Origin of the sequence: Priestia sp. P5 (assembly GCF_029522155.1) — a bacterium.
Taxonomy (GTDB): Bacteria; Bacillota; Bacilli; order Bacillales; family Bacillaceae_H; genus Priestia; species Priestia megaterium_E.
Genome location: NZ_JAKWFJ010000001.1, coordinates 692,058 through 807,400, shown reverse-complemented (window position 1 = coordinate 807,400; position 115,343 = coordinate 692,058). Strand labels below are relative to the sequence as shown.

Below are 115,343 nucleotides of genomic sequence, written 5' to 3'. Positions count from 1 at the left end.
GCTTGCGTAATACTTCAAAAAAAGCTGTCTCAGCATCAACATTGCCATCTCCTTCAATTGTTATACAGCGATTCGTTAATTTTATAGATGCTCGACTTTTTTTATGAGGATATTCCAGCACAAACGTCTCTTGATGAGTAAAAAAATGAGGATAATGAGAAAACGCCTGAAGCAATTCTCGTTGAATAAATGGAATGGGCAGTTGGCGAGTAATGTAATGAACTTGTTTTTGTAAGTGCGTTTCCTGCAAGTGACGTTTCATTCTATATTCAATCAGCAGCTGATAAATGAGCTTTTCTCTTCGAAAATAGGATGATGCAACTTCTTCCTCCATTAAATATACTTCATACGTTCTCACGATTCATCCTCCCTTTCGGCTCGTTCTTTTTTGTACCATTATACCGAATGGTGTACGCAATGCTTGTCTATCGATGAAAAAATTCCTTTGTTTTTTTGTCGAAAAAAAGAGCAGACCACAGGAGTCTGCTCTTTCTTATGAAAAAGAATTATGCATTAAGCAAGCTTTTCACTTTTGCTACTACATTTTCAACTGTAAAACCAAATTCTTTCATGATTGTTTCACCAGGAGCAGATGCACCAAAGTGATTAATACCAAGAACTTGTCCTTCGTCTCCAACATAGCGTTCCCAGCCAAGTGTAGAAGCCATTTCAATACCTAAACGTTTTTTCACTGATTTAGGGATAACACTTTCTTTGTACTCAGCAGATTGCTCTTCGAAACGATCCCATGCAGGCATGCTTACTACAGATACATCAATGCCTTCTGCAGCTAATGCTTTTTGTGCTTCTACTGCTAGGCTTACTTCAGAGCCTGTTGCAAGTATTAATGCATCCGCTTGGTCTTTACCAGCTTTAGATACAACGTACGCGCCTTTAGACACGCCTTCGTATGCATTTTCTTTTGTACCTTCAAGTGTTGGCAAGTTTTGACGAGTCAATACAAGCGCCGTTGGGCGGTCAGTTGACTCTAATGCTAAGCGCCATGCAGCAGCTGTTTCATTTGCATCTGCAGGACGAACCACTGAAAGACCTGGCATTGCACGAAGTGATGGCAATTGTTCAATTGGCTCATGTGTTGGGCCGTCTTCTCCAACTGCGATACTGTCATGTGTGAATACATATGTTACAGGAAGCTTCATTAAAGCTGCTAAGCGAATTGCTGGGCGAAGATAATCAGAGAATACAAAGAATGTTCCTCCGAATACTTTTACACCGCCGTGTAGAGCCATACCGTTTAATGCAGCTCCCATTGCAAATTCACGTACACCGAACCAGATATTACGTCCGCTGTAATCAGCTGCAGTGAAGTCTTCTGAACCTTTAATCATTGTTTTATTTGAGCCAGCTAAGTCAGCTGAACCGCCGAAGAATTGAGGTACAGCTTGTGCTACTGCGTTTAATACTTCTCCAGAAGAAGCACGGCTAGCTAAGCTTGAACCCGTTTCGTATGCTGGAAGCGTTTCTTCCCAGCCTTCCGGTAACTTTCCTTCTACTGCTAGTTCAAATTGACGACCTAGTTCAGGATATTTTTCTTTATACTGTGCAAATACATCGTTCCATTCGTTTTCTTTCTTTTGGCCATCTTCAGCAATTGTAGCTTTGAAGTGAGCATACACTTCTTCCGGCACATAGAAATCTTCTTCAAATGTCCATGCATAAGCTTCTTTTGTTAATTTTGTTTCATCGGAACCTAATGGAGAACCGTGCACGCCAGAAGTACCCGCGTGGTTTGGAGAACCAAATCCGATTGTTGTTTTTACTTCAATTAGCGTTGGGCGTGTTAAATCGCCTTTTGCTTCTTCAATTGCGTTTGCAATCGCTGTCAAGTCATTGCCGTCTTCAACGCGGATTACTTGCCATCCGTAAGCTTTGAAACGATCTTCTACGTTCTCAGAGAACGAGCGATCTAAATCTCCGTCTAAAGAAATATCATTTGAATCGTATAAAACAACTAAACGTCCTAATTTTAAGTGTGCCGCTAATGAAGCTGCTTCAGCAGATACACCTTCCATTAAGTCTCCGTCACCACAAATACCATACGTAAAGTGGTCTACAATTTCTAAACCTTCTTTGTTGTATGTTTCAGCTAAATGACGTTCTGCCATTGCTTTACCAACAGCCATTGCAATACCTTGTCCTAGTGGACCAGTTGTTGCATCAACACCTGCTGTATGACCGAACTCTGGATGACCTGGTGTTTTACTTCCCCATTGACGGAAGTTTTTAAGGTCTTCAATTGATAAGTCATATCCAGCTAAATGAAGCAAGCTGTATAATAGTGCCGATCCGTGTCCTGCTGATAATACAAAGCGGTCACGGTTGAACCAGTTTGGATTCTTTGGATTGATGTTCATGAATTTTGTCCACAATGTATATGCCATTGGAGCAGCTCCCATTGGCATACCTGGGTGACCTGAATTTGCTTTTTCAATCGCATCGATTGATAAAGTACGAATTGTTGCAATCGAAAGATCTTCAATACGTTGTGTCATACTCTTCATTCCTTTCAAAACTATGTACATATGTTATCATACTAATGATTTGCTTATTTGTACAATACTTGAACCAAAAAAATTTCCACTTTTACAGTTTTTGTGCCCCTTATTAAAAATATACAAAAAACTAGAGGGAACACTCCCTCTAGTTTTACTAGAACATCTTAGTGAAGACGCTTCTTTTTACTCTCTTTTAACTTCTTAGGCGTAACATCTTTACCTTCTTCGTCCACAACTTTAATCGTGTGAAGGTGATTTGTCATAGATTGTCGGAAAACTTTTAAATATTCCTGACGTAGCTCTTGCTGTTCTTTCGCTTCAGATTCTGTCAGCCCTTCAGCCTTTGCCTTTTTTGAAAGAGCATTAATACGAGCAAGTTTATCTTTTGATAGCATATAAAACCTATCTCCTTATAATCAATAATTAAAATTACCGAACCGCTCCGGCAACATGTAGTCATCTTACTAAATCTCTTTCGTTTTATCAAGAGATTGAGCACTCTCTTGGTACTCTTGATAGCGGCGATGTACCGTCGCTTTTGAAATATTATGACCAAAACCTTTTAGCGTAACTGAAATTTCAGCAAAGGTTAAGCCGTTATGACGAAGGCGGACAATTTCTTCAATCGGCGCTTCTTTTTTTTCCCTTCCCGAGTTAACTCCTTGATTTTTTAAATTTTTCTGCGGACGATAACCGTTTTCTACGGCTCTTTTCATTCCTCTTTTAATTTTAGCATTATGTAATTTCCGCTGATGCTCTTCCACTAAGCTAATAATATCTAACACCATTGAATCAGATTCTGAAAGCTGAAGCTGACCTTGATGACTAATCGTATAGATGGTAGCATTTTCTTTATGAAAAGCATGAAGCAGCGCAATTCGGGCATTTCCTCTGCCTAATCGTGTTTCGTCTTGAATGAGCAGCACGGATATTTTCTCTTCTTTCATTGTATGAAGAACATCCAAAATACCCTCTCTGTCTACATCATATCCGCTTGCTTTTTCCATCACGACTTTTTTCACCTCTAGATGGTGAAGATCAGCAAGCTTTTTTAATTCTTCTTGCTGGCGCTGTAAAGATGTTTCTTGGGTTTTTTTATCCGTACTGACACGGCAATAAATAATGGCGTCCACTTTTATCACGACCTTTTCGGCTTCTAACAATATTCAGGAACGGCCGTTACACACTACTGTTCAATTGCCACTTGATTATGTAACTCTTTTTTTAAAACAGGAATATATAATTTATCTCCAGGTGATAAAGACTGGGCAGTATCTGAGTTTAAATCATTGACGTCTTCAACCCATTTGACAAATTCATTGGTGGTCAAATGATGGTGATTATGATACTTGTTGGACAAGTCCCAAAGCGTATCTCCTTTTGTAATAGTAACCGTTGAATATTTGTCTAAATCTACTTTATCCGCTCCTAAAACCAGCGTCAATACATATGTAAGTGCAGCGATAACTGCAAAAAAAATAGCGTAATGTTTCATAGAATGTAAGAATTGTTGCATATTATGATCCCCCTATCAGAATATATGTTCTTATTTTATTGAGAACATTTGTTTCTGTCAATGGAATTCTTCGAACTTATGTTTGTATATTGACACATCACGTGGTATAATTCACCTAAAGAATAGCTAAAATCGAGGTGAAAAATATGAAGCTATCAAAACGTCAACAAGACATACTAGATTTTATTAAGCACGAAGTAAAATTAAAAGGTTATCCGCCTTCTGTTCGCGAGATTGGGGAAGCGGTAGGATTAGCCTCTAGCTCCACTGTACACGGGCATTTAGCTCGTTTAGAAAGCAAAGGGTTAATTCGCAGAGATCCAACAAAACCAAGAGCAATCGAAGTTCTTCAACTAGATGAAGTAAACATCCCTAAAAGCAATGTCATTAATGTTCCTGTTATCGGTAAAGTAACAGCGGGTCTTCCTATAACAGCCGTTGAAAATGTGGAAGAATATTTCCCTCTTCCAGATAAATTCGTTTCTCCAGATGATCATGTATTTATGCTTGAAATTATGGGAGAAAGTATGATTGAAGCAGGTATTCTAGATGGCGATATGGTAATCGTACGTCAGCAGCAAACGGCTAATAATGGAGATATTGTGGTCGCTATGACCGAGGATAACGAAGCAACGGTAAAACGTTTCTTCAAAGAAGAAAATTTCGTTCGTTTACAGCCTGAAAATTCAACGATGGCGCCTATTATTCTTCGCCACGTAACGATTTTAGGAAAAGTAACTGGTGTATATCGCACGATTCACTAATCAGACACTGTATGTAAAGCCAACTAATCATGATGTTAGTTGGTTTTTTTACGTTTGTTTTCTAAAAAAATTGGCATATTATAAATGATACGTTGAATCATCGCAAGCAGGTAGAACGGTTTTTGTAAAGCTTGTTTCACTTTTTACTTTCTATCTGCATTTCCGCGACTCTTACAAGGAAATACAACCGACCATAAGAAGGATGTAGTTTATGACCAATACACCAAGGAAAACAGAATCATTTCAAACCATTGTACCTACCAAAGCAATGAACATGTTTCTTTTTCCTTTTTCCTTTGATCGAAAAAATAAAGAGCAGCTTGTTCATGCACTGAAAGAAAATTTGTTCGAGTTTTTTTCCATTCAAAACAAACATTTAGAAAAAGAATACTACGGAGAACAGTATTACGTATCTCATGATAGCCTGGATCAATATTTTCTTCCTTACATTGAATGTATTCTATTCCCTGACTCGTGCGAAAAAGAAGGGTTGCTTCGATTTTCCAAAAAAATAGACCATACCATTACGTTACACACTTCCTCCACCACCGTGTCTAGCAACGTGCTGTCTGTGGATGTTTTTTTATGTCCTTTTGAAATTGGCGTCATGACCATTCGCACTGAGATGAGCCATGATCATTATACCTATGATGATATTTTAGAATTCATGAATCATTTTCGTGTATTAGAACCGAAGCTTGCTGAAGAGCATGGATCCACCATTACCTATGAACATCATCGCTATAGCAAAGTACAAGATTATATTTTTTCACAGCTTGCGCCATTTTTGAACGAACACATCAAGAAAGAAGCCACGCGTGAACAGCACGTTGGGAGCCTTCCTTATTTTATCGATGAACGGATGTTTGTGTTAAGTTATGTAACGGTAAATAAAGAGCAAGAGATTAATTCCACAACTTTATTTCGTACTGGGCAGCTAAATAGCTATACGCCTGACGGGAAAGCGTTTATTTCTGCACACAATCATGAGTATATTAAAACGTATAATACTAAACATGTGTATGAAAGGTGGGCTCCTGAAACTTATTACGTCATAACAGACCATGTGTTTTCATGTATTTCTAAATCGGCAGACTCTAAAACGGATCAGCTTTTGATGAATCATCTATTTGGCCAGCATTACTATAATTTATTTTTACATTTTTTCTATAAAATCGTGTTGCTAAAACTATCTTATGAGTATTCTCAGCTCACGTTTCATAAAAATTCAGAGGGCATTGAACGACTAATCCGCTCTATTACCGTATTTTCAGGTAAATATTTATTTTTAGAAATTAGCTCTCGCACAGAAGGTCAAGAGTTTTCTGAGCTCTTTAAAAAAATCTTCCACATCAATTCTCTTTATCAAGAAGTCAAAGAAACCCTTGGTACTTTGTACCAAAATCAAGAGAAAATCGCAGCCAAACGTCACAATTACTTATTATTGATTTTAACGATTTATACGGTTCTTTCCGGTATTTACGGAATGAATTTAGTTATTAGCAAACTAAAGGGAAACATCAATTGGGATAGTATGAAGCAGTTTTCTATCTTTGAATATATCGCTTTAATAGTAGCTCTATCAGGAATTCTGATCAGCATTAGTCTCGGAGTGAGTTCCCTATGGAATTTATTAAAAGATCGATTTAAAACATAAAAGCTGTTCGCATCAGAAAACACATGATAAAAAAGAAGAGATTGAGACATAACTAAATCAAGCGAGTCTAAAGGAGAACAAATGGAATAAATAAGCTAGCAGGGATTGCTTGTGACACCGCGGTTGATTTCCGTGCAAGACTTCGCTTTCCGCGGGCGGCCGGTGAGCCTCCTCGTCGCTTACGCTCCTGCGGGGTCTCACCTGTTCCGCTTTTCCCGCAGGAGTCTTCGTCTTGCCCTCCAATCAACTGCTGGAAAGAACTAAACAAATAAAACCTACGTTTACCATAAAAAAACGAACCACTAATCAAACATGTTGATCAATGGTTCGTTTTTCACTTCGACTAAAATTCTTTTTTCCCAACCTCTTTTATCTATTACTAAATCACTGCCTACTCCGCTGAACCTTTTATCAAACGTTGTGCCGCTGTTGTAATATCAGAACAATCTAACATTATACTCTATAAGAAAAATATATACAAAATAATAAAATATGGTATCATAGGGTAGGAATTTTGTACCTTATCTTTGAAATAATTTGCAGGAGGTAATATGCTTAACTCATTTTTATCCAAAAGCCTGATTCTTTTATGTGTCATTATTCTCACATGGTCTCTATGGGGCAGTTACAGTGCGATGACAAATTCATTGGAATTAAAAGGCTTGGCTTTAAGTAATTCATTTATCATTGAAGGAATATTTATCACTTTCCTTGTCATTTTTCTAATAGCTATTGCAAGTAGATACATGAACAAAACTGTTTTTTTTATTTCACTGATCGTTTTGACCTTAGGTATTCGACTAGCATGGATGCTTTCTGTTCAAACGCCTGTAAAATCTGACTTTCTTGTCATGCTAGATGCCGCGCGTAATATCGCAAAAGGAAATTATGAATTTAACCAAAGCGTTTATTTCACTACATGGGTATATCAGCTAGGCTTTTCATTCTATGAATCTGTTATTATTCGCTGTTTTGGAGATAATATTTTTATATTAAAATTGTTAAATATTTTTTATTCCACTGGAACCGTTATTTTTATTTATTTAATTGGCGCGAAAGTATTTAACGAACTTGCTGGGAGAATGGCAGCTTTTCTATACGCGTTCTACATTCCGAACATTCTCTATAGCTCAGTGTTAACTAACCAGCATTTGGCTACTTTTTTATTTTATGCAGCTTTTTACCTTATTATAAAAAGATTTGCTCATAGCAAGTTTAGCTGGCTTTATATTGGCCTTCTATTGTCGTTAGGAAATTTAATGCGCCCTCTAGGACCCATTATTATCGTTGCTGTTTTCATTTATTTCATCTTGCAAATTCTTCAACCTTACATTAAAACGAAGGATGCTGCTGAGTTAAAAGTTCGCCGAAAACAAATAGGAAAAAACCTCGTAGGCATACTGGCTACTTTTTTTATTGCAAATGCGCTGATCAACTATTCTTTTGTTGCTAGCGGTATTTCTAAATATCCTTTAAGTAACAGAGATCCTTTATGGAAATTCGTCATTGGCTTTAATTACGAAACAAGCGGTTCTTATTCTTCAGAGGATGCTAGTCGTTTTATGGGTATGCCAATTGGAGAAAAACGAGCTGAAGCAGAAAAAAAGGTAATTAAAGAGCGGGTAGCAGATAAAGAGCAGCTTTTAGATCTCTTTCACATTAAATTCCTAAATATGTGGGGAGGAACGGATGCATCTACATTTTGGAGCATTTCATTAACTCCTCAAGAAGATGTACCTTTTAATAAAGAAAAATTAATTAGTGCTGCTCAAAGTTATGAAAGAATTATTTATGTTTCAACTACTATTCTTTCCATTATTGGACTTATATGTTTATTCCTGAAGAAGCAGGATAAATATCCGTATACACTGTTTTTATTACTAATCATAGGATACGTTCTTATTCACTTGCTTATTGAAATTCAAACTCGCTATCGATTCTTTATTTTTCCAAGTTTTATGCTGCTCGAAGGGTTTGGTATTTCAGTGATTCTATCCTATTTAATAGCACGATTTACTAAAAATAAGCCCCAGACAAAATATGAAGAGATAAATTAAATGGAAGGGATTATGCAACCGTGATAAAATTCCTGAAATTCGGATTTGTAGGTATAATGAATACCCTGCTCACTATTATCAGTTACTTAGCACTCATTCATTTTGATATGAATTATATATTGGCTAACGTACTATCTTATTTTATTGGCGTCATAAACAGCTACTATTGGAACAAATCGTGGGTGTTTCAAGCAACTGTACATAAATGGATGCTAGCTCAATTTTTCATCGTAAACCTTATTACTTTAGCAATTAATACAAGCTGCTTATTCCTTCTTGTACACTATACACCTGCTAATCCAATAATTGGACAACTGTTGTCTACTTGTATAGGAATGTTTATCAATTTTTTCCTTAATAAAATATGGACGTTTAAGCACACAAACCATCACTCGATAGGAGGTAAAGCATGAGAGAACTAATTTCAATTGTGGTACCTATGTATTTTGAAGAAGAAGTAGCCAATGAATGCTACAATCGCTTGCTTTCCGTCATGCATAAAAACCACATTAACTATGAATTCATTTTCGTCAATGACGGCAGCACCGACCGAACAATTGAAATCTTGAAAGACGTAGCGGCTATGGATTCTAATGTGAAAGTTATTGATTTTGCTCGTAATTTTGGGCACCAAACTGCCGTAACAGCAGGCATTGATTATGCTCAAGGTGATGCTATCGTTATTATTGATGCGGACTTACAAGATCCGCCTGAAATGATTCCCGAATTAATTGCTAAATGGCAGCAAGGCTATGAAATTGTATATGCAAAGCGCAAGAAACGAAGCGGAGAGACCTTTTTTAAATTAGCCACGGCTAAGTATTTTTATCGCTTTTTAAATTATATGTCCGATATCGAAATCCCTAAAGACACGGGAGATTTTCGTATTATCGACCGAAAAGTAGCGGATGTATTCAAAAAAATGACTGAACGTAATCGTTTTGTACGAGGAATGATGTCTTGGATTGGCTTCAGGCAAACATATGTAGAATATGAGCGCGATGAACGCTTTGCTGGTGAAACAAAATATCCTTTAAAAAAGATGATCAAGTTTGCTTCAGATGGAATTATTGGGTTTTCAACGAAGCCTTTGCGTTTAGTAATGGTTATTGGCTTAATATCGGTTTTTGTATCACTTTTAGTTTTAAGTTATTCGATTGTTGTTTGGCTGATAGGTAAAAACATTCAGCCTGGCTGGACTTCCATTATGGTAGCTATCACCTTCTTTAGCGGCATTCAGCTACTTGGTTTAGGTCTAGTCGGACAATACATCGCAAGAATTTACGACGAAAGTAAAAATAGACCTATTTACGTTGTACGTGAAACCATTAACTTCTCAAAAGCTTCAACAGATTCTCCAAACGTCCGTGAAAAAGTATATAGCTAAAAAAACAAGGAAGAAAACAACTGTTTTCTTCCTTGTTTTTATTCTTTTTGAAGCTGTAAATCACTTGGCGCCCAGTCCGGAATTCCATCATCTTCATCAAATTCAATAATGACATCCGTTACTCCTTTTTCCTGTAAAATACGATTTTCCAGACGATCTTTAATATCATCAGCTTCGGCCACTGTTAAAGAAGGATCAATTTCTACTTTTAATTCAACGTGAAGCTCTTCTCCTTCTTTCATCACCATTAATGTTTGAATATCACGCACTTGCACATCTTGCATGACAATCGCGCCAATTTTTATTTCCATTTCTTTATCTGCTTCACCAAGGGCTCCCGCAGCGTTGTCTAAAAATACTCGTCCTACTACAAAAAACATCATAAGCCCAATTAAAATAGAAGCAATTCCTTCAGCTTGGTGAAAAGGTGTAAACCGTGAAATGAAAACAGCGATTAATGCCAATACGCCTCCTCCAGTAGCTACCAGATCTTCCATAAAGACCAGCTTGGTTGCTGGCTTTGCTTTCTTTAAATGAACAAAGCTTTGGGTAAAAACATTGACCTGTGCGGTATTCATTCCGACATCGTGCAAAATTTCTTTCATTGCCTTAAATAAGACAAACATCTCAAGCAATACCGAGATGCCAAGTACTGCAATATTTAAAATAAAGCCTGAAGACTTCGTCGGATGAAGAATGTGGTGATATCCTTCTTTAATCGTTTCAAACGCCATAATCCCTACTACAAGAACCGCTCCTAATAGAACAAGATTAACCAATCGGCCGAAACCGTTTGGAAATCGTTTGGTCGGGGCTTTTTTACTTAATGCCGAACCTATAAAAACAAAAAACTGATTAGCTGCATCTCCTAAGCTGTGCATCGTTTCAGCAAACATCGCTACATTCCCTGTTAAAGCGAAAGCAATTCCTTTAATAATGGAAATAATGGTATTCACTATAGCGGCCATCATGGCCGATTTATTTCCTTTTCGCAACAATTTAATTAATTCACTCATGTAATCCCTCCGTTTGCACCTTTGATGAGATTCGATTACGGTTAGTGTATGTGAATTTAAAAATTAAAAACCTCCAACATACAAGTTGGAGGTTTTTAGTCATGTTTCATTATTTTTTAAAACGGTACGGTACAGTTGTAACAATTACATTTTTGCGGTAAAGCAAATGTGCTTTTAACAGCAGACTGGACTGATTGTGAAGAATATTTTGCCAACTTTTTTTCGTAATGAATTGCGGAATAACGACCGTAATGGCCATGTTATTTTCTCGCGCTTTTTCCTCAGCCATATCGATGAATCGAAACAGCGGCCGCACTAAGCTGCGGTATTGAGAATGAAACGTAACAATACGAATATCAGGCTGCCACTTCTCCCACTTCTCTTCCATTTTCTTTTCGCTTTCTCGATCAAAGGCCACATGCACTGCAATAACGGTATCACCAATCGTTCGTGCATAATTTAATGAATTTTCTACTACCTTTGTCATTCCTGCTACAGGAACAATGACTACACTTCCTTCAAGCTTTCCAATCTTTTCTCCTTGCTTAATGCGAAGCTGCTCTCCTACCGCTTCATAATGCGTATGAATGCGATGAAAAATATAGACAATAACCGGTAAGAAAATGAGCACGGACCATACTTGTGAAAACTTCGTTGTAAATAAAATAATTAGCACCGTTAAGGTAATGAGGGCCCCAATTAAGTTAATGGCTAGCTTCCCTTGCCAGCCGGCCGGCTTTTCTCTAAGCCATTTGACAATCATGCCTGTTTGAGAAAGCGTAAATGGAATAAACACCCCGACTGCATAAAGAGGAATTAATTGTTCAGTCGCTCCTTTAAAAGCTACAATTAAGACAATAGAAGCAATTCCAAGGGTCACAATTCCATTTGAATAGCCTAATCGATCACCACGAATTTGAAACATTCTTGGCATGTATTTATCAGAAGATAAGTTGACAGCCAGCAAAGGGAAAGCAGAAAAGCCCGTATTCGCCGCTAGCACTAGAATTAGAGCTGTTGTGCCTTGAATAAAATAATAAAATCCATTTCGTCCAAACACACTCGATGCAATTTGTGATACAACCGTTTCATCTGCTTTTGGAGAAATGCCAAGCCAATAAGCTAAAAACGTGATGCCAGAAAATAAAACGGCTAAAATACCGCCCATCAGCATTAATGTATGAACAGCATTTTTTGCACCTGGCTCTTTAAAGTTAGGCACTGCATTTGAAATGGCTTCTACACCTGTCAATGCCGAACACCCTGATGAAAAAGCTTTTAATAATAAAAACAAACTAATACCTGGCACTACTGTACCGAGAGAGGGATGAAGCTCAGGTGAAACTTGACCTGTCGCTATTTTAAACAAGCCTACCGCTATTAACAAAATAAGAGCAATAACAAATAAATAAACCGGATAAGCTAATACAGAAGCGGATTCTGTTACACCACGTAAATTTAAGACGGTAATAAAAATCACCAGCAAACACGCAATTACTACATTGTAATGATGCAGCGTTGGAAAAGCCGAAGTTAAAGCATCGGTTCCTGCTGAAACACTCACAGCAACTGTTAAAATATAATCTACCAACAGTGATCCCCCAGCGATAAGCCCGGGATTTTCTCCTAAATTGGTTTTGGAAACAATATAAGCTCCTCCGCCTTGCGGATACGCATAAATAATTTGACGGTATGAAAGAATTAAAGCCGTCAGCAGCACCAATACCCCAATCGCAATTGGAATTGAATACCAATAGGCAAGGACGCCTACTGTTGCAAGTACAATCAAAATTTGTTCTGTTCCATAAGCCACTGAAGATAAGGCATCTGATGATAAAATAGCCAGTGCTTTAAGCTTACTAAGCTTTTGATCGCCTAACTCTTTTGTTTTAAGCGGCTTTCCAATCAATAATCTTTTGAGAACTGAATAGTTCACGTAATTTCCCTCCGATGATTGCCTAGCTACTATTTACTGTTCATTGCTAAGCTCCGTTACAAGTTCACGAATAAGTGATATTATTCCTAAAAAATACTTTTTTATGTTAAAAAAGCGCACAAAAAAAACACTAAGGGTTCTCAGCGTTTTTACACAGCTTAAACCTCCTCTCCAAAACGCTTATGGGGTTAGCTGTCGGATTCGGGCTATGAGAGTAGCCCTACCTTTAAAAAAGGATTCACCCCAAGTGACAATGCACAAATTTGGGTCCCCCACTCCTGACGAATTAAGCGATAACAGGTCAATATAATTTTCGGTTAAAGAGTATGATTGATAACATGTTTCGTTCATAACTATCCTTTGTTCTTAGATAATATACTCCCGTACAAATGGTTTGTAAAGCATTATTTTACGTAAATTATAAAATAGTGCTTAAGACGCTTTTAATGGGAAAACAAAAGGCCTTCTGCCTGCTTACAGAAGACCTTCTTGCTTTAACTTTTTGCTTTTAAAACAGCTGCTAGCTTGTTTTTCGTTTGAGGACCATAAATGCCATCTACATCATAAGGAAGATACACAAGCTGAAAACGTCTGACTGCATCTTTCGTTTGAACTCCATATATTCCGTCTACTGACCCTACTTTAAAATTAACCGCGTTTAATGCTCTTTGAAGCTGTTTCACAGCTTCTCCAGAATCGCCTTGTTTTAAAATTCCATTGGGAAGTGGATATTGTTCAGAAGGCGGTGCTGGTGTTGGTGTTGGTGTTGATGAAGTTCCTGAAGGAATAACAATTGTTTTTCCAACCTGTAGTGTTAAAGGATCAGAAAGCCCTGTATTCGCTTCTTGAAGCGCCTGTACTGTTATGTTGTACTTCTGTGCAATACTGTAAAGCGTATCTCCTTGCTTGATCGTATACGTTTTTGTACCCGGTTCAGAAGGTGAAGGATTTGGTGTTGGAGATGGGGATGGATTTGGAACTGCACGACGAGGTAAATTTAAATATACGGCAATTCCTTTTGCATACGATTCACCCATGCTTTTTAAAAAAGCTTCATTTTGAAGAAGTGCTGCATCTGTACTGTTATCAATAAAAGCTATTTCAGTGAGTACTGCGGGCATATTTGTTAAGCGAAGCACCGCATAATTGGCTGATTTTCGACCGCGATTCGGATGATTATACGACAGCAGCGCTGGCTGTACTTGGCCGTGTACAATCGATTGAAACGTTTTACTGGCATTGCTAGCGCTTCTATAAACATAATCTTCGTACCCTGTTCCTCCACCGGCATTTACGTGAATAGACATAAATGCGTCTGCGCCCCACGAATTAGCTTGAGAAGCGCGCTGAGATAACGATAAAAAAACATCTGTGGTACGAGTGGTTTTAATCGTAAAATCACTGTACGTGCTATTTAAATAGCTTATTAAATATTGTTGAATTTTCAAAACTAGGTTTTTTTCATACAATCCATTCGCTCCAACTGCTCCTACGTCTGCCCCACCATGTCCTGCATCGAGATAAATTTTTTTCATATTACTTGTCCCTCCTTATTGCTAACATATGCATGAGGGAAAAAAGTGCTACAGTTACTAGCCTACTTAGTGAAAAATTACTAAAAAAGGAGATTGTGCCATAACGAAACCACTCCAATCTAAAAACGAACAAATGGGACAAGTGCTCTAGTAGGGATTGCTTGTGACACCGCTGTTGATTTCCGTGCAAGACTTCGCTTTCCGCGGGCGGCTGGTGAGCCTCCTCGTCGCTTACGCTCCTGCGGGGTCTCACCTATTCCGCTTTTCCCGCAGGAGTCTTCGCCTGCCCTCCAATCAACAGCTAGAAGCAACTAAATAGATGAAATCTACGTTCACGTTACCAATAAAAAAATCCGCACGATTCATCGTGCGGATCTTCTTCGACCTAACACTTTTGATCTTTATAACGTTAGGACCTATTTAAAAAGCAGAACGCCTATAACAATGAGAATAATCCAAATTGGAATGCTTATTAATATGCCTATTACTAAACCTTTGAAAAAATTTCCTTCTTGCATTTTCATTCCATTCCTCTCCAACAGTATTTTCTAATAACACTACGCCTGGCTGAAAATTCTCTGAAGTTATACTGAAGTGCAGAGTGAACGCATAAACAATCTCTCTATCTGTTATACACTACTTTTACATATAGATTCAATGAGACAAAAAGCTTATCCTTTTTAATTTATATAACCAAATTCTTTCCTGTATCTAACAAAACAATAAAAAGCCTCCCGTAAATTGTACGACAGGCAGCTATACTTGTTTTATGAACAGCTTAGTTCGATATTTAATATACGCATGCAGAATGTTATTCATTTTGAAAAACAAAAAAGTCCGAGAGAACGTATAAACGATCTCTCGGACTTTTAGGAATTAATATTGGCTCATGTATTGGTCACGTTCCCAAGGATGAACTTGTGTACGGAACATATCCCACTCGATTTCTTTCGCTTCAACGAAGTGCTCTGCTAAGTGTTCACCTAATGCAGAAACCATAACTTCGTTTGATTGGAAGCTATCTAAAGCTTGAGCTAATGTTGCAGGTAAATCTACGATACCTTCTTCAACACGCTCTTCTTTTGTCATTACATAGATATTACGATCGATAGGTTTTGGAGCTTCAAGATTGTTCTTGATTCCATCTAAACCAGCTTTTAATAGAACAGCCATTGCTAAATATGGGTTAGCAGCTGGGTCTACGCTACGCACCTCAACACGAGTTCCTACGCCGCGAGAAGCTGGGATACGGATCAATGGGCTACGGTTGCGAGCAGACCATGCAACATAACAAGGAGCCTCATATCCAGGCACTAGACGCTTGTAAGAGTTTACAGTAGGATTTGTTACTGCTGTAAAGCTGTGTGCGTGCTTGATGATACCTGCGATAAATTGACGAGCAGTATCACTTAGCTCTAGATTACCGTTTTCATCATAAAATGCGTTTTGACCATCTTTAAATAATGAAACGTTACAGTGCATACCTGAACCATTCACACCAAATAATGGTTTTGGCATAAATGTAGCATGTAAGCCATGTTTACGTGCAATTGTTTTTACAACAAGTTTGAACGTTTGGATATCATCACAAGCTTTTAATGCAGCAGCATATTTGAAGTCAATCTCGTGTTGTCCAGGAGCTACCTCATGGTGAGATGCTTCAATTTCAAAGCCCATTTCTTCAAGCTCTAATACGATGTCACGACGGCAGTTTTCACCAAGGTCAGTTGGCGCTAAGTCGAAGTAGCCACCTTTGTCATTTAATTCTAATGTAGGTTCGCCTTTTTCGTCTAATTTGAATAAGAAGAACTCTGGCTCAGGTCCAAGGTTAAAATCAGTAAATCCTAACTCTTCCATCTCTTTTAACACACGTTTTAAGTTATTACGTGGATCGCCATCAAACGGAGTTCTATCTGCATTGTAGATGTCACAAATAAAACGTGCTACTTTACCTTTTTCAGATGTCCAAGGGAAAATAACAAATGTATCAATATCCGGGAATAGATACATATCTGATTCTTCAATACGTACAAACCCTTCAATAGAAGAACCGTCAAACATCATTTTGTTGTCTAACGCTTTTTCTAATTGACTTACTGGAATTTCAACGTTTTTAATTGTTCCTAAAATGTCAGTGAACTGAAGACGAATATATTTTACATTCTCTTCTTGAACTTTGCGGAAAATATCTTCTTTTGTGTACTTTGCCATCGTGTGATCCTCCCCTAAATCTCTATATAATATTTATAATCTATACCCCTCATATACGAACGGCATAAATATTGATAACTTTATTAATGAAAGAACCTGGACATATCTCCTTGATTTAAAGTTGCTCGATTAAAACGGCCTGCTTGCATAAGTTCTGCACGAAGCATTTTTCGCAATTCATCGTCCGTTAATTCTGGCTTTGCTGTTGCTGCCACAACTTTTTCTTCTTGCTTATGCCCTTTTTGCTCCTTTTGAAGATGAAACAGCTGTTTTACACCTGCTAAGTTTACACCTTGTTCAATAAGATCACGGATTTCAAGCAGCTTATCAACATCGTTAAATGAGAATAATCGTCGATTTCCCTCTGTTCTTACTGGTGCAACTAATTCATGTTCTTCATAGTAGCGAATTTGGCGAGCCGACAACTCAGTTAACTGCATCACAATTCCAATTGGGAAAAGTGGCGTATTTCTTCGAATGTTGTCACTCATTTCAGTTCCTCCTTTGGATTAACTATTTACATTGTATGCTATGTTAGTTCACCTGTCAACCGAATGTTAGTAATTCTAACATAAATTTTTCTGAACATTTCTTCTATACAAATAAATAGCACTTCGTTTATTTTTATAAGCCTATCTTTTCTTTCTTAGCGGGGAGAAAAATAGTCTTTCTATCTTATATTTTATAAAAGTTCTTTCGTCAGCATTTGATCTACTGCCATACATATTGCTACTTTTACGTGAGCATACGTTAACCCGCCCTGCACGTAAGCGACATATGGAGGCCTGATAGGCCCATCTGCCGTCAGCTCGAGGCTTGCTCCTTGTATAAACGTTCCAGCTGCCATAATTACATCATCTTCGTACCCTGGCATATAAGCAGGATAGGCCGTTACGTGTGAATTAATTGGTGAAGCGAATTGAATAGCCTGACAAAAAGAAATCATTTTATCGCGGTCATCGAACTGCACGGATTGAATTAAATCCGTTCGTTCACTGTTCCACTTCGGTTCACTTTGCATCCCTAGCTCTTCGAACATAGCGGATGAGAAAACCGCTCCTTTTAAGGCTTGACCGACTACGTGCGGCGCCAAGAAAAACCCTTGATACATTTCTTGCAAGCTATACAGCGTCGCTCCAGCTTCTGCACCGATTCCAGGAGTTGTCATTCGGTATGAACAAGCTTCCACTAGATCTTTTCGTCCTGCAATATAGCCGCCGATTTTAGCAAGACCTCCACCAGGGTTCTTAATAAGCGACCCCGCCATCAAATCTGCTCCTACATGCGTTGGCTCGATTGTTTCTACAAATTCACCGTAGCAGTTATCGACAAATACTATAACGTCAGGCTTGATACTCTTTACAAACGAAATCATTTCTTTTATTTGCGCGACTGTAAAAGAAGGACGAATGCCGTAACCTTTTGAGCGCTGAATGCCTATCATCTTTGTATGCTCATGAATAGACGCTTTCACTTCTTCAAAATCCACTTGAACTTGCGCTGTTAAATCTACTGATTTATAGCTAATATTATATTCTTTTAAAGAGCCTACGCCGCTTCCTCGTATACCAACAATTTCTTCAAGGGTGTCATAAGGCTTTCCAGTTATATATAATAGTTCATCTCCAGGACGCAGTACACCAAACAGCGATATGCCAATTGCGTGCGTACCTGAAATAATTTGCGGACGGACCAGGCAAGCTTCTGTTCCAAAAACATCCGCGTATACTTTCTCCAAAGTATCGCGGCCTAGATCGTCATATCCATACCCCGTTGTCGGATTAAAATGTGAATCACTCACTCGATTTTGCTGAAAGCTTTGCAGCACCCGAAATTGATTTGCTTCAATGCGCTCGTCAATTTTCTCATGCACAGGCTTAATTTGTTTTTCTACTTTTACAGCAAGTTCCCGAATGCGTGCCCCGTTTTTTAACTGATCAAACATCATTTCTTTGTTCCTCAACTTTCTTCAAGCATTTGTAGCTTTTTGTAAAGGGGATGCTCTTTTGCAATATACCCTTTGCACTGATACTTCTCAGTTTCTTCATTGAATTTTAACGACTCAACAATAGAGACCGTTTTGAGTTCAGCGAGCATTTTCCCTTCATAAGCCGGCAGCAGCACATGAAAGAACGCCATTTCTTTTTTCATTTCTTCTTGAATTCTTTCCCCAAGCTTCACTAAATCAGCGGATTTAAAAGCGCTCATTGATAACGATGTCGAAGCGGATGGGACAAATAGTTCATGCTGCATATCTTCTTTATTGTAAACTGTCAGCATCGGAATGTCCGTTACGTTCAGCTCTTCTAGTAAGCGATGCACTGTTTTTTCGTGGTTGTTGTAATCTGGATTAGATGAATCTACCACGTGCAGAACAAGGTCAGCTTCGGTTACTTCTTCAAGTGTTGAACGGAACGCGGCTACTAACGTTGTTGGAAGATCTTGAATAAATCCAACCGTATCCGTTAACAGAGCCGTTAATCCTGACGGAAGCGTATACTGTCTTGTCGTTGGATCAAGAGTTGCAAACAGCTGATTTTCTTCAAAAATACCAGCTTCTGTTAAGCGGTTAAAGATCGTCGATTTACCAGCGTTCGTATAGCCCACAATTGCAATTTGATAGACATGATTACGCTTACGTCTTTCTCGATAACGTTCGCGGTGACTTACCACTGTCTTTAGCTGACGCTTAATTTCATCAATTTTACGGCGAATATGTCTGCGGTCACTTTCAAGTTTCGTTTCACCAGGACCTCTTGTTCCAATTCCGCCTCCAAGACGCGACAAAGCGGTACCTTGTCCTACTAACCTAGGTAGCAGATAATTTAATTGAGCAAGTTCCACCTGCATTTTTCCTTCTCGCGTTTGAGCACGCTGTGCGAAGATATCCAAAATCAGCTGCGTGCGATCAATAACACGCGCAGATAACCCTGCTGACAAATTGCGGATTTGACTCGGTGACAATTCATCATTAAATACAATTAAATCAGGCTCTAACTCTTCTTCAAGAGCCACAAGTTCTTCTACTTTCCCTTTTCCAATATAAGTAGCTGGATGAATGCGATCGCGCTTTTGCGTTAACCTTATCAGCACTTCGCCTTTTGCAGTCTCAGTTAAAGATGCTAGCTCATCCATTGAATATTCAAAACGTTCGTCATCGTCATGAAGCTGACATCCGACTAAAATTACGCGTTCAAGTTCAGTATTCATTTCTGCTGTCAAAGATTTTTCCTTCCCTTACTATTAAATTGACAAATCATTCATATCATATCAAAAAAATGTCCATTTCTCCATCTTTGCAAAAGAGACAGAATACATTGTCTTTTACTAGTTTAACACCCTTTTTAAAATCTATAAAACGATGATTAAAAAAACATTGAAATATCACGAAATTCTGTATACAATTTGAGTTGGTTTACTTATCGAAATTTGAATCAGGCTGCCTGATTTTAAAATAATAGTCGCTACTGGGTGAAAACAGAATAAAGGGGATAGCATCATGACTTGGGACGTACTTAGCATTATTGGAACGATTGCCTTTGCAATCAGCGGAGCTTTCATTGCCATGGAAGAGGAGTATGATATTTTAGGCGTTTACATACTGGGAATCGTAACGGCTTTTGGCGGAGGAGCCATTCGAAACCTGCTTATCGGTGTACCGGTGTCTGCCCTTTGGGAACAAGGACTCTTTTTTCAGATTGCTTTATTATCTATCACTGCCACTTTTTTATTTCCAAACAATATCTTAAAACATTGGAAGCGATGGGGAAACTTTTCGGACGCCATTGGCCTTGCAGCATTCGCGATTCAAGGAGCGCTTTATGCCACTCATATGAACCATCCGCTTAGCGCGGTTATTGTAGCTGCGGTCTTAACAGGAAGCGGCGGGGGGATTATTCGAGATTTATTAGCACGCCGAAAGCCTACTGTTCTTAAAGATGAAATTTATGCGGTATGGGCGATTATCGCAGGATTTAGCGTAGGGCTGCATATTACAAACACGCCTGTAGAACTTTATACGTTATTTATCTTACTTGTAGGTCTTCGGATGTGTTCATATATTTACAAATGGCGCCTGCCAATCAAAACGATTCGACAGCCAAATATGTAGAAAAAAAAGCCTTTCATAACGAAAGGCTTTTTTTCACAGCTGAATATCGCTTGACGTTAAAGTTAAAAGCTCGTTGCGCTCAAAGCTTTCTTCTTCTAAAAGCCTCATGGATTGAGTGCGTATGGAACGTTCGATAATGTTTCGCACATATCGACCGTTACTAAAATCCCTGGGCGTCTGATTGTACTTCACGTCCATGAAATGATCTTTTAGCTTTTTATAGGCTTCTGTACTAAACTGATACTGCCTGTCATTCATCATGTGACCCGCAATGTCCATCAGTTCATTTACATCATAATCCGGAAAATCAAAAATAAACGGGAACCTAGAGCGCAGCCCTGGATTAAGACTTAAGAAATTTTCCATTTCTCTTGGATAACCAGCTAAAATCAATACAAACTTATCATTTGAATCTTCCATATGTTTAACCAATGTATCAATCGCTTCTTTTCCAAAATCTTTTTCTCCCCCTCTTGCAAGAGAATAAGCCTCATCGATAAATAAAATACCTCCAAGCGCTTTTTTTACCAGATCTCTCGTTTTCTGAGCTGTATGACCAATGTATTCTCCAACTAAATCTGCCCGCTCTGCTTCAATTAAATGCCCTTTAGACAAGATGTTCATATTCAAAAATAATTTACCTAGCAGGCGGGCTACCGTCGTTTTCCCTGTTCCTGGATTTCCTTTAAACATCATATGCAGCGCCTGCTTTCCCGCTTTTAAGCCCTGTTCCTCTCTTTTTTTGTTAATATATAGCCACGCATATATTTCTTTTATCATTTTTTTCAATTCTTCCATTCCAACCAGTCCGCTCATTTCTCGTTCAATTTCCCGAAGCGGCTCATGATTTATGACAGCTTTTTTGGCAGGACGCGGAATTGATGTCGTATACGATTTTTCCTTTTTTGTTTCATTATTTAAAATGATATTAATTTGCCCATTATTTTTAAGAGTTATCGGCTGTTCCACCATGTTCACCTCTCGTTTCATCCCACTTCTCTGTATCGCATAGCTGCATGCGATGAACGATACGAAGACAATGATCTCTTATTACCGAAGAAATAATCGTCTATTATAAGGTTTATGTTCAATGAGTAAAAACAATGTTAAGAAACTTTTCTAAGCCTTTATTTGCATAAAAAAAGCATCCGAATATGCGGATGCTTCTCTTTAATCTCTATTCAAGTTCTACTGTAATATTTTTATTTGGTACAAATGTCGAAATAGCATGTTTATAAATCAGCTGCTGTTTTCCTTCAGATTCAATTAACACAGTAAAGTTATCAAATCCTTTAATTAGTCCTCTTAATTGAAAACCATTTAAAAGAAATACCGTCACATAGATATTTTCTTTACGTAATTGATTTAAAAATTGGTCTTGAATATTAACTGATTGTTTCATTATTCGGCCTCCTCGTTTCTCTATCTGTTTACTTAATTCGCTTCTTTTTTCAGCTTTCCTGCAATATATGTAAAAATTTCAGCAAACTTTTCGGGAAATTTGTCAACTTCCATCTCTATCCATTTTACAGGCATTTTATTTCGAAACCACGTTAACTGACGCTTTGCATATCTGCGTGAATTTTGTTTCAACTGTTCAACGGCTTCTTCGAGCGTACAGCGTCCTTCAAAATAAGCATACAGCTCTTTATAGCCGATAGCTTGAATTGATTGTACATCATGCAGACCACTTTCGTACAATGATTTGACTTCATCAAGCAGTCCAGCCTGCATCATCATATCGACTCGGTGATTAATTCTCTCATATAATACGTCTCTATCCATTGTAAGTCCAATAATGCTTACGTCATATAATAACTCTTGCGACTGTTCTTTTGTATAGTCACTGAATTTTTTGCCGGTTACTTCATAAACTTCAAGCGCTCGAATTACACGGCGATGGTTATTTTTATGAATAGCAGCCGCACTGTCTGGGTCAATTTCTTTGAGCTTTTCATACAGGGTATCAATGCCATGAGCTTCAATAAATACTTCCATTCGTTCACGAACTTTTTCATCACTAGGAGTTTCTGTGAACTGATAATCATAAATAACGGATTGAATATAAAGACCCGTCCCTCCAACAATCATCGGCATTTTTCCTCTAGCGTGAATATCATCGATTTGTTTTCTTACAATCTCTTGAAATTCTGCCACAGAAAACGACTCATCCGGCTCCTTAATATCGATTAGGTAATGGGGAATACCCTGCATCTCTTCTTCTGACACCTTTGCTGTTCCGATATCCATCCCTTTATAAATTTGCATGGAATCACCTGAAATAATTTCTCCATCTAACTGTTTGGCAAGTTCAATACTCAATTTTGTTTTACCAACCGCAGTTGGTCCAATAATGACAATAAGTTTTGGTTTCTCTCCCGTCATAACAACACTACTTTCATCTATAGGCATTCACATCATTCCATTTTATCCAAATGGCCATGATTTATTCAACAAAACGGCTAGCTGCAGCTAGCCGCATTGCCTACATCACTCGCTTAAACATCTTTTCCATTTCATACGTCGAATGATGAATAATAATTGGTCGTCCGTGCGGACACGTAAATGGATCCGTTGTTTTTCTCAACGTTTCAAGTAAAGCAAAAATCTCATCGTTTCGCAAATGATGATTCGCTTTAATCGATCCTTTACAGCTCATCATAATAGCCGCTTCTTCTCGTAACTTTTCGATATTGACACGTTTCATCGTAAAAATTTGCTGAATCATTTCTTCAATAGTTTCCTGTTCCTCTCCTTTTGGAAACCACTGCGGATGCGAACGAACTATATAGGAGTTTTGTCCAAACGGTTCTAAAAAGACTCCTACTTCAGCAAGCATGTCTTTGTATTCTTCTAAAATCAAGGCTTCATTTCCCGAGAACTCTAGCGTAAGCGGCATAAGCAGTTCTTGAACTTCTGAATCTACTTCTCCAAGCTTTCGCTTAAAATATTCGTACTTAATTCTCTCCTGTGCCGCGTGCTGATCAATAATAAATAATCCTTTTTCATTTTGTGCCAAAATATACGTTCCGTGCATTTGGCCAATTGGATACATCGCAGGAACACGCGGTTCTGGCTGCTCTTTGGCTGAATGGTTTGGTTCTGGAACAGGGGCGTTTCCTTCCACCGATTCTTCATATTGTTCTATTTCTCGAAACGTTGGTTCAAGTTCTTCCTCTTGGCGTATGGCCTCTGTTTTAACAGGAGGCATGATCTCGTCTACACGAGCAGGAGCCTCCTTAAAGCTAGGCTCACGAACCGTATTAGACGGCTGATAGCCAGACGGTTTAGACTGATGATCAAATGTAAAGGTCTGCTGCTCAGTTGGCTGCACAGTTGCTTTTGACTTAGTTGGCACTACAGCATCTGGAATTAACTGCTGCTTTTTAAAAGCAGCTTTCACTCCTTGTTCAATAAGCTCAAACAGCTCCGCTTCTTTACTTAAGCGTACTTCTAGTTTCGCTGGATGAACATTCACGTCCACTAATAAAGGGTCCATTGTAATGGTTAAAAACACAATCGGAAAACGACCGATAGGTAAAAGGGTATGATAGCCCTGCTGCACTGCTTTTAACAACCCGTAGTTTTTAACAAACCGACCGTTAATAATGGTGGACATATAGTTGCGAGAAGCCCTTGTGATTTCAGGAAGAGCGACGTAACCATTCACTTCATAATCAAGTGACTGAACATTAATCGGAATCATTTTTTTGGCTACTGCCATTCCATAAATAGCGGCAAGCACTTGGCGCACATCTCCGCTCCCATTCGTATACAGAAGCTGTCTTCCTTGATGCATCAGCCTAATTGAAACTTCAGGATGAGACATCGCAAGACGATTGACGACATCCGTTACGTTACCAAGCTCCGTATTTACCGTCTTCATATATTTTAAACGTGCAGGTGTGTTAAAAAATAAGTTTTCAATAACAAGTTCGGTACCTTTTCGACTTGACGTTAATTCGTGATGAACGATTTCTCCGCCTCTAAGTTTAAGATGAGTGCCGGCTTCTTCTCCCGTACTCGTTTTGAGTTCAAGCATTGAAACCGAAGCAATACTTGGCAAAGCTTCACCGCGAAATCCTAACGTTCGAATTCGAAATAAATCTTGCTCTGTTTTGATTTTACTTGTCGCATGTCTTTTAAAAGCGGTCAAGCAGTCTTCAGAAGCAATGCCGTCTCCATTATCCAATATACGAATTTTTGAAAGCCCAGCTTCTTCTAGCTCAATTTCAATAACTGTACTGTTTGCATCAATAGCATTTTCGACTAGTTCTTTCACCACCGAAGCAGGTCGTTCAACAACCTCTCCGGCAGCAATTTTATTTGAAAGTTCGTCTGAAAGCTGCACAATTTTACCCACAGACTCACTCCTCTCACTCTATTTCTTCTTTAATGATTTTTGCAGTTCATACATCGCATTCATTGCGTCTAAAGGCGTCATTTCTAAAATATCCAGCTCTTTTAAACGATCTATAATTGCTTTTTCCCGTTTCGAAAGCGCAGGCTTTTCTTTTTTCTCTTCTATTTCAAAGAACGAAAGCTGATTGGCTTCATCTGCTTTTTTATTATCTGCACGTTCTTCTTGAACAAAAGAAGCACCTTCTTGTGGAACTTGTTGTGTCATCTCTTCTCTTTTTGGAGCCTGATGTACAGGTTCACGCTCAGAAGATTGTTCTAAATCGTGTAAGATGACGCGAGCTCGCTCTAGAAGCGGATCTGGAAGTTCCGCTAGTTCCGCTACGTGAATACCATAACTTTTATCTGCGGCACCATCTTTGATTTTGTGTAAAAAGACGACTTTCCCATTTTTTTCAACCGCGCTTACATGAACATTTTTAAGCGCAGGAAGCGACTCATCGAGTACGGTTAATTCATGATAATGAGTAGAAAATAGGGTCTTACAGCCAATATGTTCATGAACGTATTCAATAATTGCTTGAGCAAGAGCCATTCCGTCATACGTAGACGTACCGCGTCCAATTTCATCTAACAGAATTAGACTCGACTGAGTGGCATTTGTCACTGCATTTTTCGTTTCTAGCATCTCGACCATAAACGTACTTTGACCTGAAATTAAGTCATCGGCTGCTCCGATACGTGTAAACACTTGATCAAAAATCGGCAGAACGGCTTCGTCTGCTGGCACAAAACAGCCAATTTGAGCTAATATCGCCGTTAAAGCGACCTGACGCATGTACGTACTTTTACCAGACATATTCGGTCCTGTAATCAGTAAAATTGAACTATCATCCGTCATTTGACAGTCGTTTGGCACATATTCCTGTGAATTCATTACTTTTTCTACTACTGGATGACGTCCATTTTGAATCGAAATATCTTCACTTGAAAAAATAGGCTTCGTGTAATGACGTTCTTCACTGATTTTTGCAAAGCACTGCAGTACGTCAAGCTCACTTACTTTTTTAGCGAGTTCTTGCAGCCTTGGAATATATGCTTTTACTTCTTCACGAATTTGTAAAAACAATTCATATTCCAGCTCTACAATTTTCTCTTCCGCTTCTAAAATCAGCGCTTCTTTTTCTTTCAGCTCAGGCGTAATAAAACGTTCTGCATTGGTTAACGTCTGTTTTCGTTCATACATTCCTTCAGGCAAAAGATGCAGATTTGCCCGCGTTACTTCTATATAATAGCCGAACACGCGATTATAACCAATTTTCAGTGAGCGAATCCCGGTTTTCTCACGCTCTTGCTGTTCAAGTGACGCAATCCACGTTTTTCCGTTTCGGCTTGCATCTCGGTATTGATCAAGCTGTTCATGATAGCCGTCATTAATAATGTCTCCTTCTTTAATTGACAAAGGAGGGTGCTCTTTTAATCCTCTTTCAAGAAGATTAGCTAATCGCTCACAAGGATCAATGTCTTCAACAAGCTTTGTGGCATAAGGATGATTCAAACGATTCACAACCTCTTGAATATGAGGCACATTTTGTAATGATTTTTTTAATTGAATTAAATCACGAGCATTTACATTACCAAAAGCTACTCGACCAGCTAAGCGTTCTAAATCATATACGTCTTTTAACAACTCACGCAGTTCTTCTCGTTCAAAAAACTGTTTCATTAAGACATCTACCATATTCAAACGATTATCAATATCCGCTTGTTTTAAAAGTGGACGGTCAATCCAATTTTTTAATAAACGGCCGCCCATTGCCGTAACGGTCTGATCTAATAACCATAGAAGCGAGCCTTTCTTTCCTTTTGAACGAATTGTTTCGGTTAACTCTAAGTTTCGCTTAGAGAACAAATCAATTTTCATATATTCATTGATTTGATAAAACTGCACGGGCTGTAAATGTTCAAGCGAACGCTTCTGCGTGCGAGTTAAATACTGAAGAATACGCGCAAACGTTGTAATAAGCTTTTGCTGCTGAAGCGACTCTACTAAATAATCTAGCCCTTCTACTTGCTCTGTACTATTCTCATAAGAAATTGTAATCGTCATGCGCTCTTTTAGTGTTTGTAATAAGTCAGCAGGAAACTCAGAGCTTACAACGACTTCTTTTGCTTCTTTTGCATAAATCTCTGAGACGATATCGTGAAACGAACTAACAAGCGTTACGCTGTTTTCTCCTGTAGACAAATCAGAAAGAGCAAGACCAAACGTTTGATCCTCGAACGCAGTAACAGAACAAATATAGTTATTTTCCTTTTCATGCAGTCCGCGTTCGTTCATCAGTGTTCCGGGTGAAATCACCTGCACCACTTCTCGCTTTACAACCCCTTTTGCATGCTTAGGGTCTTCTACTTGCTCACAAATAGCTACTTTAAATCCCTTTTCAATTAAACGCTCGATATACGTAGGAGCAGAGTGATACGGAACCCCACACATCGGAATTCTCTCTTGTCCTCCTCCGTCTCGACTTGTTAATGTTATTTCAAGTTCTTGAGAAGCTGTCGTAGCATCTTCAAAGAACATTTCATAAAAATCACCTAATCTAAAAAATAAAAAGGCATCTTGATACTCTGCCTTAATTCTCAAATATTGCTGTATCATTGGCGTATACGCTGCCATACTATTCCTCCATACCACATCTAGTTGTGCGTTTTTGCTACACGTATTATAACATAAGTCTTTCTTAAACTTAATTTATTCAAATAGAACAATCTTCAATTTCTTTTTATAAAACAAATAAAAAAGCTTCGGACGAAGGAAGAAGCTTGTCCGAAGCTTTTCATTATTTACTGCTGTTCAAATGACTATGCTTACGTCCGTATAAGAAGTAAACCACTAGCCCTAGTACAAGCCAAATTACGAAACTAATCCATGTTAATTTTGGAAGCTGAAGTGCTAAGTATAAACAGAACACAAAAGCTAAAATTGGAATAACCGGCACGAACGGTACGCGGAAACCAGTCGATTCTGAAGTTTGTTTTGATTTACGTAAATATAAAATTCCAATTGATACGGTCATGAAAGCAAAAAGAGTACCGATGTTTGTTAACTCTGCTAATCTTCCTAATGGTACTAAACCAGAGAAGATGGATACTAGTAAACATGTAATCCACGTATTTACTACTGGCGTTTGTTTTTTCTCACTGATTTTTGAAAAAGGCTTCGGCAATAGACCATCTCGACTAATCGCATAAAATAAACGAGTTTGTCCATACATCATAACGAGTAATACCGTTGTAATACCAACAATTGCGCCTAATGAAATAAAACCTGCTACCCAATCTTGATTAATGTAGCTTAAAGCAAATGCTACAGGGTTTTTAACATTTAATTCTGTATAAGGTACGATTCCTGTTAAGATAAGCGATACGACGATATAAAGGACTGTACAAATCGCAAGTGATGCGATGATTCCGATTGGCATATCCCGCTGAGGCTTACGTACTTCCTCGGCCGCTGTTGCTACAGCATCAAACCCAATGTAGGCGAAGAATACAGTTGCTGCTCCTGTCGCTACTCCCGAGAAACCAAACGGCATAAAAGGCGTCCAGTTTTCTGGTTTAACATAGCTAACTCCTACCCCGATAAACAGAAGTACAACAGCCAGTTTAATAATAACCATGATAGCATTAAAACGTGAAGATTTTTTTACTCCTTGCGTTAAAAGTAATGTGATTAAAAACACGATCATAATTGCTGGAATATCAATATACGTGCCGTTTGCAGGATTATATGCACTTGTTAAAGCTTTTGGAAAATGTATGCCAAACCCTGCTAACAATCCTTGGAAATATCCCGACCATCCGCTGGCTACAGCAGAAGAAGCAAGACCGTATTCCAAGATAAGATCCCATCCTAAAATCCAAGCGATTAATTCACCAAATGTTGCATAACTGTAAGTGTATGCACTTCCTGAAACGGGAACTGTTGAGGCAAATTCTGCATAACAAAGAGCTGCAAATACACACGCAAGTCCTGACATAATGAAAGATATAACTAAAGCTGGACCGGCATGTTCAGCGGCGGCTACGCCCGTCAATACAAAAATTCCGGTTCCGATAATGGCACCAATTCCTAACATCGTTAAATCGAAAGCGCCTAAATCCTTTTTTAATTTAACACCTTTAGAGTTGGTTTCACTAATTAACGTTTGAATTGATTTTTTACGAAATAAGCTCATAGTAAACCCCCAAAATACTTATCTGATATAACTAAATTTTCTGAAAATTAATGCATTAATTTCTTTAGATTTACTATACACTGCGCATTCGACAAAAAGCAATATATTTTTTTAATTTTATAAGAATTTTCTTAAAATAATAAAAATAAAAAAACTAGGAAGAACTTCTTCCTAGTTACTCATCGTCTCCTAATATAAAATCAGGATCCAAATCTTCAAATTCATCGTCATCTACGTCTAAATCAAACTCGTCTTCATCATCGCAGCCTTTCGGATTTACGGCAACACAAACCTTGGTTTCGCCAATCACTTCCGCCAACAATTCTCTCTCTACTTGAACAATCGTTTTATTGCCATTTGGTGAAATTGTGCACTCTAGGCAATTTGGCTGCTGCAGCACGCGAACAATTACTTCGTAATCGTCTCCAATCGAATCTTCGTCTTTATAGCGCAGCTTAATATTATCTTTGTATGATACGGTTTCCGTCCAAACTTCGGTTTTTGTATTATTATTGTACGAATACCAGATGTTAATATCATATCTGCCGTCAACTTCTACATTGCTGCCGCTTTTCTTTGCTTTGTACTCATGGTTAATCACCCAGCACCCTAAGATGCTTGTTGGTCGATTTTTCGGTGCAAGCGTATGAGACGATTGTGTAAACTTGCGACCTTTACCTACGACTGCTTTTGTAATAATTTCTCTATAGTGTTGTGACATGTGAGCATACCCTCCTCAAACTATCTTCATTTCATCCTATGCAGGCTCATTCACTTGTTTGCACATTATTTTTAAGAAACTAGGTTTAAGGCATAAAAAACCTATGTTCCATTGTATGCAAGGATATAGAAAAACGTGACAATTATTAGAGAGAAAATCTGCCCAATTTTCATGCCATGAGATGCACAAAAAAATGCCTCAGCAAATTGCTGAGGCATTTTTTCTTTATGAGCAGCTAGATCCAGGGCTGTTTCGCACCTGTGAACCTGTTTCACCGCGTAGTAAATCACCATCTGTTGACACAATAATTTCATCGGTTACTGTGGTTGAAATAGTGTTAGCAACAAGTTGAAGCAAATCATTCACGTTTATTTGAGACTCTTGAAACTGCTGAATAATCGGCAGTTCATCCAGCTCTTCCTGTAAACGATCGATTTTTGCCTCCACTTGTTTTAACGCTTCTGTCTTACCATAATGTTGGAAATTAACAGCTTGTTTTTGCAAACTTTTAATGCTCGCAATAGTTTCACGCACTTTTTGATTTTCGTTAAGCTGAGCTTCGGCACGCTTGAAGAAATCTACTTCTTCCGTTTCAGCAATCATTTTTGCCAGCTCTTGAGCACGTTTAATTACGTCACTCTTGTTATACTGCGCCATATTACTTCACCTCTGCTGTTTCTTCTACCATTTCCCCGTTTAATGTCCATGTTTTGGCTTTTGTAACTTTTACTTTTACAAGTTGCCCAATCACTGACTTAGGTGCTTTGAAGTTTACAAGCTTACTTTTTTCCGTGTAGCCTGCTAATACTTCCGGATTATTTTTACTTTCACCTTCTACTAATACTTCGACAACTTTACCTTCATATTCCTTCAATTTCTTTGCAGAAATTTCATTTACAAGAGCATTTAATCGCTGAAGACGCTCTTTTTTCACTTCCATTGGTACGTTGTCTTGCATCTTAGCAGCCGGAGTACCTTCACGAGGTGAGTAAATAAACGTGTACGCACTATCAAATTCAACCTCACGATATAGTGACATTGTTTCTTCAAACTGCTCATCCGTTTCATTTGGGAAACCAACAATAATATCAGTTGTTAATGATGCCGTTGGAATGGCTTCTTTAATTTTACGAACAAGCTCTAAATAATGTTCACGAGAATATTTTCGTGCCATAATTTTTAAGATGTCGCTGCTTCCTGATTGCACAGGTAAGTGAATGTGGTCGACAAGATTTCCGCCTTTAGCTAGAACTTCAATTAAACGGTCATCAAAGTCGCGAGGATGACTTGTTGTAAAACGGATACGGGCAACGTCGATTTTACGGATTTCGTCCATTAAGTCGCCTAGGCCGTACGTGATGTCTTCAAAATCTTTTCCGTATGCATTAACATTTTGACCTAAAAGCGTAATTTCTTTGTAGCCTTGAGCAGCTAAATGACGTACTTCTTGGATAATGTCTTCTGGACGGCGGCTTCGTTCTTTTCCTCGCGTATACGGAACGATACAGTACGTACAGAACTTGTCACAGCCGTACATGATGTTAACCCATGCTTTGACGCTGCCTTTACGTGCTCTTGGAAGGTTTTCAATAACATCCCCTTCTTTAGACCATACTTCAATTACCATTTCTTTTGCTAAGTATGCTTCATTTAGAATGTGAGGCAAACGGTGAATGTTATGTGTACCAAAAATCATATCCACGTGCTGATGTTTTTGTAAAATTTTATTTACAACTGACTCTTCTTGAGACATACATCCGCAGACGCCGATTAATAATTCAGGGCGCTCGCGCTTCAAGGCCTTCAAGTGTCCTAATTCACCAAACACTTTATTTTCCGCATTTTCACGGATTGCACACGTATTCAATAAAATAACATGAGCATCTTCAACAGAGTCAGTTGGCTCGTAGCCAAGGCCTAGAAAAATACCAGCCATTACTTCTGTATCGTGCTCATTCATTTGACAGCCGTACGTACGGATATAAAACTTGCGTCCCTGTCCCATTCCGTGAAACTGTTCATCGATTGCAAAATCATTGTGATAGGAAACTTCTTCTTTTCCTCGTTTTTTCGCATCTTTTAAAGAAGGTGGCATGTATACTGTTTGAAAATATTTGCTGTAATCCTTTTCGGATTTTTTGTCCGCTGGATTAACTTGGTTGCTTTCTAAACGTTGTTTTTCATTCATAAAAAAATCTCCTTTCGCCATGACAATTGTCACGTTGCACCTGTAAATCGCAAAAAAATGTGACAACTTTATGCTTATGCATAAAACTCATCACATTAACATAGTATATAACTTTCAAGTAGCGAACACAATCATATACCTATTTTCTATACCTATCACTATGAAAAAATCCGAACGAGCTGGATTCTCCATTAAGAATCTCAGTTCACCGTTCGGATTTTCCCTCTACTAAACTGCTTTTATTGCAGCCTCTTTTACATAAATTCAGCTACTAGCTCATCAAACTTTTCCTCAGTCATACCTAAGTCTGCTTTTGACAGCGGCTCTTCACTATAACCGTGAACAAGCTGCTGATACGACGGCTGATGCGCATTTTGATAAATAAGCCCTGTTACTAAGCCGTTATGCTCCATTAACGTCTGCATAGCTTGCATACGATTGTTTGCATCATAACCTTCAATTGTGCTAAGACTAGTTAGATTTTCTTTAAACCAATCATACGTGTTCACTTTATTATACGTTACGCACGGGCTAAATACGTTAATTAAAGAAAAACCTTTATGCTGAATGCCTTGTTCAATTAAGCTTGTTAACTCTTTTAAATTCGTTGAAAAGCTTTGTGCCACAAACGTTGCTCCAGAAGTTAACGCCAGCTCCATGACAGATAAAGACGACTCGATTGATCCTTCAGGCGTACTTTTTGTCTTGAATCCTACTTCACTGCGAGGAGATGTTTGTCCTTTTGTTAAACCATAGATTTGGTTATCCATTACGATATACGTTACATCGATGTTTCGGCGAATCGCATGTACCGTGTGTCCCATACCGATAGCAAACCCATCTCCATCGCCCCCAGATGCGATAACGGTTAAGTCACGATTAGCCATTTTTACACCTTGAGCGATTGGAAGCGCACGTCCGTGAATACCGTGAAAACCATATGAATTAATATAACCAGAGATACGTCCAGAACATCCAATACCTGAAATAACAGCAAGCTCATGAGGTTCTAAACCTACGTTAGCAGATGCGCGTTGAATGGCTGCTTGTACGGAGAAATCTCCACACCCCGGACACCAGTTAGGTTTTACACTGTTACGAAAATCTTTAAACGTTGCCATTTAACACAAACATCTCCTTACTTTTTGCGTATACTTCTTGCGGAAGAAATGGATTTCCATCATACTTCAATACGCTTTGAATTTTATCATGACTTGCAATATTCATTTTTAAAATATTAGCAAGCTGTCCAGTAGCATTGTTTTCAACGACGACTACTTTTTTAGCTCCTTGCACGTAAGGAAGCAGTTCGTCAGCTGGGAAAGGATGAATTAAACGAATATGAGCGTGATTTACTTTTATACCGTCCTGTTCCAAACGTTCCATTGCCTCTTCAATAACTCCACGCGTCGAATTAAATCCAACAAATAAAATATCAGACTCTTTTTCATGAGAGTGAACATGAATTGGCGTATTAAAACGAATTCCTTTTGTTTTACGAAGACGCTTATTCATTTGATCATCGCGGTTCACCGGAGATTCAGATGGCTTTCCTGTCTCATCATGTTCTACTCCCGTCACGTGATGAATGCCATGCTTCATTCCAGGAATGACGCGTGGTGATACGCCGTCTTCTGTTACGCGGTAGCGCTTGTAGTACTGTTTTTCTTCCAGCTCTTCTAGCTCTCCTTGCTGAAGCTTACCGCGGCGGATTTCAACGCGGTTATAGTCAAGCGGTTCTACTGATTGCTTCCCAAGTGAAAGCTGTAAATCCGTTAGCATAATAACTGGACACTGATATTCTTCTGCTAAGTTAAACGCTTCAATCGTATCGTAGAATGCTTCTTCAACCGTACTTGGCGCCATGACGATCTTCGGAATTTCACCATGAGTACCGTAAATCATGGCCATTAAATCAGACTGTTCTTGCTTAGTTGGAAGCCCTGTACTTGGACCGCCGCGCTGCGTATCGATAATCACAACAGGTTGCTCAGTGATTCCCGCTAATCCAATCGACTCCATCATTAATGATAGACCAGGTCCAGCTGATGCTGTCAGCGCACGTACGCCTGCATAGTTAGCTCCGATAGCCATCGTACATGCTGCGATTTCATCTTCTGTTTGAATAACGGTTCCACCAAATTGAGGAAGCTTTTTAATTAAGTATTCCATGATTTCTGAAGCAGGGGTAATTGGATATGCTGGCATAAAACGAGCCCCACCGGCTAAAGCACCTAGCGCAATCGCATCGTTTCCAATCATAAACATACGTTTTTTACCATCCGCTGGATCTAGTTTCATTGTTTCTAATTGTTCGCCTAGCTGTTCACGAATGTAATCTGCACCTTTTTTAATAGCTTCCATGTTTTTTTGTACAACTTTTTGGCCCTTTTTACCGAAGATTTCAAGCACTACTTCTTCAAATACTTCTGTGTCAATATGAAGCACAGCACTTGAAGCGCCAACAGCAACCATGTTCTTCATTAGCGACGTTCCTAATTCCGTTGCAATTTCCGTAAACGGAACAGCATATAGCGTAGCAGTTGTACATGTTTCGGGCAGACTTGGGTTGAATTTCGCATCTGCAATTACAACGCCTCCTACGCGCAGCTCATGGACGTTTACATCGATTGTTTCCTGATCGAACGCAACTAAAATATCCAAATCATCTGACACAGATCGAACCTGAGTTGTACTCACTCGAATCTTATTATTTGTATGTCCACCTTTGATACGAGAAGAAAAATGACGATAGCCGTATAAGTAATAACCTAATCGATTTAAAGCGGTTGAAAAGATTTCTCCCGTACTTTCGATTCCCTCACCCTGCTGTCCGCCAACTTTCCATGAAAGTTGCTGTACCATAAATCAACGCCACTCCTTTAATTGCTCTTAATATAGAAATCTATTTTATTGATAAAAACTGAAAAAGGTAAATTAGCAAACGATTTCATTTGCTTCTGCATTTCACGAACCAAAATCATTCGCAAAACTCCCACAGCACCTTGTCGCTGTGCAGGATACGTTTCTGCTTGAGCAGCTCCATAATCCGTTTTCAATTTTATTCCGATTGCCAGAAAAATGCAACCCTTTCCATTGAATTCTCAATCGTTTTAATTATATTTATATTTAATGAATAAGATGAAGTTTTTTAATGATCTTTTCTGCTTTCACATGAGGCATTAGTATATAAATAACTTGTATAAAAAAGAGCTTTTCCAAGAAGAAAAAGCTCTTTTTTTATTAGCTGCATACACGATCAGCAAAGTTTTGAAACAGAAAACGTTTTACCTGCTCCTCAGTGTAATGCTTAAGGAGTTCTTCGATTAAATTCGTATACTGTTCATATCTTCCGAGACGATGAACCGTTTTGTCAATGCCGTCAAAGTCAGAGCCAAAACCAACGGAGTATTCGCCTCCTCTTTCACACATGTAATCAAGATGACGAATCACATCCGCTATTTGTGCTTTGGCAGAACTCGTTAAAAATTCAGGGACAAACGTAATGCCAATCACGCCGTTTCGCTTTATTAAAGCATGAATTTGATCGTCTCTTAAATTCCGGGGATGAGAACACAATACGTGTGAATTGGAATGAGTAGCCACTACATATTGCGCTAGCTCAATCACATCCCAAAAACCTCTTACCGATAAATGAGAGACATCCGTCCACACTTTATGTTCATTATTCAATTCAACAACTTCTCTTCCAAAAGAAGATAACCCCGCGCCTCGAGATTCTAAAATACCGTCACACACAGCATTGCTGTAATTCCATGTCAAACCTACTGAACGTACACCCAGTGAAAAAAGCGTCTTTAAGCGAACTAAACTTGTATCAATGGCATCGCACCCTTCAAGCGTCAGCATTGCTCCTATTTCACCTTTTTTCAAGCTATCTATATCGCGCTTTGAACGAACCCATTTTACACCGGGAAGCGATAAAATATGACTCTGAAACAGCTGGATCATTTCTAACGCAACATCAAAGCGCTGAGCTGCCGGAACCGCTTCTGGAATATAAATAGCAAATAGCTGAACTTTCCCTTTTGCTTTCTTTATTCCTTCTAACGTAACATGCAGCGCTGAATCATATGTAAAAGATAAACGTTTATTTAACCAGAGCTTCATCAATACATCACAATGAGCATCAAATATCACAACCCACACCCCTTTAACTCTATACAAAAAGGACCTGTTTGGCTTCTATGCTTTACAGGTCCGTGGTTTTTATAATTATCGCGGCTCTACAATTAATTTAATGGCTGTTCGCTCTTCTCCATCAATTTGAATATCTGTAAAAGCTGGGATGCAGATTAAATCAACCCCACTTGGTGCAACGAACCCTCTTGCGATTGCTACAGCTTTTACTGCTTGGTTAAGCGCCCCGGCCCCAATGGCTTGAATTTCTGCTGCGCCGCGTTCGCGCAGCACGCCTGCTAAGGCACCAGCAACTGAATTTGGATTAGACTTTGCTGAAACTTTTAATATTTCCATATCTAGCTCCTCCTTATTCTTTACAATGTATGATGAGAGATCATTAGACCAATGACTTAATTGATTTCAATGTTACTATATTCACGATATGTCAAACGTATTCCTGCTTGTTTTTCCTAAATATTCAAAAACTTATATTTCTACACCTTTCTTTTTTCTTTTTACGTTTTTGACAAAATAAAAAAGCCAATGTATCGTCTTTCGACACATTGACTTTTTCCCTTTATTCAAAAAACGGATGGTCTTCGTTAATTAAAATCCGCTCTGTTTTTGTTGTTTTCCCCGTCTTTTGATCAATATCAATAACGATTCCACTAAGCTGCGTTCTTCCTTCTTTTGGCACTTCAAATCGAACAGGAAGAGACGTTAAAAAACGCTTAATAACAGCTTCTCGCTCCATCCCTAAAATGCCGTCATACGGTCCCGTCATTCCTACGTCAGAGATGTAAGCTGTTCCTTTTGGCAATATACGATTGTCAGCTGTTTGAACGTGCGTATGAGTGCCGACAACAGCGCTGACACGGCCGTCCACATACCAGCTAATCGCTTGCTTTTCACTTGTTGTTTCAGCATGAAAATCAATAAAAATAAGCGGAGTGCGCTGACGTGCTTCTTCAATCAGTTCATCTGCTTTTTGAAATGGACAATCAAGCGGAGCCATAAACGTGCGCCCTTGTAAATTAATCACGGCTACCTCAAGCTGATTATACGTAAAATACGTAATTCCCTTGCCCGGTGTACCTTCAGGAAAATTAGCCGGACGAACAAGATTTTTTGCATCGTCAATAAAATCAAAAATTTCACGCTTGTCCCACGCGTGGTTACCAAGGGTAATAATGTTAGCCCCTGCTTGTAAGAACTGACGATAAATCTTTTCAGTAATGCCTTTGCCCGAAGCTGCATTTTCTCCATTCACAATTGTAAGTCCCGGAGAGTATTTTCTTTTTAATCTTGGTAAATATTCTTCAACCATTTCACGGCCTGGAGAACCAACTACGTCTCCAATAAATAAAATTCTCATGTAAAAGCTCCTATACTTTATTCTTAATCTGCATCTTCATCTCTACGAAAAAAAATAAAGTGGCGAAACGCCACTTCATTTTTATTTTGCATACTCTACTGCTCTTGTTTCACGAATAACGGTTACTTTGATGTGGCCAGGATAATCCAGCTCATCTTCAATTCGTTTTCGGATATCTCGAGCAAGTCGATGCGCTTCTAGATCACCAATCGTATCTGGTTTCACCATAATACGAACTTCACGCCCTGCTTGAATTGCAAATGATTTTTCAACGCCTTCATAAGACTCTGAAATTTCTTCTAACTTTTCAAGACGACGAATGTAGTTTTCTAACGTCTCACTGCGAGCACCTGGTCTTGCAGCAGATAATGCATCCGCTGCTGCGACTAGTACAGCAATGATTGATGTTGGTTCTGTATCTCCATGGTGAGAAGCAATCGCGTTAATAACAACCGGATGTTCTTTATACTTGGTAGCTAATTCAACACCGATTTCTACGTGACTTCCTTCTACCTCATGATCAATTGCTTTACCAATATCATGTAACAATCCTGCTCGTTTGGCTAACGTTTCATCTTCACCTAATTCAGCAGCCATAAGTCCTGATAAATGAGCTACTTCCATTGAATGTTTCAACACATTTTGACCATAGCTTGTTCTGAATTTTAAGCGACCAAGAATTTTCATCAAGTCTGGGTGCAACCCGTGAACACCGACTTCAAACGTCGTTTGTTCACCAACTTCACGAATATATTCGTCCACTTCACGGCGAGATTTTTCAACCATTTCTTCAATACGTGCGGGATGGATACGACCATCTTGAACGAGTTTATCAAGTGCAATTCTTGCTGTCTCACGACGAATTGGGTCAAATCCTGATAAAATAACTGCTTCTGGCGTATCATCAATAATAAGATCAATTCCTGTCAAAGTTTCAAGCGTACGGATGTTTCGACCTTCTCGACCGATAATTCGGCCTTTCATTTCGTCATTTGGCAAGTTAACAACTGAGACAGTCGTTTCAGCAACATGATCTGCTGCGCAACGCTGAATAGCAAGTGAAAGAATTTCTTTCGCCTTTTTATCGGCGTCTTCTTTTGCACGGTTTTCTGTTTCTTTTACCATTATTGCAATGTCGTGGGAAAGTTCATTTTCAACACGATCTAAAATAATCGCTCTTGCATCTTCTCTTGTTAAGCTTGAAATGCGCTCTAGCTCTGTTTGCTGTGCACGTACTACTTCTTCAACTTTGCTTTCCATCTCTTCAATATGCTGTTGTTTAACAGTAAGAGAATCATCTTTCTTTTCAAGTAACGCTTCACGTTTATCAAGTGATTCGTCTTTACGATCAAGATTTTCCTCTTTTTGCATTAATCGATTTTCTTGTTTTTGAAGTTCTGCTCGACGATCACGAATATCTTGTTCTGCCTCTGTACGAAGCTGATGGATTTCATCCTTCGCTTCTAGTAAAGCTTCTTTTTTCAAAGCTTCCGCCTCGCGGGTTCCTTCATCAATAATTTGTTCTGCACTAGACTTTGCTCCCGCAATTTTAGCTTCAGCAATCGATTTACAAACAAAAAAGCCAACAACTGCACCGACGATTAGGCCAAGCAAAGCGAAGATGATTGTATTAGTATCCATCATTTCACCTCCCCTTGCTATAAACTTGTAAGTTTTAAATTTCATGTCGGCATGTACATCGTATTCACCTTTCAATATACACACAAAGGCTTTTAAACGCTAAAATGTTTTAAAAAGGGAAAATATACATCTTAATTGTAAATCTGTGCATTTTTATTGTCAAGCCTGCCTCTACAGTATATATTGAAATTTCGTATGTTACTTTTCTAGCATTAACAATTTTTACAAAAAAAAGACCCCTTCTTTGAAATAGAGGAGTCTTTTTTTATCTCGCAGCAAATTAAATATTTAAATCGCCTTGATCGTCATCCTCAGGAGCTGGCTCTCCATCTTGGTCTAAACCATGATGTTCACGCACTTGTCCCGCAATTTCCTGACGAATATCAGTATTTTCTTTTAAGAATTGTTTTGCATTTTCGCGACCTTGACCTAGACGCTCGTCATTATATGAATACCAAGATCCACTTTTTTGAACAATATCTAGTTCAGAAGCGATATCCAAAATTTCACCCTCTTTTGAAATACCTTCTCCGTACATAATATCTACTTCAGCAGCACGGAAAGGCGGAGCTACTTTGTTTTTCACAACTTTAATTCTTGTTTTGTTACCTACAATATCGTTTCCTTGCTTTAACTGCTCTGCACGACGCACTTCTAGACGCACTGAAGAATAGAATTTAAGCGCACGTCCACCAGGAGTTGTTTCAGGGTTACCAAACATAACGCCGACTTTTTCACGAATTTGGTTAATAAAGATAGCGATTGTTTTAGACTTGTTGATAGCTCCAGATAGTTTACGCAACGCTTGAGACATTAAACGAGCTTGTAGACCCACGTGAGAGTCTCCCATTTCCCCTTCAATTTCCGCTTTTGGCACTAATGCTGCTACTGAGTCAACAACGATAATATCTACTGCACCGCTTCGAACTAAAGCTTCAGCGATTTCTAAAGCTTGTTCTCCCGTATCAGGCTGAGATAATAATAGCTCATCAATATTCACACCTAATTTTTGAGCATATACAGGATCTAACGCGTGCTCCGCATCGATAAATGCAGCCTGTCCGCCCTGCTGTTGAACTTCTGCAATCGCATGAAGAGCGACTGTTGTTTTACCTGAGCTTTCGGGACCATATACTTCAACTACACGTCCACGTGGATATCCACCTACACCTAAAGCTATATCTAACGCTAATGAACCACTTGGAATTGTAGAAATTCTTTTTTCCGTTTGTTCACCTAATTTCATAATTGAACCTTTACCAAATTGCTTTTCAATTTGTTTTAAAGCCATATCAAGAGCTGCTTGACGATCGTTCACTCAATTTCCTCCTCTATCTCTTTGAAATCATCTATAAACTGCAAACTTACTACGATGTAGTAGCAATGTCGAATTAACAACTTTCTATAACTTACTATACTAGTTTTTGAGTCGTTTGACAAGCAAAAAGCGAATAAATGTTCGTTTATTATTTTATAAAAAAAAGGCTGTTTTGGAAAAACTAAACAGCCTTTTTTTCTTTATTTTTTTATCATCTTTAATACGTAATGACAGCCATAATTAACCGTTCGTGAACGAATCCCCTGGCGGCTTCCAGATAGCTGCAGGCTGTAAACTTGAGGAGCTTGATCTTTATAGGCTACTCCTATATATACTGTTCCTACAGGATGTCCTTCTTGTTTGGAGGGTCCAGCTACACCTGTAAACCCGATGCCAATATCTGTTTTACATAACTGTTGAATACGCTGAGCCATTTCAGCCGCGCACTGCTCGCTAACGGCTCCGTACTGATTCAGCGTGTGTTCGCTCACTCCGAGAATATTTTGCTTGATTTCATAATGATAGGCGACCAGGCTGCCTTTTACAGCTTCTCCAGCACCTGAAACAGTTGTTAAACGTTCGCTGAATAAACCGCCGGTTAAACTCTCGGCTGAAGCAATCGTTAATCCTTGTGCCGTTAATTCTTTTACCAATTCATTATGTAAAGAAGTTGTTTCATACCCATATAAATAATCGCCTACGCGCTCTGAAATGGTTTTTTCCACTTCGTCTAACATGCGCTGTGCTTCAGCAGTATCAGCGTGCTTAGCAGTTAAGCGAAGCGTCACTTCTCCATCTCCTGCTAGCGGCGCAATCGTCGGGTTGGTTTGCGCATCAAGCAAATCTTCAATTTCCGTCTCAAGCTGTGATTCTCCTATTCCGAAAAAGCGAAGAACGCGTGATTCAATACTTTCTTTTAATTCAAGCTTTTGAGCTAAAAATTCTTGACCATACGATTCATACATTGGATAAAGCTCTTTTGGTGGCCCTGGAAATAGCATATAGTGTTTTCCCTCTACCGTAAGCCCCATACCTGGAGCCATTCCGTAATCGTTAGGGAGCACTGCTGAACCTTCTAGCACAATTGCCTGTTTTTTATTGTTAGGTGTCATGACACGATTTGACTGTTTGAAATAGGCTTCAATGCTTTCAAGTGCTTCTGCATTTGTTGTCAGCTCTACTCCTAGCACACTCGCAATTGTTTCTTTTGTTAAGTCATCTTTTGTAGGACCAAGCCCGCCTGTGAAAATAATTAACTCTGCACGCGTTTGAGCTGTAGCAATCACTTCTTTTAAGCGCTGTGCATTATCTCCTACTACCGTATGATAGTAAACATTAATTCCAAGTTCGGCTAATTTTTTCGATAAATACTGAGCGTTTGTATTGGCAATTTGTCCAAGCAGCAGCTCAGAGCCGACTCCAATAATTTCAGCGTTCATCATATCATCTCCATCTTGCTTATTTTGAGTTAACAAAAGCCTGTTTGTTTTTAGCAAAGTAGTCCCAGCCTGAAATAACCGTAAAAATCACTGAGATCCAAAGCATTACGCTAGCAAATGGAATGGAAACCCATTCAAAAGGCAAGTTATACAACAGAATAGCTGAAATAGCTAAAATTTGAGTCCATGTTTTAATTTTACCTAACATATTTGCTGCTACAACTTCCCCTTCCCCTGCTAGTACAAGTCTTAAACCAGTGATAGCAAATTCACGGCTAATAATGATGATAGCAGCCCATCCTGCACCTGCAATTAAATCTAAGTCAACAATAGCTACAAGCGCAGCTGAAACCAATAGCTTGTCTGCTAGTGGATCTAAAAATTTACCCAAGTTCGTGACTAAATCGTACTTTCGAGCATAGTATCCGTCTATCCAGTCTGTTGTAGATGCAATAATAAATAATGCTGCCCCTAATAGGTGAGCGATTGGAATCTCTTTTCCTGCCGCCTCCACTGTGCCAAATGGTAGCGGCACCATCATAAAAATGAGGAATACGGGAATTAGAAAAATCCGCGAAATGGTAATCTTGTTTGGTAAATTCACTTCTTCTGCCTCCAATTACTGTTACAAACTGAAAGCGTGCAAACGAAGTTGTTTGCACGGCTTTGGTTTTATTATAGCGTGAATGAATGATTAATTCACATATTATCTTTATTTACACCCTGATCACTTTTTAAAACAGGGTGTTTACTGTGCTTCTGCCGGCTGATATTGAATCGTTACAACTTGTCGAACTTGCTTGGATGAATCAAACGGCAAGTCAACCGCTTTTCCATTTACTTTTAACTCTACTCCAGGTGAATAACCGATGTTGACACGAGCTTCAGTTTCTTTCGTCAAATCAAATTGTTTTGTTTCACCTTTTTTTAGAATGGAGCTAAAGAAGGCATTTCCTTTTCCATTTTTCACATCTAACCAAGTATCTGCTTGAGTGGATGTTACTTCTAGATTAAATGCATCTGTACCGGAAAGAGCATACGTAGCACTTCTGCCTGTTTTTTGAACTTCCTTGTATTCTTGTTTACCGCTGTCTTTCTTTTCTTTTTCAGCTTTTTCTTTCTCAGCTTTTTCTTTTGCGGCTTTTTCTTTTTCAGCTTTTTCTTTTTCAGCTTTTTCTTTTTCTTGTTCTTTCTTATCAGCAGCACTTTGTTCATCTTCTGACTTGCTATTGTCATTTTTTGCAGTAGTTTCATTCGTTTCTTCCTGCGTGTTAGACTGCTGAACTTCGCTGTTTGGAGCTTCTTGGTTAGCCTGCTCCTTGTTTTTATCCGAGACGATATTTTGAGCGATTACCCAAATAATAATCCCAACAACTACAACTCCCGCCACCACTAGAACAGTTGGAAGGTAGTCATATGCTTTTGAAACTCCTTTTGTATGCTGAGGAATTTCTTTGCGGCTGCGAACGCGCGAAAGCTGCTGCGGCATGTCTTCTGTTTGAGTTGAAGGAATGTCTGATTTGTATTCTTCAAAAATAGCATCTGTGTCCAACCCAATTGCTTCGCAGTATTGCTTAATAAACGCTCGTACGTAAAATTTCCCCGGCATAACCTCATAATTGCCTTCTTCAATGCCAAGTAAATAGCGTTTTTGAATTTTCGTTAGTTTTTGTAAATCCTCTAACGACAATCCTTTGCTTTCTCGTTCTTGTCTTAACCTTTGTCCTAACTCTGTCAATGCTAACACCTACCAATTATGCTAAAAATCAAACATCGATAATCCACCGTCTTGAAACATTTGAGGACCTTCCATTATTTCATATGTAATTTTCTCATTGGGGTCGTTTCTTATTTCAATAATGTAGGCAAAATCATCTAACGAATACTCGGTATTTTGTACAAATACATCCGGATGCTCCACAATTTTTGTCGCGGGTACATTCATTACTTCTCGAACAAGCTGCCAGTGCTTTTCATTCGCTCGTTTTGTCGATACAATCCCGTCAATAATAAAAATATTATCAGCGTTGTATTCGTCAGCAATAAGCTGACTGCGAATCGTTTGTTTTAAGAGTGTAGAAGACACAAAAAGCCACCTTTTGTTCGCACACACGCTAGCTGCTACAATGGATTCGGTTTTGCCTACGCGCGGCATCCCCCGAATGCCGATAAGCTTATGACCGTCTTGTTTAAACAGTTCCGCCATAAAATCTACGAGCAAACCTAATTCATCTCTTACGAAACGGAACGTCTTTTTATCATCTGCGTCCCGCTGAATATAGCGACCGTGACGCACTGCTAACTTATCACGCAATTTAGGCGGTCTCATTTTTGTCACAATGATATTATCCATTGTTTTCAAAATAGATTCAAGCCTGTCTATTTGCTCATGTGAATCACAGCGCAGCAATAATCCACGGCGAATATCATCCACTCCATTGATTGTGACAATATTAATTGACAACATTCCAAGAAGCGATGAAATATCACCTAAAAGACCCGGACGATTTTTTTGTATTTGATATTCTAAATACCACTCAATTTTCTCCATCAAACCCCTCCCATTTCTTGGCTGGCCTTCGAGAGGTGCCCCCTTTTTTTCACCTAGTTTAACTATAAATGATTTCCATTATATTATAAACCCTAAAGACAAGTAGTTCTACATTTGTTATGTATGTAAGCGCTTATTTATTTGTACTATTTAATTCTAAGAAAAAAGGAGCTTTCACACGCGGTGAATTAGCTCCTTTTTAGAAACGATAAATTATTTTACTGATCCGTTATTTTGAACTAATTTCACCATGCTGCTCGCAATCGCATGCTGCTCTTCTTTAGAAGCAACGCTCCAAAGGTCTGCTAAAATTCGCTCTTGATCATTTTTTGCATCAACTTGGTTTGCTAAATATCCACCAATTTGATAAGCAAGATCATGAATAACTTCTTCTTGCATTCCTTCGTTTTGCGCATGATGTAAACGGTCGCCTAAAAAATCTTTCCAGCTATCCCAGTTTTCTAATACTGACATGAGTAGCCCTCCTTAAGGTTTATTCATATCATAGTTTGTACCGTGTTTTTGATTTTATGCACACTTTATATGTACCAACCACCATTAACCGATAATATTTGTCCCGTTATGTAGGAAGCTCGTGAAGATATTAAATATGAAACAGCATCTGCCACTTCTTTTGGATATCCTATTCTTCCTAAAGGGATCTCTTCAGCCAGCTCCTTGACCTCTTCTTTTGAATAGCTGGCCATCATATCCGTTTCAATCGCTCCAGGCGCAACTCCATTTACTCGAATCCCACTTAGTGCAACCTCTTTTGCCAAAGCTTTTACAAACGTATTTTGTGCACCTTTTACCATGGAATAAAGGACTTCAAACGAAGCTCCTGTAAGTCCCCAAATGGAAGAAATCATGATGATTTGTCCGCTTTTAGCACTAATCATTTTAGGTAATAAAGCTTTGGTAATAACAAAGGGAGCCGTGATGTGAAGATAGATCATTTCTTCGGTTTCTCTTGCCTGAGTATCTGTCATTAACCCGCTAACACTTCGTCCGCTGTTATGAATAATCACTTCTACGGGAACAATAATTTCCTCTAAAAACTTCTCCACTCCCTCTTTACATGATAAATCCGCTTGTACCGTAAACACGGTTTTTACCTTTTCAGCAAGCTCATGTGCAAGCTCCTCTAGTCTGTCTCTTCGTTGGTGGTAATGCAAAATAAGCGAATATCCTTCCTCAGCCAATTGCTTAGCAATTGCTGTGCCAATTCCTCCGCTTGCACCTGTCACAAGGGCAAATTTCTCCATAACCTTCTCTCCTTTACATGCAAAAAAGCTGATGAACATCAGCTTTTTTGGCAACAATCATCTTCATTTAGGTACTACTTCACAAACCGTAAAGTTCTTTTCATCAATAATCTCGTTTAGCACATCTTTTATTTCGTTCACCTTCAATTTTTCCAGCGTTTCAACAATATCAAATAAATTCATATCATTAAATGCATAGCGTGTAAACTGATTAGCGATAAACTCAGGTGAGTTTAATGAACGTAAAAATCCGCCGATTTTCTTTTTACGGATACGCTCAAGTTCTTCTTCAGTTAGTGATTTTGTTTTCATTTCAAGTAAAATTTGTTTAACTCGATCATACAGCTGCTCCGGTTGGTCCGTATCTCCTCCAATAAGAGCAAAACCAAATCCTCTTTCCTCCGTATAATCATAAGCAAATGTTTCATCAATAAGCCCGTCTGCATATAACTCCTCATAGTACGAAGAGCTTTTGCCAAATGCGTAATCTAAGATAATATTCATTGCTAACTCATATTTAAGCATTTCTCCACCTGAACGCTGCGGATTTTTCGCTTTTAGACCCACCATACATTTAGAAGACTGCACCGGCATTTTTAGTACTTGTTTTTCTTGATCCACCGTTTCAGGCTCTTCGTCAAAATGACGCTGTATGTCAGATATTTCTTTATAATCTTTTTTCTGCTGATTTTCTCGAACTTGCTTCATTACCTTTTCTGCATCAACAGGACCTACAATGAACAACAGCATGTTGCTTGGATGGTAGAACGTTTCATAGCATGTATACAGCAAATCTTTATTGATATGTGAAATCGATTCGATCGTGCCTGCAATATCAATTTTAACAGGGTGGTTTTTGTACATATTTTGAATGGTACCAAAATACAAACGCCAGTCCGGATTGTCGTCATACATTGTAATTTCTTGACCGATAATGCCTTTTTCTTTTTCGACCGTTTTTTCTGAGAAGTACGGCTCTTGTACAAAATCCACTAATGTTTCAAGGTTTTCTTCAAAATTTGACGTACAGCTGAATAAGTAAGCTGTGCGGGTAAAAGAAGTAAACGCATTGGCCGAAGCGCCTTGTTTACTAAACTGCTGAAAAACATCCCCGTCTTCTTTTTCAAATAATTTATGCTCTAAAAAGTGTGCGATTCCGTCCGGAACTTTTGTCATTTCATTTTCATTTAGTGGTACAAATTGATTGTCAATCGATCCATAGTTCGTTGTAAAGGTAGCAAACGTTTTGTTAAACTCCGGCTTTGGCAAAATATATACTTGCAGCCCGTTATCCATTTTTTCATGATACAGCTGTTCCTGAAGCTGCGAAAATTCAATTTTCTCCATTTTCTTCACCGCCCGTTCCTGTTAAGAAATAAATTGTATCCATCTCAATTTTCTCAGCCACTTTAATAATTTCCTGCTTAGATACCGCATCAATATGCTTTAAGTATTCGTCAATTGAAATATCTTTACCTGTTAATTCATTATGATACATAACCTCTACTAGTCCTCGTGGAGTATCCACCGTTTCAAGCAGCTGATTGTGAATGACGGCTTTTGTTTGAGCGATTTCGCCGTCTGTAAACGACCCTTGCTTCATCTCCTGCATTTGTTCTTTAATAATGGTAACGGCTTGGTCGTAATTTTTAGCATCAATACCCGACATAACCATCAGTAATCCCTTATGACTTTCTACCCTTGAAGCGGCATAATAGGCTAAGCTTGCTTTTTCACGCACATTGATAAATAGCTTAGAATGTGAGAAACCTCCGAATATACCGTTAAATACTTGCAGAGCAAAATACTGTCTATCTCCATATACAACATTTGTGCGGTAGCCAATATTTAATTTCCCTTGTTTTACTTCTTGTTTTTCCACTACTTCATTTACTTTTGAGATATCTTTAGACGTAATAGAATCTTCAATATCTTTTTGCTCGCGCTTTGGTAACGTAAATGTTTCTTTTACTGTTTGTAAAACCTCTTCGACTTGCAAATCTCCAATAGCATAAAGGTGAATGGCATCTTCTTTTAACACCTTCTGATAATAGGCGTACAAACTTTCACCTGTAATTTCTTCCACGTCGTCAATTTGACCGTTTACATGTAAAGAGTAAGGTTCTTCTTTACACATTTCTTCAACTAGTCTTAAATTAGCATAGCGCATTTTATCATCAAATACGGCTTGAATTCTCTGACGAAGCGAACGCTTTTCTTTTGTCATAATATCCTTTAAAAAAGAGTCCCCTTCAACTGCTGGCTTTAATAAAATATCGCCAAGAAGCGCTAACGCTTTTTGCAAAAGCGGAGTTGAATCTTTCAAATATTTTTCATTTGCTATATCAATGCGAATCGTAATATCGTGGTTATCACCTTTTTTTGTTAAGTCTACTTGTAAAGTAGCACCATAAAGCTCATCTAAATATGTACGAAGCTTTGTCGTAGACGGCAGCGACTCGGTAGCGCTTTGAAGCACATAAGGTAAAAGGGCACGCATTGTCACCGTTTTCTTATCTAAAGGGGCATTTAGTTTTAAAATGAACGTGTTTGTTTTGTACTTAGCTGTTTGAATGGTATGAACAGTCAATCCTTCTAGTTCATGTTTTTGTTCAGTCAATAATTTCATATATAAACCTCCTTTTAAATTTTGATGTATTAACTAGACAATACTTCTATTTTGAATCTTTAACGCTAATTTTAGTCTTATAACCACTATATCGAATTCAAGGAAACATTTTCAAGTAACTTGCCGCGCGCTTCCTCATTTCTTTTCATATTCTTTCTCTCAATGAAAAAAAGGCGGAGAAAAGAATATGATTTCTTTGTCTCCACCTTCTATATTTATCCAACTTTAGTCATTGTTAGACCTTATATAGCGGATTTATTAGCGGCGGCCTTTTTCATAAGGAACGCCCAGCGCTTTAGGAGCCTCAGCACGTCCTACAAAACCAGTAAGTGCTAAGATTGTTAATACGTACGGTGCAATGGTTAAAAGGACGGATGGGATATCTTGAATAACCGGAATCTGAGCTCCCGTGATACTCAAAGACTGTGCTAATCCGAAAAACATGGCTGCACCTAAAGCACCAATAGGATGCCATTTTCCAAAAATCATAGCTGCAATAGCAAGGAACCCTTGTCCAGCAATCGTTCCCGCTGCAAAGTTTGTAGCGATAGACGTAGCATACACCGCTCCGCCGATTCCAGCGAACATGCCGGAAATCATAACGCCAACATAACGCATTCTCACAACTTTGATCCCCATCGTGTCTGCTGCCATTGGGTGTTCACCAACTGAACGAAGACGAAGACCAAATGGTGTTTTATAAATGATGTACCATACAGCAAAAGCTAGCGCAATTGCAATATAAGACGTAATAGGAACATTCGAAAACAGAATTTTACCGATTACTGGAATATCTGATAGACCTGGAATACTTACTTTATCGATACGGAATTGGATAAAATCTGTTTGTCCTTTCCCAAAAATCTTTTTGATTAAAAAGATTGAAAGACCCGCAGCTAGAAAATTCAGCGCTACACCACTTACCGTTTGATCTGCTTTTAATGTAATACTTGCAACAGCATGAATCAGCGAGAACACAGCGCAAACAACAGCCGCAATTACTATCGCTACCCACGGGGCCCAAGCACCTAATGAATCCTGAAGTAAAAGGGTTGAGACAATACCTGTGAACGCGCCAAACATCATCAGCCCTTCTAATCCGATGTTCACGACCCCGGAACGTTCACTAAATATCCCTCCGAGCGCGGTAAAGATAAGCGGTGCAGCTGAATAAAGCGCCGCTGGAATAATAATGGCTAACACCTCTAAGAAGTTCATTTTGCTCCCCCCTTGCCTGCACGGCCAAGCACCCAGCGAATTAAATAACTAGATGCAACAAAAAAGATAATAAGCGCAATGACAATTTGAATTAATTCAGACGGTACCCCTGTCATAAAGTTCATTTGAGGAGCCGCCGTTTGCAATCCTCCGAAAAAGAATGAAGCTAATAAAATTCCAATTGCGCTGTTAGCTCCTAAAAGGGCTACGGCGATACCGTCAAACCCCGTACCTGTAAACGCAGTGAATGTGCCCATATACTGAAATGTTCCAAGCCCTTCCATTGCCCCGGCAAGCCCGGCAAAAGCGCCTGAAATCGCCATGGATAACACAATGTTTCGGCCTACATTCATTCCTGCATACTGTGAAGCATGCTGATTAAAACCAACAGCTCTTAGCTCGAAGCCCTTAGCTGTTTTATTCAAAATAAACCACATTACAACGGCTGCAGCGATGGTAATAAGAATGCCGTAATGAAGGCGAGAGTTATTGGTTAACTGTGCTAAAAAGCTTGATGCTAAAGATGCCGATTCTTTAATATCATACGATTTTTCATTACCCGCATATAAATACGTACGGATTAAGCTGCTCGTTGTATAAAGGGCAATATAGTTCATCATTATGGAAACAATTACTTCATGAACATGAAATTTTGCTTTTAAAAATCCTGGAATAAACGCCCAAACTGCTCCAGCTGCAGCTGCTGCTAATACAGCTAAAGGAATATGAATGACTGCTGGTAAATCAAACGCATATCCAACCCATACTGAAGCCAACCAGCCAACTAAAAGCTGTCCTTCTACTCCAATGTTAAAGAGACCGGTTTTATAAGCAAACGCAACCGCGATACCAGCCAGAGCAAGAGGAGTCATGGCACGAATCGTTTCTCCAATGGCTTTTGGCGTTCCAAACATCCCGTCAAAAAGAGATTGATAGCCAAGCATTGGATCATAGCCGCCTAGTAACATAATAACCGCTCCGGCAATGAGTCCTAATATGGCCGATACAACAGGGATCAAAATCGTCATTACACGTTCATTTTTCACAAGTTTATTCATGCTGTTCCACCCGCTTTCTCACGCGTACCGCCTGCCATTAATAAGCCTAACTCTTGTTCATTCGTTTCTTTTGGATCTACAATGTCGACTATTTTCCCTTCGTAAATAACCGCAATGCGATCGCTTAAATTTATTACTTCATCTAGTTCTAGCGAAACGAGCAGCACTGCTCGTCCTTTATCTCGTTCTTCAATCAGCTTTTTATGAATAAATTCAATGGCTCCTACGTCCAGCCCCCTCGTTGGCTGAGCTGCAATTAATAGTTCCGGACTGCGGTCTACTTCACGGGCAATAATAGCTTTTTGCTGATTTCCGCCCGATAGCGATCGCGCTTGTGTATATTCACTAGGCGTTCGCACATCATATTCTGCAATTAACTCTTTTGCTTTTTTATACAGCTCTTTATAATTCAAAATACCTGATTTAGACATCGGCTTTTGATAATACGTTTGAAGACCGATATTTTCACCAATTGTATAATCTAATACCAGTCCGTGCTTATGGCGATCCTGCGGAATATGTCCTACTCCTGACTCCGTAATTTTACGAGTCGATAACGTAGACAGTTCTTGATTTTTTAATGTGATCGAACCCGACTTTATTTTTCTCAGACCCGTAATTGCCTCAATCAGCTCTGTTTGACCATTTCCATCTACACCCGCGATGCCTACAATTTCGCCTGCTCGAACGCTTAGATTAAGTGAACTTACAGCCTCTACTCCTCGGCTGTCTTCTACTACTAATTCTTTTATTGTTAACACAGCTTCTTTTGGAGTCGCTGTTTTCTTTTCAGTTTTAAAATGAACTTCTCTTCCTACCATTAAAGCAGCAAGTTCATCAGGGTTCGTCTCTTGCACATTTACCGTGCCAACTCCCACACCTTTTCGAATAATTGTACAGCGGTCGCACACTGACATAATTTCTTTTAATTTATGCGTAATTAAAATAATTGACTTTCCTTCTTGAATTAACTTTTTCATAATTTGAATTAATTCCGTAATTTCCTGAGGTGTTAAGGCGGCAGTAGGTTCATCAAAAATAAGAATATCGGCTCCTCTGTAAAGCGTTTTTAAAATTTCCACTCGCTGCTGCATGCCAACTGAGATATCTTGAATCTTCGCATATGGATCTACCGATAATCCATATTGATTTGAAAGCTCTTGAATATCTTGAGCTGCTTTTTTAATGTTGATTTTCCCCGTTCGCGTCGGTTCGTTTCCAAGAATAATATTTTCTGTTACTGTAAAGTTTTGAACAAGCATAAAGTGCTGATGAACCATCCCAATCCCTAAGTCGTTCGCTACGTTAGGGTCCGTGATTTTGACTTCTTGACCGTTTACACGAATCTGCCCTTTTTCAGGCTGATAAAGTCCAAATAAAACGTTCATCAGCGTTGACTTACCGGCACCATTTTCTCCTAACAAAGCATGAATTTCTCCCTTTTTCACTTGGAGTGTAATATTGTCATTAGCGACAATACCGGGAAATTCTTTGCGAATATCTAGCATTTCAATAACATATTCCACTGCTTTCACTCCCTATTCCTGCCTGCTACAGGATTCTGTCTTCGGTTTTTTGGCTATGAAAAAGGCTAGTTTTCACTAGCCTTTTATACTCATATAATCATTGCTTAACAGACGTCAGCTTATTTTTTTAGCGTTTTTTCAAACTCTTTAAATTCTTTATCCGTTTGAGGCACTGTAATGTCACCGTCTAGAATTTTTTGCTTATACTCATCAACTGCTTTTAACGCATCTTTACTTACATTATCTTGTGATGGAGCAATTCCTACTCCGTCTTCTTTTAAGCCAAACACAACTTCTTTACCACCAGGAAATTTGTCGTCCATTGCTTTTTTGGCAACATCTTCTACAGCCAAGTCAACGCGTTTAACCATCGACGTTAACGTTACGTTTTCAGGCATACCTTCTTCATGCTGATCGCGGTCAACTCCAATTACCCAAACCTTTTTTTCTTTCCCGCCTTTTGAACGGTTTTTAGCTTCTGTAAATACGCCGTTTCCAGTACCGCCAGCCGCTTGATAAATAATATCAGCGCCTTTGCTGTAAATCGTAGAAGCAATAGCCGAACCTTTTTCTGGAGAGTTAAAACTTTCTGCGTATTGAGAGATAACTTCAGCATCTGGGTTTACAGATTTAACACCTGCTTTAAATCCGTTTTCAAACTTCTTGATTAATGGAGATTCAACGCCTCCGATAAAGCCGATTTTGTTCGTTTTTGTTTGTTTAGCCGCCACTACCCCTACTAAGAAGGAGCCTTGCTCTTCTTTAAATAGAATGCTTGCCACGTTATCTAAGTTCTCTGACTTTAGCGTATCGTCTACTAATGCAAAGTTAGCATCAGGATACTGCTTTGCTGCTTTTTTAATATCTTCTTTTAATAAAAAGCCAATTCCATACGTCAAGTTGTAGCCACTCTCAGCAAATTTAGAAAGATTGCTCTCGTATTCAGATGCTTTTGTAGACTGCAAATACTTATATCCAGTCCCTTCATCAAGTCCGTTATCTTTCCCGAACTTTGTCAGACCTTCCCAAGCAGATTGGTTAAACGATTTATCATCTACCCCGCCCGTATCTGTTACCATTCCCACTTTAAAATCCGCCGCTTTTTTATCTCCGCCGCTCTTACCTGCGTCGTCTGAGCCACACGCGCTTAAAAGTGTTCCTGCCGCTAATACTAATGATAATGCAAGTCCCGTTTTACGTTTTAACATGTTTTAACCCCCTGAATAGTTTTAAAAGTATAAAGCCAATTTTCTATTTCGTCCTTGTGACCTACATTTGACACCTCCTTAAAAGGACAATGTTAAACAGTTGTAAATTTTCTGACATTTAAACACAAAAAAACTAGACGCGCTTACGCAGTACTTGGAAACTGAATTGATCAGCCTTAAAATAATTGATGGAATATAAAATAGGTTCATCATACTGGTCATAATGCATTTGTTTCAGTACAAGCAAAGCGGTTTCTGGTTCGCATTGTAAAATAGGAGAAACTTTTTCATGATAGCCTAGAGGCTCAATGTTTGCCACGGCGTATGAAATGTGCTTTCCTGCTTGTTTTTCAAGGATTTCTAGCAAAGACTCTTGTTTATATTCAAAATTTTCAGGCAATATTTTTTGAGGAACCTTGTCCATGCAATATACCACCGGCTCTCCGTTTGCCGTTCTCACCCGTTCAACAAATAAAATCTGTTCATCTTCCCCGCAAGCAAAACGTGTTAAATCATTTTCAGACAACTCTTGTATTTGAGAAGATAAGAAGATTGTTCCAGCCTTCATACCGGCTTGTTCAATCATATGTGTTATACTATTTAATTGCTCAATTCCTGACAAAAAAGTAGGCTTCGTGTTGACAAATGTTCCCACGCCGTGTCTGCGAACAATAATATTCTCTTCTTCTAATATGCGAAGTGCCTCACGTAGCGTTGCGCGGCTAACCCCTAGCTGCTTTGATAAATCAAACTCTGAAGGGAGTCTTTCCTTTTCTTTAAAAATTCCTTTTTCTATATTTTGTTTAATTTTATCAATCACTTGTAAATACAAGTGCCGATTATCCGCACGTATAGACATCACTCTTCCTCCATATTAAAAAGTCATCAGACCTCTGATGTTCGACTACTTAATCGAAAATAATATATCATTTTTCGACAGATAAATAAATAGGTTATATTAATTTTTTATTAAAATTTTTAATATTTTTTTAAAAAAATGAATTTTTGTTATTTTTTAATGTCAGCATACCTAACAACCTGCTTTTCTTCTAATATTAGATAAAAACCAAACATTTTAGTCATTAAATTTTTTAATATTCGTTTTTATTTCATTTATTTAGCATGACATATTTTTGTATGATACTATTCTTACCGTCTCTTATTCCATAAAAATGAGGTTGAGACATAACGAAATGAATCAATCTAAAGATGAACAAATGGAATACATGAGCTGAACATCTTGTGACACCGCAGTTAATTTCCGTGCAAGCCTCCGGTTTCGACGGGCGATGAGCCTCCTCGTCGCTTGCGCTTTTCCCGCAGGATCTTCGCCTTGACCTTCAATCAACTGCTAGAAGGAACGAGACAGATGAAACCTATGTTCACCATAACAAAAAAAACGAACCGCTAATCAAACATGTTGATTAATGGTTCGTTTTTCACTTGAGCTAAAATACTTTTGTCCCAGCCTCATCTTTTCTAGTAACATTATTAAGATCCAACATCCTCATTTTGCTGAGAAATCAGCACGGAACGCGGCTTACTTCCTTCATAGGGTCCTACCACTCCACGCTCTTCCATCGCATCGATTAAGCGCGCAGCCCGGTTATAGCCAATTCGAAAGCGTCGCTGCAGCATAGAAACAGAAGCTGTTTGCATTTCTGCTACAAGCTGTACCGCTTCGTCATATAGCTCATCTGCAAAATCATCAACTTGTTCAGGAGCATCGGTTGGAATCATTTCTTCTTGATACTGCGCTTTTTGCTGTGCAATTACAAAATCAACAATCTCTTCTACTTCTTCATCTGATAAAAAGGCACCTTGCACACGCACAGGTTTTGAAGCTCCAACAGGCATGAACAGCATATCTCCTCTTCCTAGAAGCTTCTCAGCTCCTCCCATATCTAAGATTGTACGAGAGTCAGTTTGTGAAGACACACTAAAAGCAATTCGGGAAGGAATATTTGCTTTAATAACTCCCGTAATAACATCTACTGATGGTCGCTGCGTAGCAATAATCAAATGAATGCCGGCAGCACGAGCCATTTGAGCAAGACGCGTGATCGAATCTTCGACGTCAGATGAAGCAACCATCATCAAGTCAGCCAACTCATCGACAATCACCACAATATAAGGAAGAGTCGGCTGTTTTGCATCGGCGTCTCCATCATCATTCATACGTTTTACTAAATCGTTATATCCTTCAATGTTTCTCGTTCCGCTGTGTGAAAACAGCTCATAACGTCGCTCCATTTCATTTACAACTTTCTTTAAGGCTTGAGAAGCTTTTTTCGGATCCGTTACAACAGGAGCCAATAAATGTGGAATACCATTGTACATATTGAGCTCAACCATTTTAGGGTCAATCATCATTAATTTTACTTCATGAGGCTTTGTCCTCATTAAAATACTAATAATAATACCATTGATACACACACTTTTTCCGCTTCCTGTTGCCCCTGCTACAAGCATATGAGGCATTTTATTAAGCTCTGCTAGCACAGCTTCGCCTGAAATATCTCTTCCTAAACCAACTAATAGCTTTTTATCCGGTCGGTTATTTTCAGTTGCTTCAAGTACTTCTCTAAGTGAAACCATCGCTACTTCTTCGTTCGGCACTTCAATTCCTACCGCTGATTTCCCGGGAATTGGAGCTTCAATCCGAATATCTTTGGCAGCTAATGCAAGTGCTAGATCATCACTTAAATTGACAATCTTACTTACTTTTACTCCTACATCAGGATATACTTCATATTTTGTAACAGCTGGTCCAAGGTGAACTTTTGCCACTTTTGCTTTTACGCCGAAACTTTGAAACGTTTTTTCAAGTTTTTCGGCATTTTTATAAATGTTTTTATGCTCTTTTGCCTGGTTGCTTTTCTTTGGCATCGTTAATAGCTTGATAGGAGGAAGCTCATACTCTTTATTTTCCGTTTCAGTAAATGTAATCATAGGAGCTTTTTCTTCTTCCTGTTCCTTTTGCGGCCTTGGCTGTTGCGGTGCAGCAGCTACAGGCTTCGATTCCATAACCGGCGGCACCGGAGCTATAGGAGCAGCAGGAGGTTGACTAGACTCTTCCTCTCCGTAGTCAAAGTGTTCAATAATTGGAGGCGAAGGTGCTTCTACTTCTATTTCCATACTTTCTTCAGGTTCTTGAACAGCTTTTTCTTGGCGTCTCTTTTTTGTTGTTTTAGGGGCTTTTTTCTTTTTATGTTTCCACGTCTGAATATCTTGCCAGCCTTCTTTTAACTCCGTTGTTAAAAAATTCACTAGAGGTGACAGAAGTTTTAATACCGTTTCGTGAAGCGAACGTCCGGTAATAAGCAGTACACCAATCACAATAAGCAAGGCAGCGATAAGTTCTGTTCCTAAGCTATCAAATAGATAGTAGAACATGGCAAACATAATAGCTCCCATCATCCCTCCGCCTAAATCGCTGTGATTTGATTGGCCCGTTGCTTCGAGCATATACAAATCCCACGTGTTCATAATGACAGACGGATCTGTAAACGTTCCGTTTTTTGATAAATTTTCAAATAACGTAACATGACTAAACAGTAAAATAGATAAAATAATGAGATATGTACCGATAAGCTGCCGCGTCACTAAAGGAGGCATTTCCCTTTTCCAAATAATATAAACAGATAGAATAGCCATTCCGATTAAACACAGCATATACCATTCGCCAATAAATAAGCGGACCACTAGTACAAGGGCCTGTCCTACAGCACCAAGTCCTGCCATGGCAATTAACGTTAATGCTAATAAAAATAAGCCAATAAGCTCAAAGCGCAATATGCGTTTCCATTCATCCTTTTTTATTTGACCTCTTCGTTTTTTCTTTGCCATTTTTCCACTCCAATCAACGTCCAACACTCTATGTTGATTTTGTTTCTTTTATCAGTTGAATAAAAAAGCAGCCAATACAGCGGCTGCCTTCTTCGTCATATTCATTATACCATATTCACCATAATTATACTGAAATCCTTACGACAAAATTTGACCAGGATAATAATTTTCATTCAAATAATCTTGAGGATTCGTGCTTAAAATCCTCACAATTTGCTGTTGCTTTTGTTCATTTTCTTCAACAATAACCGGGATTCCATTATGGTTAATAAGCTTTGGCTGAGATTGTTCTTGATGATAAGACTGCTCAAAGATCAGTTCTTGCGGCATCATTGTATACAAAATCATTGCAGCAGCTGCTCCTCATTCTGACGTCCTTGTTCAATCAGTTCATTCAATTTTTTGATCGCTTGAGCAACTCCGCCTACTTCGTTAATTAACCCGTATGAAACAGCATCTCCGCCAACTACATTTGTCCCGATATCACGCGTTAAGTTCCCTTTTGAAAACATAAGTTCTTTAAACTTTTCTTCTGAAATATGAGAATGTTCTCTCACAAAGTTAATCACGCGCTCTTGCATTTTATCCAAGTATTCAAATGTTTGCGGTACACCAATAACAAGACCTGTTAAGCGAATAGGATGAATGGTCATGGTCGCTGTACCGGCAATATACGAATAATCAGTTGAAACCGCAATTGGAACACCGATTGAATGTCCGCCTCCTAACACAATGGACACAGAAGGCTTGGATAACGAAGCAATCATTTCAGCAATTGCAAGACCCGCTTCTACATCTCCACCTACTGTATTCAAGATGATAAGCAATCCTTCAATTTTTGGATTTTGTTCAATCGCCACAATTTGCGGGATGACATGCTCATATTTTGTCGTTTTGTTTTGAGGAGGCAGCTGCATGTGCCCTTCGATTTGTCCTACAATCGTTAAACAGTGAATATTAGAATCCTGAGGAGGCTGAGCCACGTTGGTCTGTCCTAATTGTTGAATTTTATCTAATATTCCGCCCTTGCTTTCTTCATTTTTATTAGGCTGCTGGGGCGCTTCATCAGAATGTAATCTTTCGTTATTTTCAAACATATTCTAGCTCCTTTCACTTATTGATAGTAGTAGTATGAACTTCTCATAGTTATTACATCCGCATCAGCTGCAAATAAAAAGCCTTCCCAGCGGGAAGGCTTCACATTAGATTTCCATGATAATCGGTAAAATCATCGGTTTACGACGGGTTTTTTCATATAAAAATTGATTTAAACTTTCTCTCATTTTTAATTTTAATGAGGACCACTCGATCACTTTGTCTTCCATACACTTTTCTAAAATTTGCTGAACAATCTTAGTTGCTTCTTCTAAAAGCTTTTCTGATTCTCTTACATAGACGAATCCGCGCGAGATGATTTCTGGCCCCGCTACTACCGTTTTTTGGCGTTTATTAATCGTAACTACTACCGTTAAGATTCCGTCCTGTGAAAGCAGCCTGCGGTCTCTCAGAACGATATTTCCAATATCACCGACGCCTAGTCCATCAATGAGCGTATTTCCTGCTTGAATAGAACCGCTAGGGTACATGCAAGCATCTTTAAACTCAACTCGCTCACCTTTTTCAAGCAAACAAATATGATCTTCTGATATTCCTAATTGACCGGCCAGCTTTGCATAAGCTTTTTGTTTTCGATACTCTCCATTCACAGGCATGACATATTTCGGCTTTGTTAAGTTAATCATAAATTTTAATTCTTCTTGACTGCCGTGTCCGGAAGCCTGCACTTTCTTCTGAGCAAACACTACGCTTGCTCCTAAACGAAAGATGACGTCAATTGTTTTTGAAAAGGTCGTTTCGTGCCCCGCCACAGGTGTAGCAGCCAGCAGGACCGTATCATCTTGTTTGATTTGAATAAATTTATGGGACTGTTTAGCCATTCGAGTAAGACCTAAAATCGGCTCTCCGTGATGACCTGTTGTTAAAATAACCGTTTCATGTTCTGGAAGATCTTTTAGCTTTTGCGCAGGAACAATTAAATCCTCAGGCAGCTGCAAATGTCCAAGTTTTGCTGCAATATCAATGATTTTCAGCATACTTTTTTCCATAACGATCAGGTTACGGCCGTGCTGATATGCGGCATGAATGATTTGCTGAATACGGTGGAGATTGGAACTGTATGCAGCAACAATGATTCGACCTTTGCTTTTATAAAAAGCGTCGGTAATATTTTGTCCGATAACCGCTTCGGAAACTGTATAGCCCGGCTTATCCGCATTTGTACTGTCTGAAAGCAAACACAGCACGCCTTTTTCCCCAATGGCAGCCATTTTTCCAATATCAGCGCTTTGAATGCTGACTGAATTTTGATCAAATTTAAAATCACCTGTATATACAATCGCACCTTGATTTGTTTGTAAACAAATGCCGACTGAATCTTGTATGCTGTGCTGCGTTCTGAAAAATGAAATATCCACTCCTTCAAACGATAAAACCGTTGACGAAGTGATAGGATGTAAAGCTTCATATTTTTTAATTCCATACTCTTTTAACTTTTCTTTGATGAGTGCTAGCGTTAATTCTGTACCATATACAGGCACATCCAATTTTTGAAGTATAAAGGGAATAGCGCCAATTTGCTCTTCGTGTCCATGAGTAACAAATATGCCTTTTACGTTCTGCTGATTTTCTACTAAATATGTAATGTCCGGAATGACAATATCAATTCCCAACATTTCTCCTCCCGGAAACTTTGACCCTGCATCTAACACATATATGTTTTCATTGATTTCCACCACATACATGTTTTTTCCAAGCTCTCCGACTCCACCCAAGGCTGAAATTTTAATATTTTCTGTCTTTTCTAGTACCATAAGCTCCTCCTACTTACTTTCACCCGTACAATTTCATTTGCTTACATTATAACTGAAGTAAGAATTGGAATACAAGAGATTTCATTCGTCTATTTCCGTCATCTGCTCTTCTATTATCTTATAAGAAAAAAACGTCTCTTCATCGACTCGTATATACGGTCAATGAAGAGACGTTTAAAAAACATACTTATAGAGCTTATATCGTATTTAATGTGCTGACTAACGTTTGGCGTTCTTCTTCCGTTAACGGAACTAAAGGTAATCGTACCGATCCTACGTCTAACCCTTTTAGCTGTAAAGCCGTTTTAACAGGCGTTGGACTTGGAGCCGCAAAAAGAGATTTCATAACGGGTACAATACGCTGATGAATTTTTGCTGCTTCTTTCGGATTTCCTGACTCATACAGCTTAACCATCTCTTGCATTTCATTTCCAATAACGTGAGAGGCAACAGAAATAATGCCAGTTCCTCCAATTGCTAATACCGGTAGTGTTAAGCCATCATCACCGCTGTATAAAGCAAAATCATCGCTTGTTTGTGCGATAATAGCTGTCATTGCGTCAAGGTCTCCGCTTGCATCTTTTAACGCTACAACATTTGGCAGTTCAGCTAGGCGTACAATTGTATCAATAGACATATTGATCACAGATCGCCCTGGAATATTGTATAACATGACAGGCAGCTCTGTACTTTCAGCAATTGTTTTAAAGTGCTGATATAAGCCTTCCTGATTCGGCTTGTTGTAATAAGGTGCTACAATCATAATCGCATCTACGCCGATTTCTTCTGCCTTTTTTGTTAATTCAATTGATGCATACGTATTGTTGCTTCCCGTACCAGCAACAACAGGTACACGGCCGTCTACTACCTTTACTGAGTGGCGGAACAGCGCCAGCTTTTCTTCCGTTGAAAGCGTAGGAGATTCACCCGTTGTTCCTGCAATAACCAACGCGTCCGAACCGTTGCTGATTAAATAGTTAATAAGCTGCGTTGTTTTTTCAAAATCAATATTTCCTTTATGATCAAAAGGCGTTACCATCGCTGTTGCGACTTTCCCAAAATCAATCATGTTTTCACTCCTTGAAATTGCATTATCCCTATTCATGTAATGAACCGTTAGCTTATAGCTAACGGAACATGTAGTTTATCTCTTTTGCGGTGCTTTTGACAAGTCAAAGGCACCATGAAGAGCATTAACGGCTTTCTTTAAATCCTCTTCTTTTACAAGCACCCAAATCGTCGTATGGCTGTCAGCAGATTGTAAAATCTGAATACCTTCGCCAGAAAGGGCTGTAACAATTTTAGATGTAACACCAGGCACCCCTGCAATTCCTGCTCCAACCGTTGACACTTTGGCACAGTTGCGAATAACAGCCGGCTCATACCCCAGCCCATGAAGCACATCAATCGCTTTGTCAGTTGCTTCATCTGTTACCGTATATACAACACCCTTCGGTGAAATATTGATAAAATCTACGCTGATTTTTTCTTGTGCCATTGCTTTGAATACTTCTGCTTGCGTATCATAATGGCCTTCTTTACTAAAAACTTTAATTTGAGTGACGTTGGATACGTGCGCGATGCCTGTTACAAGGCGTTCTTGCACATCGCTTCCACGCTGCTGTGCTTCACCTTGAGATGTAACGAGCGTACCTGCTGAATCAGCATACGTGGAACGGACGCGCATCGGCACTTTTGCTTGCATGGCGATCTCTACGGCACGTGGGTGAACCACTTTTGCACCTTGATAAGCCATGTTGCATATTTCGTTATATGTGACAACGGATAGCGGTCTTGCATCTTCTACAATACGCGGGTCCGCTGTCATCACACCTTCTACATCTGTGAAAATGTCAATATAATCAGCCATAAGGGCTGCACCTAAAGCTGAAGCAGATGTATCGCTGCCTCCGCGTCCAAGCGTTGTTGTATCACCTTCAGTAGTTGCCCCTTGAAAGCCTGTTACAACAACGACATCATATTCTTCTAATTCTTTTAACAAACGGTCGCATTTCATCTCTAGTATCTTGGCATTGGTAAAATCATCATTCGTCACAAACCCGGCCTGTGCGCCGTTTAACGCTGTAGCTTTAATACCATTTTCGTTTAATAAATTCGTAAACACAACCGATGAAATCAATTCTCCACATGCCATAAGCATATCAAGCTCACGTTTATTAAGAGACGCTTTATTTCCATCAACAAGTGAAAGCAATGTATCCGTTGCATACGGCTCACCTTTTCGTCCCATTGCCGATACAACAACGACTACTTTGTAACCCTCACTTAACGCATTATTTAAATGATAGATTGCTCTCGCTCTTCCTTCTTCGTTACGAACGGAAGTTCCTCCAAATTTTTGGACGATTATTTTCATACTTACACCTCATCATGTTCCGAGACACTCTGGTTGCGCTTATTTTACTAAGCTAAGCTTAATAAGTGATTCTGCAATTTGTACAGAATTCCAAGCTGCACCTTTTAACAAGTTATCAGAAACGATCCACATATGGAAACCGTTATCGCGATCTAAGTCTTTACGAATACGGCCGACAAACACATCTCGTTTACCTACACAATCTGCTGGCATTGGATATACTTGATTTTCTGGATCATCTTGCAATACGATACCAGGTGCATCAGCCAATAAATTTTTCACATCAGCTACCGTTACACCGTCTTTTTCAATTTCAATGTACACTGACTCTGAATGACCTGTTACAACCGGTAGACGAACACAAGTAGCAGCTACTGGCAATTCAGGCATGCTCATAATTTTCTTCGTTTCATTAATCATTTTCATTTCTTCAAATGTAAAACCGTTATCTTGAAATTTATCAATTTGCGGAATAGCATTAAAAGCAATTTGATAATGTTTTTTATCTCCACCAACCGGTAAAATTTCCGGTGTAAACTCTTTTTCTTCTAAAATAGCTTTGGCTTGTTCTTTTAATTCATTAATTGCAGCAGCGCCTGCTCCAGAAACGGCTTGATACGTTGATACTAGCACTTTAGATAAGCCGTATGTTTCGCGCAACGGCTGTAATGCTGCAACCATTTGAATTGTAGAGCAGTTTGGATTAGCAATGATTCCGTTATGTGCGTGTAATGCGTCTTCATTCACTTCCGGCACAACTAACGGGACATTTTCATCCATTCGATAAGCGCTTGTGTTGTCTACAACGATTGCTCCGCGTTTTACTGCCTCTGGTGCAAGTGCTTTTGAAATGCTCCCGCCTGCACTGAATAAAGCAATGTCTACGCCTTCAAAGCTATCAGGAGTTGCTTCTTGCACAAAAACTTCTTCTCCGTTAAACAACACTTTTTTACCAGCTGAACGAGCTGAAGATAATAACGTTAATTTACCAACTGGAAAATTACGCTCCTGTAGGGTTTTAATCATTTGTTGTCCTACTGCACCTGTTGCTCCTACTACTGCTACATGTAATTCTCTTGTCATTTTAATACCGCCTCCAACAATTTTCAACTACTCAACATTTATCTGCATATACTGACTATTTTAACATATTATTATGCTTCATTGCGTCAAAGAAGAGAAGATTTTTAAAATCTTCTCTTCTTTGAGATTGAGAGTTCTCTTACAGCCGCAGTATTGAATAGATTCATGCAACAGCAAGAGGCATATATGTCCTATGACTCTTGACCGTCGCGGAACCTTTCGACAATAACAGGCTGAATCTGTTTATCTTCAAGCGCTGCGTACACCGTGTCTGATAACATCGTCATACGCGCTACCATTGAATTCGGCTTAAGCACCGGGTCATCTTGACCAAATGGAATAAAATAAATATTTTTAGTCGCCATTAGCCTCATTAAGTTTACACCATTTAGCCCTAGTGCGTCATTAGTCGAAATTCCCAGTACCACCGGCTTATTATTACGAAGCGTTGCTTTAGCTGCCATGAGTACCGGAGATTCAGTCATTGCATTTGCAAACTTACTCATCGTATTCCCAGTAATTGGGGCAACCACCATACAATCAAGCGGAATTTTTGGTCCTAAAGGCTCTGCTTTTACAATTGTATTGATGACGGCGTGACCTGTTAATTCCTCAATTTTCTTCACCCAGTCTTCTCCATCTCCAAAACGAGTATTTGTGGATTGTACAGTGTAAGAAACAACCGGTAACACTTCTGCTCCCAAATTAACAAGCTTTTCAATTTCTGGCATAACCGCATCATACGTACAGTGAGATCCTGTCAAGCCGAATCCTATTCTTTTACCTTTTAATGACATTATTTTTTCTCCTCTCTCGCATCCGCAGCGTCTTTTAATAAATTCACTAATACATTAGCGACAATCTGACCTGCTGTTTTTGGAGCCACAATTCCTGGAAGACCAGGTGCTAAAATAGCTTTAATTCCTCGTTTTTCTGCATAGCGGAAATCGGTTCCTCCAGGCTTTGAAGCTAAATCAATAATGAGCGCATGGGTCGGGACATTAGATAATGTCTTAGCCGTTAGAATGGGGTATGGAATGGTGTTAATACATATATCACTATCAGCAATTTCTTTATCGAGTTCAGAAAGATAAAAAGGTTGCAAACCCATTTCAGCAATACGTGCTAAATGTTCAGATTTTCTAGCTCCTACTTTTACATTGGCACCGAGTGCAGCAAAGGACCTCGCCACACTCATTCCTACTCTCCCTAAACCTAGGACAGAAATATTTGAACCGTGAATAGTAAAATCCGTATGTTGAATAACAAGCATGATGGTACCTTCAACAGTAGGAATAGAGTTATAAATTGCTACATCATCACGCTCAAATAGCTGAACGAGTTTACGGTTTGTCGTTTTGACTAATTCGTTTAAATACCCATTGCTAATACCCGAATAAATAATGCAGTGCTCAGGCGTTTTTTTAAGTATTTCTTCAGTCAGCACTACTTTTTCATTTGAAAAAATAGTATCTACTTGCCCTTCGTGATTTGTTCCAGGCACTGGAAGGATGATGGCGTCAACATCTGAAAAATCCAGCTCCTCTATCTGATATTTCGTCGCACCTGTAAAACCATGATCTAGCTGATCAAAACCAATAAGAGAGGTTTTTGCATCTAATTGAATTAATTTTCGAATGACTTCAAGCTGCCTAGCATCACCGCCAATTACAGCTATGTGCAAATCCGTTAACATGTTTCATTTTCACCTTCTTTAACATTAAATAGATGTATCTTTCGCTTAAACCATCGAGATGTAAAGTGCTATCATTACGCCCTAGAATGCCTATTGCTTTTCTCCAACATACTATGTAAACACACAGGAATCGGTGAATCTTTATCCCGGAAAATAAAAGAAACGAGATGCAGGAAGCATCTCGTTTCTTATTTTGTTGACTGATTGTTTATGTCTTCTAGCTGCTGGACATTTACAATCACCATATCTGTACCAATTTTTTCGATATTCCCCCACGGCACTCGCACTTCATCTCCTTGCTTTCGAAACCCAAACCACTTCACAGATGGAATAATAAGCGCATTAATTTGTCCCGTATGTTCATTGATTTCAAGATCTGTTTGCCCTAAAATACCCAAACGTTCTGCTCGCTTAACATCTACAATTTCTTTTCCACTCAGTTCGCTTAATCTCATAGTATCCCTCCTTTCATCTAATTTATTGAACAACCATACAAAAAATGACAAAAAAATAAGGCTGGCTCAATTATTTTAGCCAACCTTACTGTTACTGTTTACTTTCCTTTAAAACCTTTAGGTAAATCTCCACTTGGGCTTATTAATGAAAGAGCAAATTCATCTTTGAAAATATCTCGCGCAAGACCATTTACACTATCTTTAGTCACGGCATTAACAAGGTCTAAAATCTCATCTAATGAACGGTGATAGCCTAGCATTAACTCATTTTTTCCGTTTCTGCTCATACGGCTATTTGTACTTTCAAGACTCAGCATTAAGTTTCCTTTCAGCTGCTCTTTGCTGTTAGCAAGTTCTTTATCCGTAATACCTTTGTCTTTCAGGTCATAAAGCGTTTCTTGAACCGTATCATATAATACGTCGAGCTGATGGCTTCCCGTCCCCCCATAAATCGTTACAAGACCGCTGTCTCGATAAGAAGAATGATAAGAGAAAACAGAATAAGCCAAGCCGCGCTGTTCGCGGACTTCTTGGAACAAACGACTGCTCATGCTTCCGCCAAGCACGTTATTTAATACAATTAAGCTGTATACATCTTCTCCGCCGATTGGCAAACCTTTAAAGCCAAGGCAAAGATGAGCTTGTTCTGTTTCCTTTTTGCGCGCAATATGATTTGTATGGAACTCTGGCTGAACATATTGATGAGCGGAATGACTTGACGTATATGTACCAAAATAGTTTTCCACCTGTTGAATAAAACTTTCATCAATGTTTCCAGCTACTGAAATAACGATGTTTTCGGGAATATACATTTGCTCCATATACTGACGAAGCGAATCACCGTTAAATGTTTTTAACGTCTCTTCCGTTCCTAAAATTGGATAGCCTAATGGATGGTTTCCATATACGGCTTTTCCTAATAAATCGTGTACGATGTCATCAGGTGTATCTTCATACATTTTAATTTCTTCATATACCACATTTTTTTCACGAGCTAATTCCTCTTCATCAAATGAAGAATTAAAGAACATATCCGCCAGCACATCTAGCGCTTGATCTGCGTGTTCGTCTAATACTTTTGCATAGTAGCACGTGTATTCTTTAGAAGTGAATGCATTTACTTGTCCGCCAATGCGGTCGAAGCTTTCTGCAATTTCACGAGCAGATCTTGTTTTTGTTCCTTTAAAAAACATATGTTCAAGAAAATGTGATACACCATTAATTTCAGGGTGTTCACTTCGAGAACCCGTTCCGATCCAAACCCCAATGGCCACAGATCGAACAGTTGGGATATTTTCCAATACAATTCTTACACCATTTTTGCACGTATATCGTTTTATCAAGCTAGTGCCTCCCTTTTGCTTATCTCACTTACTTCTTAGTAGAAGAAGGTATTTTCATCATTCGTTCTTCATCTAGCATTGTTGACACATCGCTAACTTTCAGGCCTTTGCGTTCAATATCGGTTAACAATTGGTCAAGCGATTCGGCCGTTGATTCAGTCGGGTGCATCAGTACAATAGCCCCTGGGTGAATCTTTTTCATTACTCGATTAATTAACACTTCTGAACTTGGCTTTTGCCAATCGATTGTATCAACTGTCCACATGATGGTACTCATTTTTAACTGAGAAGCAAGCGTTACTACTTCGGGGCGAAAACTGCCGCTCGGCGGAGCAAACCATTTTACTTTTTGTCCCGTAGTAGATGTAATAATATCATTCGTTTTTTTAAGCTGCTGATTGATTTGACTAGCCGATAAAGTGGCCATATCAGGATGAGAATAAGAGTGGTTTCCTACTTCATGCCCTGCGTCTACAATCATTTTTGCCATATCTGGATTATTTTTAACCCATTTTCCTTCTAAAAAGAAGGTTGCTTTAGCATGGTGCTTTTTTAGCACTTCTAACATTTTAGGCAAATACTCGTTCCCCCATGCTACGTTCACTGTAAACGATACCATAGGCTTTTCATCGTGTCCACGGTAGATAGGTTCCTGTGGTAAATCACTCAAGTGAACCTTTGGTCTAACCTGTTTGTACACTAGTTTTTTTTCATCAAATTTACCCGCAGGTTTCATATTTTTATAAGAAGCAGCAAGATCAACTTTTATGCCGTTATAGCCAGGAACCCGTTTCCAAACGGGATCGATTCGTGCATTCGCTGCTGGCTTTTCATAATCTTTTGCTTTTTCTTCAATCTTTTGATATAACGCATCATGCTGAGCAGATACAAGTTGTACATCGGATTTAAGTGCTTCTATATATGCTTCAGCAAAAGGATTATAAATAGATTTATATGTAATTGCCAGTAAAAATAGAAATGCTGTAAATTGCACAATGGTTCTCTTCACTTATCCTTCCCCCTTTACCATTTAAAATATGTATAAAGAGGACAAGGTAGAACAAACATCTACAAACGATAAAATCGCCCTACACATGGATTTTCTTCATGTATGGACGATTTCACAATATCTATATAGTAGTAAAAGAAGATTATTTTGTTTCTTTTGCTTTTTCTTCTTTTTCTTTTTGTTCTTTTAAAATTGCTTTACGAGATAAGTTAACGCGGCCTTGTTTATCAATTTCCATAACCTTAACTAAAATCTCGTCGCCAATCGATACAACGTCTTCTACTTTTCCAATACGCTCTTCTGCAAGCTCTGAAATGTGAACAAGCCCATCTTTTCCGCTGAAGATTTCTACAAATGCACCGAATTTTTCAATTCGTTTTACTTTTCCTAAGTACATTTGGCCGACTTCAACTTCGCGTACAAGATCTTCAATAATTTTCTTCGCTTTTTCATTCATTGGCTGATCAATAGAAGAAATGAAGATTGTACCATCTTGTTCGATATCAATTTTAACGCCTGTTTCTTCGATGATTTTATTGATTTGCTTACCGCTTGGTCCAATAACATCACGAATTTTATCAGGGTTAATCGCCATTGTAAGGATCTTAGGCGCATATTGAGAAAGCTCTTGACGAGGCGTAGCAATCGTTGACATCATATGATTTAAGATCTGCATACGGCCTTTTTTTGCTTGTTGAAGGGCTTCGTCTAAAATTTCACGAGATAACCCGTCAATTTTAATATCCATTTGAAGCGCAGTTACGCCATTTTCTGTACCTGCTACTTTAAAGTCCATATCTCCTAGGTGATCTTCCATTCCTTGAATGTCCGTTAGAATCGAGTAGTGTTCACCTGATTTGATCAGACCCATGGCAATCCCTGCTACAGGTGCTTTAATTGGAACCCCAGCATCCATCATTGCAAGCGTACTTGCACAAATACTTGCTTGTGAAGTAGAACCGTTTGACTCTAATACTTCAGATACAAGACGAATTGTATAAGGGAAATCTTTTTCATTTGGAATAACCGGCTCAAGTGCACGTTCACCTAGCGCACCATGTCCAATTTCACGACGACCTGGTCCGCGCATCGGTCTAGTTTCACCAACACTAAATGAAGGGAAGTTATAGTGATGCATGAAGCGTTTAGATTCTTCTACACTTAAACCATCTAAAATTTGTACATCGCCAAGTGCACCTAATGTACAGATGCTAAGCGCTTGAGTTTGTCCACGCGTAAATAATCCAGATCCGTGTGTACGAGGAAGCAAGTTTGTTTCAGAAGAAAGTGGACGAATTTCGTCAATACTACGGCCATCAGGACGCACTTTTTCTTCTGTGATCAAGCGACGCACTTCACTTTTAACAAGCTTCGATAAAATTTCATTCACTTGATTTAGTACTTCTTCTTCTACAGCTTGCTCTTCAAATTTTGCAGCTACTGCGCTTTTCACTTCTTTAATCGCATTTTCGCGCGCATGCTTTTCTTGAACTTGAACGGCACGGTTCATGTCACCTTCTGCAATTTCGCGAACTTGACGCTCAAGGTCAGCATCAACAGTGTAAAGCTCAACTTCTACTTTTTCTTTGCCTACTGCTGCTACAATTTCTTCTTGGAACGCAATTAATTTTTTAATTTGCTCGTGTCCAAACATAATTGCTTCTAGCATTACTTCTTCCGGTACTTCATCCGCGCCTGCTTCAACCATGTTGATCGCGTCTTTTGTACCAGCAACCGTCAGATGAATATCGCTTTTTTCAAGCTCATCTACCGTTGGGTTTACAACAAATTCGTTGTCTACACGGCCTACGATTACGCCTGCAATAGGACCTTCAAATGGAATATCAGATACTGATAATGCTAATGAAGAGCCGAACATTGCCGCGATTTCTGAAGAACAGTTTTGATCTACGCTCATTACAACGCTGACAACTTGAACTTCGTTTCGGAAACCATCTGCGAATAAAGGACGAATCGGACGGTCGATTAAACGGCTAGCCAAGATTGCTTTTTCACTTGGTCTGCCTTCACGCTTAATGAATCCACCTGGGATTTTACCGACTGCATATAAACGCTCTTCATAGTTTACTGTTAACGGGAAGAAATCTACATTTTTAGGCTCTTTTGAAGCCGTTGCTGTACTTAATACAACTGTGTCTCCATAGCGGATTAATGCTGCGCCATTTGCTTGTTTTGCCAACTGGCCAACTTCAACTTCTAGCTTTCGTCCAGCTAGATCTACGGAGAACACTCGTTTTTCTTGTTCCATATCGACGAGTACCCCTCTCTACATATAAAATATGTATGTAATCAAATGTGATAGTTTTATTATAAACGAAATATCCAAAAACAATAGCTTTTTTCACATTATGTAGCATCTTTAATGTTTCTTAAATGTACATACTAAAAAAGCGGGAATGCTCCCGCTTTCTTCTTATTATCGACGTAAACCAAGTTTGTTGATTAACTCACGATAACGAGTAACGTCTTTGTTACGTAGGTAGTTAAGTAAGTTACGACGTCGACCTACCATTTTTAAAAGACCACGACGTGAATGGTGATCCTTTTTATGAGTACGTAAGTGACCGTTTAGATTGTTAATTTGCTCTGTTAGGACAGCGATTTGAACTTCTGGAGAACCAGTGTCGTTCGCATGAGTTTTGTACTCACTAATGATTTCATTTTTACGCTCTTGTGTGATAGCCATCCTATTCACCTCCTTATTATTAAACCCCAGTTACCGAGCAAAACGTTGGTGAATCGTAATGCCAAGCAATGGTTGTTTTACATACAAGTGTTATGTTACTACTTATTGAAGCAAAAAGCAAGTCGTAGCAGCTATTTATATATATTTTTTTATTTCTTATGCTTTTGAATTCCTTCAAAATAAGCAAGGGCTTCTTCCTTGTCCTTTGAGATCTGACCGACAAGCTCTTCGATGCCGTTGAACTTTTTTTCTGACCGAATCATTCGGTGCCATTTCACCGTTACGTGCTGATCGTAGATTTGTTCGTCAAATGATAATAAGTGGACTTCGATTGTTGGCTTTTCTAAATTATCGTGAAAAGTCGGCTTATAGCCCACGTTGCATACTCCTGCATACCACTTGCCGTGGAGCTGAAGCTCAACAGCATACACGCCGATGCGCGGAAGTAAATACTCATCGTCTAAGGCGATATTAGCAGTTGGAAAACCTATTTGCCTGCCTCGCTTTTCTCCATGAGTTACTGTGCCTGACACTTCATAATAGCGCCCAAGCAGCTCTTTTACTCGATGCATGTCTCCATTTGCTAAATTTTCGCGAATAAGCGTTGAACTAATTTTTTCTTCGCCATTTGTTAACTTATCAATTGTTGTTTGAGTGAATTTTGATCGAGAATGAAATGGTAGTATTTCCATTGTTCCTTTACCTAACTTTCCATACGTATAGTCAAATCCAGCTACCACATGCTGCACATTCAAGCCAATAATATACTGATCAACAAACTCTTGAGGCAATAGTGCTGCAAACTGTTTATCAAAATGAACGATATATAAAAAGTCAATTCCCATTTCCTCAATGAGTTTCTTTTTTTCTTGAAGTGGTGTGATCATATCAATGTGCTGCACGTTGCGCCCGAGCACCACAGAAGGGTGAGGAGTAAACGTCATCACAGCACTAGCTATGCCTTTTTCATCGGCTAACTGTTTTGCTGAATTTATCACTTGCTGATGCCCTAAATGCACACCATCAAAATAACCAAGCGCTAACACTGATTGTTGAACAGCTTCTCGTTGAAAGTGGTGTGGATGTCGAATTTCAATCGTTTCCAAAACACAGTTCACCTTTTCCCTAACCGGTCTAGTCGATTGCCAACACTTTAACCGGCTTCATTAAATGTTTTTTCGTTGGGTGCTGAGCATAAATTGCTAAGCACTTGCCTGCAGAATTTATCATTAAAAAGAATGGTTCCTTTTTTAACTCTTCATCTTCTGTGCACGGCAATACCGCGCCATTTTTCACTTTCTCTGCTAATGTATCACTAATTTGAAGTTTCGGCAAATGATTAAGAGCTTCTTCGATCGAATGCAGTTTCTCATTAATCGTTTCTTCTTCTACCGCCCGTTCAATATCTTCAAATGTCACACAATCTTCTAGTGAAAACTGCCCTGAACCCGTTCGCTGCAAATAAGACATATGAGACGGATAGCCAAGAGCTTCTCCAATCATCACAGCAAGCGTTCGCACATATGTACCTTTGCTGCACGTTACGCGGAATTTGAAGGAAATTTGTTCTCCCTCAAATGTAGCGCGATCATCCAGCAGTTCAAAGCTATAAATATGAATATTTCTAACAGGGCGCTCTACTTCAATTCCTTGCCTTGCATATTCATACAGCTTTTTACCTTTGACTTTTACCGCGGAGTACATTGGAGGCACTTGCTGAAGTTCTCCTGTCATCGAAGACAGCACTTCTTCGATTTGAGCACGTGAAAAAGAATCCACTACTTTCTTTTCTTCTACAATCTCTCCGGAAGAATCTTCTGTTGTTGTAGAAAATCCGAGTGTCACTTCTCCCTCATAGGTTTTAGTAGCTCCTGTTAGATACTCTACAATTTTGGTAGCTCTACCAATACAAATAGGCAATACCCCTGTAACGTCTGGGTCTAATGTGCCTGTATGCCCTACTTTTTTAGTGCGAAGCAGCTTTCGGACTTTAAACACACAGTCGTGCGAAGTCAGGCCAGCTGGTTTATGTAAAACTAAAACACCGTCCACTCATTCTTCATCTCCTTTTCATTTAAAAAAGGGTGTCTCAGAAGCAAAAACCACTTTTGAGACACCCTTTTTTGTTTCTACATTCACTGATCTTATTCGTTCTCTTGATGGTCATCGCTTTCTTTTTTAATTTCATGAAGCAATGATTCAATTCGATTACCATAATCAATTGATTCATCAAACTCAAACGTAATTTCAGGTGTTTTACGTAAACGAATGCGCTGACCGATTTCTGAGCGGATAAATCCTTTTGCTTTCGCAAGGCCTTTTAACGTATTCTCACGCTGTTCAGCATCTCCTAAAACAGAGATATAAACTTTCGCTTGCTGTAAATCCCCTGATACTTGAACATCTGTTACAGTCACAAAACCAATGCGCGGATCCTTGATTTTACGATTTAAAATCTCGCCCATCTCTTTTTTCATTTGTTCTCCGACTCTAGTTGCTCTTATGTTCATCTGTGTCACCCCTTTTATAACCAATCAAAAGTTGTAATGGTACGTTCAATCTCTGGAAAAGAATCAATCAAGCTTAGCGCTTTTTGCAGTTCTTGTTCCGTTGTGACACGGCTAGATGAGACTGCGACAATGCTAATTTTTGTTCGTTGCCACACATCTTGAAAATCAGTTTCTGAAACTGATACGTTAAACCGCTGCTTCAAGCGCATCAAGATGCGCTGAAGCACGGCACGTTTTTCTTTAAGAGAAGCAGCGTCGTAAATTAAGCATTCACACTCCACTAGTCCAATCATTTAGGATCAATTTGCTCCATTACATATGCTTCAATAATATCTCCTTCTTTAATATCATTGAAGTTTTTAATTGTAATACCACACTCATATCCTTGAGCGACTTCTTTTGCATCGTCTTTAAAGCGTTTTAGCACATCTACTTCACCTTCAAAGATAACAATTCCGTCACGGATTAAACGAATTCCACTGTTACGCGTAATTTTACCGTCTGTTACGTAACTTCCTGCGATTGTACCAACTTTTGATACTTTGAATGTTTGACGTACTTCCACCTGACCGATGATTTTTTCAGCAAATTCAGGATCAAGCATTCCTTTCATCGCAGATTCAATTTCTTCAATTACTTTATAAATAATGCGGTGAAGACGAATATCTACGTTTTCTACGTCAGCTGTACGTTTTGCTCCAGCATCCGGACGCACGTTAAAGCCGATAACGATTGCGTTAGAAGCAGTTGCAAGAATGATATCAGATTCTGTAATCGCACCTACACCCGTATGGATAATACGAACATTTACACCCTCTACATCAATCTTTTGAAGAGCAGCAGCCAATGCTTCTACAGAACCTTGTACGTCTGCTTTTACGATAAGGTTTAAGTCTTTCATTTCACCTTGTTTAATTTTTTCAAATAAATCATCTAAGCTTACGCGAGATTTTTCACCGCGCTGTTGTTCAAGCTGCTTTTGAGCACGTGCTTCTCCAATTTGACGAGCTGTTTTCTCATCTTCAAACACTAAGAAACGATCTCCAGCTAACGGAACTTCGTTTAAGCCAGTAATCTCAACCGGAGTAGATGGTCCTACTTCCTTCACACGGCGGCCGATATCATTTACCATTGCGCGAACGCGGCCAAACGTATTTCCGACTACGATTGGATCACCTACGCGTAGTGTACCAGTTTGAACAAGAAGCGTTGCTACAGACCCACGGCCTTTATCTAACTGTGCTTCTACAACTGTACCTGCTGCACGACGGTTAGGATTTGCTTTTAACTCTTCTACTTCACTTACAAGTAAAATCATTTCAAGCAATTGATCGATCCCTTCACCTGAAATGGCTGAAAGCTTACAGAAGATTGTTTCTCCGCCCCACTCTTCAGCTACAAGGCCGTGCTCCATTAGTTCTTGCATCACGCGATCTGGATTTGCTGCTTCTTTATCCATTTTGTTAACCGCAACAATAATTGGCACTTCTGCTGCTTTTGCATGGTTAATCGCTTCAATTGTTTGAGGCATTACACCATCGTCTGCTGCAACAACAAGGATTGTAATATCCGTTACTTGCGCACCGCGAGCACGCATCGTTGTAAATGCAGCATGCCCTGGTGTATCAAGGAATGTAATTTTCTTTTCGTCAACCACAACTTGATAAGCACCGATATGCTGCGTGATACCGCCTGCTTCTGCAGCCGTTACTTTTGTGTTACGGATAGAATCAAGAAGCGTCGTTTTACCGTGGTCAACGTGACCCATGATTGTAACAACTGGAGGACGCACTTGAAGGTCTTTTTCGTCATCAATGATTTCTAATGATTCAAAAGCAGTGTCATCTACTACTACTTCTTCTTCAACTTCTACACCGTATTCTCCGGCAATTAGTTCGATAGAATCTTTATCTAACTCTTGGTTAATTGTTGCCATTACACCAAGCATAAATAGTTTTTTAATAATTTCAGAAGGCTCTTTGCCTAATTCTTTTGCTAACTCAGAAACCGTTAAGCTTCCGACAAACGTTACTTTTTCCGGTAACTCTTTTGCAGCTGCTGGAGCTGGTCTACCTTTTGGTGCCTGTGACTTTTGTGCCTGTGGCTTTTTGTTACCTTTATTGTTTCCTTTGTTAGCTGTTGATTTTGTATTTTTATTCAATACTTTCACCCCCATAAAATTAACCGAGCATCGTTGCTAGCTTTTTAGCAAATCCCTCGTCCATAACGGCCACCACAACTCGAGCATCCTTACCAATCGCTTGACCTAGCGTGTAGCGATCGGGAACGATTTTAACCGAAACATTGTAGTAAGAACATTTATCCGTTACTTTTTTCTTTGTGTTTTCAGACGCATCGCTTGCTAAAAGTACTAACTTTGCTTTTTGTTTCCGAACTTCTCTAACCACAAGTTCTTCTCCAGAAATCAATTTGCGTGCACGGTTTGCAAGCCCTAAAAAGGAGATCCATTGTTCATTCATTAGCGTGACTGTTTCTCCTTTTCTACAAGCGCTAGCAACTCTTCATAAACCGCTTCATCTATTGACGCGCCTAAATGTGTCGAAAGCACATTTTTCTTTTTTGCCAATAAAATTGCTTCTTTATCCTTGCTTACATAAGCTCCGCGCCCGGACTTTTTACCCGTTACATCAACTGAAACGTCGCCTTCTTTTGAGCGTACAACGCGTACTAGCTCTTTTTTAGGCTTCATTTCTCCAGTGGCCACACATTTTCGCATCGGGACTTTTTTACGATTGTTCACCTTGGCTCACCTCTTATTCCATATCTTCATCTGAATCAAATGCATGTTGACTTACTAGCATATCATCGCTGTTTTTTACAACCATACCTTCTTGTTCAGCTTCTGATTGACTTTTAATATCAATTTTCCAGCCTGTCAGCTTAGCAGCTAGACGTGCATTTTGTCCACGTTTACCAATTGCAAGTGACAGCTGATAGTCAGGAACGATAACAGTTGTTGCTTTTTCATTTTCATCTACAATCACATCTACTACCTTAGATGGACTTAGGGCATTGGCAACAAATTCAACTGGGTCATTTGACCAGCGAACGATGTCAATTTTTTCACCTTTTAGTTCATTTACAACAGCCTGTACGCGCTGACCTTTTGGCCCAACACAAGAACCGACCGGATCTACTTCAGCATACTCAGAATGAACAGAGATTTTTGAACGGTCTCCAGCTTCGCGAGCTACTGATTTTAATTCAACTGTACCGTCATAGATTTCCGGTACTTCTTTTTCGAAAAGACGTTTTAAAAGACCTGGATGCGTACGTGAAACATAGATTTGTGGGCCTTTTGTTGTTTTTTCTACTTTCGTAATATACACTTTAATACGATCATGAGGTTTATACTGCTCATTTGGCATTTGCTCGCTTTGAGGAAGCAATGCTTCAATTTTGCCAAGGCTCACATAGATGAAGCGAGAATCTTGACGCTGAACAATACCTGTCATAATATCTTCTTCGCGATCGCTGAACTCTGAATAGATAACGCCTCGTTCCGCCTCACGAACACGCTGTGTAACAACTTGTTTTGCTGTTTGAGCCGCGATGCGTCCAAAGTCTTTTGGCGTTACTTCGATTTCTACAACATCGTCTAGCTGAAAGTTAGGGTTGATTGTTTGTGCTTCTTCAACCGAAATTTCCAGGCGTGGATCATATACTTCATCAACCACATCTTTGCGAGCAAACACGCGCATTGAACCTCTTTCTAAATTTAAATCAACGCGTACGTTTTGCGCTTGGTTAAAGTTGCGTTTGTAAGCAGAAATTAGCGCTGCTTCAATTGCTTCAATAATTACATCTTTGCTAATGCCTTTCTCTTTTTCAAGAATGACTAAGGCATCAAATAACTCACTGCTCATCGTTGGATAATCCCCCTTTAATATTGGCCCCTACACATTAAAATACAATCGCTAATCGAGCAAAAGCGACTTTGTCATATGGTAAAACCACCGTTTTTGTGCGTGTTTTGATACGAATAGATAATGTGACAGTTTCTCCGTCAAATGATTGTAATTCGCCTTCAAATTCTTTTGCACCTTCAATTGGTTCATATGTTTTTATGTATACATGCTTACCAATTGCACGTTCAAAATCTTTATCTTTTTTTAATGGGCGTTCCGCACCAGGCGATGACACTTCTAAGAAATAGTTATGAGGGATTGGATCTACTGCATCCATTTTCTCACTCAATTTTTCACTTACTGCTCCGCAGTCTTCGATATCCACGCCGGTATCAGAGTCGATAAACACACGTAAAAACCAATCTTTTCCTTCTTTTACGTATTCAATTTCAACAAGCTCTAAATTCATTTCCTCCAAGATAGGGGAAACCATTTCTTCCACTGTTTGTTTTACATTTTTACTCATTCTAATCCTCCCTTCGAGACATTGCATGGTATGTTTAGGTTACGCGTTTTTTATGTCTCTTATATCAAAAAAGAGTGGTTTATTTGCTATTTTTATTTTGCACTCTATAAGAGGTCTAACCTACTAGAGTGGAAATGTTGTCATTTGTGTTGCAGGATTTTAAACGTCACATAATAAATCAATCATGGTGATTGAAAATCTACAGAAAAAACGAATCATGCTAGAAGCCGATTCGTTCTCCATACTACTTACTATGTCAGTAAGTTCATATCAATAAGAAAGAGCGGGTTTCCCCACTCTTTCTCGTCCGTATCCTTAGCATTTCCACAATTACTATATCATAACCGCTTATTTTATGCAAATGTTAGAAAAGAGAAAGCTGGTTCTGATCAGGTAATGATTCAAGGCATCCATGGTTGTCTAGATACTCTAAAATCGTCTTTGATACTTTGCCTCGCTGCTGCAAGTCTTCTTTCGATAAAAACTCTCCCGTTTCACGAGCTTTTACAATGTTCAGCGCTGCATTTGTGCCAAGACCGGGAATAGCATTAAACGGTGGAACTAAAGACGTTCCGTCAATTAAAAATTCGTCCGCGCTCGATTCATATAAATCTACTTTTTTAAATGAATAGCCTCGTTCGCACATTTCTAAAGAAAGCTCAAGCACCGTTAATAAGTTTTTCTCTTTAGGAGATGCATCTAAACCTTTGGCATTGATTTCTTCCATCTTCGCTCGAATGGCAGTTGAGCCTTTGATCATCGTATCAATATCAAAGTCATCTGCACGAACCGTAAAGTATGCTGCGTAATAAAGAAGCGCGTGGTGCACTTTGAAATAAGCAATACGCACGGCCATCAATACATAAGCAGCCGCATGGGCTTTAGGGAACATATACTTAATCTTTTTACAAGAATCAATATACCAGTCCGGAACACCATTTTTGATCATTTCTTCTTCAAATTCAGGTGTTAGCCCTTTTCCTTTACGCACAGATTCCATAATTTTAAAGGCAAGTGAAGGTTCTAGACCTTGATAAATTAGATAAACCATGATGTCATCACGACAGCCAATTACTTCACTTAAGTTGCAAATATCATTGCGAATTAGCTCCTGCGCATTACCAAGCCATACGTCCGTCCCGTGCGACAGTCCCGAGATTTGAACAAGCTCTGAAAACGTCGTTGGTTTCGTATCTTCTAACATTTGACGCACAAAGCGCGTTCCAAATTCAGGTATGCCAAGCGTTCCTGTTTTACACATAATTTGCTCTTCTGTTACGCCAAGTGATTCCGTTCCGCTAAAAATTTTCATCACTTCAGGATCATCCGTCGGAATCGTTTTTGGATCAATTCCACTTAAATCTTGAAGCATGCGAATCACGGTCGGATCATCGTGTCCGAGTATATCAAGTTTTAATAAATTATCATGAATCGAATGGAAGTCAAAATGAGTTGTTCTCCATTCGGAATTACGGTCGTCAGCTGGAAACTGGATCGGTGAAAAATCGAAGATATCCATATAGTCCGGCACAACGATAATCCCCCCTGGATGCTGACCAGTTGTACGTTTTACGCCCGTACATCCTGCTACTAAACGATCCACTTCTGCGTTTCGTAAATGTAAATCACGGTCACCAGCATAGCCTTTTACATAGCCATAAGCTGTTTTTTCGGCTACTGTACCGATTGTTCCCGCGCGGTATACATTATCTTCTCCAAACAATACTTTTGTATAGTTATGAGCTCGCGGCTGATACTCTCCGGAGAAGTTCAAATCGATATCGGGAACTTTGTCACCTTTGAATCCTAAGAACGTTTCAAACGGAATATCGTGTCCATCTTTAATAAATGGTACGCCACAATCGTCGCAGCTTTTGTCCGGCAAGTCGAATCCGGAACCAACGGAACCGTCATTAAAAAACTCGGATTTCTTACATTTTGGACAAACATAATGCGGCGGCAGTGGGTTTACTTCTGTAATTTCCGTCATCGTCGCAACGAATGAAGACCCTACGGAACCACGTGAGCCAACTAAGTAACCATCATTCAAGGATTTTTTAACGAGTTTATGCGAGATCAAGTAAATAACGGCAAACCCGTGGCCAATGATACTTTTCAACTCTTTCTCTAGACGAGCTTCTACTACTTCAGGCAGCTCTTCACCGTAAATGCTGCGTGCCATCGCATAACTCATTTCACGCATTTCTTCGTCCGCACCTTCAATTTTCGGCGTATATAAATCATCTTTAATTGGTTTAATATCATCGATCATATCGGCTATTTTTTGCGTATTATGAACAACAATTTCTTTCGCTTTGTCCCCATCTAAAAATGAAAAACAATTCAGCATCTCATCCGTTGATCTAAAGTGAACATCCGGCAGCTGATGACGGTTTAACGGATTAGCCCCGCCTTGTGAACCAATTAAAATTTTTCGGTAAATTTTGTCTTCCGGATTGAGATAGTGAACATTTCCTGTTGCTACAACCGGCTTTCCAAGCTTTTCACCAAGCTTCACAATATTACTGATAATATCTTTTAAAGCTTTCTCATCTCGCACTAAATCTAGTTCAATTAAGTGCTTGTAGTTGTCAGGAGGCTGCACTTCGATGTAATCATAAAATTCAGCTGCTCCTTCTACTTCATCGATTCCTTTTTGCATCATGCCTTCGAATACTTCGCCCCGGTCACATGCGGTTCCAATCAAGATGCCTTCTCGATATTTGTCGAGCTGAGATCTTGGAATTCGCGGAACTCGATAAAAGTAATTTAAATGAGAAATCGAAACGAGTTTAAATAGATTTTTTAAACCTACGTCGTTTTGTGCTAAAAGCGTCGCATGATAAGGACGGGCCCGCTGATATGCATTCCCTTCTCCCATATAATCATTTAAGCGATCGTGCATCGTAATTTCGCGTTCAAATGCATCTTTCAGCATTTTATTTAACAAATAGCCTGTTGTTTCCGCATCATAAATCGCGCGGTGATGCTGCACAAGTTCAATATCAAACTTTTTAGCAAGAGTATTTAAACGATGGTTTTTCATATGCGGATACAAAAATCTTCCGAGTTCAAGCGTATCAATAACGCCGTTGGCTGCTTTTTCTAATCCGATTTTTTGCAGTCCCATATTTAAAAATCCCATATCAAAGCTTGCATTATGAGCGACTAAAATACTGTCGCCCATCCACTCGTGAAAATCCCGAAGTACTTCTGAGATTTCAGGCGCATTTTGGACCATATCATCTGTAATACCCGTCAGCTCAATTGTTGTTGCAGACAGAGGATGATGAGGATTTGCAAACCGTTCAAATCGATCGATGATTTCGCCTTCTTTCATCTTCACGGCAGCAAGTTCAATAATCGTATCGTATACGGCTGACAAACCGGTTGTTTCCACGTCAAATACTACGTAAGTTGCTTCTGTCAAATCCACATGCTGCGGATTATAGGCAATCGGAACGCCGTCGTCTACTAAATTGACTTCCACTCCGTACAGTATTTTAATACCGTTCTTTTTCCCGGCTCCATACGCTTCAGGAAACGACTGTGCAACCGCGTGATCAGTTATCGCTACAGCCGGATGTCCCCATTTTTTGGCTTGTCCGACTAAAGCTCCAACAGATGAAACGGCATCCATTTGACTCATTGGCGTATGCAAGTGAAGTTCCACACGCTTTTCATCTTCAGGCGCTGTATCCTGTCTAGCGGGACCGGTAATCTCGTTGACATCATTTCCAATCATAACTAGATCACGGACAAATGTATCGTTTTGTACACTTCCGCGAACCTTTACCCACATTCCTTTTTTAATTGCTTGAAGTAAAGGAATATCTTCTTTGTCACGTGAAAACATTTTAACCATAATAGAGTTTGTATAATCTGTCACTTTAAAAATAAGAAGCGTACGTCCACTTCGTAATTCTCTAGTTTCTGCATCAAATACGTATCCTTCAACGGCAATTCGCTTTTCTTCATCCACAATGGAGTCCAGGCGAACCGTCTCGTCTTTAATCGTATATCCAATTGTAAGCGGACCTTTTGGTAGGTCTGGTCCATCACTTTTTTCATTTTCTTTATTTTGCATTTCTGTGATGGCTTGTAATACTTTTTCTGTATCTTCTTGTTTTCGTTGCTCTACAAACTGCTGAAATGCTTCTTCTGAATGTACAACTTCCGTCATTAGCTGAAGGTTCGGAAACCCATAGGACGCATACTGATCAGCAATTAACTGACTATACTTTTTACGTAAAGCCGTTCCTTCTGCATCATGTCGTGCGTTCACAATCAATTTGGCACCGTTCAATCTCGGCATTTGATCTTGTAAAAGCGACTGTAAAAGGGGAGATATGCCCTGCATTTCTCCAATACAATGCTTCCAATATGACTGTACATGCTCTTCCGTACATTCTTTATTAACGGTTTGAATAGAAAAAGAAACACTCGCAATATGAGAAAAAGCTGAAGACATGCGAGCATGGAATAACTCATAAATCTCAAAAGGTAATAACCCTTCTAAAGAAAAATGGAAATGCCATTTTTTTTGTTCTTTCTGAATGACGAGCTTTTCAATCGCTGCGTTTTCAAAGTAAGGAACAATTTGATCACTCGTCAGCTCTAACTGCTGCAGCAGCAACTTAAAACGCTCTTTTTTTCCTAGCGTTTGTGCTTCCAAGTTTTCTGCCTCCTTTTATAAATGAGTGCAATCTATTTTAACATAAATGACTTCTATTCTGTCATATGTTCTGTTTATAAACATAAAAACAGCAGGGATACAAATCCCCGCTGCTTCATTACTTCGCTAGCAGTTCTTTCACAGTTGAAACAAGATTGTCAACTGACACTTCTAATGACTCTCCAGTTTTGCGTACTTTTACTTCTACAATTCCTTCAGATGCACGTTTACCAACTGTTACTCGAACAGGAAGACCAATTAAATCTGCATCTGCAAATTTTACTCCTGCACGCTCTTGGCGATCATCTAACAGCACTTCAAAGCGATTATCTAATAACTCATTATATAATTTCTCACCTAGTTCACGCTGTTCATCATTTTTCACGTTAACTGGAATAACGTGCACTTGATAAGGCGTAACAGCTTCTGGCCATAGAAGGCCGTTTTCATCATTAAATTGTTCCGCAATCGCAGCTACTGTACGAGAAACACCGATACCATAGCAGCCCATAATCATTGGCTGGCTGCGTCCGTTCTCATCTAGGTACGTTGCTCCCATCGCTTCACTGTAGCGAGTTCCTAGTTTAAAGACGTGGCCCACTTCAATACCTTTAGCGAACTTGATAACGCCTTGTCCATCCGGTGACTGATCCCCTTCTTGAATGAAGCGGAAATCTTCGTAAGTTGCATTAAAGTTACGTTCATTCACATTTGTGTAGTGATAATCTTCTTCATTTGCTCCGCATACACCGTTAACAATTGCTTTTACCGCATGATCAGCTACCACTTCTACTGAATCACTTACACCAATCGGTCCTACTGAACCAACTGCGCATTTTAATACTTCTTTTGTTTCTTCTGGAGTTGCCAGTTCAACAACGGAAGCTTCAAAATAGTTTTTCACTTTAATATCGTTTACTTCGTGATCCCCGCGAACAAGTACAAGCACAAAACGATCATCTACTTTAAATAAAAGGGACTTGATACAAGAAGTCGCTTCAACATTTAAGAAAGCAGCTACGTCTTCAATGCTATGCTGATTTGGTGTTTCCACTTTTGTTAATTCTTTTTCAGCTTCATCTGATTTTTCATACGTATTTACAACCGGTGCCATTTCAACATTTGCTGCATAAGAAGATGTATCTGAATAAGCGATTGTATCTTCCCCGATTTCAGAAAGAACCATAAATTCATGCGTATCTTTTCCGCCCATTGCACCTGAATCAGCGATAACCGCACGGAAATTTAATCCGCAGCGCTCAAAGATGCGGCTGTAGGCAGCAAACATTTTATCATATACTTCATCTAAACTTTCTTGAGAAGCATGAAACGAATATGCATCTTTCATAATAAATTCACGACCGCGTAATAAGCCAAAGCGTGGACGTTTTTCATCGCGGAACTTCGTTTGAATTTGATATAAATTTAGCGGTAAACGTTTGTATGACTTCACTTCGTCACGAAGCAAGCTTGTGATAACTTCTTCGTGTGTTGCTCCCAAAGCAAATTCACGGCCGTGACGATCTTTCATACGCATTAACTCAGGTCCGTATGAATACCAGCGGCCAGACTCTTGCCACAATTCAGCTTGTTGTAAAGCAGGCATTAATAATTCGACAGAACCTGCACGGTCCATCTCTTCACGAACAATTTGTTCAACTTTTTGCAATACGCGCTTACCAAGCGGTAAAAAGCTGTACACGCCGCTTGCATTTTGGCGCATATAACCTGCGCGCAATAGAAGCTGATGGCTTTTTATATCCGCATCAGCTGGCACTTCTCTTAATGTAGGAATCAATGTAGAACTTTGTCTCATAACCTCGCACCTCTTTGCTTACTTCTCTATCTTATTTTTTTAAGGCGGACCATGCCGCAATTTTCATATAATCAGCGAGGGAATATCCCTCGCTGAGCGTATGTCTTATAAAAAGAACTTTTGAATATCGTTCCACGTTACAACAAGCATCAGCAGCATTAATAAAGCAAAACCGATAAAATGAACAATGCCTTCTTTTTGACGATCAATTGGCTTACCGCGAATTCCTTCTACAGCGAAGAACAATAGTCGTCCTCCATCTAAAGCAGGAAGTGGAAGCAAATTGACAATCCCTAAGTTAATACTTAAAACGGCTGCCCATTTCATTAGATAATAAATGCCTGACTGTGCTACTTGATCGGTTGCTGCGTAAATACCTACAGGACCAGAAAGCATATCCAGTTTGAACTGTCCTGTCACAAGCTTCCCTAGACCCGTTAAGATTTCTTTCATCCACGTATATGTCTCAGTAGCTCCGTGCGTGATCGAACCAATGAATGACTTTTCAACCGGTGCATATACGCCAATTAATCCAATTGTCTGTTCCCCAACTTTGCGACTTTCAGGTGTAATCGGAATATCTAGCGTTTTGCCGCCGCGCTGAACCGTGAATGTAATTTGCTGTTCAGGATGTTTTTGAATTACTTTTACGACATCATCCCACGTTGAAACACTTTGTCCATCAATTGCTTGAACTGTATCTCCTTGTTTGAGTCCCGCATCAACGGCTACTCCATCTGATGTTAATTTGCCCATCACGGGTTTGTCAACAACATATCCTTGAGAAATCCCAAGAACGATAAAAATAACAAAGGCTAATATAAAGTTCATTAGCGGACCAGCGAAAATGGCTAGCGCACGCTGACCAAGAGTTTTAGAAGCAAACTGACGGCTGTAAGGTGCAATTTGAATTTCTTCTCCGTCCATAACGAAGTAAGATTCTTCTGCTACCTCGAATTTTTGCAGACGTTCATCCTCACCTTCTTCATAACCTGAAATAAATAGATTATGCTCTAAGTCTGCTTGCTCTACCTCAATAACTTTTGCATTTGGATGCTGTTCCTTGTTATTAATAATGACTTTATTTACTTTGCCTTCCTTATCAAACATGAGGCCCACCATTTGACCAGGCTTTACTTCGATCATTTCTGGGTCTTCTCCAGCCATTCGAACAAATCCACCTAGAGGCAGCAAGCGAATGGTATAAACTGTTTCATCTCGTTTAAATGAAAAGATTTTGGGACCAAACCCAATGGCAAACTCACGGCATAAGATGCCTGCACGCTTTGCAAAAACTAAATGACCAAGCTCATGAAAGAATACAAGAGCTCCAAAAATGACGACAAACGCAATGACTGTGTTCAATGGGTATTACCCCCTTCATGTAATAGAGTCAAATCTCCACCCACCAGAAATAAGTGAGTGGCTTCTCTCGCACGCGCATTATCGAGAGATGGCGGATCTAACAAACTCTCTTGCTTCTAAATCTACTTCTTTAATAGTAGATAAACAAGGTTTCTGTATTACAGTATGTTCATTCATTGCTTTTTCAATCACATCTTCAATTTGTAAAAATGTAATGTGACCATCTAAAAAGGCTTGAACAGCTTCTTCGTTAGCTGCATTTAAAACAGTCGGAAGTGTTCCACCCGCTTTGCCAGCCTCAAATGCAAAAGCTAAACAGCGAAAACGCTCTTCATCCATTTTAGCGAAGTGAAGCTGGCCAATATCCGCCAAACTTAAACGCTTGGTGTTAGGCAAAGACATGCGTTTTGGATACGTTAACGCGTATTGAATTGGCACGCGCATATCAGGCGTTCCAAGCTGAGCAATAACGCTTGTATCCGAATACTCTACCATAGAATGAATGATGCTTTCCTTATGTAACAATACATCAATTTTCTCATAGGGAAGATCAAAAAGCCAATGTGCTTCAATCACTTCTAATCCCTTATTCATCATCGTTGCCGAATCAATTGTAATTTTAGCTCCCATCGACCAGTTTGGATGATTTAATGCATCTTCAACCGTTACTCCTTGTAGTTCTGCTCTCGTTTTATCTCGAAAGCTTCCTCCAGAAGCCGTTAAAATTAAACGGTCTATTGCTTTTTGATCTTGCCCTTGCAAACTTTGAAAAATAGCTGAGTGCTCACTGTCTACCGGTAAAATATCAGCGCCATATTCCTTGGCTGCTTCCATAACAAGGTGACCAGCGGTAACAAGTGTCTCCTTATTTGCAATAGCAATCGTTTTTCTCATTTTGATTGCTTCTAGCGTAGGAGTCAACCCTACACTTCCAAGAACAGCATTTACTAAAACTTCTGTGGATGGATGAGTTGCCACTTCCACAAGTCCTTCTTCTCCATAAACAAATCGAATAGAAGGGAATTCTGCTTGCAGTGACAGACAATCTTCTTTCTTCATCACAGAAACAAGGGCTGGCTTACACTGCTGAATAATCTTTCTTGCTTCATTAATATTTCGACCTACAGAGATTGCTGAGAGCTCAAAATGCTCAGGATGCGCTCGAACAATATCAACGGTTTGAGTACCGATTGAGCCTGTAGCTCCTAACAAGGAAATTTTCTTCAAGTATATTCACTCCTATTAAAACAAAGACATCTTTTTTATAGAGATAATAAAAAAGCTAAAATTGGCATGATGAACATCAAACTGTCAAAACGGTCTAAAATCCCACCATGCCCCGGTAAAATCTTCCCTGAATCTTTTACGCCATAGTGACGTTTGAACGCTGATTGTACAAGATCACCCATCTGTCCAAATAACGATACGATAATACCAATTACAAGCAGTTCAATCATAGTTTGATCAATATTTGCTAACAGCTTAAATACAATGGCTACTACAATGGCGCATACGACGCCACCAACAAAACCTTCAATTGTTTTATTGGGACTGATTTCCGGCCATAGCTTTCGTTTCCCCATTGCTCGTCCAATAAAATAAGCTCCGGAATCCGTCGCCCAAATAATAAGAAAAGCAAAGAACAAATAAGCTAACCCGAACTCTTGACGAACCTCGATAAAATAATGAAAGCCAAAGCCAACATATACTGTCGTCAATAAAATAAACCCAACGTCATCGAAGGTAAATTTATTTTTAACTACAACCGTGTACATTAATAAAAGAAGGACAGCAGCAAGCGCTACTTCTATCTTATGTTCACTTAAGAATTGAAATGCAACATCTCTTCCATTTGGTAGTAAAAACACCCAGGTTAGCAATAAACTAATGATACTTGGAAAAGACATTGCTTTCAAATGTTTCATTTTTAAAAGCTCAATTACACCAACTGTTCCGATTACATACATGATAAGGGTAAAAGGTAACCCTCCAATTAAAACAATCGGCACAAATACCGCAAGTGCTACAATCGCGGTGATAATGCGCTGTTTCATCTTGTTTTCCACACCTTCTTATACACCACCAAAGCGGCGACCGCGCTTTTGAAACGCCTCGACTGCTTCGATTAAATGATTTTCTTTAAAATCTGGCCATAATACTTCTGTAAACCAAAACTCTGTGTAAGCTAGCTGCCAAAGCATAAAATTACTTAAGCGAAGCTCACCGCTTGTACGAATAAGCAAATCCGGATCTGGAAGGCTTTTGCTCATTAAATAGGAAGAAAATAAATTTTCTGAAATAGAAGAGGAAGCTACTTTTCCCTGTTCTACATCTTCTACCAATGACTGAATAGCGCCCATGATTTCGTGACGGCTACCGTAATTGAGCGCGAAGTTTAAAATCAGCCCTGTGTTATGCTTTGTTTTTTCAATTGCGTTATCCACGGCTCGAATCGTATGGGCAGGGAGCTCACTTTTATCCCCCATAATACGAACTTGCACATTTTTTTCAATTAGCTCAGGCAGAAAGGTTGTTAAAAATTCCTCTGGCAGTTTCATTAAAAACTCGACTTCAGTTTTGGGGCGCTTCCAATTTTCAGTGGAAAATGCATATAAAGTTAATACTTTAACACCTAATTCATTGGCCAATCTGGTCACATGACGCACTACCTTCATTCCTTCATGATGGCCCATCATGCGAGGAAGAGCTCGTTTTTGCGCCCAACGACCGTTCCCATCCATAATAATTGCAATATGTTCAGGAACAGGGTGCTGTTTCACTTGATCTTTTCGTTCTGACAAAGACAGTGTATTTAAATCTTGACTTTTCTTCCATGCTTGAAATTTTCTTAACATGCAAAGGTCCCCCGTTGTACGCTCTCACATAAACGTGTGGCTTATGTGAGTTTTTTCTTACTACACATTATTAACAAAAAAACCCCCTGTAAACAATAGAGGGTCTTTTACAATATATTTTACCTTGAAATGACTTAAACTGCCATAATTTCTTCTTCTTTATCTTTTGCCACTTTATCCACTTTTACGATATGGTCATCTGTTAGTTTTTGAATGTCATCACTGTAGCCGCGTAAATCGTCTTCAGTAATTTCACCTTTTTTCTCTAACTTTTTGAAATCATCGTTTGCATCACGGCGTACGTTACGAACCGCAACTTTTGCTTCTTCAGCATATTTTTTCACCATTTTCACTAACTCACGACGACGCTCTTCCGTTAAAGCAGGAATCGATAAACGGATAATAGTTCCATCGCTTGTAGGTGTTAACCCTAAGTCAGATTTTAAAATAGCTTTTTCAACTTCACCAATTTGTGATTTGTCATAAGGCTGAATAACAAGCATACGAGCTTCAGGCACGCTTACTTGCGCCAATTGGTTAATTGGTGTTGGTGCACCGTAGTATTCTACCGTTACGCGGTCAAGAAGTGACGCGCTTGCACGTCCAGCACGAATTGATGCTAGTTCGCGGCTAAATGATTGAATTGCTTTTTCCATTCTTTCTTTTGCGTTTTGCAACACTTGTTTTGGCATGTTTATTTCCCCTTTACAATTGTTCCAATGTTTTCGCCTGTAACGGCACGTTTAATATTGCCTTCTTCCGTAATTGAAAAAACAATTAGCGGAATATCGTTGTCCATACATAATGAAGAAGCTGTAGAATCCATAACAGCTAGTCCATCTTTTAAAACATCAATATACGTTAATGTTTCGTATTTTACAGCATCAGGTACAAGCTTAGGATCTGCATTATAAACGCCATCTACGTTGTTTTTAGCCATTAAGATAACGTCAGCTTCGATTTCAGCTGCACGCAAAGCTGCTGTTGTATCTGTAGAGAAATAAGGGTTTCCTGTACCCGCCGCGAAAATAACAACGCGTTTTTTCTCAAGATGACGAACAGCTTTTCTTCTAATATAAGGCTCTGCTACTTGTCTCATCTCGATAGAAGTCTGAACTCGTGTTTGCACACCAATGTTCTCTAAGCTATCTTGAAGAGCCAAAGAGTTCATTACTGTTGCTAGCATTCCCATATAATCAGCAGCGGCACGATCCATACCCATTTCACTGCCAATTTTACCACGCCAAATGTTTCCGCCACCAACGACTACAGCAATTTCCACACCTAATTCATAAACGGCTTTTACTTGTTCAGCAACAGATTTGATGATGGATGGGTTAATACCAAAACCCTCTTCACCAGCTAATGCTTCTCCACTTAACTTTAATACGATACGATTATATTTTGCTTGACTCATGCTTACCTCCATCGTTAACGGTGAGATCTCTTTTGTAAAAAAGGGAACACACAGTGTTCCCTATACGGTCAAACCCTTACTTTTTAACTTGGTTCATTACTTCTTCAGCGAAGTTGTCTTGACGTTTCTCAATACCTTCTCCTACTTCAAAACGAACGAAGCTTTCAACAGTAGCGCCTTTGCTCTCAACGAACTGACGTACTTTTTGATCAGGATTTTTAACAAATGTTTGATCTAGTAAGCAAATATCTTCGAAGAATTTGCCAAGGCGACCTTCAACCATTTTTGCAACGATTTTTTCTGGTTTGCCTTCGTTTAATGCTTGTTGAGTTAATACTTCGCGCTCACGCTCAGTTTCTTCAGCAGAAACTTGATCACGAGAGATGTATTTAGGGTTGATTGCAGCAATGTGCATAGCAACGTCTTTTGCAACAGCTTCTTCAGTTGTACCAGATAATACTGTTAACACACCGATACGTCCGCCAGCATGTAGGTAAGCACCGAATGCATCAGCATCAGTTTTTGTTGCTACAGCGAAACGACGTAGAGATAATTTTTCTCCGATTGTAGCGATTGCAGAGTTGATGTGTTCTTCAACAGTTGCACCGTTTTCCATTTTTTGAGTAGCAGCTTCAGCAGCGTCAGCTGGTTTGTTAGCTAAGATGTGAGCAGCTAATTCTTTTGTTAATTTTTGGAAACCTTCGTTTTTCGCAACGAAATCAGTTTCAGAGTTAACTTCTAAGATAACAGCTTCGTTACCTTGAGTTTCGATGTAAGTTAGACCTTCAGCAGCAATACGGTCTGATTTTTTAGCAGCTTTTGCAATACCTTTTTCACGTAAGAAATCGATTGCTTGCTCCATATCACCGTTAGTTTCAGTTAACGCTTTTTTACAATCCATCATACCAGCGCCAGTTTTTTCACGTAGTTCTTTTACCATTTGAGCAGTAATTGCCATAATGTGTAGCCTCCTTGTTTGGGTATGTAATTAATGTATATAAATGGGTTAAATCTTTTCAAAAAAAGGTGATAAAAGGCTATTCCCTCTTATCACCTTTCACGGAATTAAGCAGTAGTTGTTTCAGTTTCAACTGCTGTTTCTTCACCTTGTTTAGCTTCTAGAATAGCATCAGCAACTTTAGAAGTTAAAAGTTTAACAGCACGAATTGCATCATCGTTTGCAGGGATTACATAATCAATTTCGTCTGGATCACAGTTAGTGTCTACGATACCAACGATTGGAATGTGTAATTTTTTAGCTTCCGCTACTGCAATACGCTCTTTACGAGGGTCAATGATGAATAATGCATCTGGAAGTTGTTTCATATCTTTAATGCCGCCTAAGAATTTTTCAAGACGCTCTAACTCTTTTTTAAGTTGAACTACTTCTTTCTTAGGTAGTACTTCAAAAGTACCGTCTTCTTGCATTTTTTCGATATCTTTTAAACGTTTGATACGTTTTTGGATAGTTGAGAAGTTAGTTAATGTACCACCTAACCAACGTTGGTTAACAAAGTACATACCAGCGCGAGCTGCTTCTTCTTTAACAGAATCTTGAGCTTGTTTTTTCGTACCTACGAATAAAACAGTACCGCCGTCTGCAGCTAATTCTTTAACGAATTTGTACGCTTCTTCTACTTTCTTAACTGTTTTTTGAAGATCGATAATGTAGATGCCGTTACGCTCAGTGAAGATGTATTTCTTCATCTTTGGGTTCCAACGGCGAGTTTGGTGACCGAAATGTACACCAGCTTCTAGTAATTGTTTCATTGAAATTACTGACATGTGTTTTTCCTCCTAATGGTTTTAAGTCTCCTCCGCTTATTTCATCTTCAGCCGAAACTACAAAAAGTAGCACCATCAACCGAATCAACAAGCGTGTGTAATAACACCAAAAACAAATATAGCACACTCCTTTTTCACAAGCAAGCGTTTCATTAAGTTTATTGATGAAATTTCAATAATAATTCGATTTCAGTTTTCCCTCTGTGTAAATGTTTTGCAATTTCTTCAATTGTTAAACCTTTTCTTTTTAAATAAACGGAAAATTCTTTTATCTCTTCACCTGACAAATCTTGAATTTGGTCTGTAGTTAATTCGTCAAAAGATGTGCGTATATGTTTCTGATTTTCTTCTATAGAAAGAAGTTCATGCAGCGACTGGGAAGGCTCACTTTTTAGATCTACCCTTTGAACAAGCATGTCTTCTTCATCTACCAAAGGTGATTTTACGCTGCTTTTTTCTACTTCCGAAGAAAGCGAAGTGGAACGCTCTCGAAGCTGACTTAAAAACTGCTCGTTTTGTTCCTGAAATTCAGCGAGATAGGAGCTCATCGCAGCTTCCATTTTATTGATATTTTGCTGGTGCAAGCGTTCAATTCTTTTCACTTTGGTCACTTGCATATATAAAAGAATAATGCAAAACAGTGATAGACCATGAATTAAAAAACTAACTGTGAGTAAAAACCCCATTCTTTTACCTCTTTGCTAAATTATTTTACTTAAACTCGTACGCATTTTAAACAGCGCTTTCGAATGAATTTGAGAAATACGTGAAGTAGATAGCCCTAACAGCTGTGCGATCTCTGTGAAAGTCAGCTCTTCTTTATAGAATAATGAAACAACGAGCTGTTCTTTCTCATTTAGCTGCTCGATAACTTCAGCAAGCTCTTGATATCGTTCGTCGTTAATTAGCTCCTCTTCAGGAGAGAGCATTTTTTCATCTTTAATCGTATATTTTTGTTCTCCATCTTCATACTCTTTTGGCTGTTCTTCCATTGACAAAACGTTAGCTAAGAAGCCTTCATTCATCGTATGAACGACATCTGCTTCTGCCATGCCTACTTCTTTTGCAACTTCACTTGGTGCAACTCTACGCAAGTATCTTTGTTCAAGTGCTTCCGTTGCTTGCTCAATTCTTTTCGTCTTTTCCCTTGCGCTTCTTGATAGCCAATCTTCTTTACGAAGTCCATCTATTATCGCCCCTCGAATTCGAAAAGACGCATATGTATCAAACTTCAAGTCTCTACCGTAATCAAACTTTTCCAACGCATCGTAAAGGCCGACTAACCCTAAACTACGAAGCTCTTCTTTATGAATATTTTTAGGCAGCCCTACACTAATCCGCTGAACATGATAGTTAACAAGCGGCATATACTTTTTCACAAGCATGTTTCCCGCATGTGAGTCTCTCGTCTCTATCCATTCCTGCCAAATTTTATGTTCTTCAACTTCTTGTATACTTTTCAAGGGTCTTTCAACTCCTTTTTATAGCGCTATTAAACGGTAACGGTCAGGGCACGCTTTATATCGTTTTTATCCCTTCGTTAATCGTGCGAACCTTTAAAATAGCCGTTTGAGGATCAAATTCAATTGTGCGTCCGTTGTGTCCTCCTATAGCTTTTGCTGCAATTTCTACACTGTTTCTATGCAGCTCTTTCTCTACTGCTTGAACATTTCGAAGGCCAATTCGCATGACATCATTTCTTGGTTCAAATTGAAACATCTGCGCGCCTCCTGCTATTTTTGCTTTCAACAATTTTCTATGTGCGCCTTGTTTAATCAACATATTTATCAAATCAAAAATGGCTGTATCTGCATATTTAGCTCTATTAAAAGGACATTTGGACCCGCTTGAATCCGGAAGCATTACATGAGCGAGCCCAGCTACCGAGTGAACAGAGTCATAAACGACAACTCCTACACATGATCCTAATCCCGCTGTTCGAAGCACTGCGGGTGCATGTGTAACATTCATCTCGGCAATTCCTACCTTAATCACTTGTTTATCATCTCTCACAATTCTTCAACTCCTAGAAACTTCAGCGTGATATCCATTATTCGCTTGGCTCACTGGAGGTGGTCTTCTAAAGAGAGAACTTTAGGTAAATTTAGAAGAACAATTAAACGGCTATCTACTTTAACAACTCCGTTCAAGTATTCTACAGCTGTTCCTTCAACTGTTTCAGGCACTGAAGCAATCGTTTTTTCATCAATGTCTACTACATCATTTGCCGCATCCACAATCAAACCTGCTTCTACATCATTAAGACGAACCATAATAATACGTGTCAGCTCATGGTTAAGCTGTTCTTGCAAGTTAAAACGAGTGCGCAAATCAATAATCGGTGTAATAACACCGCGAAGATTAATAACACCTTTTACATATTCTTTTACTCCAGGAACGCGTGTTATGTGCTGAATCTTTTCAATCGATTGCACTTCTTCTACTGAAATTCCGTACTCCTCGTCCCCCAATTGAAACACAATAATTTTCATGCCTTTCTCCCTTTCTTTTTACAGCATTTGTTATTTGATCAAAGCGTTGCAATCAATGATAAGTGCTGCTTGTCCATCGCCTAAAATCGTGGCTCCTGAAATAGCAAATACACCCGGCAGATAATGACCTAAAGATTTTAAAACGATTTCCTGCTGACCGATAAAAGAATCAACAATTAGCCCGGCGGTCTTTTCTCCTTTTTTCACAATAACGACGGAATAATGATCTCTTTGTACCGAGTTAGGCACAGTAAATAGTTCTTTTAAATCAATAAGAGGAATAATGGCTCCTCGAAAGTCAATAACCTTTTGACCGTGTACATGCATGACCTCTTTCGGCTGAACAATAGCTGTTTCAATAATCGAAGAAAGCGGTAAGGCATAGCGCTCTTCACTCATTTGCACGAGTAAAGCAGAAATGATAGACAGAGTGAGCGGCAGTTGAATAGAAAAACGCGAACCGTATCCTTCGTTAGAATCGATCGTTACAGAACCCCCTAGCGATTCAATCGTGTTTTTCACGACATCTAGACCTACTCCTCGTCCGGAAACATCTGAAATTTGTTCAGCCGTCGAAAAGCCCGAAGCGAAAATGAGCTCGTACACTTGTTTATCCGTCAGCGTTTCAGCTGTTTTCTCATCAATAATTCCTCGATCTAACGCTTTTTGCAGTACCTTTTCACGATTGATGCCCGCCCCGTCATCTTCTAAATCAATAAAGACATGATTTCCGCTATGATAAGCTTTAAGGCGAATCGTTCCCTTTTCATTCTTTCCGCTCTCTAAGCGTGCTTGAGGCATTTCAATTCCGTGGTCAACGGCATTTCTTAATAAGTGAACAAGCGGATCTCCAATTTCATCAATGACAGTCCGGTCCAGCTCTGTATCAGCTCCGACAATTTGAAGTTCAATTTGTTTCCCTAAATCTTTTGAAAGCTGTCTCACCATACGGGGAAAACGATTAAAAACGGTTTCTACAGGCACCATACGCATATTTAAAATAATCGTTTGCAAATCTCCAGAAATACGAGACATCCGCTCTACCGTTTCGTCTAATTCGCTATTATTCAATTCTTTTGATATTTGTTCTAACCTGCCTCTATCAATAACTAGTTCTTCAAACAAGTTCATGAGGCTGTCCAAACGGTCAATATTAACTCGAATCGTCTTGTTATTTGAGGGCTGTCTTTTCTCTTCAACAGGCGATTTAGAAGGTGCTGATACAGTAACTTCCTGTATGGCTGCTGCTACTTCTGGTGAAACAAACTCCTCCATTTTTGTCTCCTTTTTTACGGGGACCGCAGCAATGTTCACGCTTTCTACTTCAGAGACTTCCATAATGCTTGTTTGCAGCTTTTCTTGCGATTCGTTTGTTACTAATACAACGATAAAAGATGATTCAAATTTTTCTTGTTCGATATCTTGAACAGTTGGCGCTGACTTAATGACGTCTCCTGCTTGCTCTAACACATCAAATATCATATACGCACGCGCAGCTTTTAACAGACAGGTGCGTTCAAGCTGTACGGTTATTTCAAACGCGTTAAACCCTTGGTCTGCGGTTTGACTCAGCAATGTTTGTTCAAACTCATCATATTCAATAGAAAAAGTCGCAGGCTGTTCTACGGGTTCCTCTGCTACAATACGCTGCAGCTTTTGAACAAGTAATTTGACATCAAGCCGACCATCACCGCCTTGTGAAATGGATTGAACCATTATTTCTAGCGCATCGACTGATTCAAACAAAGCATCAAGAACTTCCGTATGAACGTCGAGTTGGTGATTTCGAACAGCATCTAACACGTTTTCCATTTTGTGAGTTAATTGTGCTAAATCATCAAATCCCATTGTTGCAGACATACCTTTTAACGTATGAGCAGACCGAAAAATTTCATTTACATAGCCAAGATCATCGGTATTTTTTTCAAAACGCATTAGCTGGTCATTAACGTTTTGAAGATGTTCTTTGCTTTCTTCAATAAACACTTCTAGATATTGATTCATATCCATCGTAACTTCCCCTCCTATTTCTGTGCGTAGCGAGAAATAAAGCTTCCAACGTTTCGCAGCGGTTCAATATAATCAACAAGTTTTGTAGAAACGGCTGATTTGGGCATCCCATAAATGACAGCTGTTTCTTCAGATTCAGCTAATATAAGCGCGTCTTTATTTTTCTTTAAATCAATAACGCCTTCCGTTCCATCCGCTCCCATTCCCGTCAACACAATGGCAAGTTTTTGATAACCTGAAATTTTACTAATCGACTGAAACAAACGATCCACTGAGGGGCGATGTCCTTTTACAGGTGAAGAAGTGTCTAAACAAATGCTGAGCTGCCCCTTGTTCTCTACAACCGTCATATGAAAACCCCCAGGCGCAATATACGCACATCCTGAGCGAACGATTTCATTGTCTTTTGCTTCTTTCACTTCAATATCAGACAGCTGATTTAATCTAGCTGCTAATGATTTTGTAAAATTTGGCGGCATATGCTGCACAATAAAAATAGGTGCGTTTATGTCTTTTGAAACAGTTGATAATACTTCTTGCAGTGCACGCGGTCCTCCAGTAGAAGTGCCAATACAAATCATTTTGTTCACTTTCGCTTGTGTCGGGAGGTTATATACACTGCTGTTTTGCGCGTGCTGATGACTGCTTGAAGATATGTTGGCTTTACTAGCAAGCAATAGTTTAGAGATAAGCTCATCTTTCACTTTATGTAAGTCCAGCGAAATAGCTCCCGAAGGTTTAGCAACAAAATCAACTGCGCCGTACTGCATAGCGGTCAGCGTATTTTCAGCGCCTTCTATTGTTGTACTCGATAACATGACAACAGGAAGAGGCTTCACGCGCATGAGCTGTTTTAACATATCTAAGCCATTCATTTTGGGCATTTCAATATCAAGTGTCACAATGTCCGGGGATAGCTCGATTGCTTTTTTTAATCCTTCTTCACCGTTGCGTGCTGTACCCACAACGTGAAACCGATTGTCGCCTGCTAAAAAATCGCCAATCAGCTTTCGCATAAATGCAGAATCATCTACAATAAGCACCTTTATTTCATTCACTCTACTTTCCTACCTTTCAAGAAAAAATCGTTTGAGGCGCCGAATAAACATTCCTTGTGTGTTAGTGGCTGTCCTATCGTCTTGTGGAACAAGAATATTTACCATATCCACCAGTGATGTACTAGCTTTAGATTTTGGGTCTTGAAGAAAAAAAGGGATTTGACGATTAACTGCCTTTTGGACAGCTTGATCATCTGGGACAATACCTAATAGAGAAATAGATACGTTCAAAAACTGCTGAACAGCTCGATTAAATCGTTCATACGTCTCATTTCCTTCTTTGTCAGAAAGCGTTTTGTTAATAATAAGACGAATCGGTGCGGATACAGAGTAGGAAGCTGCTAGTTTAATAGCAGCGTAGGCATCTGTTATAGCTGTAGGTTCTGGTGTTGTGACCACGATCATTTCATCTACAGCTTTTAAAAACTTAAGCACACTCTCTGACATGCCCGCTCCCATATCAAAAATCATATAATCATATTGATTTGTTAACGAATTCAATTCTTTTATTAAATGAGCAAGGTCTGATGGAGACCATTCAAATACAGAGGAAATTCCTGTTCCACCAGCCACATAAGCTAAATTTTGAGGACCTTTTTTAATAATTTGCTGGATGGAAAGCTTTTTTTCCATCAAATCAACCATCGTATATGAAGCAGTTTGACCAATCAGAATATCAATATTTCCCATCCCTATATCCATGTCAAAAAGAAGAACTCTTTGCTTTTGCTTCGTTAGCGCAAGAGATAAGTTTAATGATAGATTCGACTTTCCAACTCCTCCTTTTCCGCTTAACACGGCTATCGTTTTACAATTCCTTAAAGAGTTTTGATGTTTCTTTAACACTTTTTCTCTTAAAACTGCTGCTTGATCATTCATCTTTCCAATCTCCAAACACATCGTCGATAAACTCTTCTATTTTAAATGACGAAACATCTTCTGGTACATCCTGCCCGTTTGTTGTAAAAGCAGCTCGTTGGCCGTAACGATACAACATATTTAAAAGCGAGCCTTTGTGAGTTGTTTCATCTCGCTTCGTAAAAATCAGTTGATCAACAGGGAGACTAGCAAAACGTTCATATATAACTTTCATATCTGATGCTTTTGACGTTAGTGCTAGAACAAGAAACGTTTGCAAATCTTCTTGAAACGTAATAATTTTCTTTAAATCATGTACATATTGCGGTTCTAAAAAGTTACGGCCTGCCGTGTCAATAAAAATCACATCGTACGCTTCTGTTTCTAGCAAAGCTTTTTTAAAATCTGCTCCGTTATAACAAATCGTTAAAGGAGCATTCAAGATCGAAGCGTACGTCTTGAGCTGCTCAATCGCTGAAATTCTATACGTGTCAGTTGTAATAAATGCTATTTTTTGATTGTGTTCCAGGACACACTTTGCGGCCAATTTAGCAAGAGTTGTTGTTTTACCGACACCTGTTGGTCCTACTACACTTACATATTTTTTGAAAGGACCGCTCCATTCACTTGCTTTAAACTGATTGACAAACCAGCTCTTCGTCCACTCCATCAGTTGGTTTGAGTTAGAGCGATGTAAGTAGTAGTACTCTAGCATAGGAGCCTCTACGCTTTTTAAAATAGCTTCGTCTATTTCTTGCAACCGCAAATAGGCAAGCACATCCTCCACTGCTTTTGGATATGAACCTGAGGAAACCTTTGGCATTTGATTCATTTGTGAGACAAGAGTATTTAACTCACTGAGCTGCTGCTTCATAAAAGATTGATTATCTTCCATACTGGATTCTGGCGGAAATGAGTTCTTCTTTACGCCCAGCTTTTCTACGGAATCGACAGCTGCCAATACTTCTATTTTTGCCTTAGTAAATAAGCCAAGAAACCCTCCTGTTCGAATTTGTTTTGAATGTAAAATAACCGCTTCCTCACCTAAATCTGAACGAATGGCTTTCATAGCTTGCGGCATAGATGCTACTACGTATTTTTTTACTTTCATCAGATATCCACCACTCCAACACTTTGAACTTCAACATTTGCTTCTAGCTCGTTATATGATAAAACCGCCATATGGGGAAAATACCGCTCAGTGATTTGGCGCACGTACATCCTCACCGCAGGAGAACATAACACAATTGGAGACTGTTCTTGAAAAGAAAGTGTTTCTGTTTGCTTGGCTATACTTTCTACGATAGCTTGTGAAACGTTAGGGTCTAGTGATAAATAATTCCCATGCTCCGTTTGTTGAACAGATTCCGCCATCGTTTTTTCAACTTTTCCTGAAAGGGTAAGAACTCGAAGCAGACCTTCTTGGACCTTATATTGACTGGTAATTTGTCTTGCGAGCCCTTGCCGGACATATTCAGTTAACAAATCGGTGTCTGACGTCATTTTTCCGTAGTCGGCCAGCACCTCAAAAATAATGGGTAAATTTCGAATTGAGACGCTTTCTTTTAAAAGCTTTGCCAGTACCCTTTGAATGTCTCCAACGGAAAGAGGATTAGGCGTTACTTCCTCAATTAAAATAGGATACGTTTCTTTTGTGTGATCGATTAGTTGTTTTGTCTCCTGCCTTCCAATCAGCTCATGCGCATACGATTTTATAACTTCTGTTATATGCGTAGACACAACCGACGGTGGGTCAACAACGGTATACCCGAACATCTCAGCCTGCTCCTTCACCGACTCACTAATCCATTTTGCAGGCATCTTAAAAGCTGGCTCTAACGTATCAATTCCTTCAATCAAATCATCATCCATTCCCGGACTGATTGCTAAGTAATGATCGAGCAGAATCTCCCCTTTTGCCACTTCATTGCCCTTTATTTTAAGACAGTATTCGTTGGGCTGAAGCTGGATGTTATCCCTGATGCGAACAACTGGAATGACTAATCCTAGCTCAAGTGCCAGCTGACGTCTAATCATAACAATCCGATCGAGCAAATCGCCTCCTTGATTCGTATCAGCAAGCGGAATTAATGCATAACCAAATTCAAATTCAATCGGATCAACGCTTAATAAATTGACAACACTCTCCGGACTTTTCATTTCATTGTCTTCCATCTCTTCTTCAGTAGGTGCCATTTCTTCACGAACCGCCTGATGCTTAGCCCGAGACAAATAATAGCCTCCCACTCCTAACAAAATAGCAATAGGCATTGTAATAACATCATTAATTGGCGTAATTAAACCTAGAGCCGCAATCGTTCCTCCAGTGACATAAAGCATAACTGGAAAAGCAAACAGCTGCTGTGTAATATCTTCGCTCAAATTGCCTGTTGAAGCAGCTCTAGTGACGATAATACCTGTCGCTGTTGAAATCATAAGGGCTGGAATTTGACTCACTAACCCATCGCCTACTGTTAACAAAGTAAAGGTTTGGGATGCTTCAGTGATGGACATTCCCATTTGCAGCATGCCGATAACAATCCCAAACAAGATATTAATAAGGGTGATGACAATCCCTGCAATGGCGTCACCTTTGACGAATTTACTAGCTCCATCCATTGCTCCGTAAAAATCTGCTTCGCGCTGAATTTTTTCACGGCGGTCAATTGCTTGCTTTTCTGAAATCATACCTGCATTTAAATCTGCATCAATACTCATTTGTTTACCCGGCATCGCATCCAAGGTAAAGCGGGCAGCTACTTCAGAAACACGCTCCGCTCCTTTTGTAATAACGAGAAACTGAATGATAATTAAAATAATGAAGACAACAAAGCCGACTAACGGGTTTCCTCCAATAACGAAGTGGCCAAATGTTTCCACCACTCCGCCTGCTTCTCCTGTTCCTAAGATTGAACGTGTTGTCGATACATTCAAACCTAATCGAAATAGCGTAAGAACCAGCAGCAAAGACGGAAATACCGATAGCTCTAAAGGTTCTTTCATATTCATGGAAACGAGCAGTACAAGCAGCGCAAGAGAAATGTTAATCATGATTAAAATACTTAATAACCATGAAGGCAACGGAATAACAAGCATAACGATAATGAGTACAACACCTATAACAACTGGCAGTTCTCTTGCAGACATTAATTTTTCTCTCCTTACAATAGCGTAACGTTACATTTTATTTTGAATGCGGTATACGTAAGCTAATATTTCAGCCACCGCTTTAAAAAACTCTTCGGGTACTGCATCCCCTACTTTGGTTTGGTCAAAAAGTGCTCTTGCCAGCGGGCGGTTCTCTACCATGATGATTTCATGGCTTTTGGCAATTCCTTTAATCTTTTGAGCAATAAAGTCTACGCCGCTGGCTACAACATAGGGAGCATCCATTTTTTCTTCATCATATTTTAAAGCAATGGCATAATGAGTAGGGTTTGTAATGATGACATCTGCTTTTGGAACTTCTTGCATCATGCGAGACATTGCCATTTCCCGCTGCTTTCGCTTTATTTTTGACTTGATTAGAGGATCCCCTTCAATGTTTTTATGCTCATCTTTGATATCTTGCTTTGACATTCGAATATTTTTCTCGAAATCAAACTTTTGGTGCAAATAATCAAGCAGCGATAAAAATAAAAGCATAAGCGAGGCTGCAAGTCCCATTTGAAAAACAAGCTTAGATAGAACAACCAGCGAGTCCCCTATACTTTTTTGAGATAAATTTAATACATCTTCTATGCGAATCCATAAGATAAAAAACGTGACGGCTCCGATACATATAATTTTCAGCGTTGACTTGATTAGTTCTACCAGCGCTCTCATGGCAAAAATCCGTTTGGCTCCGCTAATAGGGTTAATCTTTTCTAACTTAGGCTGAAGAGCCTCCGTGGAAAAAAGAATACCAACCTGCATATAATTCGCTCCGAGCGCAGCAATAAAAGCTGCGAGCATAACAGGACCTGCTGCAAGGGCTACTGAAGGAAGAAGGTGCTTAAACATCGCAAATACGCGCTCTGCCGTCACTTCCTCAAGCATATACGTTTGAAAAGCTTCTCTTAACAACTTCATCATTTGCTGTAAAAACTGTTTGGCTCCAAACAAAAAATAAAGAAAAACCATTAAAAGGATGAGCGCTGTTGTAACATCTTGACTTTTAGCTACCTGTCCTTTTTTTCTAGAGTCTTGCTTTTTTTTAGGTGTAGCTTTTTCCGTTTTTTCTCCCGCAAAAAATTGCAAATCAACTTTTACTAAAAACAAAGCTACACCCCTCCTAATATGCGGATCATCGCGCGCATCGCTTCTATCATTTGTTCAAATATGATTTGCATCATATAAAACATGCTCCCCATCACGACAATCAGCAAAATAAAGGCAACAATAATTTTTACCGGAAACCCCACTACGAAAATATTTAACTGCGGAACGGTTCTTGCGACAATTCCAAGCGCGATATCGACTAAAAATAATGAACCTACCAAAGGCAAAGACATTTGAACAGCTACTAAAAACATCGATGAGAAAACGGTTATGATGTGTGTAGCAAATGCTTGGCTTCCCACAGGGAAAGCTACTTTGTCTAACGGAATAATTAAATAACTATTATAGATGCCGTCTATTAATAAATGATGTCCATTGGTCGATAATAAAAATAGAAGAGCAAATACATATAAATATTGACCTAGTATCGGGCTTTGCGCACCTGTCTGCGGATCTATTACGTTGGCAATCGCAAATCCAATTTGAAAATCGATAAGACCTCCGGCAATTTGAATAGCCATAATAAATACATAAGCGGTCAAACCAATAAACAAGCCAACAGCGCATTCTTTTACTACTAAAAGTACAAACTGTGCGTCTAACGAAACGACAGGTAAATCAATCGTTGTCGCAATAATGACGGATAGCGAGGCAGACAAACCTACCTTATGAACTGCGGGAATCGTTTTGTATGAAAATAGCGGAACCGTGATAAAAAAAGACGTTACCCGCACTAGCACTAGTAAAAACGCGGGATAGGATAAGATCAACTGACTCATAGCTACCCTACGTACCGATACAGATTTGAAAAAATTTCATATGTAAATGAAATCATTTTTGATAACATCCACGGACCAAAAAATACAATCCCTACTAAGACCGCTACAATCTTAGGAACAAAAGCAAGAGTTTGCTCTTGAATTTGGGTAGTTGCTTGAAAAATACTAATAATGAGCCCAACTACAAGGGCCAGCAGCAATAAAGGGCCAGATACAATTAGGATTGTATACACGCCTTTTTCTGCTAACGAAATGACAAATTCTCCATTCATTGTCTATCACCTATTGAAAACTTATTAATAATGATTTAACAACTAAATTCCAGCCGTCAACCAGTACAAATAGTAAAATTTTAAACGGGAGCGAAATCATAACGGGAGGAAGCATCATCATTCCCATAGACATCAGCACGCTTGCTATAATCATATCGATAATGAGAAAAGGAATAAAAATCATAAATCCAATTTGAAATGCTGTCTTTAGCTCACTGATTGCATAAGCCGGAACGAGCGCAGTTAAGGGAATATCTTGAACAGAGGATGGTTTATCTATATCCGCATATTCTAAAAAAAGAGCTAAATCTTTTTGTCTTGTATGAGCACTCATAAATTCTTTCATTGGTTCAGCTGCTTTTTCATAGGCTTGATTCAGCGTGATTTTTTCTTTTAAAAGCGGCTGAAGCGCCTGTTCATTTACCTGAGAAAAAGTGGGTGCCATAATAAAAAACGTTAAAAACAGCGATAATCCAACTAATACTTGGTTAGGAGGCATTTGCTGTGTCCCGAGCGATGTACGTACAAACGAAAGCACAATGACAATACGTGTAAAGCAGGTCATCATAATTAAAATTCCAGGAGCTACCGAAAACACCGTCAGCAGCAACAAAAGCTGGACAGACGTTGAAACATTTGTAGGACTGCTCGAGTTAAAGAGATTCATCACTTCATTCATCGTTCTTTTTGTTCCTTTCTAACTCTTTCAGTACGTTTTGCCTTTTTGTTTTCATTTCATTCATTTCTCGCTGAAAAAGCTGTTGAAAAGAATGACTAGATTTCTCTTCTTTTTTAGAAGTTAATTTTTCTAAAAAGGACGGTGGTACCACTTTGTATTCGCCTTCGTTTCTTTGTTGTTCCTCATACTGCGTGAGCAGCTGCTGTTTCTCCTGCCCCGTAATTTCTGAAAGAAGCTGCACGTTTTCGCCGACTCCAATGACAAAAAGCTGTTCTCCAACTTTTACCACTTGCACCGACTTGCTGCTTCCCACATTTGTACCGCCTAAGTTTTGTACTACTTTATTCTTTTGAAGCATTTTTCCTTTTTTATTTACAAATTTTAAGAGCGCAAAAAGCAGCCCAATTACAAGTAAAAACGCGAATATCATCTTCATAATATCTCCAGCTGAGAGCGTAGGCGTCCCCTGGAGTGCAGTTTTTTCTTTTGAATCAGCACTCTCATTCTCTGAACACTTCTCCGTTTTTTCCAAACATTCTTTTACCGATGCAGATCCACTTTCTGCATAGACGATTTGATTTGATCCTGCTAATACGCTTATTAACAGCGCAGCAATTACGAACTTTCGCAGCAATGCCTGCCACCTCTTACTTCAACATAGTGTAAGATTAGCGGGAAAGCCCCGCCAATCTGCTGTTTATCCAATTGCTTTTGAAATTGCCTCTAATACACGATCTGCTTGAAAAGGCTTAACGATAAAATCTTTTGCCCCTGCTTGAATCGCATCAATCACCATTGCCTGCTGGCCCATGGCTGAACACATAATCACCTTAGCATCACTTTTTATGCTTTTAATTTCTTTTAAGGCCGTAATTCCATCCATTTCAGGCATCGTAATATCCATTGTGACAAGATCTGGTGCATGCTCTTTAAATAACTCCACAGCCTGCTGACCGTCTGCCGCTTCCGCTACTACTTCATATCCATTTTTCGTTAAAATATCTTTGATCATCATGCGCATGAATGCAGCATCATCTACAATTAAAATTCGGTTTCCCATCTCTACTCCTCCTAAAAATCATTACTTTAGTTTGTTAATACGGTCTCTTTGACTAATAATATCGGTTACGCGAACGCCAAAATTCTCGTCAATGACGACCACTTCACCTTTTGCTATTAATTTGCTATTAATCAAGATATCTACTGGTTCGCCTGCTAGTTTATCAAGTTCAATGATTGCACCAGAAGATAATGCTAAAATCTCTTGAACCGTTCGCTTAGTTCTTCCAAGCTCCACGGTAACTTGAAGCGGGATATCAAGCAGCATGTCTAAATTTCGTGAATCCCCTTGAGGAGAAGACACGTGCTCGAACTCTGAAAACGATGCGGGCTGAATATCAACTGGTACATGAACAGATTCTACCTGCTGTGTTTCTTCATGCTGTACGTATTCAGCTGACGGCGGTTCTGTTTGCTTTTCGTTAAAATCTGATTCTTTTTCAATAGAAGCTGCCGTATCTTCTGCGCTTGGAACTAAAAGCTCTTCCACCAAGCTTTTGGCAAAAGATATCGATAAAAGCTGCATAATATTCGAATCGATTAATGTGCCTACCTTCAAATTAAAAGAGACTTTTACAAAGACGTCATCTTGGGGAATAAGCTCTGTGCCTTCCCCTTTTTGAATATTTAAAATATCTAAGCTCGGCGGAGAGATATCAATTTTCTTTTGAAATACCGTGGACATAGACGTCGCTGCAGAACCCATCATTTGATTCATCGCTTCCTGCACTGCACTCAGCTTAATTTCATCCATGATTTCCGTCGGATTCTCACCCGTTCCACCAAGCATCAAATCTGAAATAACAGCTGCATCTTCATGTTTAATAACTAACAAATTCGTACCAGAAAAGCCTTCTGTATACTGAACTTGCACAGCGACATGAGGATTTGGAAATTCATCCGTCAGCTCTTCTTTATATACGAGCGATACAAACGGTGTGGTAATATCGACTTTTTGATTCAATAAAGCCGATAGCGCTGTTGCTGAACTGCCAAACGAAATATTTCCAATTTCGCCAAGCGCGTCTTTTTCCATTTCCGTAAAGTAATCATCTACTTGACTTGACTTATTCGGCTCTGAAAACTCGTCAAGTGAAGAAGTTCCTTTTAACAACGCATCAATTTCATCTTGCGAAAGCATGTCATCGTTCATTCCTTTCGTTCCTCCTCTTAACATCATCTAGAATTTGCACAGCGACTTTCCGACTGACTTTTCCAGGCTGTGCAATAAATTTAGGTTGTTCTCCGACGTAAATAGTTAACGGATTATGAACGCTTGTTTGCAGTCGAATAACATCTCCCGCATCTAATGCTAGGAAATCTTCAATTGAAATATCCGCTTTTCCTAGCTCGGCTACAACCTGCAATTCCGCATCATTGATTTGTTCCTTTAGCTGCTCAACCTCTTGTACGTTAGGTTCTTTTTTCGAAGATTGCATCCAGTAATGAACGGACAGTTTGGACACAATCGGCTCAAGCGTCACGTGCGGAATACATAGATTGATCATGCCCGTTTCATCTCCAATTTGTACGTTTAATGAAATGACGATGACAATTTCATTTGGTGAAATTACCTGCAAAAACTGAGGATTCACTTCAAACTCTGATGTTTCAGGTTCAATTTCCGCAATAGAACTCCAAGCTTCTCTCATACTGTCTAACGTTTTCTCTAACAAGTTTCGAACCAAGCTCGTTTCAATCTCCGTTAAGTTACTAATTTTCCCACCGCTCTCGCCTTGTCCCCCGAGCAAGCGGTCAAGCATCGCATAGGCAATGTTCGGATTGACTTCCATAATGATATGCCCTTCTAAAGGAGGGACGGCTATCACGTTTAAGATGGTTACTTTCGGAACAGAGCGAATGAACTCCTCATACGGAATTTGATCCACTGATACAACAGACACTTGTACAACGTTACGAAGCTGCGCCGAAAAGACGTTGATTAACATGCGCGCATAATTTTCATGAATTCGCGTCAAACTGCGAATCTGATCTTTTGAAAAACGCAGGGCGCGTTTAAAATCATATGTACGAATACGCTGTTTTTTATTTTCCTTTTTTAGCTCATCCGCATCCATCTCTCCGGTTGATAACGCGGATAATAGGGCGTCAATTTCATTTTGTGATAATACATCCCCTGCCACTAGCTTCCCTCCCTTTTTCTTTACTGCAACACTTTAGACGTTGTATAAATTTTAACAACATGTCCGTTTTCCATTAATTGATCAATTTGCTTTGCAATATCTGTTTCTAACGTGCTGAGTCCTTGCGTTCCTTCAAAATCTTGAGCACTCATATCTGAGAGCCTTTTGATAATAATGTCTCTTACTTGAAAGTCTCTTTTTTGAAGCTCTCCCGCTGCTTTTTTGCTATCCATTTGAATTTTAAAAGAGATGCTGATGTAATTATTGCTTTTTAAATTGGTTTTGATATCCGTTACATCTACAGAAGCTTTAATCACATCGTCGATAGATGGACCTTTTTCAGTACCTGCCTGCTCCGTGTACTTTAACGTCACAATAACCGCAATGCTTCCTATTAAAGTAAGAGAAAGCAGGATAATAATCATCTTACTAATTAGCTTATTTTTGAACACACTTTATTCCTCCGTCGTTTGCTGCAGCCCTAATACGTTAATTCGCTGATAATAACGCGTTACTTTCTCATTCACTTCTTCAACCGAATCCTTTACCACCAGCTTTTTATTATTCGTTAGCGTAATCGTCGTATCAGGAAATGCCTCAACCTGCTCGATGTAAAGAGCATTTAACGTAAATGTTTTGCCGTTTAGCCTTGTTAAAGTGATCATAATCAACCGGAGTAATACCTACTCCTTCCTCCCGCCTATCGTTTTAGATTCACTAATTCTTGCAGTATTTCATCGGATGTTGTAATAATCCTTGTGTTCGCTTGAAATCCGCGCTGTGCAACAATCATGTCCGTGAATTCTTCCGATAAATCAACGTTGGACATTTCAAGGGCGCTTGAAATTAAAGTTCCCGTACCGCTGTTTCCAGGAGTAATGTTTGCAGGAGTTGTAACCAGACCAGCATTTGGAGTATTAGCGAACAAATTTCCTCCTGCTTTTTGAAGCCCTTCATTATTAGCGAATTTTGCAAGCTTGATAGTCTGAGGATTCGGAAGCATAGTTCCGTTTAGACCAACAATATTAACAGTTCCATTTGCTCCAATGCTGTAGCTTTTAGCTGTAGTTGGATCAATCCTAATTTTCCCATTAGTAGCCTGTACAAATAATCCATCACCTGTCACTAGATAACCATCTTTATCTAAATAGAAGTTCCCCGCTCTTGTGTAATAGTCTGATGTTCCATCATTTACAACAAAATAGCCGTCTCCAGAAATAGCTAAATCTAGAGGGCGTCCTGTTGACTGAATGCTTCCTGCCGTTTGAACTGTATCAATTGTGCCAATTTGCGAACCTAACCCCACTTGTTTAGCGTTAACACCTCCACGGTTCCCAGCCGGCCCTGTTGCTCCTGCTACTTGCTGACTTACTAAATCTTGAAACGTTGTACGTCCTTTTTTATAGCCGTACGTATTAACATTGGCAATGTTATTTCCTAGGACATCTAATTTAGTTTGAAAATTTTTCATGCCGCTGATTCCTGAATACATCGAACGTAACATAAAATCACTCCTTAAATTTGGTTGGTTAACTGCTTACTTCTAAGATATCGTTTAGCGAAAGTACCGTATGATTTTCATCGTTGATCCTAAACGATACCTCATTGTTTTTGACGGACGCTGTCGAAATGACTCCTTGCTTTTTATTTCCTTCTTCATCTAACCATGTAGCAGTTTTACCAATTAATTCGCTCCCTTTTAAAATAGGAGAAGCCTGAGACTGCGTTAAAAACGTATTGAGCGATGTGCTCATATTTGTCATTTGTTCAAGGGATGAAAACTGAGCCATTTGAGCAATAAAGTCTTTGTCTTCCATTGGATTCATTGGATCTTGATTTTGAAGCTGAGCAATCAAAAGCTTCAAAAAGTCATCTTTGCCAAGCGAGCTATTTCCCGTTTGCTTCACTGGTGTGTCTCTATTGCTTAAATACAAGTCAGACGTAATTTCATTTGTCATTGTTATCACCTATACGTTGTAGTTAATAAGCGCTGTTTCAAAAGAAGATAGAAAGGAAGCCGATTCTTCCAATTGTTGTGAATCTTGACCTTCTTCTTCCTTTTTAAACGCTTCTTTTTCCTGTCTTTCTTTTTGCTGGTCGTTTTCATTGTTGTACGACACCGCTTGTTCCGACAGTAGCACATCGATTTTATCAATTGACACATGCTGAGACGCGAGACCGTGCCGCAAAGTTGAAAGGTTGGCGTCCAATAACTCTTTTGTTTTTGCTGACGATACGACAATTCGCGCAACCGTTTCACTGTCTTTCTGAAGCATTTCAATTGAAATCGCACCTAGCTGTTTTGGAAATAACTTAATGAAAAGCTTGGATGTTCCCTCTTCAGTACTGAACGAAGCTTTACTCCATATTTTTTCAAGCTCGTTTACCAAATTGCTAGACTGTTGATAGTCAGATTTTGCTTGCCCTAGATAAATAGAGAACTGCTGAAGCTTAGGCATTTCCCCACTTCCAAAGGATGATGGCTGATTCTCTACTGTCGCTCCGGTTGTGTTTGTATCTGCAGAACTTTCGCGATTTTTTAAAGAGCTATTTGTATCAATATTTTCACTGTGTAATACCAAATCTTTTTTCCATGGAAGTTGATTGAAAAAAGGTACTTTTTCCTCTTTACGAAAAGCGTTCATATTTCGCACAGAACTTTCTGAAGCTGTATGAACAGCGTCCACACCGACTTGCTCAACGGATACATACTGAGACGTGAGAGCTTGTCGTAATCTAAAAAGGTTGGCGTCTAACAGCTCTTTTGTTTTCGCTGACGATACAACCACTTGCGCATTCGTTTTATGATCTTGTTGACGCACTTCAATTGAAATCGTACCTAGCTGCTTTGGAACCAACTTAATGAAAAGCTTGGATCCTCCCTCTTCAATACTGATCGAAGCTTTATTCCATATTTTTTCAAGCTCGTTTACTAGATCACTGGACTGTTGGTGGTCTAATTTCACTTTTCCTAAATCAATAGAAAACTGCAGCACTTTTTCTTCTTTAGCAAAAGCGTTCATATCTTTTACAGAACTTTCTAGAGCTGCTTGAACAGCAGCCACATCGACTTCATCAACCGATACATGCTGAGACGTGAGAGCTTGTCGTAATCTAAAAAGGTTGGCGTCTAACAGCTCTTTTGTTTTCGCTGACGATACAACTACTTGCGCAGTCGTTTTATGATCTTGTTGAAGCACTTCAATTGAAATTGTACCTAGCTGTTTTGGAAATAACGTAATGAAAAGCTTGGATCCTCCCTCTTCAGCACTGAGCGAAGCTTTACTCCATATTTTTTCAAGCTCGTTTACTAGATCACTGGACTGTTGATAGCTTGATTTTAATTGCCCTAAATCAATAGAAAACTGCGGCACTTTTTCTTCTTTAGCAAGAGTGTTCATATCTTTTATAGAACTTTCTAGAGCTACTTGAACAGCGGCCACATCGACTTCATCAACGGATACATGCTGAGAAGTCAGAACTTGCCGTAAAATCGAAAGATTGGCGTCTAATAGCTCTTTTGTTTTCGCCGACGATACAACCACTTGCGTAATCGGTTCATTTTTTTGCTGAAGCACTTCAATTGAAATCGTACCTAGCTGTTTTGGAAATAACGTAATGAAAAGCTTGGATTCTCCCTCTTCAGCACTGAGCGAAGCTTTACTCCATATTTTTTGCATCTCATTTAACAGATTGTCAGACGGTTGATGATCAGATTTTACTTGCCCTAGATCAATAGAAAATTCTTGGACCTTAGGTACTTCTTTAGATTTAAAAGATGATGGATTATTTTCTAACGTCCCCCCGGCCGTGTTAGCAGTGACAGAAATTTCACTATCCTTTTTTAAACTATCCCTTTCCATACTTTCGCTACGTAAAATCACATCTTTTTTCCATGGAAGCTGATTCAAAAGCGGCACTTTTTCCTCTTTATGAACAGCGTCCATATCTCTTACAGAACTTTTTGGAGCCGCATGAACAACGGCGAAGAAACCAGCAGAGCGCTTTTCATGTAAGGTATCGGTTAATACACGTGGTTGTTTATGAATTTTCTCTATTTTTTCAGCAGCTGTTTTCTGCAAACCCTCAAGCTGCGAATTCGAAAGGGTCACTGACTGCAGCTGCGGTTTTTGTAGTTCTTCCATCAGCTGAGCGAACTCTGTTTGGAACGCAGATGATGTACTTTTACAAATGGTCAACAAGGTAGAAATAGAAGACAAATATTGTTCTTGACTGTCTGTTTCAGATGAAACAGGTGCCCGCTGCATGTCTGTTAACACGTGCTGCAGCTTTAGAAGCGGCTGTTCCAAATCTAGACTACTTGGAATACTACTGAGCATCTCGGCTAGATGTTCGTACAAGACAGACGGTTCAATTTCTTCATCTTCTGTTTCGCCTAACTGAATCGCCATTAACCCGACCGCCTTGAAGACGTCTTGATCTACCGCTTGTTCATCACATGATTTCTCCCCGCGCGTTAAAGGCTGCACATCTAACTGCTTAAGCTGCTGAACTATTTCTTCAAAAAAACCCTGAGTCTGACTAGCAGCTGCTTTTTCATCGCAGTTTACCTTTGATGCAGCTGCTGGACGTAGTGAAATTTCCACTGTTTTCACCTCTGCTTTTATTCCTCAATCTGATCTGTTAACAATGTCGTATAGCGTGCAGCTACTTTTGGATCCATTTTTTCTAAGATTGCCGTTCTTGTACTCGCTTTGAACTGCTTAAGCATCGCGACCGCTTTGTCTTCTTTTAATTCGGCAAAGATAAGTGCTGCATTTTTAGGAGACATGTTTTCATAGGTAGCAATGACATCTTTTTTTGCCAGCTGATTGTTCTTTTGTTTTTTCGCTTCATCATCGGCTTTTTCTTCCATATCGCGCATTTCAATTTTTAGTTCATCCATTTGACGGTCTTTTGTACTGATCGTTTTCTCGTAAGCTGCGATTTGCTTTTCTTTTGTGCTCAGCTTCTTTTGAAGACTTTCAACCTGCTTTTGTATTTCTTCATTGCTTTCTTGAATATTTTCATTTTTTTGTGACTGCTCACTTGATACAAACGGAATGGCGTGTGTAATAGCTGAAACTTTATCATTTACATTAACGCCTAAAAGCGTCAGAACAATATAAGCCGCCAAGATAAGGAACACTGCTGGAATAAAGATTAAAAATAAAAACACTTGGCTTTTACTGTAAGACTTTTCTTCTTCGTACTCTTCTCTTAACTCTTTTTGATTAGCCATGTTTTCCACCTAATTCCTATGCAGCATATACTGCTGTAGCGACAGCTCATCCATTTGCTTCGCTTCTAACTGTTTTTCCGCGGTTATATAAGAATCGTAGTCTCTCTTTTTTAACTTTTCATACTTCTTTACTTCTATGTTCTTTTCTTCTAGCTTCAGTTTCTTTAAGTTCATTTGCTGCCTTGCAAACATGACCTCTTGTTGCAGCCTTTCAATCACTCGTTCGGCACTCGTTAAAAACTGCTGAAACGATGTAATTTCTAAAATAGAGAGCCCCTGCTTCATTTTGTCCGTATGCTGTTCAATCAGCGTTTCTTTTTCTTTCAACTTTTTATAAAGCTTTTCACCCGCTGTTTCAAACTGCTGCAAGGATTGATTATATTGAGATAACAGTTCATCTTTTTCATTTGACTTGATTGCCATTATTTTAGATAACCTAAATTCATATGCCATATTTACTCACCTTTCACAAACAGTTCACAGAGCTTTGTTACACTTGTTTCAAATGATGGATGTTCGTTCGTTTTTTGCTTTAAAAATTCATCAATGACAGGATGATAGTGGATGGCCTCATCAATGTAAGCAGAAGATCCTCTTTTGTATGCACCTATGTTAATTAAGTCTTCAGAATTAGCATAGGTAGCCATTAATGAACGCAGTTTTTCAGCTGCTTCTTTATGCCGTTCACTTACGATATGGTTCATCACGCGACTAACGCTTTTTAAGACATTGATGGCCGGATATTGACCTTTATTGGCCAGCTCCCGGTCTAGTACAATATGTCCGTCTATAATGCCTCGCACCGTATCCGAAATAGGTTCGTTCATATCATCACCGTCTACTAATACAGTGTAAAAAGCAGTAATAGATCCATGTTGATTAGTTCCTGTACGTTCAAGCAGCCTTGGCAAGCTAGCAAAAACAGATGGTGTATAACCTTTGGTAGTCGGAGGTTCGCCTACGGCTAATCCAATTTCTCTTTGAGCCATTGCTACACGGGTAACAGAATCCATCATCATCATGACGCTCAGCCCCTCATCTCGAAAGAATTCAGCAATAGAAGTAGCTGTATATGCTGCTTTCATCCGAAGCAGAGCAGGCTGATCCGAGGTAGCAACTACTACAACGGAGCGCTTTAACCCTTCCTCTCCAAGATCTCGTTCAATAAACTCTCTAACTTCTCTTCCTCTCTCACCTACAAGGGCAATGACATTGATATCTGCTTTTGTATTGCGTGCAATCATCCCGAGCAGCGTACTTTTCCCAACACCGCTTCCCGCAAAAATACCTATGCGCTGCCCTTGACCTACTGTTAGCAAACTATCAATCGTTCGTACCCCTACTTCAATCGGCTGTTCAATAGGCGGACGCTCTAAGGGATTAGGGGGGTCTTGATCGGTTAAAACAAAAGGCAAATAATGAGAAAGTTCAGACCCATCTAAAGGGTTCCCTAACGAATCAAGCACTTGACCTATTAACTCTTTTCCCACGCTTACCTGCAGAGGTTTTTCTGTCGTTTCCACTAGGCAGCCAGGTCCGATATATCGAACAGACGTATAAGGCATTAAAACGACGTTCTCACCGTTAAAACCAACAACTTCTGCACGAATTTTATCTCCTCGCTCACTAAGATGAATAAAGCAAACATCTCCTATTGACGTTCTAGGTCCTTTAGATTCAATCATCATTCCTACTACTCGGCTGACTTTCCCGTACCGTTTAAAAGAAGATGTGCGCGGGATTTCATGAATGAGTTGTGCGACTTTCATGTTTACTCTCCTCTAACAAACGTTCTTTTAATTTTTTCTTCAATTCTGTTAACTGACTATCAAAAGAAGCAACAAGGCGTCCATAAGAGGAGTCAATGACACAATCCATTTCCTGAAGGTTTTCATCTGCATAAATAAATAACCCGGTTTCTCCATTCAATAAATCGAACAGTTCTCGTTTATGTTCACATACATATGCATATTTTTTCGGAGAAACAAAAAGCTGGATTTCTTTATGTTCTCTAACTTCTTTTAAAGACCTTGCAACAAGTGATAAAAATGATTCATCTCTTTGAAGCTGCTCATTTAAAATCGTTTCAGCTAGGGTGAAACCTAATTCAAAGATGACTTCTTCAGATTGATTTATATATTCGTAATACTGATTCTTTGTTTCGTCAACAATGTTTCGCGACATGGCTAATACATGCTCATACTGTTGTTTTCCTTGAAGCAGCCCCTCTTCGTATCCTTCTTCATAGCCTCGCTTTTGTTCTTGTTGAAACAGCAGCACCTTCTCTTCTTCCCACTGCTTTTTCAAACGTTCAACTTCGTTTTGAGCTTGTTTGCGGTAAGCGTCTGCCTGGGCCTTTATTATTGCAGCTTCACTTTGCGCTTGTTCAATAACGTGCTGTGCATTTTCTTGCTGAAGATGTTCTTCTGTGGCCTCATCTTGTATCGGAAAACCAAATGGAATGACTTGAATGTGCTTAGCATTTTCGTCTGAAAGTTTGTTCGTATAAGTTGATTTAATGATATTAGACAATAATATCGTCTCCTCCACCTCGAGCTAGTACAATTTCACCAGCATCTTCTAAACGTCTAATTGCAGCAACGATACGTGACTGAGCTTCCTCTACATCTTTCAAACGCACAGGACCCATAAATTCCATTTCTTCTTTAAACGTTTCCACCATACGGCTAGACATAT

The 115,343-nt window shown here is 39.2% G+C and carries 109 protein-coding genes, 1 pseudogene and 1 riboswitch (2 of these 111 cut by a window edge); of the genes and pseudogenes, 6 read left to right on the top strand and 104 right to left on the bottom strand.

From position 1 onward, the window contains the following. The 5 genes from sirA to yneA form a co-directional block, all read right to left on the bottom strand. Positions 1-358 carry the 5' portion of a sporulation inhibitor of replication protein SirA gene (gene sirA / locus MMB69_RS04115; protein WP_221784412.1) on the bottom strand. The gene continues 83 nt to the left of window position 1, outside the view, so only the first 358 of its 441 coding nucleotides appear in the window; its start codon is at positions 356-358; its stop codon lies beyond the left edge, outside the window. Between the two features lie 148 nt (positions 359-506). Further along, complete coding sequence (gene tkt / locus MMB69_RS04110; protein WP_013058774.1) at positions 507-2,513, bottom strand: transketolase; 2,007 nt, start codon at positions 2,511-2,513, stop codon at positions 507-509. Positions 2,514-2,680: 167 nt separating this feature from the next. Beyond that, positions 2,681-2,911 carry a DUF896 domain-containing protein gene (locus MMB69_RS04105; RefSeq protein WP_013058775.1) on the bottom strand — a complete coding sequence of 77 codons (231 nt, stop codon included), beginning with the start codon at positions 2,909-2,911 and terminating at the stop codon, positions 2,681-2,683. Between the two features lie 69 nt (positions 2,912-2,980). Continuing rightward, complete coding sequence (locus MMB69_RS04100) at positions 2,981-3,649, bottom strand: YneB family resolvase-like protein (protein ID WP_221784413.1); 669 nt, start codon at positions 3,647-3,649, stop codon at positions 2,981-2,983. 53 nt (positions 3,650-3,702) lie between these two features. After that, the gene (yneA, locus tag MMB69_RS04095) at positions 3,703-4,032 is read right to left on the bottom strand and encodes a cell division suppressor protein YneA (protein WP_014458514.1); all 330 of its coding nucleotides are present in this window, start codon (positions 4,030-4,032) and stop codon (positions 3,703-3,705) included. Positions 4,033-4,178: 146 nt separating this feature from the next. On the opposite strand from yneA, the gene lexA reads away from it, so the two are divergent. Both lexA and MMB69_RS04085 read left to right on the top strand, forming a co-directional pair. Next, entirely contained in the window at positions 4,179-4,796 is a 618-nt protein-coding gene (gene lexA, locus MMB69_RS04090; RefSeq protein ID WP_013058778.1) for a transcriptional repressor LexA, read from the top strand. Positions 4,797-5,007: 211 nt separating this feature from the next. Further along, positions 5,008-6,453: a magnesium transporter CorA family protein gene (locus tag MMB69_RS04085; protein ID WP_221784414.1), complete on the top strand. Its 1,446-nt coding sequence runs from the start codon at positions 5,008-5,010 to the stop codon at positions 6,451-6,453. 67 nt (positions 6,454-6,520) lie between these two features. On the opposite strand, the gene MMB69_RS04080 is transcribed toward MMB69_RS04085, so the two are convergent. Continuing rightward, entirely contained in the window at positions 6,521-6,721 is a 201-nt protein-coding gene (locus MMB69_RS04080) for a hypothetical protein (RefSeq protein WP_260506714.1), read from the bottom strand. A gap of 283 nt (positions 6,722-7,004) precedes the next feature. Here MMB69_RS04080 and MMB69_RS04075 point away from each other — a divergent pair, with 283 nt between their 5' ends. The 3 genes from MMB69_RS04075 to MMB69_RS04065 are packed head-to-tail and all read left to right on the top strand — an operon-like array spanning position 7,005 to position 9,897. Beyond that, the gene (locus tag MMB69_RS04075) at positions 7,005-8,510 is read left to right on the top strand and encodes an ArnT family glycosyltransferase (protein WP_277447228.1); all 1,506 of its coding nucleotides are present in this window, start codon (positions 7,005-7,007) and stop codon (positions 8,508-8,510) included. A 20-nt stretch (positions 8,511-8,530) separates the two neighbouring features. Next, a complete protein-coding gene (locus tag MMB69_RS04070; protein ID WP_050689602.1) occupies positions 8,531-8,923 on the top strand; it encodes a GtrA family protein in 393 nt (130 codons plus the stop codon). After that, positions 8,920-9,897: a glycosyltransferase family 2 protein gene (locus MMB69_RS04065; protein WP_221784416.1), complete on the top strand. Its 978-nt coding sequence runs from the start codon at positions 8,920-8,922 to the stop codon at positions 9,895-9,897. The genes MMB69_RS04070 and MMB69_RS04065 overlap by 4 nt, the downstream gene beginning before the upstream one ends. A 38-nt stretch (positions 9,898-9,935) precedes the next feature. On the opposite strand, the gene MMB69_RS04060 is transcribed toward MMB69_RS04065, so the two are convergent. The 8 genes from MMB69_RS04060 to hflX form a co-directional block, all read right to left on the bottom strand. Beyond that, positions 9,936-10,913, bottom strand: coding sequence for a cation diffusion facilitator family transporter (locus MMB69_RS04060; RefSeq protein WP_264408511.1), 978 nt, complete (start codon positions 10,911-10,913; stop codon positions 9,936-9,938). Between the two features lie 109 nt (positions 10,914-11,022). Continuing rightward, entirely contained in the window at positions 11,023-12,849 is a 1,827-nt protein-coding gene (locus tag MMB69_RS04055; protein WP_269870336.1) for an APC family permease, read from the bottom strand. A gap of 162 nt (positions 12,850-13,011) precedes the next feature. Then, positions 13,012-13,152: riboswitch (cyclic di-AMP (ydaO/yuaA leader) on the bottom strand. Positions 13,153-13,343: 191 nt separating this feature from the next. Next, a complete protein-coding gene (locus MMB69_RS04050) occupies positions 13,344-14,384 on the bottom strand; it encodes an N-acetylmuramoyl-L-alanine amidase (RefSeq protein WP_277447227.1) in 1,041 nt (346 codons plus the stop codon). Between the two features lie 119 nt (positions 14,385-14,503). After that, complete coding sequence (locus MMB69_RS04045; RefSeq protein WP_221784420.1) at positions 14,504-14,695, bottom strand: hypothetical protein; 192 nt, start codon at positions 14,693-14,695, stop codon at positions 14,504-14,506. A gap of 565 nt (positions 14,696-15,260) precedes the next feature. Beyond that, the gene (gene glnA, locus MMB69_RS04040; RefSeq protein WP_013084732.1) at positions 15,261-16,595 is read right to left on the bottom strand and encodes a type I glutamate--ammonia ligase; all 1,335 of its coding nucleotides are present in this window, start codon (positions 16,593-16,595) and stop codon (positions 15,261-15,263) included. Positions 16,596-16,678: 83 nt separating this feature from the next. Next, complete coding sequence (locus MMB69_RS04035; RefSeq protein WP_013058786.1) at positions 16,679-17,086, bottom strand: MerR family transcriptional regulator; 408 nt, start codon at positions 17,084-17,086, stop codon at positions 16,679-16,681. Positions 17,087-17,277: 191 nt separating this feature from the next. Beyond that, positions 17,278-18,540, bottom strand: coding sequence for a methionine gamma-lyase family protein (locus MMB69_RS04030; protein ID WP_277448042.1), 1,263 nt, complete (start codon positions 18,538-18,540; stop codon positions 17,278-17,280). Positions 18,541-18,554: 14 nt separating this feature from the next. After that, positions 18,555-19,817, bottom strand: coding sequence for a GTPase HflX (gene hflX, locus MMB69_RS04025; protein WP_481861855.1), 1,263 nt, complete (start codon positions 19,815-19,817; stop codon positions 18,555-18,557). Positions 19,818-20,094: 277 nt separating this feature from the next. Between hflX and MMB69_RS04020 the strand changes: the two genes are divergently transcribed. Beyond that, positions 20,095-20,706, top strand: coding sequence for a trimeric intracellular cation channel family protein (locus MMB69_RS04020; RefSeq protein WP_013058789.1), 612 nt, complete (start codon positions 20,095-20,097; stop codon positions 20,704-20,706). A 33-nt stretch (positions 20,707-20,739) separates the two neighbouring features. Here MMB69_RS04020 and spoVK read toward each other — a convergent pair whose 3' ends face one another. The 90 genes and pseudogenes from spoVK to fliG form a co-directional block, all read right to left on the bottom strand. Next, positions 20,740-21,696: a stage V sporulation protein K gene (spoVK, locus tag MMB69_RS04015; RefSeq protein ID WP_016765353.1), complete on the bottom strand. Its 957-nt coding sequence runs from the start codon at positions 21,694-21,696 to the stop codon at positions 20,740-20,742. A gap of 187 nt (positions 21,697-21,883) precedes the next feature. Further along, the gene (gene hfq / locus MMB69_RS04010) at positions 21,884-22,108 is read right to left on the bottom strand and encodes an RNA chaperone Hfq (RefSeq protein ID WP_013058791.1); all 225 of its coding nucleotides are present in this window, start codon (positions 22,106-22,108) and stop codon (positions 21,884-21,886) included. A 32-nt stretch (positions 22,109-22,140) separates the two neighbouring features. After that, positions 22,141-23,091, bottom strand: a complete 951-nt coding sequence (miaA, locus tag MMB69_RS04005; RefSeq protein WP_269870427.1) for a tRNA (adenosine(37)-N6)-dimethylallyltransferase MiaA — start codon at positions 23,089-23,091, stop codon at positions 22,141-22,143. Between the two features lie 100 nt (positions 23,092-23,191). Continuing rightward, entirely contained in the window at positions 23,192-25,069 is a 1,878-nt protein-coding gene (mutL, locus tag MMB69_RS04000) for a DNA mismatch repair endonuclease MutL (protein WP_277447226.1), read from the bottom strand. A gap of 18 nt (positions 25,070-25,087) precedes the next feature. Then, positions 25,088-27,745 (bottom strand): DNA mismatch repair protein MutS, encoded by a 2,658-nt coding sequence (gene mutS / locus MMB69_RS03995; protein WP_277447225.1) that lies wholly within the window; start codon positions 27,743-27,745, stop codon positions 25,088-25,090. 163 nt (positions 27,746-27,908) lie between these two features. Continuing rightward, positions 27,909-29,306 carry a branched-chain amino acid transporter BcaP gene (gene bcaP / locus MMB69_RS03990; protein ID WP_013084740.1) on the bottom strand — a complete coding sequence of 466 codons (1,398 nt, stop codon included), beginning with the start codon at positions 29,304-29,306 and terminating at the stop codon, positions 27,909-27,911. A 175-nt stretch (positions 29,307-29,481) separates the two neighbouring features. Continuing rightward, positions 29,482-30,027 (bottom strand): outer spore coat protein CotE, encoded by a 546-nt coding sequence (locus tag MMB69_RS03985; protein ID WP_013058796.1) that lies wholly within the window; start codon positions 30,025-30,027, stop codon positions 29,482-29,484. 225 nt (positions 30,028-30,252) lie between these two features. Further along, positions 30,253-30,684 (bottom strand): YlbF/YmcA family competence regulator, encoded by a 432-nt coding sequence (locus tag MMB69_RS03980; RefSeq protein WP_057273930.1) that lies wholly within the window; start codon positions 30,682-30,684, stop codon positions 30,253-30,255. Position 30,685: 1 nt separating this feature from the next. Further along, positions 30,686-32,215, bottom strand: coding sequence for a tRNA (N6-isopentenyl adenosine(37)-C2)-methylthiotransferase MiaB (gene miaB, locus MMB69_RS03975; RefSeq protein WP_013084741.1), 1,530 nt, complete (start codon positions 32,213-32,215; stop codon positions 30,686-30,688). 254 nt (positions 32,216-32,469) lie between these two features. After that, complete coding sequence (locus tag MMB69_RS03970) at positions 32,470-33,336, bottom strand: 2-oxoacid:ferredoxin oxidoreductase subunit beta (RefSeq protein WP_013058799.1); 867 nt, start codon at positions 33,334-33,336, stop codon at positions 32,470-32,472. Then, positions 33,323-35,080, bottom strand: a complete 1,758-nt coding sequence (locus MMB69_RS03965) for a 2-oxoacid:acceptor oxidoreductase subunit alpha (protein WP_013058800.1) — start codon at positions 35,078-35,080, stop codon at positions 33,323-33,325. Before MMB69_RS03965 ends, MMB69_RS03970 begins: the two co-directional genes overlap by 14 nt. A 17-nt stretch (positions 35,081-35,097) precedes the next feature. Next, entirely contained in the window at positions 35,098-35,274 is a 177-nt protein-coding gene (locus tag MMB69_RS03960; protein WP_221784422.1) for a hypothetical protein, read from the bottom strand. Positions 35,275-35,458: 184 nt separating this feature from the next. Next, positions 35,459-36,376, bottom strand: coding sequence for a dipeptidase (locus MMB69_RS03955; RefSeq protein ID WP_277447223.1), 918 nt, complete (start codon positions 36,374-36,376; stop codon positions 35,459-35,461). A 75-nt stretch (positions 36,377-36,451) separates the two neighbouring features. Next, positions 36,452-36,712, bottom strand: coding sequence for a stage V sporulation protein SpoVS (spoVS, locus tag MMB69_RS03950; RefSeq protein WP_003181955.1), 261 nt, complete (start codon positions 36,710-36,712; stop codon positions 36,452-36,454). A gap of 223 nt (positions 36,713-36,935) precedes the next feature. Then, positions 36,936-37,733, bottom strand: coding sequence for a TIGR00282 family metallophosphoesterase (locus tag MMB69_RS03945; RefSeq protein ID WP_277447183.1), 798 nt, complete (start codon positions 37,731-37,733; stop codon positions 36,936-36,938). An 81-nt stretch (positions 37,734-37,814) separates the two neighbouring features. Continuing rightward, a complete protein-coding gene (gene rny, locus MMB69_RS03940; protein WP_013058803.1) occupies positions 37,815-39,374 on the bottom strand; it encodes a ribonuclease Y in 1,560 nt (519 codons plus the stop codon). Positions 39,375-39,654: 280 nt separating this feature from the next. Further along, positions 39,655-40,692, bottom strand: a complete 1,038-nt coding sequence (recA, locus tag MMB69_RS03935; RefSeq protein ID WP_013058804.1) for a recombinase RecA — start codon at positions 40,690-40,692, stop codon at positions 39,655-39,657. 200 nt (positions 40,693-40,892) lie between these two features. Beyond that, complete coding sequence (locus MMB69_RS03930) at positions 40,893-42,134, bottom strand: competence/damage-inducible protein A (RefSeq protein WP_269870342.1); 1,242 nt, start codon at positions 42,132-42,134, stop codon at positions 40,893-40,895. A gap of 16 nt (positions 42,135-42,150) precedes the next feature. Further along, a complete protein-coding gene (pgsA, locus tag MMB69_RS03925; protein WP_013058806.1) occupies positions 42,151-42,735 on the bottom strand; it encodes a CDP-diacylglycerol--glycerol-3-phosphate 3-phosphatidyltransferase in 585 nt (194 codons plus the stop codon). 144 nt (positions 42,736-42,879) lie between these two features. Beyond that, entirely contained in the window at positions 42,880-43,878 is a 999-nt protein-coding gene (locus MMB69_RS03920) for a helix-turn-helix domain-containing protein (RefSeq protein WP_277447182.1), read from the bottom strand. A 12-nt stretch (positions 43,879-43,890) separates the two neighbouring features. Beyond that, entirely contained in the window at positions 43,891-44,682 is a 792-nt protein-coding gene (locus MMB69_RS03915; RefSeq protein WP_013058808.1) for a DUF3388 domain-containing protein, read from the bottom strand. A gap of 213 nt (positions 44,683-44,895) precedes the next feature. Next, the gene (locus MMB69_RS03910) at positions 44,896-45,156 is read right to left on the bottom strand and encodes a DUF3243 domain-containing protein (protein WP_013058809.1); all 261 of its coding nucleotides are present in this window, start codon (positions 45,154-45,156) and stop codon (positions 44,896-44,898) included. Between the two features lie 65 nt (positions 45,157-45,221). Next, on the bottom strand, positions 45,222-45,947 hold the full coding sequence (ymfI, locus tag MMB69_RS03905; RefSeq protein ID WP_269870343.1) for an elongation factor P 5-aminopentanone reductase: 726 nt from the start codon (positions 45,945-45,947) through the stop codon (positions 45,222-45,224). A gap of 63 nt (positions 45,948-46,010) precedes the next feature. After that, on the bottom strand, positions 46,011-47,294 hold the full coding sequence (gene yfmH / locus MMB69_RS03900; RefSeq protein WP_221784426.1) for an EF-P 5-aminopentanol modification-associated protein YfmH: 1,284 nt from the start codon (positions 47,292-47,294) through the stop codon (positions 46,011-46,013). After that, complete coding sequence (gene yfmF / locus MMB69_RS03895; protein ID WP_221784427.1) at positions 47,281-48,576, bottom strand: EF-P 5-aminopentanol modification-associated protein YfmF; 1,296 nt, start codon at positions 48,574-48,576, stop codon at positions 47,281-47,283. The genes yfmH and yfmF overlap by 14 nt, the downstream gene beginning before the upstream one ends. Before the next feature lie 258 nt (positions 48,577-48,834). After that, a complete protein-coding gene (locus MMB69_RS03890; protein ID WP_013084750.1) occupies positions 48,835-49,794 on the bottom strand; it encodes an ABC transporter permease in 960 nt (319 codons plus the stop codon). After that, positions 49,791-50,852, bottom strand: coding sequence for an ABC transporter permease (locus MMB69_RS03885; protein ID WP_264408516.1), 1,062 nt, complete (start codon positions 50,850-50,852; stop codon positions 49,791-49,793). Before MMB69_RS03885 ends, MMB69_RS03890 begins: the two co-directional genes overlap by 4 nt. Continuing rightward, a complete protein-coding gene (locus tag MMB69_RS03880; protein ID WP_277447181.1) occupies positions 50,849-52,378 on the bottom strand; it encodes an ABC transporter ATP-binding protein in 1,530 nt (509 codons plus the stop codon). The genes MMB69_RS03885 and MMB69_RS03880 overlap by 4 nt, the downstream gene beginning before the upstream one ends. A 119-nt stretch (positions 52,379-52,497) precedes the next feature. Continuing rightward, positions 52,498-53,586: a BMP family lipoprotein gene (locus MMB69_RS03875; RefSeq protein ID WP_221784429.1), complete on the bottom strand. Its 1,089-nt coding sequence runs from the start codon at positions 53,584-53,586 to the stop codon at positions 52,498-52,500. A gap of 133 nt (positions 53,587-53,719) precedes the next feature. Next, on the bottom strand, positions 53,720-54,445 hold the full coding sequence (locus MMB69_RS03870) for a GntR family transcriptional regulator (protein WP_028411389.1): 726 nt from the start codon (positions 54,443-54,445) through the stop codon (positions 53,720-53,722). Positions 54,446-55,077: 632 nt separating this feature from the next. After that, the gene (locus MMB69_RS03865; RefSeq protein WP_264408518.1) at positions 55,078-57,435 is read right to left on the bottom strand and encodes an FtsK/SpoIIIE family DNA translocase; all 2,358 of its coding nucleotides are present in this window, start codon (positions 57,433-57,435) and stop codon (positions 55,078-55,080) included. Positions 57,436-57,573: 138 nt separating this feature from the next. Beyond that, on the bottom strand, positions 57,574-57,783 hold the full coding sequence (locus tag MMB69_RS03860) for a YlzJ-like family protein (RefSeq protein WP_221784431.1): 210 nt from the start codon (positions 57,781-57,783) through the stop codon (positions 57,574-57,576). Beyond that, positions 57,780-58,532 carry a ClpP family protease gene (locus tag MMB69_RS03855; RefSeq protein WP_277447180.1) on the bottom strand — a complete coding sequence of 251 codons (753 nt, stop codon included), beginning with the start codon at positions 58,530-58,532 and terminating at the stop codon, positions 57,780-57,782. The genes MMB69_RS03860 and MMB69_RS03855 overlap by 4 nt, the downstream gene beginning before the upstream one ends. A gap of 105 nt (positions 58,533-58,637) precedes the next feature. Continuing rightward, on the bottom strand, positions 58,638-60,305 hold the full coding sequence (locus MMB69_RS03850) for a ribonuclease J (protein ID WP_221784432.1): 1,668 nt from the start codon (positions 60,303-60,305) through the stop codon (positions 58,638-58,640). Between the two features lie 196 nt (positions 60,306-60,501). Beyond that, entirely contained in the window at positions 60,502-61,374 is an 873-nt protein-coding gene (dapA, locus tag MMB69_RS03845) for a 4-hydroxy-tetrahydrodipicolinate synthase (protein WP_221784433.1), read from the bottom strand. A 75-nt stretch (positions 61,375-61,449) separates the two neighbouring features. Then, complete coding sequence (dapG, locus tag MMB69_RS03840) at positions 61,450-62,682, bottom strand: aspartate kinase (protein WP_221784434.1); 1,233 nt, start codon at positions 62,680-62,682, stop codon at positions 61,450-61,452. 39 nt (positions 62,683-62,721) lie between these two features. Further along, complete coding sequence (gene asd / locus MMB69_RS03835) at positions 62,722-63,765, bottom strand: aspartate-semialdehyde dehydrogenase (protein WP_277447179.1); 1,044 nt, start codon at positions 63,763-63,765, stop codon at positions 62,722-62,724. Positions 63,766-63,956: 191 nt separating this feature from the next. Next, on the bottom strand, positions 63,957-64,562 hold the full coding sequence (locus tag MMB69_RS03830) for a dipicolinate synthase subunit B (RefSeq protein WP_013058825.1): 606 nt from the start codon (positions 64,560-64,562) through the stop codon (positions 63,957-63,959). Continuing rightward, the gene (gene dpaA / locus MMB69_RS03825) at positions 64,562-65,461 is read right to left on the bottom strand and encodes a dipicolinic acid synthetase subunit A (RefSeq protein ID WP_013058826.1); all 900 of its coding nucleotides are present in this window, start codon (positions 65,459-65,461) and stop codon (positions 64,562-64,564) included. The genes MMB69_RS03830 and dpaA overlap by 1 nt, the downstream gene beginning before the upstream one ends. Positions 65,462-65,649: 188 nt before the next feature. Further along, positions 65,650-65,916 (bottom strand): YlmC/YmxH family sporulation protein, encoded by a 267-nt coding sequence (locus MMB69_RS03820; protein WP_016765372.1) that lies wholly within the window; start codon positions 65,914-65,916, stop codon positions 65,650-65,652. A 98-nt stretch (positions 65,917-66,014) separates the two neighbouring features. Continuing rightward, entirely contained in the window at positions 66,015-67,259 is a 1,245-nt protein-coding gene (locus tag MMB69_RS03815; protein ID WP_221784435.1) for a M16 family metallopeptidase, read from the bottom strand. A 28-nt stretch (positions 67,260-67,287) separates the two neighbouring features. Then, positions 67,288-68,268: a polysaccharide deacetylase family protein gene (locus tag MMB69_RS03810; protein ID WP_013058829.1), complete on the bottom strand. Its 981-nt coding sequence runs from the start codon at positions 68,266-68,268 to the stop codon at positions 67,288-67,290. Between the two features lie 142 nt (positions 68,269-68,410). Further along, on the bottom strand, positions 68,411-70,537 hold the full coding sequence (pnp, locus tag MMB69_RS03805) for a polyribonucleotide nucleotidyltransferase (RefSeq protein ID WP_264408520.1): 2,127 nt from the start codon (positions 70,535-70,537) through the stop codon (positions 68,411-68,413). A gap of 168 nt (positions 70,538-70,705) precedes the next feature. Further along, the gene (rpsO, locus tag MMB69_RS03800; RefSeq protein WP_013058831.1) at positions 70,706-70,975 is read right to left on the bottom strand and encodes a 30S ribosomal protein S15; all 270 of its coding nucleotides are present in this window, start codon (positions 70,973-70,975) and stop codon (positions 70,706-70,708) included. 149 nt (positions 70,976-71,124) lie between these two features. Next, on the bottom strand, positions 71,125-72,081 hold the full coding sequence (gene ribF, locus MMB69_RS03795; RefSeq protein ID WP_221784437.1) for a bifunctional riboflavin kinase/FAD synthetase: 957 nt from the start codon (positions 72,079-72,081) through the stop codon (positions 71,125-71,127). Between the two features lie 28 nt (positions 72,082-72,109). Further along, on the bottom strand, positions 72,110-73,027 hold the full coding sequence (gene truB / locus MMB69_RS03790; protein WP_221784438.1) for a tRNA pseudouridine(55) synthase TruB: 918 nt from the start codon (positions 73,025-73,027) through the stop codon (positions 72,110-72,112). A gap of 92 nt (positions 73,028-73,119) precedes the next feature. Continuing rightward, positions 73,120-73,485, bottom strand: coding sequence for a 30S ribosome-binding factor RbfA (rbfA, locus tag MMB69_RS03785; RefSeq protein ID WP_013058834.1), 366 nt, complete (start codon positions 73,483-73,485; stop codon positions 73,120-73,122). Positions 73,486-73,499: 14 nt separating this feature from the next. Beyond that, positions 73,500-73,778 (bottom strand): DUF503 domain-containing protein, encoded by a 279-nt coding sequence (locus MMB69_RS03780; protein ID WP_013058835.1) that lies wholly within the window; start codon positions 73,776-73,778, stop codon positions 73,500-73,502. After that, positions 73,775-75,643 (bottom strand): annotated as a pseudogene (infB, locus tag MMB69_RS03775) (translation initiation factor IF-2); the annotation flags it as partial. The gene MMB69_RS03780 and the pseudogene infB, both read right to left, overlap by 4 nt. Before the next feature lie 22 nt (positions 75,644-75,665). Continuing rightward, positions 75,666-75,965, bottom strand: a complete 300-nt coding sequence (locus MMB69_RS03770) for a YlxQ family RNA-binding protein (RefSeq protein ID WP_013058837.1) — start codon at positions 75,963-75,965, stop codon at positions 75,666-75,668. After that, the gene (rnpM, locus tag MMB69_RS03765) at positions 75,965-76,246 is read right to left on the bottom strand and encodes an RNase P modulator RnpM (protein WP_013058838.1); all 282 of its coding nucleotides are present in this window, start codon (positions 76,244-76,246) and stop codon (positions 75,965-75,967) included. Before rnpM ends, MMB69_RS03770 begins: the two co-directional genes overlap by 1 nt. Positions 76,247-76,259: 13 nt before the next feature. Continuing rightward, a complete protein-coding gene (gene nusA, locus MMB69_RS03760; protein ID WP_013058839.1) occupies positions 76,260-77,372 on the bottom strand; it encodes a transcription termination factor NusA in 1,113 nt (370 codons plus the stop codon). A 37-nt stretch (positions 77,373-77,409) separates the two neighbouring features. Beyond that, positions 77,410-77,880 (bottom strand): ribosome maturation factor RimP, encoded by a 471-nt coding sequence (rimP, locus tag MMB69_RS03755; RefSeq protein ID WP_013084764.1) that lies wholly within the window; start codon positions 77,878-77,880, stop codon positions 77,410-77,412. 364 nt (positions 77,881-78,244) lie between these two features. Next, positions 78,245-82,555: a PolC-type DNA polymerase III gene (locus tag MMB69_RS03750; RefSeq protein WP_221784440.1), complete on the bottom strand. Its 4,311-nt coding sequence runs from the start codon at positions 82,553-82,555 to the stop codon at positions 78,245-78,247. Positions 82,556-82,673: 118 nt separating this feature from the next. Continuing rightward, positions 82,674-84,371, bottom strand: a complete 1,698-nt coding sequence (locus tag MMB69_RS03745) for a proline--tRNA ligase (RefSeq protein WP_277447178.1) — start codon at positions 84,369-84,371, stop codon at positions 82,674-82,676. Positions 84,372-84,476: 105 nt separating this feature from the next. After that, a complete protein-coding gene (gene rseP / locus MMB69_RS03740; RefSeq protein ID WP_221784442.1) occupies positions 84,477-85,736 on the bottom strand; it encodes an RIP metalloprotease RseP in 1,260 nt (419 codons plus the stop codon). 78 nt (positions 85,737-85,814) lie between these two features. Beyond that, complete coding sequence (gene dxr / locus MMB69_RS03735; RefSeq protein ID WP_013058844.1) at positions 85,815-86,963, bottom strand: 1-deoxy-D-xylulose-5-phosphate reductoisomerase; 1,149 nt, start codon at positions 86,961-86,963, stop codon at positions 85,815-85,817. Positions 86,964-86,998: 35 nt separating this feature from the next. Continuing rightward, complete coding sequence (locus MMB69_RS03730) at positions 86,999-87,790, bottom strand: phosphatidate cytidylyltransferase (protein WP_014458463.1); 792 nt, start codon at positions 87,788-87,790, stop codon at positions 86,999-87,001. Positions 87,791-87,808: 18 nt separating this feature from the next. Then, positions 87,809-88,591 (bottom strand): isoprenyl transferase, encoded by a 783-nt coding sequence (locus MMB69_RS03725; protein ID WP_028410833.1) that lies wholly within the window; start codon positions 88,589-88,591, stop codon positions 87,809-87,811. Between the two features lie 134 nt (positions 88,592-88,725). After that, positions 88,726-89,283 carry a ribosome recycling factor gene (frr, locus tag MMB69_RS03720; RefSeq protein WP_013058847.1) on the bottom strand — a complete coding sequence of 186 codons (558 nt, stop codon included), beginning with the start codon at positions 89,281-89,283 and terminating at the stop codon, positions 88,726-88,728. A gap of 2 nt (positions 89,284-89,285) precedes the next feature. Next, a complete protein-coding gene (gene pyrH, locus MMB69_RS03715; protein WP_013058848.1) occupies positions 89,286-90,008 on the bottom strand; it encodes a UMP kinase in 723 nt (240 codons plus the stop codon). 76 nt (positions 90,009-90,084) lie between these two features. Further along, positions 90,085-90,966, bottom strand: coding sequence for a translation elongation factor Ts (gene tsf, locus MMB69_RS03710; protein ID WP_013058849.1), 882 nt, complete (start codon positions 90,964-90,966; stop codon positions 90,085-90,087). Positions 90,967-91,073: 107 nt separating this feature from the next. Then, positions 91,074-91,793 (bottom strand): 30S ribosomal protein S2, encoded by a 720-nt coding sequence (gene rpsB, locus MMB69_RS03705; RefSeq protein WP_013058850.1) that lies wholly within the window; start codon positions 91,791-91,793, stop codon positions 91,074-91,076. Positions 91,794-91,951: 158 nt separating this feature from the next. Then, on the bottom strand, positions 91,952-92,479 hold the full coding sequence (locus MMB69_RS03700; protein WP_140451697.1) for a hypothetical protein: 528 nt from the start codon (positions 92,477-92,479) through the stop codon (positions 91,952-91,954). 15 nt (positions 92,480-92,494) lie between these two features. After that, on the bottom strand, positions 92,495-93,256 hold the full coding sequence (locus tag MMB69_RS03695; RefSeq protein WP_221784444.1) for a FliA/WhiG family RNA polymerase sigma factor: 762 nt from the start codon (positions 93,254-93,256) through the stop codon (positions 92,495-92,497). Between the two features lie 55 nt (positions 93,257-93,311). Further along, positions 93,312-93,806, bottom strand: coding sequence for a chemotaxis protein CheD (locus MMB69_RS03690; RefSeq protein WP_277447177.1), 495 nt, complete (start codon positions 93,804-93,806; stop codon positions 93,312-93,314). A gap of 50 nt (positions 93,807-93,856) precedes the next feature. After that, the gene (locus MMB69_RS03685) at positions 93,857-94,285 is read right to left on the bottom strand and encodes a chemotaxis protein CheW (RefSeq protein ID WP_014458457.1); all 429 of its coding nucleotides are present in this window, start codon (positions 94,283-94,285) and stop codon (positions 93,857-93,859) included. Between the two features lie 30 nt (positions 94,286-94,315). Then, positions 94,316-96,295, bottom strand: a complete 1,980-nt coding sequence (locus MMB69_RS03680) for a chemotaxis protein CheA (RefSeq protein WP_277447176.1) — start codon at positions 96,293-96,295, stop codon at positions 94,316-94,318. A 14-nt stretch (positions 96,296-96,309) separates the two neighbouring features. Continuing rightward, positions 96,310-97,353 carry a protein-glutamate methylesterase/protein-glutamine glutaminase gene (locus MMB69_RS03675; protein ID WP_221784446.1) on the bottom strand — a complete coding sequence of 348 codons (1,044 nt, stop codon included), beginning with the start codon at positions 97,351-97,353 and terminating at the stop codon, positions 96,310-96,312. 9 nt (positions 97,354-97,362) lie between these two features. Next, positions 97,363-98,232 (bottom strand): MinD/ParA family protein, encoded by an 870-nt coding sequence (locus MMB69_RS03670; protein ID WP_221784447.1) that lies wholly within the window; start codon positions 98,230-98,232, stop codon positions 97,363-97,365. After that, on the bottom strand, positions 98,225-99,322 hold the full coding sequence (gene flhF, locus MMB69_RS03665; RefSeq protein ID WP_221784448.1) for a flagellar biosynthesis GTPase FlhF: 1,098 nt from the start codon (positions 99,320-99,322) through the stop codon (positions 98,225-98,227). The genes MMB69_RS03670 and flhF overlap by 8 nt, the downstream gene beginning before the upstream one ends. After that, positions 99,322-101,358, bottom strand: a complete 2,037-nt coding sequence (gene flhA, locus MMB69_RS03660) for a flagellar biosynthesis protein FlhA (protein ID WP_277447175.1) — start codon at positions 101,356-101,358, stop codon at positions 99,322-99,324. Before flhA ends, flhF begins: the two co-directional genes overlap by 1 nt. Before the next feature lie 30 nt (positions 101,359-101,388). Further along, positions 101,389-102,471 carry a flagellar biosynthesis protein FlhB gene (flhB, locus tag MMB69_RS03655; protein WP_277447174.1) on the bottom strand — a complete coding sequence of 361 codons (1,083 nt, stop codon included), beginning with the start codon at positions 102,469-102,471 and terminating at the stop codon, positions 101,389-101,391. 2 nt (positions 102,472-102,473) lie between these two features. Then, positions 102,474-103,250, bottom strand: a complete 777-nt coding sequence (fliR, locus tag MMB69_RS03650) for a flagellar biosynthetic protein FliR (RefSeq protein ID WP_028411419.1) — start codon at positions 103,248-103,250, stop codon at positions 102,474-102,476. 2 nt (positions 103,251-103,252) lie between these two features. Continuing rightward, positions 103,253-103,522, bottom strand: coding sequence for a flagellar biosynthesis protein FliQ (fliQ, locus tag MMB69_RS03645; protein ID WP_016765390.1), 270 nt, complete (start codon positions 103,520-103,522; stop codon positions 103,253-103,255). A 10-nt stretch (positions 103,523-103,532) separates the two neighbouring features. After that, positions 103,533-104,201, bottom strand: a complete 669-nt coding sequence (gene fliP / locus MMB69_RS03640) for a flagellar type III secretion system pore protein FliP (protein ID WP_221784451.1) — start codon at positions 104,199-104,201, stop codon at positions 103,533-103,535. Then, positions 104,194-104,835, bottom strand: coding sequence for a flagellar biosynthetic protein FliO (locus MMB69_RS03635; protein WP_221784452.1), 642 nt, complete (start codon positions 104,833-104,835; stop codon positions 104,194-104,196). Before MMB69_RS03635 ends, fliP begins: the two co-directional genes overlap by 8 nt. Before the next feature lie 63 nt (positions 104,836-104,898). After that, entirely contained in the window at positions 104,899-105,261 is a 363-nt protein-coding gene (locus MMB69_RS03630) for a response regulator (RefSeq protein ID WP_028410821.1), read from the bottom strand. A gap of 21 nt (positions 105,262-105,282) precedes the next feature. Continuing rightward, a complete protein-coding gene (gene fliY, locus MMB69_RS03625; RefSeq protein ID WP_260506718.1) occupies positions 105,283-106,413 on the bottom strand; it encodes a flagellar motor switch phosphatase FliY in 1,131 nt (376 codons plus the stop codon). After that, a complete protein-coding gene (fliM, locus tag MMB69_RS03620; protein WP_028410819.1) occupies positions 106,403-107,404 on the bottom strand; it encodes a flagellar motor switch protein FliM in 1,002 nt (333 codons plus the stop codon). Before fliM ends, fliY begins: the two co-directional genes overlap by 11 nt. A gap of 20 nt (positions 107,405-107,424) precedes the next feature. After that, positions 107,425-107,856, bottom strand: coding sequence for a flagellar basal body-associated protein FliL (fliL, locus tag MMB69_RS03615; RefSeq protein ID WP_064472084.1), 432 nt, complete (start codon positions 107,854-107,856; stop codon positions 107,425-107,427). A 3-nt stretch (positions 107,857-107,859) separates the two neighbouring features. Beyond that, the gene (locus MMB69_RS03610) at positions 107,860-108,069 is read right to left on the bottom strand and encodes a flagellar FlbD family protein (RefSeq protein WP_098399876.1); all 210 of its coding nucleotides are present in this window, start codon (positions 108,067-108,069) and stop codon (positions 107,860-107,862) included. A 35-nt stretch (positions 108,070-108,104) separates the two neighbouring features. Then, positions 108,105-108,908, bottom strand: a complete 804-nt coding sequence (gene flgG / locus MMB69_RS03605) for a flagellar basal body rod protein FlgG (RefSeq protein WP_028411426.1) — start codon at positions 108,906-108,908, stop codon at positions 108,105-108,107. Between the two features lie 25 nt (positions 108,909-108,933). Next, positions 108,934-109,362 (bottom strand): flagellar hook assembly protein FlgD, encoded by a 429-nt coding sequence (flgD, locus tag MMB69_RS03600; protein WP_277447173.1) that lies wholly within the window; start codon positions 109,360-109,362, stop codon positions 108,934-108,936. A 9-nt stretch (positions 109,363-109,371) separates the two neighbouring features. After that, positions 109,372-112,011 (bottom strand): flagellar hook-length control protein FliK, encoded by a 2,640-nt coding sequence (locus MMB69_RS03595; protein WP_264408532.1) that lies wholly within the window; start codon positions 112,009-112,011, stop codon positions 109,372-109,374. A gap of 17 nt (positions 112,012-112,028) precedes the next feature. Then, entirely contained in the window at positions 112,029-112,646 is a 618-nt protein-coding gene (locus tag MMB69_RS03590) for a MotE family protein (protein WP_264408533.1), read from the bottom strand. A gap of 9 nt (positions 112,647-112,655) precedes the next feature. Further along, positions 112,656-113,099, bottom strand: coding sequence for a flagellar export protein FliJ (gene fliJ, locus MMB69_RS03585; RefSeq protein WP_116372348.1), 444 nt, complete (start codon positions 113,097-113,099; stop codon positions 112,656-112,658). 2 nt (positions 113,100-113,101) lie between these two features. Then, entirely contained in the window at positions 113,102-114,415 is a 1,314-nt protein-coding gene (gene fliI / locus MMB69_RS03580) for a flagellar protein export ATPase FliI (RefSeq protein ID WP_277447172.1), read from the bottom strand. Next, entirely contained in the window at positions 114,390-115,178 is a 789-nt protein-coding gene (gene fliH, locus MMB69_RS03575) for a flagellar assembly protein FliH (protein WP_277447171.1), read from the bottom strand. Before fliH ends, fliI begins: the two co-directional genes overlap by 26 nt. Beyond that, positions 115,171-115,343, bottom strand: the 3' end of a protein-coding gene (gene fliG, locus MMB69_RS03570) for a flagellar motor switch protein FliG (RefSeq protein ID WP_057273955.1). It continues 847 nt past the right edge of the window; the window shows 173 of its 1,020 coding nt (coding positions 848-1,020); the start codon falls outside the window, past its right edge — the gene reads right to left on this strand; its stop codon occupies positions 115,171-115,173. Before fliG ends, fliH begins: the two co-directional genes overlap by 8 nt.

Excerpts from the sequence above, each read along its gene's own strand:
- MMB69_RS03945 (WP_277447183.1), bottom strand. The coding sequence starts at position 37,733 with ATGAGAATTTTATTTATTGGAGACGTAGTTGGTTCTCCAGGCCGTGAA.
- yneA (WP_014458514.1), bottom strand. The coding sequence starts at position 4,032 with ATGCAACAATTCTTACATTCTATGAAACATTACGCTATTTTTTTTGCA.
- pnp (WP_264408520.1), bottom strand. The coding sequence starts at position 70,537 with ATGGAACAAGAAAAACGAGTGTTCTCCGTAGATCTAGCTGGACGAAAG.
- MMB69_RS03630 (WP_028410821.1), bottom strand. The coding sequence starts at position 105,261 with ATGGGAAACCGAATTTTAATTGTAGATGATGCTGCATTCATGCGCATG.
- spoVK (WP_016765353.1), bottom strand. The coding sequence starts at position 21,696 with ATGAAACGAGAGGTGAACATGGTGGAACAGCCGATAACTCTTAAAAAT.
- rpsB (WP_013058850.1), bottom strand. The coding sequence starts at position 91,793 with ATGTCAGTAATTTCAATGAAACAATTACTAGAAGCTGGTGTACATTTC.
- fliQ (WP_016765390.1), bottom strand. The coding sequence starts at position 103,522 with ATGAATGGAGAATTTGTCATTTCGTTAGCAGAAAAAGGCGTGTATACA.
- MMB69_RS03685 (WP_014458457.1), bottom strand. The coding sequence starts at position 94,285 with ATGAAAATTATTGTGTTTCAATTGGGGGACGAGGAGTACGGAATTTCA.
- glnA (WP_013084732.1), bottom strand. The coding sequence starts at position 16,595 with ATGGCAAAGTACACAAAAGAAGATATTTTCCGCAAAGTTCAAGAAGAG.
- MMB69_RS04020 (WP_013058789.1), top strand. The coding sequence starts at position 20,095 with ATGACTTGGGACGTACTTAGCATTATTGGAACGATTGCCTTTGCAATC.
- MMB69_RS04105 (WP_013058775.1), bottom strand. The coding sequence starts at position 2,911 with ATGCTATCAAAAGATAAACTTGCTCGTATTAATGCTCTTTCAAAAAAG.
- MMB69_RS03890 (WP_013084750.1), bottom strand. The coding sequence starts at position 49,794 with ATGAACTTCTTAGAGGTGTTAGCCATTATTATTCCAGCGGCGCTTTAT.
- ymfI (WP_269870343.1), bottom strand. The coding sequence starts at position 45,947 with ATGGAGAAATTTGCCCTTGTGACAGGTGCAAGCGGAGGAATTGGCACA.
- MMB69_RS03885 (WP_264408516.1), bottom strand. The coding sequence starts at position 50,852 with ATGAATAAACTTGTGAAAAATGAACGTGTAATGACGATTTTGATCCCT.
- hfq (WP_013058791.1), bottom strand. The coding sequence starts at position 22,108 with ATGAAACAATCAGTTAATATTCAAGACCAATTTTTAAATCAATTACGT.
- pyrH (WP_013058848.1), bottom strand. The coding sequence starts at position 90,008 with ATGAGTCAAGCAAAATATAATCGTATCGTATTAAAGTTAAGTGGAGAA.
- flgD (WP_277447173.1), bottom strand. The coding sequence starts at position 109,362 with ATGACAAATGAAATTACGTCTGACTTGTATTTAAGCAATAGAGACACA.
- flhA (WP_277447175.1), bottom strand. The coding sequence starts at position 101,358 with ATGTCTGCAAGAGAACTGCCAGTTGTTATAGGTGTTGTACTCATTATC.
- MMB69_RS03875 (WP_221784429.1), bottom strand. The coding sequence starts at position 53,586 with ATGTTAAAACGTAAAACGGGACTTGCATTATCATTAGTATTAGCGGCA.
- lexA (WP_013058778.1), top strand. The coding sequence starts at position 4,179 with ATGAAGCTATCAAAACGTCAACAAGACATACTAGATTTTATTAAGCAC.
- tkt (WP_013058774.1), bottom strand. The coding sequence starts at position 2,513 with ATGACACAACGTATTGAAGATCTTTCGATTGCAACAATTCGTACTTTA.
- flhF (WP_221784448.1), bottom strand. The coding sequence starts at position 99,322 with ATGAAAGTAAAAAAATACGTAGTAGCATCTATGCCGCAAGCTATGAAA.
- frr (WP_013058847.1), bottom strand. The coding sequence starts at position 89,283 with ATGCCAAAACAAGTGTTGCAAAACGCAAAAGAAAGAATGGAAAAAGCA.
- rny (WP_013058803.1), bottom strand. The coding sequence starts at position 39,374 with ATGGATACTAATACAATCATCTTCGCTTTGCTTGGCCTAATCGTCGGT.
- nusA (WP_013058839.1), bottom strand. The coding sequence starts at position 77,372 with ATGAGCAGTGAGTTATTTGATGCCTTAGTCATTCTTGAAAAAGAGAAA.
- MMB69_RS03670 (WP_221784447.1), bottom strand. The coding sequence starts at position 98,232 with ATGAATGATCAAGCAGCAGTTTTAAGAGAAAAAGTGTTAAAGAAACAT.
- MMB69_RS04060 (WP_264408511.1), bottom strand. The coding sequence starts at position 10,913 with ATGAGTGAATTAATTAAATTGTTGCGAAAAGGAAATAAATCGGCCATG.
- rbfA (WP_013058834.1), bottom strand. The coding sequence starts at position 73,485 with ATGAACATAAGAGCAACTAGAGTCGGAGAACAAATGAAAAAAGAGATG.
- MMB69_RS03725 (WP_028410833.1), bottom strand. The coding sequence starts at position 88,591 with ATGTTAAGAAAATTTCAAGCATGGAAGAAAAGTCAAGATTTAAATACA.
- bcaP (WP_013084740.1), bottom strand. The coding sequence starts at position 29,306 with ATGAGCTTATTTCGTAAAAAATCAATTCAAACGTTAATTAGTGAAACC.
- rpsO (WP_013058831.1), bottom strand. The coding sequence starts at position 70,975 with ATGGCTATCACACAAGAGCGTAAAAATGAAATCATTAGTGAGTACAAA.
- MMB69_RS03910 (WP_013058809.1), bottom strand. The coding sequence starts at position 45,156 with ATGTCAGTATTAGAAAACTGGGATAGCTGGAAAGATTTTTTAGGCGAC.
- MMB69_RS03770 (WP_013058837.1), bottom strand. The coding sequence starts at position 75,965 with ATGAATGAACAATGGATCTCCTTTTTAGGGCTTGCAAACCGTGCACGC.
- MMB69_RS03680 (WP_277447176.1), bottom strand. The coding sequence starts at position 96,295 with ATGGATATGAATCAATATCTAGAAGTGTTTATTGAAGAAAGCAAAGAA.
- fliP (WP_221784451.1), bottom strand. The coding sequence starts at position 104,201 with ATGAATGAAGTGATGAATCTCTTTAACTCGAGCAGTCCTACAAATGTT.
- fliY (WP_260506718.1), bottom strand. The coding sequence starts at position 106,413 with ATGAACGATGACATGCTTTCGCAAGATGAAATTGATGCGTTGTTAAAA.
- MMB69_RS04035 (WP_013058786.1), bottom strand. The coding sequence starts at position 17,086 with ATGAGTGACAACATTCGAAGAAATACGCCACTTTTCCCAATTGGAATT.
- spoVS (WP_003181955.1), bottom strand. The coding sequence starts at position 36,712 with ATGGAAATATTAAAAGTTTCAGCAAAGTCTAATCCAAATTCAGTTGCT.
- MMB69_RS04085 (WP_221784414.1), top strand. The coding sequence starts at position 5,008 with ATGACCAATACACCAAGGAAAACAGAATCATTTCAAACCATTGTACCT.
- MMB69_RS04030 (WP_277448042.1), bottom strand. The coding sequence starts at position 18,540 with ATGTTTGATCAGTTAAAAAACGGGGCACGCATTCGGGAACTTGCTGTA.
- MMB69_RS03745 (WP_277447178.1), bottom strand. The coding sequence starts at position 84,371 with ATGAGACAAAGTTCTACATTGATTCCTACATTAAGAGAAGTGCCAGCT.
- tsf (WP_013058849.1), bottom strand. The coding sequence starts at position 90,966 with ATGGCAATTACTGCTCAAATGGTAAAAGAACTACGTGAAAAAACTGGC.
- MMB69_RS03850 (WP_221784432.1), bottom strand. The coding sequence starts at position 60,305 with ATGGTACTAGAAAAGACAGAAAATATTAAAATTTCAGCCTTGGGTGGA.
- dapG (WP_221784434.1), bottom strand. The coding sequence starts at position 62,682 with ATGAAAATAATCGTCCAAAAATTTGGAGGAACTTCCGTTCGTAACGAA.
- MMB69_RS03965 (WP_013058800.1), bottom strand. The coding sequence starts at position 35,080 with ATGGTACAGCAACTTTCATGGAAAGTTGGCGGACAGCAGGGTGAGGGA.
- flgG (WP_028411426.1), bottom strand. The coding sequence starts at position 108,908 with ATGTTACGTTCGATGTATTCAGGAATCAGCGGCATGAAAAATTTTCAA.
- MMB69_RS03590 (WP_264408533.1), bottom strand. The coding sequence starts at position 112,646 with ATGGCTAATCAAAAAGAGTTAAGAGAAGAGTACGAAGAAGAAAAGTCT.
- MMB69_RS04050 (WP_277447227.1), bottom strand. The coding sequence starts at position 14,384 with ATGAAAAAAATTTATCTCGATGCAGGACATGGTGGGGCAGACGTAGGA.
- MMB69_RS04065 (WP_221784416.1), top strand. The coding sequence starts at position 8,920 with ATGAGAGAACTAATTTCAATTGTGGTACCTATGTATTTTGAAGAAGAA.
- MMB69_RS03780 (WP_013058835.1), bottom strand. The coding sequence starts at position 73,778 with ATGATTGGACTAGTGGAGTGTGAATGCTTAATTTACGACGCTGCTTCT.
- MMB69_RS03980 (WP_057273930.1), bottom strand. The coding sequence starts at position 30,684 with ATGGCGCAGTATAACAAGAGTGACGTAATTAAACGTGCTCAAGAGCTG.
- mutS (WP_277447225.1), bottom strand. The coding sequence starts at position 27,745 with ATGGCAGCGTATACGCCAATGATACAGCAATATTTGAGAATTAAGGCA.
- MMB69_RS03700 (WP_140451697.1), bottom strand. The coding sequence starts at position 92,479 with ATGGGGTTTTTACTCACAGTTAGTTTTTTAATTCATGGTCTATCACTG.
- asd (WP_277447179.1), bottom strand. The coding sequence starts at position 63,765 with ATGACAAGAGAATTACATGTAGCAGTAGTAGGAGCAACAGGTGCAGTA.
- MMB69_RS03870 (WP_028411389.1), bottom strand. The coding sequence starts at position 54,445 with ATGTCTATACGTGCGGATAATCGGCACTTGTATTTACAAGTGATTGAT.
- yfmH (WP_221784426.1), bottom strand. The coding sequence starts at position 47,294 with ATGGAGAAAATTGAATTTTCGCAGCTTCAGGAACAGCTGTATCATGAA.
- yfmF (WP_221784427.1), bottom strand. The coding sequence starts at position 48,576 with ATGAAATTATTGACTGAACAAAAACATGAACTAGAAGGATTGACTGTT.
- fliR (WP_028411419.1), bottom strand. The coding sequence starts at position 103,250 with ATGAGTCAGTTGATCTTATCCTATCCCGCGTTTTTACTAGTGCTAGTG.
- MMB69_RS03730 (WP_014458463.1), bottom strand. The coding sequence starts at position 87,790 with ATGAAACAGCGCATTATCACCGCGATTGTAGCACTTGCGGTATTTGTG.
- dapA (WP_221784433.1), bottom strand. The coding sequence starts at position 61,374 with ATGATTGATTTTGGGAAAGTCGCAACAGCGATGGTAACGCCTTTTGAT.
- fliJ (WP_116372348.1), bottom strand. The coding sequence starts at position 113,099 with ATGGCATATGAATTTAGGTTATCTAAAATAATGGCAATCAAGTCAAAT.
- MMB69_RS04075 (WP_277447228.1), top strand. The coding sequence starts at position 7,005 with ATGCTTAACTCATTTTTATCCAAAAGCCTGATTCTTTTATGTGTCATT.
- miaB (WP_013084741.1), bottom strand. The coding sequence starts at position 32,215 with ATGAATGAAAAACAACGTTTAGAAAGCAACCAAGTTAATCCAGCGGAC.
- MMB69_RS03985 (WP_013058796.1), bottom strand. The coding sequence starts at position 30,027 with ATGTCACAACACTATAGAGAAATTATTACAAAAGCAGTCGTAGGTAAA.
- MMB69_RS03865 (WP_264408518.1), bottom strand. The coding sequence starts at position 57,435 with ATGGCAAAGAAAAAACGAAGAGGTCAAATAAAAAAGGATGAATGGAAA.
- MMB69_RS03610 (WP_098399876.1), bottom strand. The coding sequence starts at position 108,069 with ATGATCACTTTAACAAGGCTAAACGGCAAAACATTTACGTTAAATGCT.
- MMB69_RS03970 (WP_013058799.1), bottom strand. The coding sequence starts at position 33,336 with ATGGCAACGTTTAAAGATTTTCGTAACAGTGTAAAACCTAACTGGTGT.
- rimP (WP_013084764.1), bottom strand. The coding sequence starts at position 77,880 with ATGAGTAAAAATGTAAAACAAACAGTGGAAGAAATGGTTTCCCCTATC.
- dpaA (WP_013058826.1), bottom strand. The coding sequence starts at position 65,461 with ATGTTAACGGATTTGCACATAGCTGTAATTGGCGGTGATGCTAGGCAG.
- fliI (WP_277447172.1), bottom strand. The coding sequence starts at position 114,415 with ATGAAAGTCGCACAACTCATTCATGAAATCCCGCGCACATCTTCTTTT.
- MMB69_RS03915 (WP_013058808.1), bottom strand. The coding sequence starts at position 44,682 with ATGGAGAAAATTGAGTGGTATTTAGAATATCAAATACAAAAAAATCGT.
- miaA (WP_269870427.1), bottom strand. The coding sequence starts at position 23,091 with ATGACGGGAGAGAAACCAAAACTTATTGTCATTATTGGACCAACTGCG.
- MMB69_RS03855 (WP_277447180.1), bottom strand. The coding sequence starts at position 58,532 with ATGTTTGAAAATAACGAAAGATTACATTCTGATGAAGCGCCCCAGCAG.
- MMB69_RS03930 (WP_269870342.1), bottom strand. The coding sequence starts at position 42,134 with ATGATGAACGCTGAAATTATTGGAGTCGGCTCTGAGCTGCTGCTTGGA.
- MMB69_RS03820 (WP_016765372.1), bottom strand. The coding sequence starts at position 65,916 with ATGAGATTAAGCGAACTGAGTGGAAAAGAAATTGTAGATGTTAAGCGA.
- MMB69_RS03830 (WP_013058825.1), bottom strand. The coding sequence starts at position 64,562 with ATGTCATTAAAAGGTAAAAGAATAGGATTCGGCTTGACAGGATCTCAC.
- MMB69_RS03860 (WP_221784431.1), bottom strand. The coding sequence starts at position 57,783 with ATGATTTTGTATACAATGATGCCGCAAGAACTGATCTTTGAGCAGTCT.